104 protein-coding genes (2 of these 104 cut by a window edge) are annotated in these 115,343 nt (G+C 42.8%); 63 read left to right on the forward strand and 41 right to left on the reverse strand.

All coding sequences use genetic code 11. The annotated features are described in order from the left end of the window. The 8 genes from ACEZ3G_RS00290 to ACEZ3G_RS00325 all read left to right on the forward strand — a co-directional run. Positions 1–204, forward strand: the 3' portion of a protein-coding gene (locus ACEZ3G_RS00290; protein ID WP_432423480.1) for a hypothetical protein. It extends 39 nt beyond the left edge of the window; the window shows 204 of its 243 coding nt (coding positions 40–243); the start codon falls outside the window, past its left edge; the stop codon is at positions 202–204. A 25-nt stretch (positions 205–229) separates the two neighbouring features. Further along, positions 230–1,402 (forward strand): serine hydrolase, encoded by a 1,173-nt coding sequence (locus ACEZ3G_RS00295; protein ID WP_432423481.1) that lies wholly within the window; start codon positions 230–232, stop codon positions 1,400–1,402. Further along, entirely contained in the window at positions 1,383–1,901 is a 519-nt protein-coding gene (locus ACEZ3G_RS00300; RefSeq protein ID WP_432423482.1) for an SRPBCC family protein, read from the forward strand. The genes ACEZ3G_RS00295 and ACEZ3G_RS00300 overlap by 20 nt, the downstream gene beginning before the upstream one ends. Before the next feature lie 42 nt (positions 1,902–1,943). Further along, positions 1,944–2,594 carry a YdeI/OmpD-associated family protein gene (locus ACEZ3G_RS00305; RefSeq protein WP_432423483.1) on the forward strand — a complete coding sequence of 217 codons (651 nt, stop codon included), beginning with the start codon at positions 1,944–1,946 and terminating at the stop codon, positions 2,592–2,594. Between the two features lie 113 nt (positions 2,595–2,707). Continuing rightward, positions 2,708–3,439 carry a 23S rRNA pseudouridine(2604) synthase RluF gene (gene rluF / locus ACEZ3G_RS00310; RefSeq protein WP_432423484.1) on the forward strand — a complete coding sequence of 244 codons (732 nt, stop codon included), beginning with the start codon at positions 2,708–2,710 and terminating at the stop codon, positions 3,437–3,439. Positions 3,440–3,539: 100 nt separating this feature from the next. After that, complete coding sequence (locus ACEZ3G_RS00315) at positions 3,540–4,646, forward strand: helix-turn-helix domain-containing protein (RefSeq protein ID WP_432423485.1); 1,107 nt, start codon at positions 3,540–3,542, stop codon at positions 4,644–4,646. 50 nt (positions 4,647–4,696) lie between these two features. Then, positions 4,697–5,347, forward strand: a complete 651-nt coding sequence (locus ACEZ3G_RS00320) for a M23 family metallopeptidase (protein ID WP_432423486.1) — start codon at positions 4,697–4,699, stop codon at positions 5,345–5,347. A gap of 167 nt (positions 5,348–5,514) precedes the next feature. Next, entirely contained in the window at positions 5,515–6,831 is a 1,317-nt protein-coding gene (locus tag ACEZ3G_RS00325; protein WP_432423487.1) for a carboxypeptidase-like regulatory domain-containing protein, read from the forward strand. Between the two features lie 93 nt (positions 6,832–6,924). Here the strand turns inward: ACEZ3G_RS00325 and ACEZ3G_RS00330 are convergent, their stop codons facing one another. Further along, entirely contained in the window at positions 6,925–9,120 is a 2,196-nt protein-coding gene (locus ACEZ3G_RS00330; RefSeq protein WP_432425125.1) for a RecQ family ATP-dependent DNA helicase, read from the reverse strand. Positions 9,121–9,496: 376 nt separating this feature from the next. Between ACEZ3G_RS00330 and ACEZ3G_RS00335 the strand changes: the two genes are divergently transcribed. From ACEZ3G_RS00335 to lptB, 3 genes are read left to right on the forward strand one after another with little or no spacing between them, the layout of a single operon-like run. Further along, positions 9,497–10,462 (forward strand): KpsF/GutQ family sugar-phosphate isomerase, encoded by a 966-nt coding sequence (locus ACEZ3G_RS00335; protein ID WP_432423488.1) that lies wholly within the window; start codon positions 9,497–9,499, stop codon positions 10,460–10,462. Then, on the forward strand, positions 10,462–11,319 hold the full coding sequence (gene tatC, locus ACEZ3G_RS00340) for a twin-arginine translocase subunit TatC (protein WP_432423489.1): 858 nt from the start codon (positions 10,462–10,464) through the stop codon (positions 11,317–11,319). Before ACEZ3G_RS00335 ends, tatC begins: the two co-directional genes overlap by 1 nt. Positions 11,320–11,371: 52 nt before the next feature. Continuing rightward, positions 11,372–12,112 carry an LPS export ABC transporter ATP-binding protein gene (lptB, locus tag ACEZ3G_RS00345; protein ID WP_432423490.1) on the forward strand — a complete coding sequence of 247 codons (741 nt, stop codon included), beginning with the start codon at positions 11,372–11,374 and terminating at the stop codon, positions 12,110–12,112. 90 nt (positions 12,113–12,202) lie between these two features. Here the strand turns inward: lptB and ACEZ3G_RS00350 are convergent, their stop codons facing one another. After that, entirely contained in the window at positions 12,203–12,940 is a 738-nt protein-coding gene (locus ACEZ3G_RS00350; protein ID WP_432423491.1) for a CDP-alcohol phosphatidyltransferase family protein, read from the reverse strand. Between the two features lie 105 nt (positions 12,941–13,045). Between ACEZ3G_RS00350 and ACEZ3G_RS00355 the strand changes: the two genes are divergently transcribed. The 10 genes from ACEZ3G_RS00355 (at position 13,046) to ACEZ3G_RS00400 (ending at position 28,431) form a co-directional block, all read left to right on the forward strand. Beyond that, positions 13,046–14,230 (forward strand): lipoprotein N-acyltransferase Lnb domain-containing protein, encoded by a 1,185-nt coding sequence (locus tag ACEZ3G_RS00355; protein ID WP_432423492.1) that lies wholly within the window; start codon positions 13,046–13,048, stop codon positions 14,228–14,230. Beyond that, the gene (locus ACEZ3G_RS00360) at positions 14,227–16,107 is read left to right on the forward strand and encodes an ABC-F family ATP-binding cassette domain-containing protein (RefSeq protein WP_432423493.1); all 1,881 of its coding nucleotides are present in this window, start codon (positions 14,227–14,229) and stop codon (positions 16,105–16,107) included. The genes ACEZ3G_RS00355 and ACEZ3G_RS00360 overlap by 4 nt, the downstream gene beginning before the upstream one ends. A gap of 48 nt (positions 16,108–16,155) precedes the next feature. After that, the gene (locus ACEZ3G_RS00365; protein ID WP_432423494.1) at positions 16,156–16,653 is read left to right on the forward strand and encodes a hypothetical protein; all 498 of its coding nucleotides are present in this window, start codon (positions 16,156–16,158) and stop codon (positions 16,651–16,653) included. Positions 16,654–16,821: 168 nt separating this feature from the next. Then, the gene (locus tag ACEZ3G_RS00370; RefSeq protein ID WP_432423495.1) at positions 16,822–17,397 is read left to right on the forward strand and encodes a cob(I)yrinic acid a,c-diamide adenosyltransferase; all 576 of its coding nucleotides are present in this window, start codon (positions 16,822–16,824) and stop codon (positions 17,395–17,397) included. Positions 17,398–17,534: 137 nt separating this feature from the next. Further along, the gene (locus ACEZ3G_RS00375) at positions 17,535–17,759 is read left to right on the forward strand and encodes a DUF2795 domain-containing protein (RefSeq protein ID WP_013994285.1); all 225 of its coding nucleotides are present in this window, start codon (positions 17,535–17,537) and stop codon (positions 17,757–17,759) included. 234 nt (positions 17,760–17,993) lie between these two features. Then, positions 17,994–21,356, forward strand: coding sequence for a preprotein translocase subunit SecA (gene secA, locus ACEZ3G_RS00380; RefSeq protein WP_432423496.1), 3,363 nt, complete (start codon positions 17,994–17,996; stop codon positions 21,354–21,356). 101 nt (positions 21,357–21,457) lie between these two features. Then, positions 21,458–22,852 carry a Gfo/Idh/MocA family oxidoreductase gene (locus tag ACEZ3G_RS00385; protein WP_432423497.1) on the forward strand — a complete coding sequence of 465 codons (1,395 nt, stop codon included), beginning with the start codon at positions 21,458–21,460 and terminating at the stop codon, positions 22,850–22,852. Between the two features lie 107 nt (positions 22,853–22,959). Then, complete coding sequence (locus ACEZ3G_RS00390) at positions 22,960–24,174, forward strand: sensor histidine kinase (protein WP_432423498.1); 1,215 nt, start codon at positions 22,960–22,962, stop codon at positions 24,172–24,174. Between the two features lie 113 nt (positions 24,175–24,287). Continuing rightward, entirely contained in the window at positions 24,288–26,807 is a 2,520-nt protein-coding gene (locus tag ACEZ3G_RS00395) for a M14 family metallopeptidase (RefSeq protein ID WP_432423499.1), read from the forward strand. A 31-nt stretch (positions 26,808–26,838) separates the two neighbouring features. Next, positions 26,839–28,431, forward strand: a complete 1,593-nt coding sequence (locus tag ACEZ3G_RS00400) for an amidohydrolase family protein (RefSeq protein ID WP_432423500.1) — start codon at positions 26,839–26,841, stop codon at positions 28,429–28,431. A gap of 82 nt (positions 28,432–28,513) precedes the next feature. Here ACEZ3G_RS00400 and ACEZ3G_RS00405 read toward each other — a convergent pair whose 3' ends face one another. Together ACEZ3G_RS00405 and ACEZ3G_RS00410 are read right to left on the reverse strand one after the other, a co-directional pair. Next, the gene (locus ACEZ3G_RS00405; protein ID WP_432423501.1) at positions 28,514–28,636 is read right to left on the reverse strand and encodes a hypothetical protein; all 123 of its coding nucleotides are present in this window, start codon (positions 28,634–28,636) and stop codon (positions 28,514–28,516) included. 57 nt (positions 28,637–28,693) lie between these two features. Beyond that, entirely contained in the window at positions 28,694–28,951 is a 258-nt protein-coding gene (locus ACEZ3G_RS00410; protein WP_432423502.1) for a hypothetical protein, read from the reverse strand. Between the two features lie 251 nt (positions 28,952–29,202). On the opposite strand from ACEZ3G_RS00410, the gene ACEZ3G_RS00415 reads away from it, so the two are divergent. Further along, positions 29,203–29,637: a DinB family protein gene (locus ACEZ3G_RS00415; protein WP_432423503.1), complete on the forward strand. Its 435-nt coding sequence runs from the start codon at positions 29,203–29,205 to the stop codon at positions 29,635–29,637. 122 nt (positions 29,638–29,759) lie between these two features. Here ACEZ3G_RS00415 and ACEZ3G_RS00420 read toward each other — a convergent pair whose 3' ends face one another. After that, positions 29,760–29,999 (reverse strand): hypothetical protein, encoded by a 240-nt coding sequence (locus ACEZ3G_RS00420; protein ID WP_432423504.1) that lies wholly within the window; start codon positions 29,997–29,999, stop codon positions 29,760–29,762. Between the two features lie 354 nt (positions 30,000–30,353). Between ACEZ3G_RS00420 and ACEZ3G_RS00425 the strand changes: the two genes are divergently transcribed. Next, positions 30,354–30,770, forward strand: coding sequence for a VOC family protein (locus ACEZ3G_RS00425; RefSeq protein WP_432423505.1), 417 nt, complete (start codon positions 30,354–30,356; stop codon positions 30,768–30,770). Positions 30,771–30,875: 105 nt separating this feature from the next. Here the strand turns inward: ACEZ3G_RS00425 and ACEZ3G_RS00430 are convergent, their stop codons facing one another. Next, positions 30,876–31,115, reverse strand: coding sequence for a hypothetical protein (locus ACEZ3G_RS00430; protein ID WP_432423506.1), 240 nt, complete (start codon positions 31,113–31,115; stop codon positions 30,876–30,878). Positions 31,116–31,375: 260 nt separating this feature from the next. On the opposite strand from ACEZ3G_RS00430, the gene ACEZ3G_RS00435 reads away from it, so the two are divergent. Then, positions 31,376–31,561: a hypothetical protein gene (locus ACEZ3G_RS00435; RefSeq protein ID WP_432423507.1), complete on the forward strand. Its 186-nt coding sequence runs from the start codon at positions 31,376–31,378 to the stop codon at positions 31,559–31,561. A gap of 53 nt (positions 31,562–31,614) precedes the next feature. Here ACEZ3G_RS00435 and ACEZ3G_RS00440 read toward each other — a convergent pair whose 3' ends face one another. Both ACEZ3G_RS00440 and ACEZ3G_RS00445 read right to left on the reverse strand, forming a co-directional pair. Further along, a complete protein-coding gene (locus ACEZ3G_RS00440) occupies positions 31,615–34,170 on the reverse strand; it encodes an ABC transporter permease (protein WP_432423508.1) in 2,556 nt (851 codons plus the stop codon). After that, on the reverse strand, positions 34,167–34,856 hold the full coding sequence (locus tag ACEZ3G_RS00445) for an ABC transporter ATP-binding protein (RefSeq protein WP_432423509.1): 690 nt from the start codon (positions 34,854–34,856) through the stop codon (positions 34,167–34,169). Before ACEZ3G_RS00445 ends, ACEZ3G_RS00440 begins: the two co-directional genes overlap by 4 nt. A 71-nt stretch (positions 34,857–34,927) precedes the next feature. Here ACEZ3G_RS00445 and ACEZ3G_RS00450 point away from each other — a divergent pair, with 71 nt between their 5' ends. Continuing rightward, a complete protein-coding gene (locus ACEZ3G_RS00450) occupies positions 34,928–35,629 on the forward strand; it encodes an arylesterase (protein ID WP_432423510.1) in 702 nt (233 codons plus the stop codon). On the opposite strand, the gene ACEZ3G_RS00455 is transcribed toward ACEZ3G_RS00450, so the two are convergent. Next, complete coding sequence (locus ACEZ3G_RS00455) at positions 35,630–35,881, reverse strand: hypothetical protein (RefSeq protein ID WP_432423511.1); 252 nt, start codon at positions 35,879–35,881, stop codon at positions 35,630–35,632. Between the two features lie 314 nt (positions 35,882–36,195). Between ACEZ3G_RS00455 and msrA the strand changes: the two genes are divergently transcribed. The 4 genes from msrA (at position 36,196) to ACEZ3G_RS00475 (ending at position 42,340) form a co-directional block, all read left to right on the forward strand. After that, on the forward strand, positions 36,196–36,879 hold the full coding sequence (gene msrA / locus ACEZ3G_RS00460) for a peptide-methionine (S)-S-oxide reductase MsrA (protein ID WP_432423512.1): 684 nt from the start codon (positions 36,196–36,198) through the stop codon (positions 36,877–36,879). 104 nt (positions 36,880–36,983) lie between these two features. Beyond that, positions 36,984–39,530 carry a TonB-dependent receptor gene (locus ACEZ3G_RS00465; RefSeq protein WP_432423513.1) on the forward strand — a complete coding sequence of 849 codons (2,547 nt, stop codon included), beginning with the start codon at positions 36,984–36,986 and terminating at the stop codon, positions 39,528–39,530. Between the two features lie 222 nt (positions 39,531–39,752). Continuing rightward, entirely contained in the window at positions 39,753–41,081 is a 1,329-nt protein-coding gene (locus ACEZ3G_RS00470) for a Gfo/Idh/MocA family protein (protein WP_432423514.1), read from the forward strand. A gap of 68 nt (positions 41,082–41,149) precedes the next feature. Continuing rightward, positions 41,150–42,340 (forward strand): Gfo/Idh/MocA family protein, encoded by a 1,191-nt coding sequence (locus ACEZ3G_RS00475; protein ID WP_432423515.1) that lies wholly within the window; start codon positions 41,150–41,152, stop codon positions 42,338–42,340. Between the two features lie 80 nt (positions 42,341–42,420). On the opposite strand, the gene ACEZ3G_RS00480 is transcribed toward ACEZ3G_RS00475, so the two are convergent. The 3 genes from ACEZ3G_RS00480 to ACEZ3G_RS00490 are packed head-to-tail and all read right to left on the reverse strand — an operon-like array spanning position 42,421 to position 44,984. Then, positions 42,421–43,899 (reverse strand): hypothetical protein, encoded by a 1,479-nt coding sequence (locus ACEZ3G_RS00480; protein ID WP_432423516.1) that lies wholly within the window; start codon positions 43,897–43,899, stop codon positions 42,421–42,423. Beyond that, a complete protein-coding gene (locus ACEZ3G_RS00485) occupies positions 43,874–44,458 on the reverse strand; it encodes a hypothetical protein (protein WP_432423517.1) in 585 nt (194 codons plus the stop codon). Before ACEZ3G_RS00485 ends, ACEZ3G_RS00480 begins: the two co-directional genes overlap by 26 nt. Then, a complete protein-coding gene (locus ACEZ3G_RS00490; protein ID WP_432423518.1) occupies positions 44,442–44,984 on the reverse strand; it encodes an RNA polymerase sigma factor in 543 nt (180 codons plus the stop codon). Before ACEZ3G_RS00490 ends, ACEZ3G_RS00485 begins: the two co-directional genes overlap by 17 nt. Before the next feature lie 106 nt (positions 44,985–45,090). Here ACEZ3G_RS00490 and ACEZ3G_RS00495 point away from each other — a divergent pair, with 106 nt between their 5' ends. From ACEZ3G_RS00495 to ACEZ3G_RS00515, 5 genes are all read left to right on the forward strand, one after another. Next, entirely contained in the window at positions 45,091–45,996 is a 906-nt protein-coding gene (locus ACEZ3G_RS00495) for an aldose epimerase family protein (protein WP_432423519.1), read from the forward strand. Between the two features lie 94 nt (positions 45,997–46,090). Beyond that, positions 46,091–46,651: a DUF2911 domain-containing protein gene (locus tag ACEZ3G_RS00500; protein WP_432423520.1), complete on the forward strand. Its 561-nt coding sequence runs from the start codon at positions 46,091–46,093 to the stop codon at positions 46,649–46,651. A gap of 2 nt (positions 46,652–46,653) precedes the next feature. Then, positions 46,654–47,700: a methylmalonyl Co-A mutase-associated GTPase MeaB gene (meaB, locus tag ACEZ3G_RS00505; protein WP_432423521.1), complete on the forward strand. Its 1,047-nt coding sequence runs from the start codon at positions 46,654–46,656 to the stop codon at positions 47,698–47,700. A 34-nt stretch (positions 47,701–47,734) separates the two neighbouring features. Further along, positions 47,735–48,694 (forward strand): glycosyltransferase family 2 protein, encoded by a 960-nt coding sequence (locus ACEZ3G_RS00510; protein ID WP_432423522.1) that lies wholly within the window; start codon positions 47,735–47,737, stop codon positions 48,692–48,694. Positions 48,695–48,710: 16 nt separating this feature from the next. Next, complete coding sequence (locus ACEZ3G_RS00515) at positions 48,711–49,568, forward strand: lysylphosphatidylglycerol synthase transmembrane domain-containing protein (RefSeq protein WP_432423523.1); 858 nt, start codon at positions 48,711–48,713, stop codon at positions 49,566–49,568. Here ACEZ3G_RS00515 and ACEZ3G_RS00520 read toward each other — a convergent pair. From ACEZ3G_RS00520 to mazG, 5 genes are read right to left on the reverse strand one after another with little or no spacing between them, the layout of a single operon-like run. Next, the gene (locus ACEZ3G_RS00520; protein ID WP_432423524.1) at positions 49,565–51,223 is read right to left on the reverse strand and encodes an ArnT family glycosyltransferase; all 1,659 of its coding nucleotides are present in this window, start codon (positions 51,221–51,223) and stop codon (positions 49,565–49,567) included. The genes ACEZ3G_RS00515 and ACEZ3G_RS00520 overlap by 4 nt on opposite strands. Continuing rightward, complete coding sequence (locus ACEZ3G_RS00525) at positions 51,220–51,789, reverse strand: phosphatase PAP2 family protein (protein ID WP_432423525.1); 570 nt, start codon at positions 51,787–51,789, stop codon at positions 51,220–51,222. Before ACEZ3G_RS00525 ends, ACEZ3G_RS00520 begins: the two co-directional genes overlap by 4 nt. Positions 51,790–51,794: 5 nt before the next feature. Next, on the reverse strand, positions 51,795–52,022 hold the full coding sequence (locus ACEZ3G_RS00530) for a hypothetical protein (RefSeq protein WP_432423526.1): 228 nt from the start codon (positions 52,020–52,022) through the stop codon (positions 51,795–51,797). After that, positions 52,009–53,385 carry an MATE family efflux transporter gene (locus tag ACEZ3G_RS00535; protein WP_432423527.1) on the reverse strand — a complete coding sequence of 459 codons (1,377 nt, stop codon included), beginning with the start codon at positions 53,383–53,385 and terminating at the stop codon, positions 52,009–52,011. Before ACEZ3G_RS00535 ends, ACEZ3G_RS00530 begins: the two co-directional genes overlap by 14 nt. Positions 53,386–53,415: 30 nt before the next feature. Then, positions 53,416–54,216 (reverse strand): nucleoside triphosphate pyrophosphohydrolase, encoded by an 801-nt coding sequence (gene mazG / locus ACEZ3G_RS00540; RefSeq protein ID WP_432423528.1) that lies wholly within the window; start codon positions 54,214–54,216, stop codon positions 53,416–53,418. Between the two features lie 364 nt (positions 54,217–54,580). Between mazG and ACEZ3G_RS00545 the strand changes: the two genes are divergently transcribed. From ACEZ3G_RS00545 to ACEZ3G_RS00565, 5 genes are all read left to right on the forward strand, one after another. Further along, complete coding sequence (locus ACEZ3G_RS00545) at positions 54,581–55,585, forward strand: DUF3500 domain-containing protein (protein WP_432423529.1); 1,005 nt, start codon at positions 54,581–54,583, stop codon at positions 55,583–55,585. Between the two features lie 6 nt (positions 55,586–55,591). After that, positions 55,592–56,425, forward strand: a complete 834-nt coding sequence (locus ACEZ3G_RS00550; RefSeq protein ID WP_432423530.1) for a sugar phosphate isomerase/epimerase family protein — start codon at positions 55,592–55,594, stop codon at positions 56,423–56,425. Then, complete coding sequence (locus tag ACEZ3G_RS00555; RefSeq protein WP_432423531.1) at positions 56,426–58,078, forward strand: N-acyl-D-amino-acid deacylase family protein; 1,653 nt, start codon at positions 56,426–56,428, stop codon at positions 58,076–58,078. It abuts the gene before it with no gap. A 123-nt stretch (positions 58,079–58,201) separates the two neighbouring features. After that, a complete protein-coding gene (locus tag ACEZ3G_RS00560) occupies positions 58,202–59,101 on the forward strand; it encodes an SMP-30/gluconolactonase/LRE family protein (RefSeq protein WP_432423532.1) in 900 nt (299 codons plus the stop codon). 146 nt (positions 59,102–59,247) lie between these two features. Next, positions 59,248–59,706: a DUF1569 domain-containing protein gene (locus ACEZ3G_RS00565; RefSeq protein ID WP_432423533.1), complete on the forward strand. Its 459-nt coding sequence runs from the start codon at positions 59,248–59,250 to the stop codon at positions 59,704–59,706. A 3-nt stretch (positions 59,707–59,709) separates the two neighbouring features. Here ACEZ3G_RS00565 and ACEZ3G_RS00570 read toward each other — a convergent pair whose 3' ends face one another. Both ACEZ3G_RS00570 and ACEZ3G_RS00575 read right to left on the reverse strand, forming a co-directional pair. Further along, on the reverse strand, positions 59,710–61,923 hold the full coding sequence (locus tag ACEZ3G_RS00570) for a DUF5916 domain-containing protein (protein ID WP_432423534.1): 2,214 nt from the start codon (positions 61,921–61,923) through the stop codon (positions 59,710–59,712). 123 nt (positions 61,924–62,046) lie between these two features. Further along, positions 62,047–62,379: a DUF2853 family protein gene (locus ACEZ3G_RS00575; protein ID WP_432423535.1), complete on the reverse strand. Its 333-nt coding sequence runs from the start codon at positions 62,377–62,379 to the stop codon at positions 62,047–62,049. Between the two features lie 176 nt (positions 62,380–62,555). Between ACEZ3G_RS00575 and ACEZ3G_RS00580 the strand changes: the two genes are divergently transcribed. The 4 genes from ACEZ3G_RS00580 to ACEZ3G_RS00595 all read left to right on the forward strand — a co-directional run bounded on the left by ACEZ3G_RS00580 (position 62,556) and on the right by ACEZ3G_RS00595 (position 67,015). Next, entirely contained in the window at positions 62,556–63,794 is a 1,239-nt protein-coding gene (locus ACEZ3G_RS00580; RefSeq protein WP_432423536.1) for a serine hydrolase domain-containing protein, read from the forward strand. Between the two features lie 50 nt (positions 63,795–63,844). Continuing rightward, positions 63,845–64,570: an MIP/aquaporin family protein gene (locus ACEZ3G_RS00585; protein ID WP_432423537.1), complete on the forward strand. Its 726-nt coding sequence runs from the start codon at positions 63,845–63,847 to the stop codon at positions 64,568–64,570. A 135-nt stretch (positions 64,571–64,705) separates the two neighbouring features. Continuing rightward, a complete protein-coding gene (locus tag ACEZ3G_RS00590) occupies positions 64,706–65,350 on the forward strand; it encodes a GDSL-type esterase/lipase family protein (RefSeq protein WP_432423538.1) in 645 nt (214 codons plus the stop codon). Positions 65,351–65,398: 48 nt separating this feature from the next. After that, complete coding sequence (locus tag ACEZ3G_RS00595; protein WP_432423539.1) at positions 65,399–67,015, forward strand: family 20 glycosylhydrolase; 1,617 nt, start codon at positions 65,399–65,401, stop codon at positions 67,013–67,015. 454 nt (positions 67,016–67,469) lie between these two features. Here the strand turns inward: ACEZ3G_RS00595 and ACEZ3G_RS00600 are convergent, their stop codons facing one another. The 3 genes from ACEZ3G_RS00600 to ruvX are packed head-to-tail and all read right to left on the reverse strand — an operon-like array spanning position 67,470 to position 68,943. Further along, positions 67,470–67,883 carry a DUF5606 family protein gene (locus tag ACEZ3G_RS00600; RefSeq protein ID WP_432423540.1) on the reverse strand — a complete coding sequence of 138 codons (414 nt, stop codon included), beginning with the start codon at positions 67,881–67,883 and terminating at the stop codon, positions 67,470–67,472. A 59-nt stretch (positions 67,884–67,942) separates the two neighbouring features. After that, complete coding sequence (def, locus tag ACEZ3G_RS00605; protein WP_432423541.1) at positions 67,943–68,533, reverse strand: peptide deformylase; 591 nt, start codon at positions 68,531–68,533, stop codon at positions 67,943–67,945. Then, a complete protein-coding gene (gene ruvX, locus ACEZ3G_RS00610; protein ID WP_432425126.1) occupies positions 68,530–68,943 on the reverse strand; it encodes a Holliday junction resolvase RuvX in 414 nt (137 codons plus the stop codon). Before ruvX ends, def begins: the two co-directional genes overlap by 4 nt. 102 nt (positions 68,944–69,045) lie before the next feature. Between ruvX and ACEZ3G_RS00615 the strand changes: the two genes are divergently transcribed. Together ACEZ3G_RS00615 and ACEZ3G_RS00620 are read left to right on the forward strand one after the other, a co-directional pair. After that, positions 69,046–69,861: a 2,3,4,5-tetrahydropyridine-2,6-dicarboxylate N-succinyltransferase gene (locus ACEZ3G_RS00615; RefSeq protein ID WP_432423542.1), complete on the forward strand. Its 816-nt coding sequence runs from the start codon at positions 69,046–69,048 to the stop codon at positions 69,859–69,861. Between the two features lie 97 nt (positions 69,862–69,958). After that, positions 69,959–70,753: a glycosyltransferase family 2 protein gene (locus tag ACEZ3G_RS00620; RefSeq protein ID WP_432423543.1), complete on the forward strand. Its 795-nt coding sequence runs from the start codon at positions 69,959–69,961 to the stop codon at positions 70,751–70,753. Here the strand turns inward: ACEZ3G_RS00620 and ACEZ3G_RS00625 are convergent. Beyond that, entirely contained in the window at positions 70,735–71,547 is an 813-nt protein-coding gene (locus ACEZ3G_RS00625) for a glycosyltransferase family 2 protein (protein WP_432423544.1), read from the reverse strand. The two genes, ACEZ3G_RS00620 and ACEZ3G_RS00625, sit on opposite strands and share 19 nt — an antisense overlap. Before the next feature lie 100 nt (positions 71,548–71,647). On the opposite strand from ACEZ3G_RS00625, the gene ACEZ3G_RS00630 reads away from it, so the two are divergent. From ACEZ3G_RS00630 to ACEZ3G_RS00660, 7 genes are read left to right on the forward strand one after another with little or no spacing between them, the layout of a single operon-like run. Beyond that, positions 71,648–72,760, forward strand: coding sequence for a glycosyltransferase family 9 protein (locus tag ACEZ3G_RS00630; RefSeq protein WP_432423545.1), 1,113 nt, complete (start codon positions 71,648–71,650; stop codon positions 72,758–72,760). Positions 72,761–72,765: 5 nt separating this feature from the next. Continuing rightward, entirely contained in the window at positions 72,766–73,698 is a 933-nt protein-coding gene (locus ACEZ3G_RS00635) for a glycosyltransferase family 2 protein (protein ID WP_432423546.1), read from the forward strand. Further along, positions 73,698–74,258, forward strand: coding sequence for an L-threonylcarbamoyladenylate synthase (locus ACEZ3G_RS00640; protein ID WP_432423547.1), 561 nt, complete (start codon positions 73,698–73,700; stop codon positions 74,256–74,258). Before ACEZ3G_RS00635 ends, ACEZ3G_RS00640 begins: the two co-directional genes overlap by 1 nt. A gap of 45 nt (positions 74,259–74,303) precedes the next feature. Further along, positions 74,304–75,719, forward strand: a complete 1,416-nt coding sequence (locus tag ACEZ3G_RS00645) for a CCA tRNA nucleotidyltransferase (protein WP_432423548.1) — start codon at positions 74,304–74,306, stop codon at positions 75,717–75,719. A 49-nt stretch (positions 75,720–75,768) separates the two neighbouring features. Next, positions 75,769–76,785, forward strand: coding sequence for a COX15/CtaA family protein (locus tag ACEZ3G_RS00650; protein ID WP_432423549.1), 1,017 nt, complete (start codon positions 75,769–75,771; stop codon positions 76,783–76,785). Positions 76,786–76,840: 55 nt separating this feature from the next. After that, positions 76,841–77,335, forward strand: a complete 495-nt coding sequence (locus ACEZ3G_RS00655) for an IS1096 element passenger TnpR family protein (protein WP_432423550.1) — start codon at positions 76,841–76,843, stop codon at positions 77,333–77,335. A gap of 45 nt (positions 77,336–77,380) precedes the next feature. Then, complete coding sequence (locus ACEZ3G_RS00660) at positions 77,381–78,439, forward strand: nucleoid-associated protein (protein WP_432423551.1); 1,059 nt, start codon at positions 77,381–77,383, stop codon at positions 78,437–78,439. Between the two features lie 57 nt (positions 78,440–78,496). Here the strand turns inward: ACEZ3G_RS00660 and ACEZ3G_RS00665 are convergent, their stop codons facing one another. After that, a complete protein-coding gene (locus tag ACEZ3G_RS00665; RefSeq protein WP_432423552.1) occupies positions 78,497–79,585 on the reverse strand; it encodes a hypothetical protein in 1,089 nt (362 codons plus the stop codon). An 89-nt stretch (positions 79,586–79,674) separates the two neighbouring features. Between ACEZ3G_RS00665 and ACEZ3G_RS00670 the strand changes: the two genes are divergently transcribed. The 7 genes from ACEZ3G_RS00670 to ACEZ3G_RS00700 all read left to right on the forward strand — a co-directional run bounded on the left by ACEZ3G_RS00670 (position 79,675) and on the right by ACEZ3G_RS00700 (position 90,843). Further along, a complete protein-coding gene (locus tag ACEZ3G_RS00670; RefSeq protein WP_432423553.1) occupies positions 79,675–80,577 on the forward strand; it encodes an ABC transporter ATP-binding protein in 903 nt (300 codons plus the stop codon). A 7-nt stretch (positions 80,578–80,584) separates the two neighbouring features. After that, the gene (locus ACEZ3G_RS00675) at positions 80,585–81,418 is read left to right on the forward strand and encodes an ABC transporter permease (protein ID WP_432423554.1); all 834 of its coding nucleotides are present in this window, start codon (positions 80,585–80,587) and stop codon (positions 81,416–81,418) included. A gap of 24 nt (positions 81,419–81,442) precedes the next feature. After that, positions 81,443–84,151: a T9SS type B sorting domain-containing protein gene (locus ACEZ3G_RS00680; RefSeq protein ID WP_432423555.1), complete on the forward strand. Its 2,709-nt coding sequence runs from the start codon at positions 81,443–81,445 to the stop codon at positions 84,149–84,151. A gap of 38 nt (positions 84,152–84,189) precedes the next feature. Further along, positions 84,190–85,602, forward strand: a complete 1,413-nt coding sequence (locus tag ACEZ3G_RS00685) for a T9SS type B sorting domain-containing protein (RefSeq protein WP_432423556.1) — start codon at positions 84,190–84,192, stop codon at positions 85,600–85,602. Positions 85,603–85,639: 37 nt separating this feature from the next. Continuing rightward, the gene (locus ACEZ3G_RS00690) at positions 85,640–87,094 is read left to right on the forward strand and encodes a T9SS type B sorting domain-containing protein (protein WP_432423557.1); all 1,455 of its coding nucleotides are present in this window, start codon (positions 85,640–85,642) and stop codon (positions 87,092–87,094) included. A 60-nt stretch (positions 87,095–87,154) separates the two neighbouring features. Then, entirely contained in the window at positions 87,155–89,143 is a 1,989-nt protein-coding gene (uvrB, locus tag ACEZ3G_RS00695) for an excinuclease ABC subunit UvrB (RefSeq protein WP_432423558.1), read from the forward strand. Positions 89,144–89,307: 164 nt separating this feature from the next. Continuing rightward, entirely contained in the window at positions 89,308–90,843 is a 1,536-nt protein-coding gene (locus ACEZ3G_RS00700; RefSeq protein WP_432423559.1) for a M20/M25/M40 family metallo-hydrolase, read from the forward strand. 107 nt (positions 90,844–90,950) lie between these two features. Here the strand turns inward: ACEZ3G_RS00700 and ACEZ3G_RS00705 are convergent, their stop codons facing one another. Together ACEZ3G_RS00705 and ACEZ3G_RS00710 are read right to left on the reverse strand one after the other, a co-directional pair. Next, entirely contained in the window at positions 90,951–91,376 is a 426-nt protein-coding gene (locus ACEZ3G_RS00705) for an Hsp20/alpha crystallin family protein (RefSeq protein WP_432423560.1), read from the reverse strand. A 154-nt stretch (positions 91,377–91,530) separates the two neighbouring features. Further along, positions 91,531–91,932 (reverse strand): TerB family tellurite resistance protein, encoded by a 402-nt coding sequence (locus ACEZ3G_RS00710; RefSeq protein ID WP_432423561.1) that lies wholly within the window; start codon positions 91,930–91,932, stop codon positions 91,531–91,533. 130 nt (positions 91,933–92,062) lie between these two features. Here ACEZ3G_RS00710 and ACEZ3G_RS00715 point away from each other — a divergent pair, with 130 nt between their 5' ends. Beyond that, on the forward strand, positions 92,063–92,425 hold the full coding sequence (locus ACEZ3G_RS00715; RefSeq protein WP_432423562.1) for a DUF1456 family protein: 363 nt from the start codon (positions 92,063–92,065) through the stop codon (positions 92,423–92,425). Between the two features lie 40 nt (positions 92,426–92,465). Here ACEZ3G_RS00715 and ACEZ3G_RS00720 read toward each other — a convergent pair whose 3' ends face one another. The 3 genes from ACEZ3G_RS00720 to ACEZ3G_RS00730 all read right to left on the reverse strand — a co-directional run bounded on the left by ACEZ3G_RS00720 (position 92,466) and on the right by ACEZ3G_RS00730 (position 95,037). After that, positions 92,466–92,816: a hypothetical protein gene (locus tag ACEZ3G_RS00720; protein ID WP_432423563.1), complete on the reverse strand. Its 351-nt coding sequence runs from the start codon at positions 92,814–92,816 to the stop codon at positions 92,466–92,468. A gap of 291 nt (positions 92,817–93,107) precedes the next feature. Next, positions 93,108–94,301, reverse strand: a complete 1,194-nt coding sequence (gene sucC / locus ACEZ3G_RS00725) for an ADP-forming succinate--CoA ligase subunit beta (protein WP_432423564.1) — start codon at positions 94,299–94,301, stop codon at positions 93,108–93,110. Positions 94,302–94,401: 100 nt separating this feature from the next. Beyond that, a complete protein-coding gene (locus ACEZ3G_RS00730) occupies positions 94,402–95,037 on the reverse strand; it encodes an LON peptidase substrate-binding domain-containing protein (RefSeq protein ID WP_432423565.1) in 636 nt (211 codons plus the stop codon). Between the two features lie 172 nt (positions 95,038–95,209). Between ACEZ3G_RS00730 and lysA the strand changes: the two genes are divergently transcribed. The 3 genes from lysA to ACEZ3G_RS00745 all read left to right on the forward strand — a co-directional run bounded on the left by lysA (position 95,210) and on the right by ACEZ3G_RS00745 (position 99,914). Then, entirely contained in the window at positions 95,210–96,451 is a 1,242-nt protein-coding gene (lysA, locus tag ACEZ3G_RS00735; RefSeq protein ID WP_432423566.1) for a diaminopimelate decarboxylase, read from the forward strand. A gap of 81 nt (positions 96,452–96,532) precedes the next feature. Further along, positions 96,533–97,045 (forward strand): thioredoxin family protein, encoded by a 513-nt coding sequence (locus ACEZ3G_RS00740; RefSeq protein ID WP_432425127.1) that lies wholly within the window; start codon positions 96,533–96,535, stop codon positions 97,043–97,045. Positions 97,046–97,331: 286 nt separating this feature from the next. Next, complete coding sequence (locus ACEZ3G_RS00745; RefSeq protein WP_432423567.1) at positions 97,332–99,914, forward strand: M1 family metallopeptidase; 2,583 nt, start codon at positions 97,332–97,334, stop codon at positions 99,912–99,914. Between the two features lie 122 nt (positions 99,915–100,036). Here ACEZ3G_RS00745 and ACEZ3G_RS00750 read toward each other — a convergent pair whose 3' ends face one another. From ACEZ3G_RS00750 to ACEZ3G_RS00805, 12 genes are all read right to left on the reverse strand, one after another. Then, positions 100,037–102,016, reverse strand: a complete 1,980-nt coding sequence (locus ACEZ3G_RS00750) for an NACHT domain-containing protein (RefSeq protein ID WP_432423568.1) — start codon at positions 102,014–102,016, stop codon at positions 100,037–100,039. 126 nt (positions 102,017–102,142) lie between these two features. Then, positions 102,143–102,415: an iron chaperone gene (locus ACEZ3G_RS00755; protein WP_432423569.1), complete on the reverse strand. Its 273-nt coding sequence runs from the start codon at positions 102,413–102,415 to the stop codon at positions 102,143–102,145. 377 nt (positions 102,416–102,792) lie between these two features. Next, positions 102,793–103,341, reverse strand: coding sequence for an NUMOD4 domain-containing protein (locus tag ACEZ3G_RS00760; protein ID WP_432423570.1), 549 nt, complete (start codon positions 103,339–103,341; stop codon positions 102,793–102,795). Between the two features lie 188 nt (positions 103,342–103,529). Further along, a complete protein-coding gene (locus tag ACEZ3G_RS00765) occupies positions 103,530–104,027 on the reverse strand; it encodes a hypothetical protein (RefSeq protein ID WP_432423571.1) in 498 nt (165 codons plus the stop codon). 175 nt (positions 104,028–104,202) lie between these two features. Continuing rightward, positions 104,203–106,767, reverse strand: a complete 2,565-nt coding sequence (locus ACEZ3G_RS00770; RefSeq protein ID WP_432423572.1) for an alkaline phosphatase PhoX — start codon at positions 106,765–106,767, stop codon at positions 104,203–104,205. A 144-nt stretch (positions 106,768–106,911) separates the two neighbouring features. Next, positions 106,912–107,559, reverse strand: coding sequence for a class I SAM-dependent methyltransferase (locus tag ACEZ3G_RS00775; protein ID WP_432423573.1), 648 nt, complete (start codon positions 107,557–107,559; stop codon positions 106,912–106,914). A 582-nt stretch (positions 107,560–108,141) separates the two neighbouring features. Beyond that, complete coding sequence (locus tag ACEZ3G_RS00780; protein ID WP_432423574.1) at positions 108,142–109,821, reverse strand: BACON domain-containing protein; 1,680 nt, start codon at positions 109,819–109,821, stop codon at positions 108,142–108,144. A gap of 123 nt (positions 109,822–109,944) precedes the next feature. Continuing rightward, entirely contained in the window at positions 109,945–111,417 is a 1,473-nt protein-coding gene (gene guaB / locus ACEZ3G_RS00785; RefSeq protein ID WP_432423575.1) for an IMP dehydrogenase, read from the reverse strand. A 50-nt stretch (positions 111,418–111,467) separates the two neighbouring features. Beyond that, positions 111,468–111,974, reverse strand: a complete 507-nt coding sequence (locus ACEZ3G_RS00790; RefSeq protein WP_432423576.1) for a hypothetical protein — start codon at positions 111,972–111,974, stop codon at positions 111,468–111,470. Then, entirely contained in the window at positions 111,974–112,432 is a 459-nt protein-coding gene (locus ACEZ3G_RS00795) for an FMN-binding protein (RefSeq protein ID WP_432423577.1), read from the reverse strand. The genes ACEZ3G_RS00790 and ACEZ3G_RS00795 overlap by 1 nt, the downstream gene beginning before the upstream one ends. Before the next feature lie 153 nt (positions 112,433–112,585). Beyond that, positions 112,586–113,767 (reverse strand): porin, encoded by a 1,182-nt coding sequence (locus ACEZ3G_RS00800; protein WP_432423578.1) that lies wholly within the window; start codon positions 113,765–113,767, stop codon positions 112,586–112,588. A gap of 576 nt (positions 113,768–114,343) precedes the next feature. Then, positions 114,344–115,343, reverse strand: partial view of an FG-GAP repeat domain-containing protein gene (locus tag ACEZ3G_RS00805; protein WP_432423579.1) — the 3' portion only. It continues 185 nt past the right edge of the window; 1,000 of the gene's 1,185 nt are visible here — the last part of the coding sequence; its start codon lies beyond the right edge, outside the window; its stop codon occupies positions 114,344–114,346.

The raw sequence follows: 115,343 nt of genomic DNA on the forward strand, positions 1-115,343 counted from the left end.
GGTCCGGCGGCGGCAAGAACCGCCGAACACCACGAAAAACATTTAAAGGAATACATTGTTCTCGAAAAACTTGACTCCAAAATAACCGGATGCGCCCATCTTGACGAAATGCAAAGCTTTGCTTTTATGGTGGTGCCCAAATCTCAAATGCCCAAAGTACGCGATGCACTAAAACCCCATAGGGGAGAACTTTACGATGAATAACAATGCTCACAGTCAAAATCTAAATATGGTCAGATATCTCGCCTTTGGCCTGAACGTTCTGCTTTTTTCTATTTTTTCGATTTCATGCAGCGAACAAGAACCCTACGGAAATCTACTTGACCTGGCCCTGGCTTCCGAAAATATAAATATTAGAAGGGTTATGGATAGTGTCGAACGATACGAAGTACAGATACGCTATACCCAGATCGACCGGCGAAATGACAGTATTATCTTTACCGACTACGATTTTCAGGTAGATGACCATCGCTATTTTTATCCGGCCAGCACAGTGAAATTTCCCGCAGCGGTACTGACATTACAAAAACTCAATACCATCGATTCATTGAACAAAGACAGTCGGTTCTATGTCGAAGGAGATTCGATAGAAACGACCTTCGCCAAGGAAATTTCAAAGATATTCGCGGTGAGCGATAATAATGCCAACAATCGATTGGTGGAGTTTTTAGGGCAGGACGCAATTAACGATGGATTGAAAAAACGTGGGGTTTCGCCCGTACGAATTTCACATCGGTTAGGATACCATTCAGACGATCTGGCCACAAAACCTTTGATCATTTATTTGAACGATAGCACCACCGCAATTTTTGAAGGTACGGTGAACAGCGCACCAAGACCACTGGAAATTGAAGGTGTCAAAAAGGGAAAGGGTTATATTGATGAAGATTCGCTTTTTCAAGAACCTTTTGATTTTAGCTTAAAGAACTACTATCCGATATCAGCACAACACGGCCTATTGAAACGAATAATATTTCCCGAGATATTTCCCGAGGAACAACGTTTCGACCTGAGCGTCGAACAGCGTGAGTTTTTACTTTCGGCAATGCATACCTTACCCCGACGCGTGGGATATGACCCTGAAGAATATTACGACGGATATTGTAAATTCTTGATGTACGGCGACATCAAGGAAAACATTCCCGATAACATCAAAATCTATAACAAGGTAGGCTGGGCCTATGGAACCCTTACCGACTGTGCCTACCTCGTTGATGAAAAGAATAACATAGAATTCATGCTGACTGCCACTCTTTTGGTAAACCACAACGGAATTTTCAATGACGACACTTATGAATTCGATGAAATCGGTATTCCTTTTTTGGCCGAATTGGGCCGCGAAATTCATAAATTGGAACTTCAACGAAAAAAAATAGACGACTATGGAAAACCTATCATTTGATTCGTTCACCAAAAAAATATATATAAAGACCGATGTAAATACAGTATACCAATGTTGGGCGACCAAATCGGGAATCGAAAAATGGTTTTTGCGAGAAGCCGAATATACCTCTTCACAAGGCCACCTTCGAAACCATAACGAACCTATCGAAGTCGGCGATAGCTATATCTGGCGATGGCATAACTGGAACGGTCAAGAGGAAGGTACAATATTACAGGCAAACGGAACCGATTTTTTGGAATTCTCGTTCGCCTCCGACATTTGCAAAGTATCAGTAACCCTAGAACAAAAAGATAAATCAGTGCTGGTTACCCTGATGCAATATGAAATGCCGACCGATGAGAAAACCAAAATGGAAATCTACAACGGCTGTAGTTGTGGGTGGACTTTCTGGCTAGCCAATCTAAAAGCTTATCTTGAGCACGGTATTCTGCTCAATGAGAAAGAATTCGATCTTACCGACATACCCCAGGCCGGCCATATTTATGTCAACATGTAAAGTGCATGGTAAAAATGGACCGGAATCTATAGATCAAAGCAAGTGAACAAAAAAGTAGACGATTATCTCAACAATCTTAATACGTGGCAGGACGAACAAAAAAGGCTTCGTGAACTGATACTGGATTGTGGCCTAACGGAAGATTTTAAATGGATGCACCCTTGTTATACCTATAAGAACAAGAATATTGTTCTGTTTCATGGTTTCAAGGAATACTGTGCCATTCTATTCATGAAAGGAGCATTACTAAGCGACTATAAGGGTATTTTAATCCAACAAACGGAAAACACGCAATTTGGCCGACAAATCAGATTCAAGCATATTTCGGAAATCAATACCCTTGAGCCGACGATCAAAGAATATATTTATGAGGCCTTAGAGGTCGAAAAACTGGGTTTGAAAGTCGAAACAAAAAAAACGGCCGACTTTGAAATACCCGAAGAACTGGAACAAGTTTTTAGTGAAAACCCAGATTTTAAGATTGCATTTGATAATTTGACACCGGGCAGACAGCGAGGTTACCTTTTGCACTTTGCCAAACCGAAACAATCAAAAACCCGATCGACAAGAATAGAAAAGAACATCGAAAGAATCTTCAAGGGCAAGGGATTGAACGAGTGCGTATGTGGGCTTTCAAGACGAATGCCGAATTGCGACGGCTCGCATAAGCAATTGGAGACGAAGAGTCTCTAGGGTGTTTCGGAAATTATTTCTTCTTTCAAGCCTGAACGTAATGCCTCCGTACATTCTGCATAAATGGTTTTACATGTTAGAAACCGTTAAATTTGTAGCTTCAAACATAGCTTGTGCAAGAACCAAAACGGACACGCATCAATAAATTCCTCAGTGGGGCCGGGTACTGCTCGCGCCGTGCGGCCGATGTGCTCATTGAACAAAATCGGGTTACGATTAATGGCACTGTGCCAGAAAAAGGTACCAAGATCACAGAAAACGATGAAGTAAGAGTGGATGGTATTCTGGTATCCGCCCCTAAGGAAAAACAGGTATATCTCGCTTTCAATAAACCGGTAGGTATCGTCTGCACGACCGATACCGGGGTCGAGAAAGACAATATCATCGATTTTATCAATTACCCGACACGGATCTTTCCGATAGGGCGTTTGGACAAGCCTAGCGAAGGACTCATCTTTTTGACCAATGACGGTGATATCGTAAACAAAATATTACGCGCAAGAAATAACCATGAAAAAGAGTATATAGTAACCGTAGACAAGCCTATTACCCAAAAATTTTTGAGGCAAATGGGCCAAGGCGTTCCGATTTTAGATACAGTAACACGAAAATGCCAGGTGGAAGAACTGGGCAAGTATCAGTTCAAGATTATCTTGACCCAAGGGCTCAACCGTCAGATACGGCGCATGTGCGAATATCTGGGCTATAGGGTCAAAAGGCTAAAGCGCGTGAGGATCATGAACGTCAGGTTGGACGTACCGGTGGGTCAATGGCGTAATCTCAGTGATGAAGAACTTGCCGAAATCGATCGTTTGGTCACCCATTCGCGAAAAACGCATGATTAGTTCATAATCAGGTTATTTTCATTGATTCTTGATTATCCCTATACTAAGAGACAACTTCGAGCTCCACATCATATATATTAGATATTCGATGCAATTAACTATGAGTTGGGTGATTATTTTATTCTTTTGCTTCACCATTATTGGGGTAGCGCTTTCCATACGCTTTCTATTCAAAGAAAAAGGTGATCTATTTGCAAATGTCTTATTAGGTGTATACACTTTTTTGTTCGCATTCGAACTTTTGAACAATTGCCTGCGGTGGTCTGGTATTATTTATAAACCTGGCTTTATTAATCTCAATTTTACCCACTTTCCCCTGTGGACCGTTTACGGAGCACTAGTGTACATCTACGTACGCCGAGTAGTCGATAAAACCGGTTTCAGATGGACCGATGCATTGTTCCTGATTCCCCCAGCAATTACCATCGCTCTTCTATTTCCTTATTACTCATTATCTGACGAAGGCAAAATCAAGGCATTGGAAGACGGAAATACTTATGATTATATTCATTTTCCCGATTACGGTATTTGGGTCGTTATCTCCATAATGTTTTTTTACGCTACCCTGACCTACTTTGGTTTTTGGCAAAACAAAGGGGTAGGTTTTCGAGAGAATAAGTGGCTGAGATGGTTTGTCGGATCGTACCTCGGTTTTGTCTTCATGTTCGCTCTTTATATCTTTTTGGTCAGGTTCGGCATTATGGATCCTTCATACGATTATTTCATTGATATCGTAATCGTATTTTTTATCGGAATGCTTGCCTTCTTCGGGTTCATACAACCCGAGGTTTTCGAAGGCAAATCGATCAAAGAGGCCATACCGTTCGTCAAATATAGAAAAACGGGGCTGTCAGATGGGCTATCACTTGAAATGAAGAAGAAATTGTTGCGGATCATGGAAGTACAACAGCCCTATCTCGACAATGATCTAAGGTTGGACGATCTGGCATTGATGATAAAGCTCTCGCGAAACCAAACATCTCAAATTATCAACGAGCATTTCAACTTGTCGTTTTTCGACTTTATCAACCAGTATCGCATCAAAGATGCAAAGAATCTTTTGCTTCAAAACAAGGAAGACAACAGGACCATCGGCCAAATAGCCTATGATGTAGGTTTCAATAACCGGGCTTCATTTTATAAAGCCTTTAAAAAGTTTTCCGACGGAAACCCATCGGACTATGTAAAACATACGCAAGCATCATAAATCAAATTGATGAAATACGAACTTGATCTTAAAACTTATTTTAACTACCGATGAAATCTTCCGCCAATACGATTTTCGCAATGATAATGTGCCTTTTGTTGATTTCCTCCTACGGTTGCAAAAAGGATGACAAAGATTTGTCGGCAAAGGAGGCGATAGAAAATGAAAATGTAGTGGCCGTTGGATGTCCAAAAACAGAATATAGAGATTGGAAAACTTCAGAATACGTTCTGCCCTATCCGATGGGCCAAAGTTATATGGTCACGCTCAGTCATTGTGGTGGGTCATTTCATAGCATCGACGGTCCGGATCAATTTGCAGTTGATTTTGCAATGGACATCGGTCAAACCATCACTGCCGTAAGGGAGGGTATCGTTGTACACGTCGAAGAATCGGGCATCGATGGCGAGTTTCCGAATAATCTGGTCGTGATAGAACACGAAGATGGTACTTTTGCCCAATACATGCATTTGACACAGAATGGAGCCTTGGTCGAAAAAGGCGATAAGATCGAACAGGGGCAAAATATCGGTTTGAGCGGTAACACCGGTTTGGCAGGATTTCCGCATTTACATTTCGTCGTGACCGAAAAGGGTAGCTTTCATTATCCGTATACGTCGATTCCCGTTACATTCAGAAATACATCGCCTAATGAAAGAAGTTTGGCCGCCGGATACCGATATACCGCATTTGATTACTGACCAAACAAATAAACCAAAGAGCTTGGCGCACAGTGTTCAAAGAAAATTCCATATGAGCTCGAGCCCGCTTTAAAGAATGATTAAAAATACTTTTTTAACAACATATATAATTAATAATCACTAACTTAGAAATAAAATAATTTTGCGCTGAAAAAAAATTCGATACGATGAAAACAACAATCATAACCCGTAAGAAACGTCTGATGATAACATTAATATCAGTGTTATTCATTGGTGCACTATACAATGCCAATGCTTTTTTTCAAGAAACGGCGAACCAAGACTATGAACAATACAAAGGAGAGGTCTTGGATTCAGAAACCAATAAACCATTGGTCTTTGCGAGTCTGGCCCTTGAGGGTTCCAATATTAGTACTATCACGAACACCGAGGGAGAATTCTCCTTGAAAGTACCTGAAAATATTGCACAGGGCAACGTGTCGATTACTTTTCTGGGTTATAAGAACAGATCGATACCGTTGGCACAATTTAAGAAAGAGGACAACAAGATTATGATGGAAGTATCTGTCGTACAGCTTTCCGAAATCAACTTGAGCATTCCTAAAGATGCACGTAATTTGGTGCAGGAGACTTTGGAGAAAAAAGGTGAAAATTATTTTGAAGACCCTACTGTGATGACCGCTTTTTATCGCGAGACCATCAAAAAAAGAAGAAAGAACGTTTCGCTTTCCGAAGCCGTGGTCAATATCTACAAAGCCCCGTATACTTCTGTGCGAAGAGATGCGGTACAAATGTACAAAGCAAGAAAAAGTACAGATTACAGCAAACTTGATACGGTGGCCCTTAAACTTCAGGGCGGACCTTTCAACGCTCTTTTCGTCGACCTTATGAAGTACCCTGAATACATTTTTACAGACAGGTCGATCGACGATTATATCTTTAGCTTCGACCGTTCGATCCAGGTAAATGACCAGCTTATTTATGTAATAAACTTTAATCAACGCGACGATATTGCAGACCCGCTCTATAAGGGCCAACTTTTTATCGACGCGGATAACAAAATATTGACCAGTGCCATCTATTCATTGAACATTACCGATAAAGAGGAAGCCTCAAAGCTTTTCGTTCGTAAAAAACCAAAAAATGCGAGGGTATGGCCGACCGAAGTCGCCTATCGTGTAGATTATCGCGAAAAAAACGGTCGTTGGCATTATAGCTATAGCAACGTGTTGCTAGAATTCAAGGTAAATTGGGATAAGCGGCTTTTCAATTCGGTATACAGTATGACATGTGAAATGGCCGTTACGGATTGGGAGAAAAATTTGACCAGTAATTTTCCAAAATCCAAGGAGCGGATAAAATCGTCGATTATCTTGAGCGATGAGGCCCTTGGTTTTGCCGATCCTGATTTTTGGGGCGAATACAATATCATAGAACCTGAAAAATCAATCGAGTCGGCAATAAAGAAAATTCAGCGCCAACTTAGAAGGACCCAGTCAAAATCGGGTGCAGCGGCACCATAACATCACTTTTATAACGACCAAGACTCAAAAGGCCACTTTTTACAGAAGTGGCCTTTTTCCATGTAAGCGTAAGTCTGAAGAAGGTAGTCTTTCTTAATTCGCCACCTCACTGATAAACTTCAACCGGTACAGTCGTAATTCCTCATCTTCGTATTCACCGTCAAATTCCTTTAACGCCTCTTCTACATCGTCGGTATCAGCTTCCAAAAAATATTCATGTATCTCTTCTTGTTGGTCTTCATCCAATACCTCATCTATCCAGTAACCGAGATTCAATTTGGTACCGCTATAAACGATCTGCTCCATTTCTTTTATGAGGTCGGGAATCTCCAACCCTTTTGAAGATGCGATATCGGGAAGGGGAAGTTTACGGTCTACATTTTGAATGATATATAGCTTAAGACCCGAATTCGCACCGGTGCTCTTTACAACAAGGTCTTCAGGACGGACTATCTCGTTCTCGTCAACATATTTTGAAATAAATTCAATAAAAGGCCCACCATACTTCTTGGCCTTACCCTCGCCTACTCCGTTAATATTGACCATTTCCTCCATTTTAATAGGATATTTTAAGGCCATATCTTCCAAAGAGGGATCCTGAAATACCACGAAAGGGGGTACTCCCAGCTTATTGGCCTGGGCTTTTCGAAGGTCTTTGAGTTGTTTCAAAAGTTTTTCATCGGCAACCCCCGCCTTTGCCGCACTGACAAGTGCCCCATCATTGGCCATATTGTACACATGGTCTTTCGTCATCATGAACGATGTTGGGTTTCTCAAAAAAGCTTCCCCTTTTTCAGTGACATGCAAAATTCCGTATTGTTCGATTTCCTTTTGTATAAGACCTGCAACCAATGTTTGCCTAATAAGTGCCATCCAATAGTTTTTATCCCTATCGGAACCTATACCGAAAATTTCCTTTTCGTTGGTCTTGTGCGAGGCGATCAACGCGTTTACCTTACCGGTAAGTGCCTTTACGATTTCTTTTGACTTGAATTTCTCACTGGTTTCCTTGATTGCCCTTATTAACTTGACAACGTTTTCCTTGGCCTCTTCCTTTTCTTTGGGGTTTCTTGAATTATCGTCCATATCGGCACCTATTCCGTTGATTTCGTCAAATTCTTCACCAAAATAGTGCAACATGAATTTACGGCGCGACATAGAGGTTTCGGCATAGGCAACGACCTCTTGTAACAAGGCGTTTCCGATTTCCTGCTCGGCCACGGGTTTTCCTGACATGAATTTTTCGAGTTTTTCGATGTCCTTATAAGAGTAAAAGGCGAGACAATGGCCGTCACCATCGTCCCTTCCAGCACGGCCGGTCTCCTGATAATAGCTTTCTATACTTTTAGGAATGTCGTGATGAATGACATATCGAACATCGGGTTTGTCGATTCCCATTCCGAAAGCAATCGTGGCGACAACGACATCAACATCTTCCATCAAAAACATATCCTGATACTTTGAACGGGTCTTGGCATCGAAACCTGCATGATAAGGTACTGCGCTGATGCCATTGACTTGCAAGACCTCTGCCAATTGTTCGACCCGTTTACGGCTCAGGCAGTAGATGATTCCAGACTTTCCTGAGTTTTGCTTAACGAACCTTATGATATCGGCATCGACATTCGCCGTCTTTGGTCGTACTTCATAAAAAAGATTGGGTCGATTGAACGAGGCCTTGAACACCTTCGCATCGGCAATGCCCAAATTTTTGATAATATCTTCTTGTACTTTCGGAGTGGCGGTCGCCGTCAACGCAATGATGGGAATATTTTCCCCGAGTCTATTCGAAATCGATCTCAAATTACGGTATTCTGGTCTGAAATCGTGGCCCCATTCTGAAATACAGTGGGCTTCGTCAATAGCCATAAAAGATAATGGTACCGACTGTAGAAATTCAATATACTCATCCTTGGTCAACGACTCGGGCGCGACATAGAGCAGTTTTGTAATACCGTCAAGAATATCACGCTTGACCCGTTTGACCTCTGATTTGTTCAAAGAAGAGTTCAAAACGTGAGCAATGCCTTCTTCGGAAGAAATTCCACGAATCGCATCGACCTGATTTTTCATTAGTGCTATCAACGGCGAGACAATAATTGCGGTACCTTCGTTCATCAAGGCCGGAAGTTGATAGCACAGCGACTTTCCTCCTCCTGTAGGCATGATGGCAAAGGTGTTCTTACCCTTAATGATATTCTTGATTACTTCTTCTTGAAGACCTTTGAATTTAGAGAACCCAAAGTGTTTTTTTAACGAGGCATGCAGATCTATTTCTCCAAAAGCCATACCATGTTTTGTCATTTAACCAACTTTCAACGGGCCATGACCCATAAATTTTTAATAGTCAATTTACACACTTCTGATGACTTAACTTGTACGATAGCGATAAAAAACCTAAAATCTAGAACAGTATGTCTCTTGTTCGACATGAAACCTTATAGAAAATGAGGTGTTTACTATCACATTAGATTTTTTAAAGACCGTTTTCATTGTTGATCAACAAAAGCCAATCGCAATTAATAACTTTAAATGTAAAAGAATTGCCAAGATCGAGTTCTTCAGATAAAAGATACTTTGTGTAATTTTGCTATCTTAAAGATAAGACATTCTTTTAGGAATTCAACTATATTTCCTAAAACAGTCCTGTAACCAGAAATATACTTTGAGCGACACAAAAGCCATTCTCGCATTAGCCCGTCAAACGATCCAGATCGAAAGCGAGGCCATTCAGAATTTGACGTCTTTTATAGACGAAAACTTTGCAGATGCTGTCAATGCCATTTTCAAGTCAAAGGGAAGGGTGGTTATCTCAGGAATCGGAAAAAGCGCGATTATCGCCTCGAAAATCGTTGCCACCCTGAATTCTACCGGCACTCCTGCAATATTTATGCATGCCGCTGATGCCATTCACGGTGATTTAGGAACCATTCAAGAGAACGACGTTGTTATCTGTATTTCGAAAAGCGGCAACAGCCCCGAGATAAAAATGTTGGTCCCTTTGATAAAGAGGGGCAAGAACAAACTTATCGGAATGACCGGTACTATGGAATCTTTTTTGGCACAGCAGGCGGATTATGTGCTCAATACATCGGTAGAGAAGGAAGCCTGCCCCAACAACCTTGCACCGACCACCAGTACAACGGCTCAATTGGTCATGGGTGATGCCCTTGCCGTTTGTCTGTTGGACCTGAAAGGGTTCAGCAGCAAGGATTTTGCAAAATACCATCCTGGTGGCACCTTGGGAAAACGGTTATACCTTCGTGTAAAAGATATTGCCGACAACAATCAGAAACCCCAGGTACATTTGGAAACCGATGTAAGAAAAGTAATCGTCGAGATCTCAGAGAAAATGTTGGGAGTGGCCGCCGTAATAGACCATGATGAGATAGTAGGTATTGTAACCGATGGTGATATTCGTCGAATGCTCAACAAATATGACAATATCAATGGGCTTACCGCCCGAGATATCATGACATCGAACCCTAAGATAATCCAGACCGAAGTACTTGCGATAAAAGCCCTTGAAATGATGCAAGACAATGGTATTTCGCAATTGTTGGCGGTCGATGGAAAATCGTACCGGGGCATCGTGCATTTACATAATTTGATCAACGAAGGAATTATATAATGGCAAAGAAAAAACAGACCAAGTCACCGGACGAAATGTCTTTCTTGGATCATTTGGAGGAACTCAGGTGGCATTTGATCCGTTCCACCTTGGCAGTTGTAATCATAGGGAGTGTTGCCTTTTTGATGAAACGCTTCATCTTCGATACAGTACTGCTCGGCCCTTCGTATATGGATTTTCCCACGTACCGTCTTTTTTGCGATATAGCCACCTCCATTGGTTTTGATTCCGCATTTTGTGCCGACAAACTTCCGTTTACGATTCAGAGCCGGCAAATGGCGGGACAGTTTTCGGCCCATATCTGGACCTCGATTTGGGCCGGTTTTATTGTGGGATTCCCATACGTATTATGGGAAATGTGGAAATTTATTAGTCCCGGGCTACATGATAACGAGCGGAAGAATTCACGAGGTTTTATACTTATTGCCTCCTTTTTGTTTTTCATGGGCGTACTTTTTGGGTATTACGTTGTGGCCCCTCTATCCATCAACTTTTTGGGCACCTATCAGGTAAGTGAGGTGGTATTGAACGAGTTCGATCTTGATTCATATATTGGCACCTTAAAAGCTTCTGTTCTGGCTTGTGGCATCTTGTTCGAGCTGCCTATTGTCATTTTCTTTTTGACCAAGGTTGGTCTCGTAACACCCGAAATCATGAAAAAATACCGAAAGATTGCTTTGGTCATCGTATTGATACTTTCGGCAGTCATTACTCCACCCGATGTGGCCAGTCAGATAATCGTTGCCATACCTGTTATAGGTCTTTACCAGATCAGTATTTACATATCGCAGTTTGTTTTGAAAAGGGAGGCCAAAAAAGAGGCGAAACTGGCAATGCAACGTACTAAAAAAAGTTAAACCTTGCCATATTTCTCGATAATACCCGATTTTAAAGTTTAGTTTTACAAAAATGAAGCTCAGGGCCGAAAAAATAATGAAGTCTTACCGAGGGCGCCAGGTCGTCAGAGGTATCTCTTTGGAAGTAAACCAAGGCGAGATCGTCGGCTTGCTCGGCCCCAACGGTGCGGGCAAGACTACTTCGTTCTATATGATCGTCGGACTCATAAAGCCCAATGGCGGAAATATTTTCTTGGATGACATGGAGATTACCAATTTTCCCATGTACAAAAGGGCACAAAACGGTATCGGATACCTGGCCCAGGAAGCTTCGGTATTTCGAAAATTGAGCATCGAAAAAAATATTCTGAGCGTATTGCAATTGACTAAGCTAAGCAAAAAAGAGCAGCATATGAAAATGGAATCGCTCATAGAGGAATTCGGTCTTGGTCATATTCGTAAAAATCGTGGTGATCTACTTTCCGGCGGTGAACGTAGACGCACCGAGATTGCCCGTGCGCTTGCTACGGATCCCAAGTTCATTCTGCTCGATGAACCTTTTGCCGGGGTCGATCCCGTCGCAGTAGAGGACATTCAAAGAATCGTGGCCCAATTGAAGAACAAGAATATCGGCATTCTGATCACGGATCACAACGTTCAGGAAACACTTGCCATAACAGAACGTTCATATCTCATGTTCGAAGGCGGCATTTTGAAATCAGGGGTTCCCGAAGATCTTGCCGCCGATGAAATGGTACGAAAGGTCTATTTGGGCCAAAACTTCGAACTACGCAAAAAAAAGTTGGATTTTTAAAGTTCAAACCGAACTGCCATTCGACTTAAATCCACTTATCGAATGAATATTATGAATTCTTAGGCTACACGCATTTTCACCAATGTCCATCTATTTTTTGGTATTCGGCACCAACAACGAACTCAAAATATAAAAAAGAATGATCAAGGGTACCGCCAAAAACCGCATCGTGATCAACAAAACCAAACTCACTATTATAAAAATATAACGAAGTGCATTATCCTTAAAGCTCCAGTTGTTGAACTTGAGGGCAAAAAGTTCGATTTTAGAATTCAAAAGATAACAACTCAAGATCGTCATTGCCAGCAAGAACCATTGGTTCAAAACAATACTGTTCAAAAAATCATTATTGTGGTGCAAAAGAATAAGGGGCAACGATACGATCAACAAGGCATTGGCCGGTGTCGGTAGACCGACAAAAGATGATTGTTGGCCTTCATCTAAATTAAATTTTGCAAGTCGATAGGCAGAGGCCATGGTAATCAGAAACCCTAAAAAAGGTAAAGGCGAGATATCCAAATTTTTGGCCCAAAAGATGCTTGAACCGGCATTCCACCCGCCCATTTCAGACATATTCAACAATTGAAACATGACAACACCGGGTACCAATCCGCTGGTAATCACATCGGCCAATGAATCCAACTGAAGGCCCAAATCGCTTTTAACATCCAATATCCGCGCTGCCAAGCCATCGAAAAAGTCAAAGATTATCCCCAAAAACATAAACGATGCAGCAAGTTCCAGTTGGTTCAGAACCGCAAACACGACAGCGACGCAGCCACAGAAAACGTTCATGAGCGTAATAAAGTTGGGAATATGTCTTTTCATGGATAAAAAGGTTGCATCAGGTAAAAATAGTACAATTTTCGTTCTATCGATTTGAAGACCTATTTTATTCGGATATTTGCCAACAGTCAGTCATACAGTTCAAAAATGCCATTTAAAAAACTGCTTTTTCTTCTTTGTACGGTTGCGACCCTCTTTGGTTCGGCCCAAATACCGGAACTCTCCCCACTATCAAAGATAAGTGTCTTGACGAGCGGCCCCGGTGATGTACTCTACTCCGCTTTCGGCCATAGTGCCTTTCGCGTGCAAGATCCGACTTTGGCAATCGACGTGGTCTATAATTACGGGGTATTCGATACAAGTGGTGAGAATTTTTATTGGAAATTCTCGCTGGGCAGAATGGACTATAAACTGGTGAGGCAACGTTTTGGCCCCTATTTGCAGAGTTACAAATTCGAAAACCGATGGGTCAAAGAACAGCTATTGAACCTGTCGCATACAGAAAGGAACGAGCTTTTTAAGTTTCTCGAAAACAACAACCTGCCCGAGAACAAGGTCTATTCATATGATTATTTTTCAAACAATTGTGCGACCAAGATTTGGGATGTACTACAAGAGGTTTTGGGCGAAAAATTGGTTTTTAAAGAAGATTATATTGACCAGAGGTATAGCTTTCGCGAACTTATCCATCATAATATCAATACGAACTCTTGGGGTGCTTTCGGCATCGATGTTGCCCTGGGATCGGTAATCGATAGAAAGGCAACTGCCAAAGAACATATGTACTTGCCCATTTATATATATTACCAATTGAATGCCGCCCAACTTAAGGGTCTGCCACTAGTAAGCAATACGACCACTCTTTTTGACTCCGATACCGAAAAAAACGGTCCGGGCTTTTTCGCAACGCCATTGTTTCTTTTCTTGATCATCGCCATTTTGATATTGGTAATCACCTATTCCGATTTCAAAAAGAGAAAACGAAGTAGGGCATTGGATGTTTTCATTTTATTGTTGACAGGGCTTTCGGGCGTGGTGCTGTTCTTTCTGTGGTTCTTGACCGATCATATATGGACCGTTCAGAATTACAATATTTTTTGGGCCTTCCCGCTAAATGTTTTTATGGCCTTCGTCATGCTGCGACGATCGCCGCCTCGATGGACCGGAAATTATTTTTTGCTATTATTGGCCTTGCAAGCGGCCATGCTGCTGTTCGGCATCTTTAGAATACAATATTTCAGTCCGGTACTGCTTCCACTATTTTTGGCCCTGGGAGTTCGCTATTTTTATTTATGGTATTCGTCTAAAAATTTCAAAATTCTTTCGAAGTGAACCTTGTTACAGTTGAGAACATTACAAAGTCGTATGGTGCATTGGTACTCTTTGATGAGATTTCCTTCGGAATCAACAAAGACCAGAAAATTGCCTTGATCGCCAAAAACGGTACCGGCAAAACATCGATTCTTAATATTTTGTCGGGCAACGACGTTGCCGATTCGGGCCAGGTCAATTTTCGAAAGGGCCTTCGCGTATCATACCTGGAACAGGAGCCCAGGTTAAACCCCGACCTCACCGTCGAAGAAACTATTTTTGCTTCCGATAATGAAGTGCTGCGAGTCATCCATAATTATGAAAAAGCCCTGACAAAGCCTGAAGACCCCGATGCCTATCAAAAAGCATTCGATGCCATGGAGCGCTTCGGTGCTTGGGACTTCGAAACCCAATACAAACAGATCTTGTTCAAACTAAAGCTTCAAGATCTTAATGTTACGGTCGGTAAACTTTCAGGGGGGCAGAAAAAACGGCTGGCATTGGCCAATGCCTTGATCAACCGACCCGAACTATTGATCTTGGACGAACCGACGAATCACCTCGACCTTGAAATGATCGAATGGCTCGAACAGTATTTTGCCAAAGAAAACATCACCCTGTTCATGGTGACCCACGACCGCTATTTTTTGGAACGGGTCTGTAACGAAATCATCGAATTGGACAATCGGACACTCTATTCATACAAAGGCAATTACTCGTATTATTTGGAGAAAAAAGAAGCCCGAATCGAACAGGAGGCGGTAGAGCAACATAAATCCAAGCTGTTGTTCAAAAAAGAACTCGCCTGGATGCGCCGACAACCCAAGGCACGAACTACCAAATCGAAATCCCGGATCGATGATTTTCATAGTATCAAGGAAAAAGCCAACCAAAGGCGAAAAGAGCACGAGGTACAGCTTGAAATCAATATGGAACGGGTCGGAAGTAAAATTCTTGAACTGCATAAAATTTCGAAATCCTACCCCGACAAACCCATTCTCGACAAATTCGAATACGTTTTTACCAAGGGGGAACGCGTAGGCATCATCGGAAAAAACGGTACGGGAAAATCGACTTTTTTAAATGTCATTACAGGTGCTGATCGACCCGATTCGGGAAAGGTCGTCGTTGGCGACACCATCAAATTCGGATACTATACCCAAAAGGGAATTGCCGTAAAAGAAGGTCAAAAAGTTATCGATGTTATTCGCGAATTCGGTGATTTTATCCCGTTAAAAAAAGGAAGGCAAATTTCGGCACAGCAACTGCTCGAACGTTTTCTTTTCGATCGTAAAAAACAATACGATTTTGTCGATAAGTTGAGCGGTGGCGAACGCAAGCGACTTTATCTCTGTACGGTACTTATCCAAAACCCGAATTTTTTGATTCTTGACGAGCCCACTAATGATCTGGATATCGTTACCTTGAACGTTCTCGAGAATTTTTTGCTCGATTTTCCCGGATGCCTCTTGGTCGTATCGCACGACCGCTATTTTATGGATAAGATCGTAGACCATTTATTCGTCTTTAGGGGCAATGCCGTCATCGAGGATTTCCCAGGAAATTATTCCGATTTCAGGGCCTACGAAGACAGTGCCATTATCGAGTCAAGAGAAGAACGAAAAGTCGAAAAAGAATCGAAAACAGTCAAAAACGGCTGGAAAAATGAGGAAAAAAGACAAAAATTGTCGTATTTGGAGCAAAAAGAGCATAAAACACTCGAAAAAGACATTCATAGCCTAGAGACCAAAAAGGAAGAAATACAGACAAAATTTGCCGAAGGAAACCTGACCGGTGAAGAAATCGACCAACTCGCTATCGAACTCAAGAAAATTTCCGATAAAATCGAAGAAAAAACAGAACGATGGTTCGAACTTTCGGCCTTATTGGAGGGGTGAAACGAACAACTCTCCATACAGGCGATTACCTCAATCAATAGAATACTTTTGTACAAAATTATAGCATACCTGAATTTCCTGTTTTCTTCTACCAACCAGCACGGTGTCCACTCCCCTTTTGTTTATGATTATGTTACCAAATGTCTCTATGCACGACAAAAATTTAAGGTCTCAAAAGCCGAAAATGTGCTGTTCAAAAGTATGGGCTACTTCAATGTGAAAAACATCTGGATTTCCTCAGGATCAAAACCGCTACAAAAGAAAATACAGGCCGAACATCCATCCATTCAAATTAATCATGGACCGTACGATCTTATTTTTATCGATGCCCCGCATCTTGAGGAAAGCTTTAACTTTCTTTTTGAAAATATACACAACAACAGTATGCTGCTGATCGGTTCCATTTATAAGAACAAGCCGTGCACCAAGCTCTGGCAGATGGTCAAGGACCATGAGAAAGCACGTGTGACCATAGATATGTACCATTGTGGTGCGGTATTCTTCAGAAAAGAACAAGCTTCCGAACATTTTAGGATTCGGATTTAATCCCTTAATTTTAAAAATCAATCCTATCGTGATGGACTATTCGATTTATATTATTGCCGGGGGCCTTTTTGTCGCCTACGTTCTTTTTTCAATGGTAACAAGGGGGCGTTCGAAACGAAGAAAGGGTAAATCGTTTCTGGAAAACTATAAACGAAAGGACAAAAGGCAATGAAAATATACACCAAAACAGGCGACAGCGGCACGACTGCTCTTTTCGGGGGAACCCGGGTCAAAAAATATCACTTGCGCATAGAAAGTTATGGCACCCTTGACGAATTGAATTCATGGTTGGGTCTAATTCGTGACCAAGAAATAGATTCGCGCACAAAACAGAACCTGGTATCGATCCAAAAAAACCTTTTTACCATCGGTGCCATATTGGCGACCGATCCCGAAAAGGCGGTGCTTAAAAATGGGAAAGAACGCTTGAACATACCCAAAATTTCTGAAGGCGATATTACCCTTTTGGAAAAGGAAATCGATTCAATGAACGAAACTTTGCCACCAATGACACATTTCATTCTTCCTGGCGGTCACACGACCGTGTCATACTGTCATATTGCCCGTACGGTATGCAGACGTGCCGAAAGGCTTGCTTCACATCTTCACGAAAACGAGCCTTTCGATTCGAAGGTACTGTCATTTATCAATAGGCTTTCCGACTATCTCTTTGTCTTGGCACGAAAATTGTCAAAGGATTTAAAAGCCGAGGAAGTGAAATGGATTCCCGAGAAAAAGGTCTAATAAATTCCACATTTCTTCGTTATCAATTTGTTAATGCAAAAATAATGTTGATAAAATAGTCGAAATACTTTGCTAAAAAGTTGGCTGTTTGCTTTAAAAAATTACTTTTGCAAAAATTTTAAAATCAAACTATTACGATGTATTGGACATTAGAATTAGCATCTTATTTAAGTGATGCGCCATGGCCAGCCACAAAAGACGAATTGATCGACTACTCGATCCGTACCGGTGCCCCTTTGGAGGTTGTCGAAAACCTTCAATCCATGGAAGAGGAAGGCGGCGAGATATACGAGTCCATCGAAGAAATCTGGCCTGACTATCCTACCGAAGAAGATTACCTCTGGAACGAGGATGAATATTGATAACATTACGATAATTGAATCTAAAAAGTCTCTTCTGAGGCTTTTTTTTATGTAATTTTGGCAGTGCTTCGACGGCGTTTGGCCTATCGGCTTGGTGCCTGTCATGAAATTGAAAACTGGAACAGCTTTTGCTGACCAATTACCCAAATGGGTGAAAATCCCATAAAAACAATTCATTTTGAAACGATTCCTAGACTTTCATTGGTACGTTTTCCCAATTAACAATAGCATATTATGAGTTTTATAAATTCGGTACTAAAGGCATTTGTCGGTGATAAATCCAAAAAAGACGTAAAAGAACTTCAGCCTTTGGTCAACCAGATAAAGTCGTTCGAAACGACTTTGGAAAATTTGACCCACGACGAACTGAGGGCCAGAACGAAAACCTTCAAAGCAAAAATCGAAGAAAATTGTAAAGCGGTAAATGACCAAATGGCCGAACTTCTCGAACAGGTCAAAACGTCTACAGATATTGATAAGAACGAAGAACTCTACAATGAAGTAGATAAGTTAAAAGAAGAGGCCTATAAAATATCGGAAGACACTTTGAACGAAATATTGCCCGAGGCATTTGCGGTGGTCAAAGAGACCGCCAAGCGGTTCAAGAACAATGAAACACTTACTGTGATCGCATCCGAATATGATCGTCTGCTCTCTGGTAGTAAGGATTATGTAACCTTGGATGGAGATAATGCGATATGGAAAAATTCTTGGGACGCCGCCGGAAAAGAAGTCACTTGGGATATGGTACACTACGATGTACAATTAATAGGGGGTATCTGTTTGCACCAGGGCAAGATTGCCGAAATGCAGACCGGTGAAGGAAAAACATTGGTGGCAACGCTACCGTTATACCTGAATGCCCTTTCGGGCAACGGGGCACACTTGGTCACCGTGAACGATTATTTGGCAAAAAGGGATAGTGCCTGGATGGCACCTATTTTTCAGTTCCATGGGCTTTCGGTAGACTGTATCGATCACCATAGACCAAATTCGGAAGGCCGACGTGCCGCCTATAACGCCGATATCACTTATGGAACCAATAACGAATTCGGTTTTGATTATTTGAGGGACAATATGGCCCATACGCCAAAAGATCTGGTGCAACGCCCACATCATTATGCGATTGTCGATGAGGTAGATTCCGTTTTGGTAGATGACGCCCGTACCCCCCTGATCATCTCTGGTCCTGTGCCCGAAGGCGATCGTCACGAGTTCAACGAGTTGAAACCTAAGATTTCAGATATCGTAAACAAACAGCGCCAACATCTTACCGGCGTACTCGCCGAGGCAAAAAAATTGATTGCCGAAGGCGATACCAAAGAAGGCGGATTTTTGTTGTTAAGGGTTCACAGAGGACTTCCGAAGAACAAAGCTTTGATCAAATTCTTGAGCGAAGAAGGCGTCAAGCAATTGCTACAGAAGACCGAGAACTTCTATATGCAAGACAATAACCGCGAGATGCCCAAGGTAGATGAAGATCTGTTGTTCGTTATCGATGAAAAGAACAATCAGATAGAACTTACTGACAAAGGAGTCGAGTACATTTCGGGATCTGACAACAAAGATTTCTTTGTAATGCCCGATATTGGCGGCGAAATAGCCAAGATAGAGAATCAAAATCTCGACATTGAAAAAGAGGCCGAACTCAAAGAAGAACTCTTTAAAGACTTTACCGTAAAAAGTGAGCGTATACATACCATGAGCCAGTTGCTCAAGGCCTACACCCTGTTCGAAAAAGACGTGGAATATGTGGTCATTGACAACAAAGTTATGATCGTAGACGAACAAACGGGCCGCATCATGGATGGTCGTCGGTATTCCGATGGGCTCCATCAAGCGATAGAAGCCAAAGAGAATGTAAAGATCGAGGCTTTGACCCAAACTTTTGCAACGGTCACTTTACAGAACTATTTTAGAATGTACCGCAAGCTGGCAGGTATGACAGGTACCGCCATCACCGAAGCAGGTGAATTCTGGGAAATCTATAAGTTGGATGTCATGGAGATTCCAACGAACAGGCCCATTGCACGCGATGACAGAAACGACTTGATCTATAAGACAAAGCGTGAAAAATATAATGCCATTATCGACGAGGTGACCAAACTCTCGGAAGCCGGTAGGCCGGTTTTGATAGGTACGACCTCGGTCGAAATTTCAGAGTTGTTGTCACGAATGTTGAATATTCGAAAAGTGCCCCATAATGTACTGAACGCGAAACTGCATAAAAAAGAGGCCGATGTCGTTGCCGAAGCCGGAAAATCTGGAATAGTGACGATTGCCACCAACATGGCGGGGCGCGGTACCGATATCAAATTGAGTGATGAGGTAAAAAAAGCCGGCGGACTTGCAATCGTCGGTACCGAAAGACATGATTCTAGAAGGGTCGATCGCCAGTTAAGAGGTCGTTCGGGCCGTCAGGGAGATCCTGGAAGCTCACAATTTTATGTTTCTTTAGAGGACAACTTGATGCGTCTGTTCGGATCGGACCGCGTTGCTAAAATGATGGATAAAATGGGCTTGGAAGAGGGTGAGGTCATTCAACATTCCATGATGACCAAGTCCATTGAAAGAGCCCAGAAAAAGGTCGAGGAAAACAATTTCGGGGTGCGAAAACGTCTATTGGAATATGATGATGTAATGAACGCACAACGCGAGGTCGTCTATAAAAGAAGGCGACATGCCCTACAGGGAGAGCGTTTGAAAGTCGATATCGCCAATATGGTCTACGATACCTGCGAGGTAATCGCCGACACCAACAAAGCGGCCAATGATTTCAAGAATTTTGAGTTTGAACTGATCAAATACTTCTCGATCACCTCTCCGATTTCGGAAAGCGATTTTACCAAATTAGGAGTCCAGGAAATGGCCAACACCATTTACAAGGCAGCCTATGATTACTATCAAAATAAAATCGAGCGTAATGCACAGACCGCGTTTCCGGTAATCAAAAAAGTATATGAAGACAATGCCAATAAATTTGAACGCATCGTAGTTCCTTTTACAGATGGTATCAAGACCTTGAATGTGGTCACCAATCTAAAGGATGCCTATGAAAGTGACGGTAAGCAATTAGTCACCGATTTTGAAAAGAATATCACGCTGGCCATTATCGACGACGCATGGAAAACCCATTTGCGCAAAATGGACGAGTTGAAACAATCTGTACAATTGGCCGTCCACGAACAAAAAGACCCTTTACTGATCTACAAATTCGAAGCTTTCGAGCTTTTCAAGAGTATGATCGAAAAGGTGAACAAAGAAGTGGTTTCGTTTTTGTTCAAGGGAGAATTACCGACAGGCAATCCCAACGAAATACAAGAGGAAAGGAATGTAAGGAGACCGAAAGAAAATCTTCAGACGACTAAGGAAGAAATTCCGAATAGCGATGAACGTGCCGCACAAAGTAGGGCCATCGGTCAAAATCAGGGAGGAAGACCGGCCGTTACGGAAACCATTGTACGCGAACGGCCCAAAATAGGTCGTAACGAAAAAGTGACGATTAAGAACGTGATGTCGGGCGAGAGTAAAACCGTCAAATATAAACAGGCCGAACCTTTATTGGATAAAGGTGAATGGGTTCTGACCGAAGACTGATCTATCGAATAAAAAGTTTTCAAATGGCGACCAAAAAAGGTCGCCATTTTTTATTCGTTAAAATTCGATATCTTTAAAAACAATCCAATTCCCTTAAAACAATGACCACATCACGACGCAAATTTCTCACCTCAATCAGTATGTTGGCAGCCAGTTCGGCCATGCCTATTCACGCATTTGATTTTGGCAAATCCAAAAAATTAAAGGTAGCCCTCGTCGGTACCGGTATCAGGGGTATCACTTTTTGGGGCAAACGGTTAGTGGATGAGTATTCTGATATTTTGGAATTCGTAGGACTAGCGGATATCAACCCGGGAAGATTGGAACATGGCAAAAAATACATAGGTGCCTCCTGCCCTACCTTTTCAAATTTTGAAGAAATGGTAAAGACGTCAAAACCCGATCTGATCATCGTGACCACAAAAGATTCGACGCATCACGAATTTATAATTAAAGGACTGGAGATGGGCTGTGATGTTTTGACCGAAAAGCCGTTAACTACAGATGAGACCAAGTGTCGGGGTATTTTGGAAGCCGAGAAAAAATCAGGAAAAAACCTTATCGTCGGCTTTAACTATAGGTGGAGTCCATACGCCACAAAAATAAAGGAATTGCTGGCATCAGGTTCGATAGGAGAAATAACCTCTGTTGATTTTCATTGGTATTTGAATACCTACCACGGTGCCTCCTACTTTAGAAGATGGCATGGCCTGGTAGAGAGTGGAGGCTCGCTTTGGGTGCATAAATCGACACATCATTTCGATCTGCTCAATTGGTGGATCGATTCTGAACCGAGCGAGGTATTTGCCTACGGAGACTTGGAATTCTATGGAAAGAACGGGCCCTTCCGAGGTAAGAATTGCAGAGATTGCGAGCACACGGCAAACTGTGATTTTTATTGGGATATAAACAAGGATAAATTTCTAAAAGCCCTGTACGTAGACCACGAAAAACACGACGGATACATTCGTGATAACTGCCTATTTAGGGAAGAAATTGATATTTACGACAAAATGTCGGCCCAAATAAAATATGCCAACAACGTGGTTGTCAACTACTCTTTGACCACCTATTCACCTTTTGAAGGTTGGCGCGTATCCTTTAACGGTACCGAGGGCCGAATAGAAGCTTGGCTCGATATACCCTACAACAAAAATGTGGCGGTCGACCAAGCCGCTATGCACGCTAAGGAAATGGAACAGGCAGAAGACCAAGAATTCCATATCGAGCCTATAATCGTGCATAAATTATGGAAAGATTATTATACTGTCGATGTCAAGACCGAAAAGAGCGGTCACGGCGGTGGAGACGGACGTTTGCAGGACAAGATATTTAGAGACACCCAAAGTGTGGATCCCTATGGTCGAAGCGCAGGTTCTCGAGACGGTGCCATGTCATGCCTTATCGGTATTGCCGCAAGAAACAGTATTGAGTCGGGCAAGGCCATAAAAATTGAATCCTTGACCGACCTAAAGCCAAAAATAAAACGAAGTTGATTCACATCTAGCCCACTATATTAAGTTTGATTTACTTTTGTAATCTGCCAAACATGATTAGTTTTACATAAGTTATTTCAAGAGTAGGTTCAAAGTAAAATAGGGTTATGGAAGGTACAACCATTGATGTGGAACGCCTGCGGGATAAGATCAATCTGGTTCTCCGGGTCAATTATATTGCCGCTTCCCTGGCCATAATATTTTCAGCTGTATGCCTTTTTCTGTTGAAAATAACTGAGATCGTCCCACATACCTTTTTGTTTTTTGGGTTGTTCAACCTACTGAACACACTCCTTTTCAGGTATCACAAAAACCTTACCCTAACTTATAACATTTCATCGATAGCAGCGTTGGTCTCTGCCTTGGTCATCACCCTATATACCGGCGGAATTGCGAGTCCGTTTATATTTACGCTGGCCTTGATCGTGTTTGCGGGCTATGTGACCACCAGACAATACGGCCAAGTTTATCTCAACCTAATTTTGTTCCTGATTATATTGATCTATTCACAAAGTTTGGAGGACTTTAGTTTTACAAGAAATGTCATTCCCGAAGAATCACAGAGTCTATTCAATTTGCTGTCCGTAATGTTCTCAGTATATCTTCTGGGCAATGTCTTCGGCAAGAATTTATTACGCACCCACCATCGCGTATATAAGTCAAAAATGGCCATAGCCCAACAGATAAAAGAGCGCGAGACACTTTTAAAAGAAATTCATCATAGGGTCAAAAACAATCTACAAACCGTTTCAAGTTTGTTGAGCCTACAGTCAAGAAACATCGAGGACCCAAAAATGAAAGAGTTGATCAAAAGCAGCCAAAACCGTGTCATTTCTATGGCCATGGTACACGAAATGCTATATATGCGCGACGACCTTTCAAAAATTGAATATGAATCATATGTTCAAGAGCTCGCAGATTATTTGATCCGATCCCTCAAAGGGACCGAAAACCGCGTGAAATTAAATATTGATATACACGATATCAAACTGGGAATAGATACCGCCATTCCATTGGGCCTGTTGATCAATGAAGCCATAACCAATGCCCTAAAATATGGTATTAAAGGAGATGAAGAAGGTGAAATCAATATCGCATTGAAAAAAGAGGCGGGCAGTGAATATGTACTGAACATTGGGGATAATGGTGTTGGTTTCCCAGAGACCGTAAATCATAAGAACACCAAATCTTTGGGCCTTAAACTCATACACAACCTTGCACGTCAACTAAAGGGTTCGATCAACCGCGACGCTTCAAAAAAAGGCACTTATTATATTGTGAAGTTCAAAGATATAGGCAGTAATTTTCATTCGATAGCCTAAACTTAGACTTCTGATCGCATCGATTATATAAAAAGTTCTCTTGTAGCTATCCACGTGAATGGCTTTCTATTTTTATACCTATATTTAAAACGGTTAATTCAAATATATTATCGATGGTAAAACGATTACTTGTGCTTGTTTTGTTATGCAATACTTCACTTTATGGCCAAGACTATTTCTTAGAAAAATATGAGCCTTATACTAGCAAGATACCTTCGCCCGAGCAATTCTTGGGTTATGGTATCGGGCAACATCATACACGCCATGATTTGATCGTTGCCTATTTGGAAAAGCTGAGCGAAGTTTCCGATAGGGCATCCATACATTATTATGGCAAGACCCACGAAGGACGTAAATTGGTCATTTTGACCATTACTACCCCGGAAAATTTATCGAATCTTGAAAACCTAAAAAAACAACATCTGGCATTTACGGATCCCGAACAAAATGCTTCGAACTACGACAATGTGCCGGTTTTTATCAATTTAGCTTATAATGTTCACGGTAATGAGCCTTCGAGTTCCGAGGCCGCGATGTTGACCGCCTATACCCTTGTCGCTTCCGAGAGTGCCGAAATAGAAAAATATCGAAAGAATGCCGTAATCTTTATAGACCCGACCATCAATCCGGATGGACGTGACCGACATACCCAATGGGCAAATACCTATCAAGGAGCTCCCGAAGTAGCCGACCCTCAAGATGCTGAACATAACGAATATTGGCCAGGAGGGCGCACCAATCACTATTGGTTCGATCTGAACAGGGACTGGTTGCTGGCCGTTAATCCTGAAAGCCGGGGAAAGTTGAACTGGTACCATCAATGGTACCCCAATGTGGTTACCGACTTTCATGAAATGGGAAGTCAAAGCACCTATTTTTTCGAGCCGATGAAAGACAATGGGTCATTAGATCCGATTATGCCCAAGGAAAATTATGAGGACCTGAACACCCTATTCGGAAATTATTTTGCAAAAGCAATGGATAGCATCGGTTCGTTTTATTTCACCAAAGAAGTATTTGATGGCACTTATCCTGGCTATGGCTCTTCCTATCCTGACCTACAGGGTGGCCTGGGGCTCCTTTTTGAACAGGCCAGTTCACGAGGGCATCGCCAAAAAACGGCCTTTGGCGAAATCACCTTTCCTTTTACGATCCGAAACCAGTATACTTCAAGTATTACCACGGTCAGAGCTGCTGTCGAAAACAAAGCGTATATGCGCAAATACCAACAAGATTTCTTCAAAAGCGCGCTGACCAACGCGGCCAAAAGCAAGATCAAGGGCTATACATTTGGTGACGAAAAAGATCAAAACCGCACCAAGGCATTTATAGATAAGTTATTGTTGCATAAAATCGATGTGTATAAATCAGGAAACAAATATGTGGTTCCGACCAAACAGCCACAATATCGAATGGTGCAGACTATGTTCGAAACGTACGGTAAATACCGTGATAGTGTCTATTATGATGCTTCCGCATGGTCGGTGGCCAATTTTTATAATATGAAATACCGACCGGTTACCAGCCTTAATCTTGGCGAGAAGGTTACTGACCTAAAGGGTTTGGTCACCGTTGATCCCGTAAAAAAATCAAACTATGCCTATGTAATCGATTGGCAAGACTACAATGCGCCGGCTGCTTTGAACTACTTGCAATCGCAAGGACTCGTATTATCGAGTTCGGCAAAACCTTTTACCACAATGGTAGGATCTGCGACCAAGACTTTTGGTTATGGCACATTGATGGTCCCGGTGAGCTTACAAAAGAAAAATCCCGATGAAATATTCGAACTGCTCCAAAAAGCCCAACAAGAATATGAAGTACCCATTTTTGCCATCAATACGGGACTTAACCTAAACGGAATCGATTTAGGCAGCGCGTATGTCTCACCCATAAAAAAACCCAAGGCCTTTATGCTGATCGGCAATGGGGTAAGTTCATATGAAGCGGGCGAGGTATGGCATTTGCTCGATACCCGCGTTCGCATGCCCGTTACGAAAATTCCGATGCGCAATTTCAATAGGGCCAATTTTGATAAATACAATGTCTTGGTCATGGTTTCGGGCCGCTATTCACTCAATGAAGGGCAGCAGAAAAAAATCAAGGATTGGGTGAGCAAGGGCAATACACTTGTCACCATAGGATCCGCATCGAAATGGGCCGTTGAAAAGAAATTGGTCAAAGAAAAATTGACCGAAGTCAAAAAAGATTCCACAGAAAAGACAATGCGCAAGCCATATGTCGATGCTCCCGAAAATATTGGTAAAGAAAGCGTGGGTGGTGTAATTCTAAAAGCCGATATAGATATTACGCATCCCCTGGCTTTTGGATATACAGACACCACAATACCTGTTTACAAGAATAATGAAGTTTGGTTGGCGCCAAGCAAGAACGAATATTCTACCGTGGCCAAATACAGTGCCGACCCGCATATCGATGGTTTTATGACCGAAAAGAACAGAGATGAATTCGTAAAGCCTTCCGCATCATTGATAGTTAGTCCGTTGGGAGGTGGCCGTGTGGTGCTTTTTGCCGACAACCCAAATTTCCGAGGTTCATGGTATGGCACCAATCGTTTGTTCTTGAATGCGCTTTTCTTGGGAAACCAAATCCGAATTCCTGAATCAAACTAATCTGATTATTTAAACCTTCACAAATTAACAAATGCAAAAACAAAAGTTCTTAATTGCGATAGCCCTATTCGCTATAGGTGTTTCCCATATTACGGCACAATCCCTCGAGGGAGATGGACCTTTTTCACAACTCATTATCCGTGGGGTAATGTTGATCAACGGTAATGGGGCGCCACCACAAGGTCCCATCGATATTGTCGTCGAAAACAATATCATTAAAAAAATACAAGTGGTCGGATACGATGGTGTACCTATTGACGAATCGAAAAGGCCGAAACTTACTTCGGGAGGCAAAGAATTGGACTGTAGCGGTATGTATCTCATGCCCGGGTTCATTGATATGCACGGCCATATCGGCGGTAAGGCCCAAGGTGCCGAACCCGATTATGTCTTTAAGCTTTGGATGGGACATGGGGTTACCACCGTGCGTGAACCAAGTGGACGCGGGGTAGATTTCACGATGGATCTAAAACGCAAAAGTGCCAAAAATGAAATCGTTGCACCGCGCATCTATGCCTACACCGGTTTCGGGCAAACAAGCAAAAACTTCAATCCGCTGAACGACATACCGATTTCCACGCCCGAACAGGCACGTGAATGGGTACGTGCCAATGCCAAAAAAGGTGCTGATGGCATTAAGTTTTTTGGAGCTGAACCGGAAATCATGGCGGCGGCTTTGGACGAGAATAAAAAACTCGGACTTGGATCCGCCTGCCATCATGCGCAATTGAGTGTGGCGCGTTGGAATGTCTTGCATTCCGCTCGTGCGGGCCTCACCTCCATGGAACACTGGTACGGATTACCCGAGGCGTTGTTCGATGATAGAACCGTCCAGGATTATCCGTTGGACTATAATTACCAAAACGAACAGCATCGTTTCGAAAATGCAGGTAGGCTTTGGGCGCAGGCAGCTAAACCGGGTTCCGAAAAATGGGAAAGCGTAATGACAGAACTTTTGGAACTTGATTTCACGTTAGATCCAACTTTTAATATCTACGAGGCCAGTCGCGATCTACAGCGTGCACGACGGGCCGAATGGCACGAAGAGTATACCTTGCCCTCACTGTGGGAGTTCTATCAACCCAGTAAGATATCGCACGGCAGCTATTGGCACGATTGGGGCACGGAGCAGGAAGTCGCCTGGCGCGAGAATTTTCAATTGTGGATGAAGTTCATCAACGAATATAAAAATCGAGGGGGTCGCGTAACCACAGGCTCCGATTCCGGGTTTATCTTTCAACTCTACGGATTTGCCTATATCCGTGAATTCGAGCTACTGCGTGAGGCAGGTTTCCATCCTTTGGAAATCATTCGGGCCGCCACCCTGAATGGCGCCGAGGCATTAGGGGCCGATGATAAGATCGGAAGTGTTGCCATTGGCAAACTGGCCGATTTTGTCGTGGTCGATGCCAATCCACTGAAAAATCTAAAAGTACTTTACGGAACAGGGGCCGTAAAATTAACGGATGATAACGAAGTCATTCGTGAAGGTGGTGTCAAATACACCATTAAGGATGGTATTGTTTATGACGCCAAGGCATTGCTCAAAGACGTCAAACGCATGGTTGCCGAGGAAAAAGAAAAAACAGGTTTTAAATTACTTCAACCCGGTGTAAAGGAGTAGTAATTCTCAATAGCGGGATGCTATTACAAAAGCCCGTCTTTCGGTATTGCGAAGGCGGGCTTTTATAGGCTTCATGTTCTTCCTATTTTCTAGGTTCATAATTTACCGGAACCTTTATGGGCCTTAATTGACCTTTGGTCTTTGGAAAAATGCCCACATAACTCAAATAAAGGGCAACAGGTAACATAAGTGCGATGATGATCATAACTGTACGGGTTTGTAACGCTCGCTGTTTAACGAGGTAGTTTTAATGTTTCAAGTATTATGCCAATTTGGCTTTGGTATTTTTTGTAGCAAAATCGAGCTCTTTTCTAACCTTAGAGTTTTTACGGCGATATAACCGAGCTACCGAGTTTTCTTTTTGGGCTGCCATTTCTTTTTTAGAAACAATATGATCGTTGCCAGTGACCAGAACAACACCCATTTCAATAGACTGAACTTTATCATGGTTTTCTATGTTTTGGGCCAGAGCGATTGCTCCGAAGATGAGTACAAATACGAGTGTTAAAACAGCCTTCATAAGCTAAGATTGGGTTATACCAAGATAACCCCGAAGCAGGCCCCGGAAGGGTTTCAAATCGCTAAAAACCCTTATTTTTCGGTATCTGTAAAAAGGTCGGATGAAGTGTTATAAAGTGTCGATAAAAATTCAAAGCGGTTAAAACGACTTGCCGAAAAAAAATGTTTTTTATCGATGATTTTCCGCTATCAAAATGAACTTCCGATTTAAAATCTGACCGATCTTTGTTCTGGGAACCCTATATTTGTCTTGTGACCACCGCGCAATTTCAAGAGTTTTCAAAAAGGATCGATCAATTGACCCTTGAGCATAAACCAACGTTCGGAAAGATGAGTACGGGCCAAATGGTTTGCCATTGTACCGACCAATTGCGATTGGCTTTCGGATCTTTACGGCCTGATGAAGATTATATCAGAATTGACCCTAAAAAAGTCAGGGCACTTGCCCTTAGCGGAAAAACGGTACCTACTCCAAAAGGTTTGGACCAAGTGAAAGGTGGGGGCACCAAGCCTACGACCTTGGAAAATGACAAACTACTTTTAAAAGCACATCTGCAAGAGCTGGTTAATTTACCGGAAGATTATGCATTTGCACCACACCCCTATTTTGGGCCATTCGATAAAAAGAGATGGACGAACCTAACCATATACCACCTGAACCATCATCTCGCACAGTTCAATGTATGACCAAAAGGCATTCTTTATATCGGTCTTGAAATAGACCCACTTAGAAATTGCGCCCAAATTTGGGTATCTAACAAAAGTATTATCGGGAAACTAGTATTACAGCGGGTGAATTGATAGGTAGATCATGCCATCTTCGCCCTATCCCTTTTGGTAGTGAAAGACAAGGCCTTCTTAACTTTACTGTTAGACCTTCTGTACAAACGGGCAACTTCGGTGTTTTTTTCGGTCACTGTTTTTTCGACGGTGATTTCGGTTACAATGCTCATTTCGATAGTTTCTACCTTTACTTCTTTGGTAGTGTTCTGAGCTTGGGCGGCCATTCCGACAAAAAGAACAAAAATTAAAGTTGCGATGGTTTTCATGACTTGCGTTTTTATATAATAAAAACGCCGTAGGCCCCATTCTACAGGGTTTGCGTTCGTTCAACGAGACCAAATACTCGTCGATCTGCAAAAGTTCGGATTAAGTGCAAAAAACACTCGACGAACGTCTGAAAGGGGAATTACAACTTACCGAAAAAAGATGCCGTTCGACCGGATTATCCATCGGTTTGCAACAGTCAAAATTGCAGAGTTATGTAATTTATTGGCAACTAAGGACTCAACAATCCGTCGGGCAAACCCCTAATCAAAATTTTATTTACCTTTTGGTCATATCGAAATTGATAAATTGCCCGAACAAGTTTAGAACCAGATAAACCTATAACCGCATTGATAATGTCAGAATTTGAAATAAATGGTCTTGACCATGTCGCTATTCGCGTAAAAAATCTTGAAGCCGCCATTGGATGGTATGAAAACGTTTTGGGATTAAAGGTTTGTAAACTGGCAAAATGGGGAGAATCCCCTATTTTCATGTTGGCCGGAAAAACGGGAGTGGCTCTTTTTTCAGCTGGCCTTAATGATACGGAACTTGACCCTCTATCAAAAAATGTAGGTATTGATCACTATGCATTTAATGTGACCCGAGAAAACTTCATAAAAGCGAAGATGCGATATGATAAGCTGGACATTGACTATGAATTTAAAGACCACTTCTACTTTCATTCGATATATACCAAAGATAGAGATGGGCATACTGTGGAACTGACCACCTTGGTTGTCGATGAAAAGTCATTCTATTTGAGTGAGTAGTTTTACGCTATGCTATGAATTACTTAATACTCGATTAGCTGGTTCATATCTCGAGAATCCACTTTTAAAAATTATCCCAGACACTAAAAGAATAATATGTATTGATCATGCCATCTTCGCCCTATCCCTTTTTGTAGTGAAAGACAAGGCATTCTTAACCTTGCTGTTAGACCTTCTGTACAAACGGGCAACTTCGGTGTTTTTTTCGGTCACTTTTTTCTCGACGGTGATTTCGGTTACAATGCTCATTTCGATAGTTTCTACCTTTACTTCTTTGGTAGTGTTTTGAGCTTGGGCGGCCATTCCGACAAAAAGAACAAAAATTAAAGTTGCGATGGTTTTCATGACTTGCGTTTTTATATAATAAAAACGCCGTAGGCCCCATTCTACAGGGTTTGCGTTCGTTCAACGAGACCAAATACTCGTCGATCTGCAAAAGTTCGGATTAAGTGCAAAAAACACTCGACGAACGCATCCCATACCCAAATCACTTAATCGAGACAAAGTGCATTTCAACCAAGTCCATCTACTTGTATTTACTTTCGTAATCGGATATTCATGAGTATAAAAACATCAATTCAAAGTATTTTTCTATTTTTAGCCCCATGGATTTGAAAAAAATATTCGGTACGGTTTTGACCCTTTTGGGTATCGGCGGACTTATCTATACGGCTATTCTTTTTGCCAACAATTCGGGAACTGTTAAAATGATGATGGTCTATGGTATTCTTGGAGCCATCTTCTTCTTTGCAGGCGTGGGATTGATAAGAAATACAAAAAGCGGAGCGTAGCCTATACCGTCTTTAAATTGCAGAGGTTAGAGTAGGAATGAAGTATGTTCCACTCAAATTCCTTCTTTACGGAGTACCTGCAATGGAGGGCTATTAAGCACGCCCCTACTGTTCATAAGACCGATAACCACGACCAACAGGGCTAACCCTGGCGCGACTACCAAGAAAGGTATCCAAGATGGTGAGAAATCGATGTTGAATACATATGCGGCCAATAATTTGCTTCCAAAAAAAGACAGGAGTACTCCCATACCGCTTCCCAAAATTCCCAAATAAAAATACTCCAGTGCAGTGATATTCAAAATCTGCTTGCCTTTGGCACCTATCGTCCGGAGCAAAACACTTTCCTTTATGCGCTGATATTTGCTGGTTCGCACCGACCCGATAAGCACAATAATTCCCGTCAAAATGCTAAAGAACGCCATGAAGTTGATGACCCACGATATTTTATCCAGAATGTTCTGAATCAGAATCATTAGTTGTCTCAAATCGATGATCGAAACGGTAGGAAATTTTTTTACGAGTTCTCGCTGCAAGCGTGCCGATGACCTTTCATCGGGGGCATTGGTACTCAAAACATGAAACTGTGGGGCGTTTTCAAGAACCCCTTTAGGAAATATTATCGAAAAATTCATTTGCATACGGCCCCAATCAACGGCGCGGGTGTTGGCGACCACGGTTTCCATCAATACGCCTTGAACATTAAAGACCAAGGTGTCGCCTTCCACCACCTTCGCATCTCTGGCGACATTATCGGAAAGCGAAATAGGAATGGCCCCACCTTTTTCAAATTCAGGATTCCATTTTCCCGAAGCAAGACTTTCAGATTCGGCAAGCGAGTCCCTATACGTGGTTCGAAATTCATGGTTCAAGACCCATCTGCTTATCGTTCGGGCCGTATCTTGGCGAATATCGTCTACCGATCGGCCCTTGATACTGTGCATTCGCATAGTAACTATCGGAACGTTATCGATAACCTTCAAATCGTTGTTACGTATACTTTTATCCACACCCGATATTTCATGGGTCTGTACGTCCATTAATATAAGGTTGGGTGTTTTTCCGCTGGTTTCCAATGAAGTCTTGGCCACAAGTATGTTTTTGGTAAAATAAAGGGTGCTGATCAAAAAACTTCCAATACCGATTGCCAAAAGCAATACCAGCGTCTGGTTATTAGGGCGGTAGAGATTCAAAAGACTTTGACGCGCCGTAAAACCCCAAGACGATGGAAAGAACTTTTTAATCGCCCGCATTAACAAGGAGGCAATTCCCGACAAAACACCAAAAACAATGAGTATTCCCAGAACAAAAAACAAAGCGAAACGTATATTGTTCAAAATCCAAAAGGAAAAACCGACCAAGAACAATAATATGGCGGCCATCACCATTATTGCCAATCTCCGTTCCTTTTGCGAAGAGACTTCTTGAATTCGCAACACTTGGAGCGGAGAAACGTACCAGGTACCCAACAAAGGCGACAGGGCGAACAATACTGACATAACAAGGCCCAATAACGGTCCGACGAACAATGGGCGCAAGGCAACGGAAATATCGATCTCCAAGGGCAGAAAATCCTTTAAAAGCATTGGAAAGAACTGTTGGAACATTAAACCGATTATGGTTCCGATAAGGCCTCCTAGCAATCCCATCCCTGCGATCTGTATCAGGTAAATCAAAAAGGATTGTTTTCGTGTTGCTCCCAAACATTTCAAAACGGCCACCGATACCAACTTTTCCTTGATATAAATATGTACCGAGCTGGCTATGCCCACGCAGCCCAATAAAAGGGCGATAAAGGCCACTAGGTTCAGAAAGCGGCCAAAATTGTCGTACCGGCGGCCCAATTGGCGTCCTGTTGACTCATGGGTGTCAAGATCGGCGTGTTCGGCATCAAGTATAGGATCCAATTTTTTGGCCATTTCTCTATAGTCCGGCTCGGGATCTGCCACAAAATAACTTTTATACTCCACGCGGCTACCTATCTGAATCAATCCGGTCTTATCGATTTTGCGATAGGGAATATATACCGGAGGAGCCACGGAGGTAGATACACCCGTGCTACCGGGGCCGGAAGTTATCGAACCCGATATCGGCATGGTGACCAGACCTACCCGAATAGAATCACCTACCTTCAAGTCGAATTGCAGCATTAAGGTGGCGTCGACCAACGCGCCTCCCCTGTTTTGATATTCAATGGCGGCCGAAGGTGGTTTCGTCTCCAAACTTCCATAAAATGGATACCCGCCTTGAATGCCCCGTACAAAGGCCAATTTGGTGCCGCCATTTTTTGGAAACGTGACCATGGACGGAAAATTGATCTCGGTCGCATTGGCACCACCCAAAGAATCGATGATGTCCTGAACTTTTGGCGTATGGGGCTGTCGACCGACTATCAAAAAATCGGAACCCATCAAGGATTTTGACTGCTTTGTAAAATTTTCCTTTAAATTATCACCAAAAGATTGAATAGCCACCAGGGCTGCGACTCCCAAAATAATGGAGGCCATAAACAACAAAAGACGTTTGGCACTGGCCCGACCATCGCGCCATGCCATTTTCAGGAGCCAAGAAAAACCAGCTTCTCCATATTTTAACTGGCGGTCGCTCATATTTGAACGGCGTTATTGTTGGAAACCAGTTTTCCGCCCTTAAGCCTGATAATATGTTCGGTACGCTTGGCCAATTCAAGATCGTGCGTAACGATGATCAGCGTCGTACCCGCGCCATGGTTAAGGTCGAACAACAATTGTATGACTTTTTCTCCAGTTTCCTCGTCAAGGTTTCCGGTGGGCTCATCGGCAAAAAGTATGGACGGTTTGTTTGAAAAAGCACGGGCCAAGGCGACCCTTTGTTGCTCGCCTCCCGAAAGCTGCGATGGATAATGGTGCATGCGATCTTGCAGACCTACTTTTTCAAGCAACTCTACACCCGTCTTGCCTGCATTTTTTACCCCTTGTAGTTCAAGGGGTACGATAACATTTTCCAATGCCGTTAAAGTGGGAAGCAATTGAAAATTCTGAAAAATAAATCCAACCTCCCTATTGCGCAAAAGTGCACGTTCATCCTCATTAAGATCATTGAGCTTGGTCCCGCAAAGCGCTACCGTACCGGTATCGGGCCGGTCAAGGCCGGCACATAGCCCCAATAATGTTGTTTTGCCACTGCCCGACGGCCCAACAATTGCAAATGTTGCACCCGTCTCGACACTGAACGATATATCATCGAGTACTGTCAAGTTTTTAGAACCGCTCGTGTAGGTTTTCCCAAGATTGTCAACGTTTAATATCTTTGTCATAAAATCGATTTCGTCATTTTGCGCAAAGACCGAAAAATAAGCATTTGATTTCGATTTCTTAATCCACAGGTATGCAGATCTTCTTAAAGTTTCGTTATTTTTTGGTGATTATGGCCCTTGTCTCCTGCAAGGAAAACCAAAAAAAAGAACCAAAAAATGTTCCGGGGTCGACTACTGAAAAGGTTTTGGAACCTCAAACCGAGACTGAAACCAAAACCATTCTTTTTTTCGGGAACAGCCTCACCGCAGGATATGGACTAAGTACCGAAGAAGCTTTTCCGGCACTGGTTCAATTGCGTTTGGATTCTCTTGGACTTGACTATACCGCTATCAATTCGGGACTCAGCGGTGAAACGACCTCGGGAGGATTAAATCGACTGGACTGGGTATTGAACCAAAAGGTAGCTATTTTCATATTGGAACTGGGCGCGAACGATGGTCTGAGGGGTATTCCGCTTGACGAGACCAGACAAAATCTGCAATCCATAATAGATTTGGTACAAGCAAAAAATAGCGATACCGAAATAATTTTGGCGGGCATGCAGATTCCGCCCAATATGGGCCAAGATTATACTACTGAGTTCAGAAAAATCTACCCTGATCTGGCCGAAAAGAACGGGTTGAGGCTCATCCCGTTTATATTGGACGGTGTTGCCGGTATTCCCGAGTTGAATTTACCTGACGGAATACATCCGACCGCTGAAGGTCATAAAATAGTTCGTGATAATGTCTGGGAGGTTCTAAAGGAAGTACTTGGTCTAACTGAAAGTTGATCAAGCCATTTTTACCTTGTTTTTTCTACCATGAAAGAACAAGTGCTTCTTGACGACCGAAAGCCTTCTTCTGTAAATCAAGGAAAGTTCTTGTTTTGATTCTGCATTATCGAACAAAGTAATGTCGGCCTTAAAATTACTTTTCGAAAACGGAGCGGTCTCGACGATTTTCACCTTGTCAAGGGGAAAATTTTGTGCGCGGCCAAGAATTCCAAAAAATAATACTATAAACAAAAGTATAATACTCCGCATGGTTCGAGGGGTTTGGTCTCGTTATAACCCTTCAACCGTTGTTTTGACGTGTTTCAATTCGGTAAAGTGCTTGGTTTTGACGATAAAAAGAATAAAAATCGGTGAATGGCCAAATTTTGTAGTCCTACAAAAAGACTTGTAAGAACCTATAATCGAAAAAATCATACATTTAATCGATGTATTCGGCAATAAAAGGAAGGTTAATCGAATCGATCGATTTAATTGCTTCAAATAACGCGACTAATTCTTAATGATTCCCGTAAGTATTTGTAAATTTTAGCTACTAATCGGCATTGAAAAACAAAATAATCAAAATGAAGCTATTTAAAGTTACGATTCTAGTTTTGGCCACAATGGTTTCGAGTAGTTGCCAATCAAAAGTCAGGGAGCACAAGCAGGTTGAAACTTCGGAACATATTGAAGAAAGCGTTATTCCAGTTTCCCAGGATTTAAAAAATTACGAAACCGCATATTTTGCAAGCGGCTGTTTTTGGTGCGTCGAGGCCATTTTCGAAAGTGTAAGGGGTGTCAAGGAAGTGATTTCGGGATATTCTGGTGGAAGCGAGAAAAACCCGACCTATGAGCAAGTCGGGCGCGGACTCACAACCCATGCTGAAGCCGTAGAGGTCTATTACGACCCCAAGGAAATTTCGTTTACCGAACTGGTCCAAGTATTTTTCGGGTCGCACGATCCTACCAGTTTTAATAGGCAAGGTCCTGATAGGGGGCCACAATACCGATCTATCGCATTTTATAAAAACGAAGATGAAAAGAAGATTATCGAAGACTATATGAAAGCCTTACGTGAGCAAAAAATCTACGACGCCCCTATTGTTACCGAAGTGACAAAATTCGTCAAGTTCTATGACGCCGAAGATTATCATCAAGATTATGAACGAAAACACCCGAACAATTCATATATCAGAAATGTTTCGATACCGCGGTTGAACCGGTTCAAGAAAAATTTTCCCGGATTTCTGAAAGAAGAAGCTCATTGAGTTCTTGACATATTATTCGCGAAGAACGTGAGCGCACATTGCGATGGCTTATTGAAGTCTTTATTTTCGTATCTTTAGGAATCATTCCTTGAAAGTACTTGAAAATGAAAACTTTATACAAATTCGTAGGTATTGCAATAGTATGTCTTTTCGCCTTACAAGCCTTTAAAAGAATACCGCAAGAAAACATCCTGCTACAGAACATTATAAGCAAGCTCTTGATCTATAATACAAATGAAGGGCCGGAGAAAACCTACCTACACACCGACAAGGACTTTTACACCAACGGCGAGACCATTTGGTTCAAGACCTATTTGGTCGATGGCATAACCCACACCAAGAGTGATAAAAGCAAAGTCATCTATGTTGAACTGGTCAACCCTCAAGATAGTATTATTGCAAAACGCAAGCTCTATGTGAATACCCTTGGGGCCTCTGGCGATATTGAGCTGGATAACGACATACCGCAGGGCAACTACTATCTACGTGCGTACACCAAATATATGTTGAACGAAAACGAGCCGGTTATCTTTCAAAAGAAGATTCCAATCGTTGTCCAACGAATTCGAACCAATGTGGTTTTGGATGGTCTTACCGGAACCAATTTAAAAAATAACACGGTGCAAGACGCTCATTTATCAAAATCTTTCGGAAAACCTCATGTTAGATTCTTTCCTGAAGGAGGCCAATTGGTCGAGGGAATCAATACGATACTTGGTATCGAGGTATCCGATACCAAAGGTAATGGCATTGCACTAAAGGGATACATTGAGGATGGTAAAGGCAATAAGGTCAAACCTTTCGAAAGCCAAGAATTTGGTCTCGGAAAGGTCAATTTTAGACCTGAACCTAACACCGATTATTATGCAAGTGTAGTACTAAATGGTGTTGAAGAAAAATTTCCTTTACCAAGAGCCGAAGACATTGGCTATGGCCTTAGCATTAAAAATCGTGGCGATCACTTACTATTGCAGGTCAGCAGTAATACTGAAGAAGGGGTTGCCGGCACTCTGCTCATTGGGCATTTACGGGGCAAACTTATTTTTAATCGCGTAGGCAAAACTGCCGACAAGCAATCCTATGGGGTGAAACTTTTCAATAAGGAACTTTTGGACGGAGTCGCCCAATTTACCCTTTTTGGCCCTAATGGCGAGCCTGTTTGTGAACGTCTGACCTTTGTAGACAATCCATATAACGACGTGAAGCTTTCCTTATCTACAAATGACAATATTTATGGGGCTCGTGAAAAGGTCGATTTGAATATGTTGCTGACCAATTCCAACGGTGTTCCTTTGTCCGGTGAACTTTCCTTAGGCGTAGTGACCAAGAACAGCCAGTTAAACAGTCTAACCTACAATGATGATATCAGAAGTTGGCTGTTACTGGACTCTGATCTCGGAGGTTCGATTCCGGATCCTGATTTTTTCTTTGCCGACAATTCGGAGAAAAGAAAGTACTTATTAGATGCCTTAATGCTCACTCACGGATGGCGACGCTTCGTGTGGGTCGATATGCTCGATAAAAAAACAAATAAAGTATTGGAATACCGACCAGAGAAAGGAATCATGATTTCTGGAAAGACCACCAAATTCAACGAGGAATTCGTTCCGAAGAAAGCCATGGCTTCCATGACACTATTTGGCAAAGGTCTTGTACACGATGAACAGCAGACCAACGACGAGGGCATGTTTAGTTTCGGACCATATATTTTTGCGGATAGCATTTCCGGTATCGTTCAAGCCTTTGATTCGTTGGCAAAAAGAAAGTTTAAACAAAAGCATTATTCCATTTTTTTAGATTCCCCATGGCCCAAAGTCAATGTGAAAAACAATAAGCAAGAAAAACTCGATCGGAGAACCTTGATTTACAATACCGAGTATCTAAAAGAATCGTACCAAAAAAAAGTTGCTGATTTCAAATATGACCCCAGGGTTACTCATCTCAATGAAGTAGTTGTTACAGACAAGAAAAAAACAAGAAGGGCGATTATCAACGAAATTTACGATGCCGAGCAAACTTCCGGTCTTTTTTCTAGACGAGTGTATAGAGATTCCATTCCTGGCAGTGGAGTTCTCAGCGCTATGGACTTATTGGCTAGAATGCCAGGAGTTTGGATAACTGGCACCTTTCCGGATCAAAGAGTGATTCTTCCTGGCGGACCTAAATCTCTAAATGCGGGATCAAACCCATTGGTTCTTATTGATGGTATGCAAACCGATATTAGCCTTCTAAAAACACTTCGAGCTCCTGAAATCAGTTTTATAGATGTTGTTTGGGGATCTGATACTGCCCTTTGGGGTTCTAGAGGGGCTGGAGGTGTTATCGCAATATATACCGAAAGAGGTTATAGTTTCGACAAAGAAGATGTCGCGGTACCGGGTATTGTTAATTTCGAGATACCCGGGTTCTACAAGGTTCGCGAATTCTATACGCCAAATTATGCCGAGCACAAACCAGAATACGAAAAACCCGACTATCGCACTACCCTCTTTTGGCAACCCAACTTGAAAATCGATAAAGATGGTAAGACTTCCATCGATTTCTATACCGGCGACAGTCCCGGGAGTTACCTAGTAAAGGTCGAAGGCATGACCGATGATGGGCGACCCGTAAGTGGTCTTCACTCTATTGAGATACATGAACCAAACTAATACTGGACGTAAGCGATATATCACAAAGCGACCTAAAACAGGTCGCTTTTTATTTGTAGCTTTAGGGGGTATTTTTACATAATTCGTAACTTCTTTGGTTTTTATAGTGGATTTAGGTATTCGACTCCTTTATATTTAGCCAACCATGAAACCCTAAGGATAATTTCATCGAACCGATATTATCCTCGCAAATAGCAATGAGAGATCGATAAATAAAAAATCATGACAACGAGACGCAATTTCATCAAAAAGACCTCGGCAGGTGCGACGGCAATGACCTTGGGAAGTATCATCATGCCGAAATGGGGGTATTCGAACATTCTTGGGGCGAACGACCATATCAACTGTGCGGTGATCGGTGTACGCAGTAGGGCCAAGGCCCATGTCAAGGCCATTAATGCCGACCCCAATGCCAAGATCATCTATAATTGTGACGTTGACGACGTAATTATCGAAGAGCACAATGCTTGGTGCCAAGAAAACATTGGTTATGTGCCCAAGGTGATGAAAGACTTTAGAAAAGTCTTGGAAGACAAGGCCGTCGATGCTGTCTTTATTGCCACTCCCGAACATTGGCACGCCCCAATGGCCATTATGGCATTGCAGGCCGGCAAACATGTATATGTAGAGAAACCGTGTAGCCATAATCCCCATGAAAATGAGCTTTTGGTACAGGCCCAGAACAAATACGGCAAGAAAGTACAGATGGGCAATCAACAGCGTTCGGCTAAAACCTCGATTAACGCCATAAACGACATCCGTAACGGAATAATCGGCGAGGTATACAAAGGTGAGGCCTATTACTCCAACAACCGTGGTTCGATAGGTAAGGGAAATAAAATCGATGCACCGAAAACGTTGGATTGGGAACTGTGGCAGGGTCCGGCCCCAAGAAAAGCGTATCAAGACAACATCCATCCGTACAATTGGCACTGGTTTCGAAATTGGGGTACGGGTGAAATGCACAACAATGGCACCCATGAAGTGGATATCTGCCGTTGGGCACTGGGCGTCGACCTACCCGAAAGTGTCACTTCCTTTGGAGGAAAATATGCCTATGACGATGATTGGGAGTTTGTCGATAACCAACAGGTCACCTTCAAATACCCGAACGATAAATTCATAACTTGGACAGGCCACAGCCGTGGACTGATCCAACCCGAAAGGCCCGGTCGCGGAATCACGATTTACGGAAGCAAAGGTTCGATAATGCTAGATCGTAATTTTTACAAGCTTTTTGACCTTGGGGGCAACCCGATAAAATTCGAATACGAACAATCGGGAAGCGAGACCACGAATACAAGAGGAGAAGGCGGCTTGGATATCAACCATGTCGGCAACTTCTTCGACGCGATCCGAAAAGACGAAAGTCTTCATGCCGATATCAATGATGCCAGTATCTCAACAATGCTTTGTCACCTTGGGAATATGGCACAGGATGCCGGGGAAACGTTGAAAATAGATCAAAAAACGGGAAAAGTGCTGAACAATGAAAAGGCCATGAAAAATTGGAAACGCGAATATGAAAACGGATGGGAACCCAAAGTTTAAATAGCGAATCCTTGATCTACCATAAACCAAACGTTCACGGTCAATGCACCGAAACCATAAATTAGATAATGAAAAGAAGGGATTTTGTAGTTAAAAGCGGCTTGGCAACAACGGCCATAGCTACCTCATCATCGGTATTTGCCGGTATCTTAAATTCAAAAAAAGCGAACGAAACGATCAATATCGGCATTATAGGTACAGGAGACCGTGGTGGCGGATTGCTTCCCTTTATCAACGAAATCGAAAATTTAAATGTGATCGCCTGCTGCGATATCCTTCCCCAACGATTGGAAAAGGGTTTGGGCAAAGCCGAAGGTACCGCCAAAGGGTACAAAGATTATCGAAAGCTGCTCGAGAACCCCGATGTGGATGCCGTACTCATTGCCACACCTTTCAATACGCATTCAAAAATCGCCATAGATGCCTTGGATGCCGGAAAACATGTCTATTGCGAGAAAACTTTGGCCAAAGGGTTTTATGGAATACAGAACCTTGTCGAAAAAGTTAGAACATCGAACAGAACTTTTCAAACCGGGCATCAATACCACAGTTCTCGACTCTACACCCACGTAGTGGATTTAATAAAAGATGGTAAAATTGGCAAGATCACGGCCTTCGAATGCCAGTGGAACCGAAACGGTGATTGGCGCAGGCCAATACCGAGTCCTGAATTGGAGCGCGCCATAAATTGGCGCATGTACCGTGAGTTTTCGGGAGGATTGGTGGCCGAATTATGCTCGCATCAACTGGATTTCGTGAACTGGGTAACCGAAAGCGTGCCAGAAAAAGTTATGGGAATTGGCGGTATCGACTACTGGAAAGACGGGCGAGAGACCTACGACAATGTGCATTTGATCTATAGTTACCCGAACGGGATCAAGGCCAAGTTTACATGCCTGACCAGCAATGCCATGGACGATTACAAAATCAAGGTCATGGGCGACAAAGGCACGATAATCTTAGATTATGTAAAGGCCTGGTTTTATCCCGAGGGAAAGAAAAATAGGGAAATCGGAAATGTGGACGGTGTCTCGGGCGCAACCGTCAAGTGGGAAGAAGGAAAAGGTATACCTATCGAAGTGGCCCATAACGACCCCAGCAAACAGGCGCTTATCGATTTTCGCGACAGTATCGTGAACTGTAAAGAACCCGTTTCAAATGTCATTTCAGGTGCAAGGGCGGCCGTTTGTGTGCAAATGGCCCTAGATGCCATGTATGAAGATAAAATCGTAAACTGGCGATCAGGCCTTGGTCTTTAAACCGATATGCAATAAATTCTTTTTTGGAAGATAGTCGCCACTGAGGATCAGTAACGACTGGGAAGGAACAATGCTGCTTGTTATTCTTTGAGCACTACATCACTGAATTTCGAGTTGATCGTAATCGAACGATCGGTATTTTTGCTCTTATGATATCCCTTTTGAACCAAACTGTTCAAATTTTCGGTTCGCTCCAATTGCAGATTTGCCGGGCAGGTAAACTTCGACGAAATACCATTGACATAGACCGTAAATGAAGAAGAGGGCAGTTCACAATCCATTTCGGCATTCTGCAGTGAAACGTCAAGCGTCTTGAAATCATCTCCGACCTTATTTATACGAAGGGGCCCTAGATCGTTTTTTATGTAGGCACTTTTGATCAGTCTGTCGATTACCACATCTGAAGAAGTAGCACTCAACCTCAGGTTGAGCACTTCCTTCAAATCTACCTTATCGGAATAACTGGTCTGCAACTGCCCGTAATTCCATCTTTGCACACTGACAGGGGAATATGAGGCCGTTATAACTGTGGCGTCCCCATCAATGGTACTGGCCAGCAAAGCGGCATATGACAGTTTAGCATTAAGGTTCCTCGTATTTTCAGCCAACTTTACCTCTCCATGGCGCACGTTCATCTTAATCTTGACGGATTTTGGCAATTTTACCTTAATGGTCTTCTTGACCTTATATTTTCTTTTCTCGGCCCCGTTGGAAAAATAGAACATATTCGGGCTTCCTCTCAAACTGTCCCTATCGATCACAATACCTTTCAATCGCCTTCTGGCAAGTTCTTCTTTTTCCCTACTTTGCTCTAGAAGTGCCCGCTTTCTTTCTTGCATTTCAGCTCTTTTTTGATCCAATTTTTCACGCTTTTCAAGTAGGTCAGCACGGTCTTTCTGTCTTTTTTCCATTAAAAGGGCGCGCTTTTCTTCCTGCTTCGCACGACTTTCGGCCATACATTTGCTCCATTCCTCTAATTTTTTTTCGTAGTCCTTGTCAAAACTTTTTGAAAACTCTTTCTGCCATTCCTCCAAATAGTTCTTGCCATCCTTTTTAAAGGCATCGTAATCAAATTCTGCCATGGGCATGGGCGGCATCGGCGGTACCTCGAACAGGTCGGGGAAATCGGCAATCTCAGGGATAACGGCGAACGCAAAATCCAAAGAATCCATATTGGGAATCACCGGGTATTCAAATTGAAAATCAAAATTGTCAAGAACATCAACTGAATGTCCAAAAAGCCATGAATTCTCAGCTTCGGAGGTAATGGTCACTTTTTTACTGTTACCCAAAATCTCAAGGTTGTCACTTTCAAAATAATCTTTGGCCTCTTCATCGGAAACCCCATCAAGTTCAATAATGGCCTGGATAAAAATCTCATTATTGTTCCACGTTTCGAACTCAATGTCGGCATGGCTCGTATTGATATCCAATACGGCTCCATCGGCGACCTTAAAACGTTCTTCAAAGGTTTTGGTCTGCTTTTGTCCGTAAGCACCTATGCTGATGAGACCTAGGGCAAGCACAAAAGATTTAAACGGTATTTGTGTCATGTTCATTTTTTGATGATTTTAATTCGTTCAGTTTTTCCTTTAACTTATGTAATAATTGCAATCTTAACTGCAGATTCTTGATCAAAGCGTTTATGGTCTGGTCGTTAGGTCCGATTTGGTTCAATTCGGCGTTTAAACGGTTGTATTCTAGGTTCAATTCTGACAAACGGTCCATAAACCCATCGACCATCGCTTTGTTGTCTTCCGAAATTTCGAGCTTCGACAGTTCATAATTGATGTTGGCGACATAGTAGTTTTCTACTTTCTTCAAGTCAGGTGAGAGATCGCCCAACGAAATGCCCTCTTTTTTTTCGGTAGTATCACCCTTATTGACGATAGTAGTCTTCACAGGATCCTCGCCGGGGGGCAATAGTTGATACGCTAACCAACCTGCTGCAAGAAGTACCAATACCGCGGCAGCTATCTTAAAAAGGCCAAAAGACGATTTTTTACGTTTTGGCAGTTCATCTTCAATTCGGGCCAAAAAACGTGCTTCGTGGCCTTCTTTCATAAGAAACTTCTCGTTCCGCTGCTCTTTGAATAGTTTTCTAAGATCCTGTCCCATGTTTTCTTTGTTGTAACATTTCCTTTAACAACCCTTTTCCCCGCAATAATCGCGTTCTACAATTTGATGGCGTCAAATCCAGAACCTGGGATATTTCGTTATGATCATAACCTTCCAGCAAAAACATCATGACCACATATCTATATTTTTCGGGAAGACATTCAATACCATTCTTGATTTCTTCCATCGAGATACCGTCTTCGACGGTCCAGTCATCGTTCACTTCAACATGCATATAGCCTTCATCAAGTGTCACCATTTTGTCTTTCTTCGTTTTTAAGAAGTCGATACTCTTGTTGATGACTATGCGCTTCAACCATGCGCCGAAACTGACATCTCCCTCGAACTGATGTATTTTTTGAAAGGCCTTAATAAATGACTCCTGAAGCACATCTTCTGCATCGTCGGCATTTTTCAAAAATCGCATTGCCACACAGTACATACCATCACAGTACTGTCTGTACAGTTTCATTTGTGCGCGCCGGTCGTTGGCTTTGCACTGCTCTACTACATCAATTTGAAACATTAATACGTTTCGGTGTTGGTTTTGAATACGTTGTTGTCTTAAGGACGATTAAAAAAACACGATGTTGCAAAAATCGAGTATTTTTACCGTGATCAAAGTTCGAAGTTTGAAACAAGTTACCTTAAATACCCCTTTTATTACCTTGATCGTACTCGATTATGGGGCGATAATCCAGAAATTATTGGTCAAGGACAAAGATGGAAATTCGAGGAATGTGGTGGTCGGGTACGACTATCCAAGCCTCTACCCGACCGACAAGGTTTTTCTTGGTGCATGTGTCGGTCGTTTTGCAGGACGTATTTCAAATGCGGCATTTGAGCTTGACCGCCAGACCTATCCCCTATACGGGGAACACGGCGTGCACTTGCATGGTGGAAAAGAAGGTTTTGGAAAAAAATATTGGAAAATCGAGGAAGTAGGACGTGGAAGAGAGCCTTTCGTAAGACTATCTTATTTTAGTAAGCATTTGGAAGAAGGGTATCCTGGAAATCTAAACGTAAATGTCACCTATAGATTATCGAACAATACTCTTCAAATAACGCACGAGGCAACGACAGATCGCACCACGATCGTCAATTTGACGAACCACTCATACTTTAGGTTAGACGATGCCGAATCGGTCAATCACTACGAACTTGAACTAAATTGTACGAAAATGGCGGAGACCTACGAGAATCTGTTGCCGACGGGTAACATTGTTTCCGTAAACGGTACCGAGTACGATTTTATGACACGTAAAAAAATTGCCGGCCAGCCTTTGGACACCCCATACCTTGTTGATGCCCGTTCAGAAAGAGTTGCCAAAGTTTACTCCAAAAAAACAGGTATTTCGATGGAGGTCATTACCGATCAGCCTGCTGTCGTCGTCTACACACCACCTCATTTTCCCGGTATTTGCTTTGAGACCCAAAACCTGCCCGACGCCCCGAACCACAGGAATTTTCCGAGCAGCGTACTGCGGCCCGGAGAAAAATACTTTAACGATTCAAAGTTCGTTTTTGGCATTGAATAAACCGTCGCGAACGACCAAGTTCTTCCTTTGCCAATAAAAAAACGTTCAGTTGAGATAGGTTTTAGTAATTTAGGGTAACACAAATAACAAATCTATGAAGTTTTTAAAATGGTTTTTGATCGTAATCGTAGCCTTGGCCCTACTTTTCTTTACTGTGGGCAAACCCTATCTGCAGGAACAGACAAAAAAACATAGTCCAGAAAAAGTGTCGACCTACACCAAAAATGGAATGGACCTGGCCGTAAAATATAGCAGTCCGTTTAAAAAAGGCCGTGTCATTTTCGGAGAGTTGGTACCCTATAATACCATCTGGCGAACCGGGGCGAACGAACCGACGACCTTTACCACAGAAACCGACATTAAGATCAGCGGCAACGAACTACCCACCGGAACGTATTCAATATGGACCAAGCCCAATGCCGAAAGTTGGGTCGTTATGTTCAACAAAGAGGTTCCCGAATGGGGGGTTACCCTACTCAGCGGAGGCAAGGAAACTACCAGAAATCCCGAACAAGATGTCGTTACGGTAGAAGTACCCGCCGAAAAGTTAGCATCGCCCCAAGAAAGTTTCCTTATCGATTTTGAGGATTCCGACAAAACATACCTTACACTATCTTGGGACGAGACCAAGGTGAAAGTTCCTATTGAAAATTAGCATTGGAGCCAAAAAAGAACACTGACACAAAAAATATTTCAAAGGTTCAGGAGAAACGTAAATCATCTCTCACTGAAGAAACACTCGTCGAAGCAATTCTCACCGGTGACCGAGCGGCTTTGGCAAGGGGAATTACGCTGGTTGAAAGTACCCAGGCCGAACATCATAAAAAAGCCAATTTTTTGCTCGAGCAGTGTCTGGCAAAAAAATCCGATAGTATTCGAATTGGTATTACCGGTGTACCCGGCGTGGGCAAAAGTACCTTCATAGAGGCCTTTGGCAAACACCTTACATCGATAGGAAAAAAAGTGGCCGTTCTGGCCATCGACCCCACAAGCGCCCAAAGCAAAGGGAGCATATTAGGAGACAAGACCCGTATGAACGAACTGGTCAAAGACCCCAACGCCTTTATACGACCTTCCCCCTCCAGTGAATCGTTGGGCGGCGTAGCTCGTAAGACCCGGGAAACAATGATCCTATGCGAAGCTGCCGGATACAATGTCATACTTATTGAAACCGTGGGTGTAGGGCAAAGTGAAACAGCCGTACACAGTATGGTCGATTTTTTTCTGCTCTTGAAACTGGCCGGGGCCGGTGACGAACTTCAAGGCATCAAAAGGGGTATTATCGAAATGGCCGACGCCTTGGTCATCAATAAGGCCGACGGGGCGAATCGAAAAGAGGCGCATAGGGCGCAGACCGAGTTTAAAAAAGCATTGCACCTGTATCCGCCCAAGTCGAACGGGTGGATACCAAAAGTCTTGACTTGTTCGGCCTTGGAAAAAACCGGTATTACCGAGATTTGGAATATGATTCTAGAATTTGTTGCCCTCGCGAAAAAAAAGGGTCATTTCATTTCGAACAGAAAGAAACAGAACCAAAGTTGGTTGTTGCAGACCATCGACGAAAGGTTGAAACAAGTTTTTTATTCAGATCCGAAGAACAAAAAACGCCTTGAAGAGTTGATGAACGACGTCAAGACGAACAAAATTTCCCCTTTTCAGGCCGCTGAAAAGTTATTAAGGGCCAACGAAAAAGAAAAGTCTTAAAACGCTTAACTTTGACCAACGGTAAATTCTTTTGATGAGTCTTATTACACAAAGCTTACTTTCCGTAGTGGTACCCCTCTATAATGAGGAGGACAATGTGGAACTGCTGACCGAAAAAATCCATGAAAGTTTAACGGGATACAATTACCAGATTATCTATATCGATGATTTTTCAAAGGATAATACCCGTCAGGTCGTTAAAACAATGAACGACAAAAAGGTTCATCTGATCGAGCTCAAAAAAAACTATGGTCAAAGTCTTGCCTTAGCGGCCGGTATCGACTATGCCGAGGGCGAGTTTATCATCACCATGGACGGCGACCTGCAAAACGACCCCAGCGATATACCACAGATGTTGAATTATGCCGTAAGCGATGAATACGATGTAGTCACAGGAATACGCCAAAAAAGAAAGGATTCGCTAGTAAAAAAAATCCCGTCAAAAATTGCCAACTTTTTGGTTCGCCGTGTGACCAAACTGGATATAAAGGACAATGGCTGCGCATTGAAAGTCTTTACCAAGGATATTGCCAAAGATCTCAACCTTTATGGCGAGATGCACCGTTTTATAACATTGTTGGCCCATCTAGAAGGCGCACAGATCAAACAAGTGCCCGTAAAACATCACGCCCGCCATGCCGGGGTTTCCAAGTACGGTCTTGAGCGCGTTTTTAAGGTAGTTGCCGACATGATGCTTTTGCTCTTCATACGCAAGTACTTTCAAAGGCCCATACATCTTTTCGGTATTTTTGGGTTCCTTTTGATATTGCTCGGCGTTCTGATAAATGTTTACCTGCTTTTCGTAAAATTTTATTTTGGAGAGGATATCGGCAATCGACCCTTGTTGATATTCGGACTCATGTTCATTCTCGCAGGCATTCAGCTATTTACAATTGGCATTGTCATGGAACTTTTGATACGCACCTATTATGAGTCTCAGAACAAAAGACCGTATCGCATCAAAAAAGTGACCGTTGGTGGCAAATCGTCGTAAAAAGCTCATCAGCATTTTGAAAATCGCCATCAGTGCGATACTCGTCTATTTTATTTTTACAAAGGTCGATTTCGCCGAAGTATGGACCATACTTAAAAGAACGAATCCTTTTTACTTCTTTTTGGCCGCCATTCTTTTCGTTCTGTCAAAGATGATCGCGGCCTTTCGCCTTAACCTTTACTTTCATCGGTTAAAAATATTCCTGACCCAAAAAAGTAATTTGAAGCTTTATCTTTTGGGCATGTTCTACAATCTTTTTCTTCCCGGGGGAATCGGTGGAGATGCTTATAAAGGCTATTTGATCAAAAAGAAATTTGAGGTAAGTACCAAAAAGGTAATATCGGTTTTGCTGTTGGACAGACTCAGCGGATTGCTGCTTCTCTTCGTATACGCCTGCATATTGGCGACAGTTGTAGACAATCAAGATCTTCAGGGGCTCAGGCCTTGGTTCGTTGTGGCCATTCTTTTAAGTATCATATCGTTTTGGCTACTTAACAGAAGGTTTTTCAAGGATATGCTTCCAGTATTTTGGATGTCTTTTTTGCACTCGGCAATCGTGCAATTGGCGCAATTGGCCAGTGCCTATTTTATCTTGAAATCCTTGGGGATCGTATTGGACACTATCGCTTATCTATTCATATTTCTGGTATCTTCCATTGTGTCCGTAATACCTCTAACCATTGGCGGTATAGGTAGCCGCGAAGTTACTTTTTACTACGGGGCGACCTTGTTCGGCTTGGACCAAACGAGTTCAATAAGTATAAGTATGGTCTTTTTCTTTATATCAGCGCTCGTTTCTTTTCTAGGAATTTATTACCATTTCAAGAAAGTTGACTTAGATGTTAAGGCCGGTAACAATGAAACCAAGAATTAATAAATATGCACCAAATGCATCTTGTTAAGCACTTTTTTTCTTTTGGCAGGATCCAAGAATTTGGCTTGAAGACGGGTAATCCTAAATTGCTTTTCGGTGAACTGCCGATCCCAATCGAAGCCTGATTCGTGCAGTTGCTTTAATTCCTCTTCGTTGGCATAAACCCAAACATCTTGTTTATCCTTTAATTCTTCCAAAGAAAGAATCCGTACCGGTCGTTTATTATAGAAATCGAGTGCCCAAGTATATCTTTCCGATACTTTATAAATGCCATCCACCGGAATATCGTTCTCGGCAATAGTGTTCGCCATGGTAGAGCCGGCCTGGTACTTCAACAAATTAGGATAAAAATGGAGGTTTAAAACTGCATTCAACAGTAACGAACTACAAACCGCTACCGTTATTATTCGAAAATAGTATGCCTCACGGATCAGACAATAATAAATGATAATGGCACCCGCAGCCAACACTGCAAGGTAGACCAAAGGGCCGTTAAACGGAAAGACATAAAAACAGATCAATGTCGAGGCAACAAAGACCACAGCAAGTATAAAATACTGAATGCCCAAAAAAATCTTCAACTGTTTTATTGAGCCGTTATTACCTAGACGGTAGATGAATGAAGCCGTAAGCACGGCAAACAAAGGAATTACAATATTCAAATAATGTGGCAGCTTAAACTGGGCAAAACTGATGATCGTAAAAATCAGGGTGATTCCGCCAACGGTCAACAACTCTTTATCAAGGGACTTTCGAAATTTTTCGTTTACAAAGACCTTGATCTTTGTAAAATAGGCCAAAACTCCCAGGACCGTCCATGGTAAAAAGACCCAAAGAAACGTATGGAAAAAGAAAAAATAATCGCTACTGTTCTTACCAATTCCCTCACCACTCATACGCTCAAAACTCTGCTCCCAAAAAATGAAGAAAATACCGCTTCTGTTTCCCCTTCCCCTTATGATTTTTTCGGGATGCAAATCGAACTGATGATAATAGGCAAAGAGCATCGGGGCTATGGTAATCGCAAAGATTATTAATGCGGCCAACACTTTCCAATTAAAAAGGACATTAAAATTTCTACTATATGCCAAATGACAGATCAAGGGAAGGCCGATTACCACCAATGCTATCTGGCCTTTGGTGGAAAAAGCGATTCCGGCGGCGAAAGCCCCAAAAAGAACATTTTTTAAACGCTGTGTTTTTATATAGGCCGCCAATTGCCAAATGGCCAAAATAGTGAAGCCCGTAAGAACGGCATCGGTACGAACATCGATTGCGGAAAGTACAATGGTCTGGGCGGTCAAGAAGATCAACGACGCCAACTTACCTACATCTTTGTTATAAAGTAATTTTCCCAGCCCAAAGCAGCTATAGGCACCCAACAGGGTTGCCAAAATTCCAGGGATTCGATAAGCCCAGTCGTGAATGCCGAAAATCTTAAAAGACAGTGCCGCGAGCCAATAGTGCATATGAGGTTTGTCCAAATACTCTTCAGTACCTTTAAAAAGGCTCAAGAAGTCATTCTCCTGGACCATGCGCATGGCCATCACCGCAAATTGCGCAGAATCGTTCTCGAACAGCGTCACGAACATTCCGGCACTGTAAACCAGAAAGGTCAAGAACAATAAAAACCAATACCTACGGTTAGAAATCATTGGGGAAATTTCTGTTGCGCAAATATATACAACTTTGAGGCAATCCAACTTAGAAAGAGTCCGAGAAGCCCCCCAGTAAGGACATCAAGCGGAAAATGCACCCCGATGTAAATGCGGCTATAGGCCATCAAAAAAGCCCAAGCCATCAATAAAAACCCTATGTAGCGCAACTTGCGCCTCAAGACCGCCGTGAAGAAAAAAGCAATGGCAAAAGAATTGGCGGCATGAGCCGAAAAATAGCCGAACTTACCCCCACAGGTATCCTTCACCAATCGCATCAACAAGTTCACTTCGGGATCGTAACAAGGTCGAAGGCGCTGTACCCCATACTTGAAAAAATCGGCCAGGCCGTTTACGGCCACCACTAAAACGATTGCACTCAAAATGACCCAAAGCGTTTTTTTTGCCCCAAAATAGCGATGGGTCAAAAGAATCAACAAAATGTAAATCGGGATCGAGCTGAACTTGTTGGTGACGAACATCCAAAAACCGTCCCAAGAAGGGTTTCCCAAATTATTGAGAAAGAGAAACAGTTCTTTATCGTAACGGATGAGTTCTTCCCACATAGCGGTCAATCTTCATATCGTGCCACCTCCCTGTCATAAAAATCGGTCGCGGCTTGAATCAGATTGGCGGTCTCGCCTTCAAGATCGTCCTCATCTTCCTTGGAAAAATCCTCGAACCATGTTACCTCATCATTTTCCAAATTGATGATAAAACGCGGATATTCGGTATGGACGATGAATATGGCCTCGGGAAAATCGGTATTGTCCCCCAGAATGAATTTAGGTAACTCCATCGGTAATCAGTTTTTTGGTCAAATAATTGAATCGAATATACAACATAATCGCCGAGGCCGTCAAACCCGATAATAAGCCAATCCAAATACCCATGCTTTTAAGTTCGGTCTCTAGGCCTAAATAATAGGAGATGGGGAAACCGATCAACCAATACGCGATAAATGTTATAAAGGTAGGAACCTTTACATCTTGTAGACCCCGCAGGGCGCCCAAAACAACAACTTGAATACCGTCTGAAATCTGAAAAAATGCAGCTATCAAAAGTAATTGGGCCGTAAGGCCGATCACCTCGGTATTGTCGGCCAGGTTGATGGCATTGTCGAGGTCGAGATACAGGGACGGAAACCAATATCTACCCAAAAGAAACCAGACCGCAAATACGATTTCGATCAAGACGGTCAGTAAAAATATCGAATGTGCAATGCGACGTAAAGCCTTATAATTTTTCAAACCCTTTTGGTTGCCGACCCGGATCATTGCGGTCACACCCAGCCCCATACCGAACATAAACGTCATACTCGCCAAGTTCAGGGAAATCTGGTTGGCCGCCTGCGGATTCTTTCCCAAAATTCCGCTGAGCCAGATGGCCGCCGTGAATATGGCAACCTCAAAGAACATCTGCAATGCCGAAGGAAAGCCCAAATTTATGATCTTTCGCATCACTTTCTTTTCGATTTTCTTAAGGTCGAAACCGGTAACATAGTCATGGAACTTTCTTTTATTCTTCAGTATGAGCCAAATGTAAGCGACCATCATGCACCTCGCCACCAATGTGCCGATCGCGGCCCCTACGATTCCCAATTTTGGAAATCCGAAAGACCCGAAAATCAATAAATAGTTCAGGGTGATGTTCACAACGTTTGCAATAATGGTCGCGTACATCGGGTATTTTGTTTGTGAAAGTCCTTCAGAAAATTGCTTGAAGGCCTGAAATATGATCAATGGCACCAGCGAAATAGCGACCAGATCAAGATAGGGCATTGCCAATTCGACGACCTCTTGCGGCTGGTCCATTAAATACATCAACGGTTTGCAAAACAATATCGCCATCAACAATAACAAGCCTAAAATAGTGCATAATACAAGGCCGTGCTTCAAGGCACTTTTTGCGTTGGCCTTGTTACCGGCACCATCGGCCTCGGCAACCAATGGTGTAATCGCTGTCGAAAATCCGATTCCCAATGACATGGCAATAAAAACAAAACTGTTGCCAAGGGATACCGCGGCCAGTTCTGCCGTACCCAATTGCCCCACCATGATATTGTCGGCCAGCTGTACAATCGTGTGGCCCAACAATCCCATGATTACGGGAAGGGACAGCTTCAAGTTATAGCGGAATTCTTTGGTATAATTTTTCAACAAGGTCGCCTGTCTTTAAATGAAAATATCGATCTATTGTTTTGAGCTTGATTCTTGAATTTGAGCTTTTTTGGCCTCCTCCCAAAATACATCCATTTCGGCAAGGGTCATTTCTTTTAACGATTTTCCGATCTCCTTCGCCTTGCTCTCCAAATACTGAAAGCGCCTTATGAATTTTTTATTGGTACGTTCCAAGGCATTCTCGGGATCAACGTTCAAAAACCTTGCATAATTTATCATTGAGAACAGTACATCGCCGAACTCCGATTCCATTTTTTGAGCATTGCCTGAATTGACCTCGTTTTGAAGCTCGGCCAATTCTTCCTGTACTTTTTCAAAAACTTGTTCGGGTTTTTCCCAGTCAAACCCAACGCCCGCAACTTTGTCTTGAATACGGTTGGCCTTTACCAAGGCCGGCAACCCGACCGGAACCCCCTCGAGTACACTTTTCTTACCCTCCCTTAATTTTATGTTTTCCCAATTCTGTTTTACATCCTCTTCATTTTCAACGGTTACGTCGCCGTAGATATGCGGATGTCGATTGATCAATTTTTCACAGATATCGGTGCAGACATCCGCAATATCAAAATCATTGGTCTCGGATCCGATCTTGGCGTAAAAGACAATATGCAACAGCAAATCGCCCAATTCTTTTTTGACTTCCTCAAGGTTATTTTCCAAAATGGCATCGCCAAGTTCGTACGTTTCTTCGATCGTCAAGTGCCTCAGTGTCTGCATGGTCTGCTTTTTATCCCATGGGCACTGCTCGCGCAGCTCATCCATCACGGTCAACAGACGGTCAAAGGCCCTCAATTTTTCTTCCCTAGTGCTCATTACATGAATTTGGGCAAAAGTACAAATCTAGCATCGTAGACCGCATTGCATTATTTAGTATTTTAGGAGGAATAAAAATCAGATGACCGATACCATTAAAATCTGCTTGTCTTTTTCCCGCTTTATCGCTACTATACCACTGTTTACGATTATTGCTGCGGTGGCACAGCCGTGGATAGCTTTCTTGAACACATTGCTATTTCTACTTTTAAAAGAGACACGGTCTACCAGCCCCAAAAACACATCGAATCCCCAAATTGATCCCCTAATAATAAACCTAATGTAATTGCAAGCTATCGTCAAAGATAATTCTATAAAAAACGAACCGACAAAACCAATATAAACGATGCATAAACTTTACTTTTTGTCACTATTATTCATACTTACCACTGTTAATGCCGAAGCTCAGGATATATCCGATAAGGCAAATGCCTTTTTGAATTCGCTCAGTAATGATTTAAGGGAACAGGCACATTTTAAACTTGATGATGCCGAACGTTTTAATATGAACTATGTGCCCATGCCCCGAAAAGGACCCACTTTTTATCAATTCAACGAAGCTCAAAAAACCGCGGCCTTGAATTTACTGAAAGCCTCTTTGAGCGAAGAAGGTTTCGAAAAATCGTCGGAAATCATGGCTCTTGAAAAAGTGCTCCGTATCATCGAAAACAACGATGACGACAAAATGCCAAGCGGAAGACCTCGAAGAGATCCTTTGAACTACCACCTCACCATTTTCGGTGACCCGGCACCCGACCAACCATGGGGATGGCGCTTCGAAGGACACCATCTTTCCTTGAATTTCACATCGGCCGATAGCAGGATCGTATCTTCCACACCTACTTTTTTCGGAACCAACCCGGGAATTGTAAGAAGTACCGAGTTCAAGGGAAAAGAGGTCTTAAAAGAGGAATCCTATTTGGGTTTTGCGCTGATCAATTCGATGGACGACGAACAATTAAAAATTGCCCAAATTGCCGATCAGGCCCCTCGCGATGTGATTACCTTGACCAAAAGAAAAGTTAGCCATATCGAACCCTATGGAATCTCATACAAGGAGATGAACGAAGATCAGCAGGAGCTCTTGACCCAATTGGTACAAGTCTATATCGATAACTATCAAAAAGATTTCGCTGCAGATTTTGCCGACCGAATCGTAAAGGCTGGTTATGAAAACCTACATTTTGCATGGGCCGGAAGCCTTAGTTACGGGTTTGGGCACTACTATCGTATTCAAGGGCCAATGCTCCTCATTGAATTCGATAACACACAGAACGATGCCAATCATGTGCACACCGTGGTAAGAGACCTTGAAAATGATTACGGTGAAGATATGTTGAAAGCGCATTATGAAGAACATCACAAATAAAGAAAAATGATAAACCGAAGAGACTTTTTAATCCGGTCAACGGCTTTTGCGGTCGGCTCCACCCTTTTACCTTCAAATGTTTTTGGCAACACGGCCGGTAGCCGATATGGTGTGCAACTCTACTCCTTTCGTGAGGCCATGGCCAATGATGCCCTCGGTACCTTGAAACAGATCGCCTCCATTGGTATCAAGGAAATTGAATCCGCTCGAAGTAAGGATGGCCACTATTATGGACTCTCTCCCCGAGATATGAAAAAGGCCTGCGACGACCTGGGTATGAAACTGGTGAGCGGCCATGTACTTCTTGACGAAAATTTTGAGAAAACCATGGAAGAAGCGGTTGCTTCAGGCCAAGAATACCTAATCTGCTCTTCGATGCCAACAAATGGACAAAACATCGATAATTATAAAAAGGTGGCCGAAGCGTTCAACAAGGCGGGCGAGGCGTGTGAAAAATTGGGAATCCATTTTGGGTACCACAACCATGAATACGAATTTGAATCGGATCAGGGACAGGTACTCTATGATGTCTTAATGGACAATACGGAACCGGACTTGGTACATATGGAATTGGATCTAGGTTGGGTCATCGTTGGCGGAAAAGACCCCTTGGATTATTTCAAGAAGTACCCCGGACGTTTCCCGCTTTGGCATTTAAAGGATATGGACATGACCAAAAAGGAAAGTACCGAATTCGGAAAAGGCGGATTGGATATCCCTACAATGATGCAAAATCAGCATGCCTCTGGTGTCAAGCATATTTTTATCGAACAGGAAGAATACGCCAGTACACCACTGGAAAGCATGAAACACAACATGGTATTCTTAAAAAATCTGTAAATGGGCCTTCAAAGAGCGTTGATCATCATTGGAATGCTAATCGTATTTTCTTCCTGTAACGAAGAAAAAACACAATATGACATCCTTATCAAAAACGGCCGTATTCTAGATGGGTCGGGCGGTGAACCTTATACAGGTGACATCGCCATAAACGCCGATACCATCGCGGCTATCGGAAAACTCGAAAATGCCTTAGGCAAACAGGAAATCGATGCCTCAGGACTGGCCGTGGCCCCCGGTTTTATCAATATGCTGAGTTGGGCCAATGTTTCGCTCTTGGAAGACGGTCGTTCGCAAGGCGATATTCGGCAGGGCGTTACTTTAGAGGTTATGGGCGAAGGCTCTTCCATGGGGCCGTTGAGCGATTCGATGAAAAAAGAAATGAAAGAGGGCCAAGGCGACATCACGTATGACATTCCATGGACGACTCTCGGGGAATACCTGACGCATCTCGAGACCAAAGGGATTTCGACCAACGTGGCTTCGTTCGTCGGCAACGCGACCTTGCGGGAACATGTTATCGGTATCGAGAAAAGACTTCCGACCGAAGAGGAAATGCAGACGATGAAAAATCTTCTTCGTCAGGGTATGGAAGAAGGCGCAATGGGACTTTCAACCTCCTTGATCTATGTTCCCAGTGGGCATGCCCAAACCGATGAGATCATAGAATTGGCCAAAGTGGTCGCCGAATACGGCGGTATGTACATTTCGCACATACGCGATGAAGAAGGAGGCCTTTTGGAGGCGGTTGATGAATTGATCACCATTTCGGAAGAAGCGAAACTTCCTGCCGAGATCTATCATTTCAAAGCTTCCGGAAATGCCAATTGGCATTTGCTGGACAGTGCCATCCAAAAGGTCGATAATGCGCGGCAAAAAGGCCTCGATATTACTACCGACATGTATATGTACAATGCCAGTTCAACAGGGTTGAACGTGGTTTTGCCCGCTTGGGCCAAGGAAGGTGGCCATGCCGCTACCATGGGGTTAATCGAAAATCCGGCAAAACGAAAGAAAATGATGGATGAAATCGATTTTCATGTACCGCCCGAAAAAATTCTTTTGGTCGGCTTTCGAAATAAAGCGCTTAGGCATCTGATCGGAAAAACCTTGGCCGATGTCGCTAAAGAAAGGGGCAAGACCGCCAACGAAACGCTGGTCGACCTGATCTATGAGGACGATAGTAGAATTCAGGTCGTCTATTTTTCAATGTCAGAAGACAACATCAAAAAGAAATTGAAACTGCCCTATATGAGCATTTGCTCCGACGCAGGTTCGTATACGAACGAAGGTGTATTTTTAGAACAAAGTACCCATCCAAGGGCCTACGGCTCGTTTGCCAGACTTTTGGGGCATTTTGTTAGGGAAGAAAAAGTCATTCCCTTAGAAGAGGCCATATACAAATTGACCACGCTGCCCGCTACAAATTTGAAACTAAAAAAATGGGGCGCATTGAAAGAAGGATATTTTGCCGACGTGGTCGTTTTTGACCCCAATACCATAAAGGACAACGCGACTTTCGAAAAACCCCACCAATATGCCACGGGAATGCAACATGTTTTCGTAAACGGAGGTCACGTATTAAAGGATGGTGAACATACCGGAGCCCATTCGGGCCGGTTCATAAAAGGTCCGGGTTGGGGCGAAAGATAAATTAGATTAGAGTTGTCATTTCGAACGAAGAGAGGAATCCCATATTGCGCGAACAAGTAGATTCCTCGTTCCTCGGATTGACAATTTAAAAACTTTCTGTACCTTGATTCCTTATACAATACCATGATGAAAAATTACCTTTTTATATTTGCTGTTCTTGCCGTTGTAACAACCTCCTGCAAAGCCCAAAATATAATTGCCGAAGGGGCCGAATTGACACTGGTCTCAGATCAATATGAGTTTACCGAGGGGCCGGCCGTGGCTAAAAACGGGGACGTCTATTTTACGGACCAACCGAACGATCGCATCATAAAATGGAATGCTTCCGACAATTCCGTTTCGGATTGGATGAAACCCAGCGGCCGTTCAAACGGACTTTATTTCGACAATGATGGAAATCTATTGTCCTGCGCCGATGAAAAAAACGAATTGTGGTCCATCGACCCTGAAAAGAACGTAACGGTATTGGTCGATAATTATGAAGATAAATTGCTCGGAGGACCCAACGACCTTTGGATCCATCCGAATGGTGGTATATATTTCACAGATCCTTTATACGATCGCCCGTGGTGGAAACCTACCGAGAACAGAATTCAAGAACGCCGGGTTTATTACATGCCCGCAGATAAAAGTAGGATAACGATCGTGGCAAAAGACTTTGTCATGCCCAATGGAATAATTGGATCCAGCGATGGCAAAACTTTATATGTTGCGGATATCGGTGACAAAAAGACCTATGTCTATTCGATAAATGAAGATGGCAGCCTTTCCGAGAGAAAGGTTTTTTGCGAACTCGGATCCGACGGGATGACCTTGGACAATCAAGGTAATGTTTATTTAACGGGCAATGGGGTTACCGTTTTCGACAAAACGGGAAAACAGATCAGACATATTGAAGTACCTGAAAAATGGACGGCGAACGTAACTTTTGGCGGGCCTGACCAGAACATTTTATTTATCACCGCTATGGATTCAGTCTATACTTTGAAAATGGTCGTTAACGGCGTTCGGTACAAAAATTGATCCGGTATGCTAAAAACCATCCGACTAACCGACCGTCCAAAATCTGTTGAACGATCAAAAGAAAGCAACCCATTGAATATACGCCGTATCTTATAAATAAGGACATATTTACATATTTATAAATCACTTTCTAAAACAAACCGACCATGGAATGGAAAAACCTATTTGAAGAAAAAGAATCACAGGAAACGATTGGCCGTATCAATAAATTGACCGCCGAGACCCAGCCGCTTTGGGGCAAGATGAACGTTTCCCAAATGTTGGCCCATTGTAATGTGGCCTATGAACTGGTCTATACCGACAAACACCCAAAACCGAAAGGCTTTAAAAAATTCATGATCAAACTTTTCGCGAAAAACATCGTGGTGGGACCAAAACCATACAAAAAAAACAGTCCGACCTCGCCAATATTCGTAATTAGCGATGAACGTGATTTTCAAAAGGAAAAAGGCAGATTGATCGAACATTTGCAGAAAACGCAGCAATTGGGTGCCGGGCATTTTGAGGGCAAGGAATCGCATGCCTTTGGCAAACTCACTTCAAGGGAGTGGAACACGCTCTTCTCGAAACATCTGGATCATCATCTGCAACAATTCGGGGTCTAAGTATTATTTGACCAAATCGAACATGCGGGTGTATTTGACGATGATGCTGTTGTTGAGCGGGCCGGCCTCCCATGTATTGTAGTTCCAAACCAGAAATAGCCCTGTATTGGCCTGTTGCAACCATCCGAAACGTACATTGGTCGCCCACAACTTATCGGTAGTGTTATGTTGTACAAGACCCTGAATATAGATATTGGGTTTAAAAGCATAGGACAATTGACTTCGTAGGATGTTCGCCGTGAAATTGCCGACAGGAAGCCTAAAATTATTGTATTGCAGGCCCAATTCGGCGTTGAACTTGTCTCCCAACCTCAACCTACCGGTAACGCTCTCTACATATTTAGTACCCCCGAACGAACCCCCGATCACCGAGCGCAGGTTGATCGATAACGGTTTGCTCATATTCGTGAAGAACACAATCTGCGATTCAATGTGGTCATAAGTGCCAGGTTGTACCAGTACCCCCTGCCCCCTGGAAATATCGAAGGCATCCACCACCCCCTCTTTAGTCACATTAATACCGGTATGAAGTTCGGTACCGCTTTTCCACTCAAAATGATTGTCTATATGTAGAAAACTGGTTTCTAGGAAATTATTAAAATTCCAATATCCGCGATATGAAATATGGGGGCGGTATTCCAATATTTTGGCATCTTCTTTTTTGGGTCTTAAATGGTACAATATCAGACCTTCGGGTTTTCGAAACGAGGAACGCAATAGAAATCCTACTTCGGGGTTGAACCCCTGCCCTACTTCGGTGTAGGCTGCCCGAAGCTCCCAATTGTTCCAATTATAATCCCCCTGAAGTTTATAGGAATGTGCATTTATGGTATCGTTGGGATCTTTGGTCTTGGCAAAAAATCCTGATAAACGGGCTTTCTTTCCCAAGCCAAGCTTTCCATCCAAGGCTATGGTGCGATTATAATTGTCATCTGACTGAAGGCCCTGTCGATTTATGAAGACAGCCCCCAGGGCAGACCTTCCCTTGAATTCATGATTGACGCGGGCTACCGTAAAATTGTTCTCTTCAATACCTTTTTCCTGAACATCCTCTGTCCACATGCTCAAGAGACCGACATTGGTACGGTTCAACTTACCGGATAGACGTGCGCCCCCGATTATCGGAACAACGCTTCCATTGTCCCCGATGCCGATCCTTCTGCTAAAGAACAAATCGACCTCTCCGGGGCTCCCTACACTAAAAAGTCCGGCATTCTCTAAAAAGAAGGGTCTTTTTTCAGGAAAGAATAAATTGAAGCGGTCCAAGTTAATTTGTTGATCGTCTACCTCGACCTGTGCAAAATCGGTGTTGTAGGTAAGATCGAGGGTCAGACTTGGTGTTACACTGAACTTCACGTCACCGCCCACCTCTGACGTAAATTTGTTCTTTGAGTCGACAATGGTATAATCATTGTCCATTCTACCCAACACATAAGGTATCACTTTCAAGTTGCCAGGGCTTGGCAAATCGAGGCCGGTCAGGGTTCCCGCCAGCGACAGGCGCTTTAAATCCAGTCCCAATGGCAATGGTGACCAATAAACGATTTCATTACTTTTTCTAATGTTACGCCTAAAGTTGATGCCCCAATCTTTACCCGCTTGAAAGCGCAAGGTTCTGACCGGAATCGCAAACTCGGCACTCCAACCGAAATCGCCAACTTGGGTTCGCACTTCAAAAGAGGCATCCCAATTAAGATTAAAGCCGCCGATTGTTCCGCCTTGTTGTCTATTGGCATTGAAATTACCTTGTCCCTCGTTATCGACCTGTCCATCATATTCTACGCCCAAAGAATTCGTGCCGAAAATAAATCCGTTCTGACCATCCTTATACGTATCCAAGATAAAGAGAAAAGCATCGGTATTATCAAGGTCGGCATCACGGCGGGCATCCGAGACCACAAGGTCATCAGGTCTTGAATCATAACACACGACTGAGAGATAGAACGTTTCTTTCGTATATGCAATACGTATTTCGGTCTTTTCACTCGCCGGTTTGCCAAAATTTGGCTGAACCTGTATCAGATTACCGAAGGGTTCTATTGCTTGCCATAAGGCGTCGTTGATAACTTCTCCGTCAATTATTGGGGCAGTTTCCAAAGCGACGGCACTCGCAACAGGTCGATCAGTATTGCCTGAAACCGAAGGGTTCTGCGCAAATGTTGGTAGGGATAAGATAAAAACACCTATGAATATTCCTATTTTCGAAGAATGCCACATGAGAATCGGTCGGTTTCGGTTGAATGGATATGAAGAACTAAATGTAACATAATTTTTGAAATCACGGCCAAAGAAAAAAGCGACCGTTCGGGTCGCTTTTAATCAGTATTGCAATGCTTCTTTCTAGCTCAATTCTTGTTGAACCAAATAGTAGAAAGCCGGTCTACTCTTCATCCGGATGCTTGACATTTTACCGGCAACGGCATTGATAGCACCCATAGCTTTGTCTTTATCGGTTATCCCTAATTTCTTTTCAACGAAATTTCTTCTTACCGTTTCCAACTCAGACTCGTCGGTCCCAGATACCAAGGTGGCATCCTTGTTGTCTACCATTGATTTTAGGCTGTTCACATAACCGTCTAATTTGTCGTGATCGATATTCGATACACCACATTCGTTCAGTTGGCTTACCGCCGTCGATTTTAATGCTGCTAATTTGTCCGCTAAGTCACTCATTTTTAATACATTTTTGATGTTTAAACTCTTCTTTTGGAACTGAAAGTTAAAAATTTCTTTAGTAAAAAAGGATACCCGGGCTAAAAATATTCACATTTCCTGAATTAATAAAAAAAGCTATCTTGTGGGGTCAAGTGCTCCCTTTAGATATCTTAATTAATCTTAAAAGTGAAAAAATGACTAAAAAAGACTTTTGGCTACCCCTCTATGTTATCCTTTTTTTAGGCTATGGTGGTCTGAACGCTCAGAACCTTGTCAAATCGAACTCACGGCAAACAAGTGTATCTACCACAAGATTGGACAAGTACGAGGCCTTTTTGAAAAAGGAAATTGCTGATGGAAAGATCCCCGGTGCCGTTTCCTATATCATGAAAGACGGACAAATGGTACATCAAGCTGCCTATGGTTATTCGAACCTAGAGGATAAGGCGGCGATGCAGGAAAATCAAATCCTTCATATCATGTCGATGACAAAGCCTATCGTGAGCGTTGCTTTCATGATGCTTTATGAGGAAGGACACTTTTTTCTTTCAGACCCCGTTTCGAAATACTTGCCACAGTTTAAGGATCTAAAAGTCGCCAAAGATGTAAATGCAGGCCTTGAAGGAGAAACCGTACCGGCCAATAAAGAAATAACGATTCACCATGTTTTGACGCACACCGCAGGATTTTCGCATGGACTAGGAGGTACCGCCCTTGACAATGCCTTTGCGCAAGAATTGTATTTCAAGCCCCAAAAAGACATTGAGAGCAGGGTCAATACTATGGTGGCACTTCCTTTGGTCAGTCATCCAGGCGAGCAATGGTATTATAGCGCTTCACCCGATGTACTTGCATTGCTCATTGAGCACTTTTCAGGAATGAACGTTGCCGATTTTCTGCAACAACGCATTTTCGACCCTTTGGAAATGAAGGACACTGGCTACAACGTCGCCAAGGACAATCAAAGAAGATGGGGGCCGGTCCACAACTATAACAAAGAAGGTAAAATGGTCAGGTCGAAAGAACAACTGCCGATAGAGGGCAACACTGTTTTCGGCGGTACCCATGGTCTTTTTTCAACAGCTCCCGATTATATGAACTTTTGCCAAATGTTGCTAAATAAAGGAAAGTGGAACGGTAAGCAGTTATTGAGCCCGAAGACAATCGAAATTATGACGATGAATCAAATCGGTAATCTATCGCAAGGGCCGGGACAAGGTTTCGGACTTGGTTTTGGCGTGACTACAGATGTGGCGGCGAGCAAGAGTTTAGGGTCTGTGGGGAAATTCTATTGGAACGGGGCATACTCGACCTACTTTTTCATCGACCCTACAGAAAACCTTATAGCCATTCTTATGACCCAAGTTCAACCTTATAGCGGATATTACGGGTCGGTATTTCAACAACTTGTCTACCAATCGCTCGTGGACTAAACTATTGACAATTTTTCCTATATTCAGACCCAACTATTCAACGATATTTTATGAATGCTTATCTTTTTGAGTTTATCGGAACGGCCATGCTCATTCTACTTGGCAACGGCGTTGTAGCTAATGTATTACTTAAGGAAACGAAAGGATCCGATGATGGTTGGGTAGGTATTACCCTGGCGTGGGGCATTGCCGTTTTTACAGGTGTTTTTATCGCCGCTGATGTAAGTGGCGCACATTTGAATCCGGCCGTAACTTTGGGACTTGCGGCTGCGGGCAAGTTTTCATATAATTTGGTAGCCGGATACATGCTTGCGCAAATATTGGGAGCCATGGCCGGAACGACCCTGGTATGGCTGGCCTATAAAAAACAATACGATGCGACAACCGATAAGGCCGCGTTGCTCGCCACTTTTGCCACAGGTCCGGCAATACGTAGCCCATTTTGGAATTTTATTACCGAGATGATCGGAACTTTTGCCTTGGTCTTCGGTGTTATGTACATCGCGGGCGGAACCCTTGGCGACCAACCTGTTAAACTAGGCTCCCTAGATGCGTTGCCCGTTGCACTTTTGGTAATCGGTATCGGTCTAAGTCTCGGCGGACCCACGGGATATGCCATCAATCCGGCACGTGATCTGGGGCCACGCATAATGCACGCACTGTTGCCCCTAAAGGGAAAGGGCGGTAGTGATTGGGGCTATGCACTCATACCTATTCTTGGCCCGTTTGTTGGAGGACTTTTGGCCGCTTTCGCATTTCTTGCCATCGGGTATTGAACCTAATTTTTTTTAGTTTTTAAGTTGATCACCGGTATTTAATGTTCACCCATATGGTCATCGCCCACCTACGTCGAATTTAATTTGAACCATTGTTCGATTAAAGTTAAATTCACGGTTTCAAATTCGCAAAGAATGAAATTTGTTTGCTTTTTGTTTTTAATGATAGGGTTTCTGGCCCTATCGCAAAGCCCTGAACGCTTCGATAACGAAGTCGAAGCCATTCAAAAAAAATATGATTCATTATGGGATGCCTCAAATGAGACCATTGTTTTTACAGGAAGCTCAAGTATTCGCATCTGGAAAAATCTAGAACAGCACTTTCCAGGGCGTCAAATCGTAAATTCAGGCTTTGGAGGTTCTCAAGCATCCGATCTACTTGCCCATCTCGACAAACTTGTGCTGCGATTTAATCCCGAAAAAGTATTTATTTATGAGGGAGACAATGACATTTCGGCCAAAAAGAGACCCGGTCAAATTATCAAGACGACGAATACTATCATTAATCGTATTAAAGAACAAAACAAGAACGTTAAAATCGTTCTGATAACCGCCAAGCCGAGTATCTCTCGTTGGGGCCTAAGACGTAAATACAGGCGTCTCAATCGAAAGTTCAAAAAGCTCTCGAAAAAAGACCCTAATATCGACTATGCCGATGTATGGAAGCCTATGTTAAATGGAAGAAAGGTGAAACAAGATATTTTCATTGAAGACGGGCTGCACATGAACGATAAAGGCTATAAGCTCTGGTACGATGTAATCAAAAACCATATGGACTGATATCTTCAGGTATATGCCAATCAAATAATTCAACAATTGTATAATAAAATGAAATCACTGCTCTACAAAACACTCCTGACCCTTGTACTATTGACAACTATTGTTGCCTGTACCGCCGAAAAGAAAAAAAGGGCGTTGAACCTTCCAACAACAGATTTGGCCAAGGAGAACTTGGTACCCATGCCCATGAAGATAATCGCGACCGGCAATGGATTCGCCCTAGATCAGTTTACGGCCATCTATACTTCGCCAAACAACGGAGAATATGAGGAAGTCGGTAAATTTTTGGCCGAGAAGATCAAGACGAAAACCGATCTTGACGTACAGGTCAACGTTGAAGAAATTCCAAACAGGGAAGGCGTGATCTATATCAATCAATCAAACAGCTTGGAACTCGGTGCACAGGAGGCCTATCAACTTTATATCACGCCCGATTCGGTCATCTTGAACTCGAATAGCGCTTCAGGTGCCTTTCGCGGCGTACAAACCTTGAGACAACTGATCCCTGAAATGAGCAACGACACTTTGGCCGACTATCCGATATGGACGATTCCCACGGGCAAAATAACGGACAATCCGGTTTTTGAATATCGTGGTAGCATGCTCGATGTCGCCCGACATTTCTTCAGCGTCGCCGACGTCAAAAAATACATCGACATACTCGCCTACTATAAATACAATGGGTTGCATTTACATTTGTCCGATGATCAAGGTTGGCGCATCGAAATCAAGTCCTGGCCCAAATTGACCGAAATTGGCGGTAGCACAGAAGTAGGCGGTGAATCGGGTGGATATTTCACCCAAGAAGATTACAAGGAAATTGTGGGCTATGCAGCCCAACATTACATCACCATCATACCCGAAATAGATATGCCCGGCCATACAAATGCCGCCTCGGTTTCTTATCCTTTTCTAAATGGCAATGGCAAAAAAGTCGAACTGTACGAAGGCACCAACGTGGGCTTCAGTACTTTCGATACCCGCAAAGACACGGTTTACGCCTTTATCGATGATGTAATACGCGAAATCTCGGCCATTACGCCCGGTCCATATTTTCACATCGGTGGCGACGAAAGCCATGTCACCGAAAAGAAAGATTATATCTATTTCATGGATAAAGTGGTGGAAATTGTCAAAAAATATAATAAGACTCCTATCGGATGGGACGAATTGGCCACCGCAAATGTCGATTCGACTGCCATTGCGCAATTCTGGGGCAGTAAGGAAAATGCCGATATGGCCGTTGAAAAAGGCATGAAGGTAATTATGTCGCCTGCCAAAAAAGCCTATCTCGACATGCAGTACGATACCCTCTCAAAGCATGGATTGCATTGGGCAGCCTATATACCCGTTGACACGGCCTATATCTGGAATCCTGAAAAATATGAGGGCATACCGCTTAAAAATATCTTGGGGATAGAAGCCCCGTTATGGTCAGAGACCATCAGCAATATCGATGAATTAGAGTATTTGGCCTTCCCACGTGCCATCGGCTTCTCTGAATTGGGTTGGTCGACCGAAGAAAACCGTGACTGGGAAAACTTTAAGGTACGGCTTGCCAACCAGGCCCCGTATCTAGACCGTATGAATGTCAAATACTATCCTTCACCGAGAATCGATTGGAAAAAAAGCAAGTATACCTATGAGAAAATCGAGAAGGATTAAAGGTATAACGACTCAGAACCGTAACAAGTGTTCACCTAATATCAAAACATTCAATGGTGTTGGATGAAAAAAAATCAACTTGTCATACTCTGTCTGATGATAGTCTTGCAAGGTTGCAAAAACGAAACTCCGGATCGACGGCAAAAAAATGATGACGCCGAAACGATTGTCAGACCAAAAGTCAGTTTCACCTTTGATGACGGTATAACATCCGATTTGGCCAGTTTTAAATTTGAGGAATGGAACGACATGATTTTATCGGCCCTCATTGGAGCAATTCAAAAGAGAAGTTGCCGAGTTTATATTAGATACGTCGAAATAGCAATGTTCGGCAGGGTTTTATCGGATTGCTGACATTTTCCTGTGGTGAAAAATAACCTGCTAGCTTATCGCTTTATCGATATAGAGATTCTTGTAATAAAGTCATTTATCCTACCAATGGCAAGTAGGTATTCTATTCTTCGGAAGAATCCTCGGGATCGGAAAAATCGGTTATGCCTTTTTCATGAAGAATATTGTACCATTGGATTACCTTCTTTATATCGCTGGCATAAACACGGTCTTCATCATAATCGGGAAGCACATCGAAAAAATATTCCTCCAATTTCAGTTTGTCCTCTTTATGGCCAACTGAAGTCTTTTTGCCTTTTTCTTTGGTCTGGATCCTTAAAAACACCTCTCGAAGTGGCACTTCCTTGTCCAGGGTATATATCGCAATCTCGGAAAGAACGCTTACGTTGCTTTGAACACCAGCGGTAATTCTTTTGCCGTCCTGCAACGATTCGGCCACGAAACCCGTTCTCGTTTGCGTTACCAATTGATAAAGGCCTGGTTTTCCGGCAATTGATAGTATTTTTTCCAAACTCATTGGTTCTTTTTATTTTTCGAATTGGCAAATATTCAACTTTTGCTTTGATTAGCGTTTATTTAACGTACTTTTTTTGCTGCGGGAAATCGCATCCGGTAATCAACCTTTATCTTTCCCTTCGAAATATTGTTCAATCTTCCCTTTAATAATCTTTTCTTAAGCGAAGATAGTTTGTCGGTAAATAAAATACCTTCGATATGATCGTATTCGTGTTGGATCACGCGTGCCAAAAGTCCATCATAGGTCTCGGTATGGGGCTTGAAATCCTTGTCGAGATACGAAATGGTAATCGTATCTAACCTGTTGACATCCTCGCGCACATCGGGTATGCTCAGGCACCCTTCGTTAAACACCCAATCTTTGCCAGTCTCTTCGACAATTTTGGCGTTAATGAAAGTTTTTTTAAAGCTTCCCAAGACCTCTTGTTCTTTCGGGGATAAATCTTCATCATCGGCAAAGGGACCGGTATCTACCATAAATACGCGAATGGCAAGTCCCACTTGGGGCGCGGCAAGCCCTACCCCATTTGCATTGTACATGGTCTCCCACATATTATCGATCAAATCGGTCAATCTAGGATAACCGGGGTCGATTTCCTGGGCGACTTTTCGTAAGACCGGATCGCCATAGGCGACAATTGGTAAAATCATGATATAGTGTTTAAATACCCTTGCAAGATAATCGTTGCGCTGACCTCATCGACCAATGCCCTGTTGCTACGTTGTTTTTTGCCGAGCCCGCCATCGATCATGGCCTGGAACGCCATTTTTGACGTGAAACGCTCATCTTGCCTTACAATTGGGACATCGGGGAACTCTTTTCTCAGCTTAGGTAAAAAAGAAAGGATCAAACCTTCGGATTCAGAAGGAGAGTTATCCATTTGCTTGGGCTCCCCGACCACGAACCGAACTACATTTTCATTGGCAACATATTCCTTTAAAAAATCGATAAGCGTTGTCGTACTTACGGTAGTAAGTCCTGAAGCTATAAGCTGCATCTCATCGGTAACGGCTATGCCCGTTCTTTTCTTACCGTAGTCCAACGCGAGAATTCTACCCAATCCCATTTTTTGGCAAAAATAACCCTTAAATTGTTATATCCCCGAAATCAGCGAACGATTTCTGATACAAGCATGTATCTTTGTCCAAATTTTACCATACACATGAAAGAACTACAACACACCATCGAAAACGCTTGGGAAAATCGCGAACTATTAAAAGAAAACAGTACCCAAAAAGCCATTCGCAAAGTAATCGACTTACTCGATACAGGTCAACTTAGGTGTGCGGAACCTACAGAAAATGGATGGAAGATCAATGAATGGGTAAAAAAAGGTGTTGTACTTTACTTTCCTATACAAAAAATGGAAACGCTCGAAGCCGGTATTTTTGAATACCATGATAAGATTCCATTAAAAAAAGGTTATGCTGCAAAGGGTGTTCGCGTGGTACCCCACGCCGTTGCACGGCATGGCGCCTATATTTCTTCGGGCACCATTCTCATGCCGAGCTATGTGAACATTGGTGCCTATGTTGATGAAGGCACCATGGTCGACACGTGGGCGACCGTGGGCAGCTGTGCCCAAATCGGTAAAAATGTGCACCTAAGCGGTGGCGTCGGAATCGGAGGTGTCTTGGAACCATTACAGGCCGCTCCGGTTATCATCGAGGACAATGCCTTTATCGGTTCGCGTTGTATCGTAGTCGAAGGTGTTCGCGTCGAACGTGAGGCCGTGCTCGGGGCCAATGTGGTGCTCACCGCCTCGACCAAAATCATCGATGTGACGGGCAGCGAACCAAAGGAGACCAAAGGTAGGGTTCCGGCACGCTCGGTTGTTATACCAGGGAGTTATACAAAGACCTTCGAGGCGGGCAATTTTCAGGTACCATGTGCCTTGATAATCGGAACCAGAAAGGAAAGTACGAACAAAAAGACCTCGTTGAACGATGCATTGAGGGAGTATGATGTGGCGGTATAAGTTTGTAGGAATTTTATAGTTGTTTATACTTTTTTCCTTTTTTTTTAGTTATTATCCTGTTGACCAAACTAAAAATACCTACTTATACTTTTAGAATATGAGTTATCCAAAAACGAAAATTTCGGCCTTAGTCATAACTTACAACGAAATGGGATACATTGAAAAGTGTATCGAATCGATCACATTTGCCGATGAAATCATCGTTGTAGACTCATATAGTACTGATGGTACCTATGAGTATCTTAAGATCCATCCGAAGGTCAAGGTCATTCAACACCCCTTTGCCAATTTTACGGCTCAAAAATCATTCGCGCTGAAACAGGCGACCAATGATTGGGTATTATTTTTGGATGCCGACGAGGTAGTGCCCCGAAAATTACGTGAAGAAATCGTTGAAACGGTTAATGGCAATACCGAACATGTAGCCTTTTGGTTTTATAGAAAATTCATGTTCAAGAACAGTGTATTGAATTTTAGCGGGTGGCAAACCGACAAGAACTATAGATTATTCAGAAAAAGTAAAGCCAAATTCTCTGATAAGAAAATAGTACATGAGACTTTGAACGTCGATGGCACTTCAGGTATATTAAAGGAAAAATTGACGCATTATTGCTACAAAAGTTACGAGGATTATAAATCTAAAATGCTCAAATACGGTCGATTAAAGGCCAAAGAGGCGTTTTACAGGGAAAACAGGTTCAATTACTTTTCGTTGATTTTCAAACCCGCTTGGAAATTCTTCCACCATTATATTCTTCGTTTGGGCATTCTCGACGGAAAGAAGGGAATCACCATTTCTTACCTAAACGCATTGGGCGACCTGGAACGCTACCGTGAACTTAAAAAGTTGGAAAAGAAAAACGAGCTTGCCTATTATTTGGTAATGCCGTGATACGTCCAAACACTTTTGTTCTGCTTCACCTCTTTTCGAATAACCTGGTTCTTGGCAATCGCTTCCGGGGTGCGATATCCGCGTTCATGATCTAAATGCACGCATACGGCACTATAACGCAGTTGTTTTGACTTTACGCCAAAATTCATAAGGCGCTCTCCGAATTCACGGTCCTCGCCCCCGTACTGCATCCGTTCGTCAAAACCATTGACGTTCAAGATATCTTTTTTCCATCCTGAAGAATTATGGCCGTTCCAACTGGCCGTGGTAGGCGTGAACGTATTGAACAAAGTTGAAATAAATCCTCTTGCGGTCAATTTATTGTTCTTGAAGGTTTTGGGCAATCCTTTTTCCTTCAACCAATGGATATTGAAACAATTCTGCTTTTCAATATCCCTTTTGGTAATGGCGAGCGAGATATTCATGGGCAGCATGTAATAGCCACCCGAAATGAAAGTGCCCGGTTCTTTATTGATATAGTGTACTTGTACAAAATCTTCCCTTGGTATGCAATCGCCGTCGGTCATCAGAATATAATCGGTCGAACTGGCAACAATTGCCTTGTTCAAAATTCTACATTTTTGAAACCCATCGTCTTTCTGCCATACGTGTTTTATATCGTAAGACACCTCATGATTCATTTTTTCAACCAGATCTTTAGTGGCCTGCCCGGATCCGTCATCGGCGATTATTACCTCAAAGTCTTTGTAGGTCTGGCAATTGAAGCCCCACAACACTTTTTGCAACCACTCAGGCTTGTTATATGTGCTGACTATTACACTAACGTTGCTCACTGAAGATCATTTAATTTGACTACTTTTACAAATGTAGTTTTTTGAACAAGATCTTCCATAGAATTCAAATGCTAAATAGTTGCCTTTTCGACATGATGCAATGAATTTGGCTATATTTGATCCGTCCATAACCGCACTGCCGATCGAGATGAAATTCTTAGTTATTCAACAAAAAATGATCGGGGATGTCTTGGCAAGTACGGTGATTTGCGAAAGTATTAAACATTATTTCCCAAATAGTTCTGTCCATTTCGTCGCCAACGAAAATACATTACCGGTTTTATTGAACAATCCCAGCATAGATAGAGTCGTTGTTTTCGGAAAGGATCTTAGACAGAGCAAATGGAAGTTCTACAGGTTTTTAAAAGCAATTCAAAAAGAGGAATTTCATACCGTTATCGATGCTTACGGAAAATTGGAGAGCAATCTCATTTCACTCTTTGCGCGGTCAAAATACAAAATATCCCACTTTAAAGGCTACACACGGTGGATTTATACGCATACCGTAAAGGAAAACCTGAATCCCGACGGAAAAATTCCTTTGGCCATACAAAATCGATTGGCGCTGTTAGGGCCTATTTTGAATCGACCCAACGATTTCGTAACCTTTCCGAAAATTTTTTTGAAAGAATCAGAAATACATGAAGCCAAAAATAAAATAGATACTATTCGGGATTATAAGAATCAAAAACTAGTAATGATCGGTATTCTGGGTAGTAGCCCGCTCAAGACATATCCTTCGGCATATATGGCCAAAATACTCGATTTCATATGCGAAAAAACAAATACCAAATTGCTTTTCAACTATATACCTAATCAGAAAAGTGATGCTGAGGCTATTTATAACCAATGCAATGAAACCACAAAATCAAAAAGCGTTCTTGATTTTTACGCCCCTTCCTTGAGGGAATTTTTAGCTATTTTGTCCCAATGTTCGGCATTGATCGGAAACGAGGGCGGTGCGGTGAATATGGCCAAGGCTTTGGACATACCTACATTTTGCATATTTAGTCCATTCATAATCAAAGGGGCCTGGCACAGTAACATTCAGGAAAAACATTTCGGGGTTCATTTGATAGATTATCTTCCGGAACTATTCGAAAATAAGGGTAAAAAAGATATCAAACGGAATATAGATACGCTCTATGAAACTTTTAAAACCTCTCTTTTTATAGAACAATTGGGTAACTTTCTATCCAAATACGGCCAGTAACGAAAATGGGGAAGAAAAACTATGGCATATCGATAATCATCATTAACTATAATTCTTCGGAATACACCAAAAAATGTATTGAAAGTGTCTTGCGAACAACAGGGTCTGAAATACCTTATGAGATCGTAGTTGTAGACAACGCTTCAGAAGATTCGGATTTTATGTCCCTAGAGGATTATATCAAAAATCTGGCAAAGAAAAATATAAAGTGCCATCGTAGCCGGATCAATATGGGTTTCGGAGGTGGCAATATGCATGGCGTACAGTTCGCGACGGGCAGGTATTATCTTTTTTTGAACAATGATACTATACTATTTAAGGATGTAATAAAAAGTTGTCATGACTTTATGGAAACAACTCCCGATGTGGCGGTATGCGGTCCCCAAATCTATAATGAAAACAATCAAAAGGAAGTTAGCTTCGACCATTTTACTTCCTTTGCCAGAGAAGTTTTTGGGAGACAGTTCGTCGAAAACGTTTTTTCAAAACCGAAAAGACGAAAAGAACATTCAGAACCAATTGCCGTCGATTATGTCAATGGGAGTTTTATGTTTTTCAGGGCATCTGACTTCAATACCGTGGGAGGATTCGACACCAACATATTCCTGTATTTCGAAGAAAGCGATATTTGCTATCGTTTGAAGAAACTCGGCAAAAAGGCTTATTTCGTTCCGTCGGCTTCCTATACCCATTTTCAAGGTAAAAGCATCGATAAAACAGGCATGCCCATCGCAACCAAAATCGAACTTAAAACCTCGATGTTCTATGTAATTCGAAAAAACCACGGGTATCTTCACTACCAAATGTTACGTCTGTTTTTTATAGTCCGTTATGGTTTGGTATCAATTGTCAAACCCAAATATTTTAAACTCTTTCATCGGATACTAATAGGTCTTCCTCTTGGAAAATCCATGAAACACCAACAAATCATCCGGTAATGACCGAAGAAATCAACAAATGCATCGAGGTATTGAAAAATGGGGGGCTTATACTCTACCCGACAGATACCGTTTGGGGAATCGGGTGCGATGCAACGAATGAAAATGCGGTACAAAGGGTATATGCATTAAAGCAAAGGGAAGACTCCAAAGCCTTGATCTGCCTTGTCGCCAAAGACGCCATGCTCGAAAGGCATATCGAAAAAGTGCCCGAAACGGCTTATGACATTATCGATCTCTCCACAAAACCGACTACCATCATATACGATAACCCCAAAGGGGTTGCCAAAAATCTGATTGCTCCCGACAATACCTTGGCCGTTCGAGTCGCCTCCGATAAATTCTGTAAATACTTGATCAACAAATTCAAAAAGCCCATTGTTTCCACTTCGGCCAATATTTCCGGCAAACCGACCCCAAGATCTTTTGGCGAAATCGGCGAACCGGTTTTAAAGGGAGTGGACTATGTGGTAAATTTGCACCGAAATGAGAAAAACGGAACTCCGTCGTCCATCATTAAGTTGGCAAACGATGGAACGGTAAAAGTAATTCGCGAATAATATAATATTCCTGCCTAACCCGTTTATGGGTAGGCTATGATAAACATGATACGGCCAGACCACAAAGAGGCACTTTCAAGTCCAATATTCAAAATAGTTTCAGATGCCGCCCACGAACTTGGGTTGACATGCTATGTTATTGGCGGTTTTGTACGGGACCATTTTTTGGATAGGGGAACACCCAAAGATATTGATATTGTGGCCGTGGGCAATGGTATTGATCTTGCCGAAAAGGTGGCTTCAAGGCTTCAAAACAAACCGCAAGTATCGGTTTTCAAAAATTTTGGAACGGCTATGATCAAACATGGCAATATCGAACTGGAATTTGTTGGGGCCAGAAAGGAAAGTTATCATCGTGACAGTAGAAAACCCGTTGTTGAGGACGGTACATTGGAGGATGACCAAAAACGCAGGGACTTTACCATCAATGCCCTGGCTCTTTCATTGAACCGAGGAGATTATGGAAATCTTTTGGATCCTTTCGATGGTATGGGCGATCTTGAAAAAAAAGTGATCCGCACGCCCCTAGAACCCGATATTACCTATTCTGACGACCCCCTGCGCATGATGCGGGCCATTCGCTTTGCCACGCAATTGAACTTTGAGATCGAATTGAAATCATTACAGGCCATAACAGCGAACAAAGAACGCATCAAGATTGTGTCAAAAGAACGCATTGTCGACGAGCTTCACAAAATTCTTGCTAGTCCAAAACCTTCTAAAGGTTTCGCGTTACTTCATAAAACAGAATTACTGCCCTTTATTCTCCCTGAATTGATTGCACTCCAGGGTATCGAGGAAATTGAAGGACAAAGGCACAAAGATAATTTTTGGCATACTTTAGAAGTAGTCGACAATATTGCCGAGACAACGGATAACCTATGGTTACGATGGGCCGCGCTGCTACATGATATCGGAAAGGCCCCGACCAAGAAATTCCATAAAAAAATCGGCTGGACTTTTCATGGGCATGAATTTGTCGGTTCAAAAATGGTGTACAAACTTTTTAAAAGGCTCCGTATGCCGCTGAACGACAAAATGAAATACGTGCAAAAAATGGTATTGATGAGTTCTAGGCCCCAAATTCTATCAGAGGATTTTGTGACCGATTCGGCTGTGCGGCGGCTGGTCTTCGATGCAGGGGAATATGTCGATGACCTGATGACCCTCTGTGAGGCGGATATTACGACCAAAAATCCGAAAAGGCAGAAGAAGTACAAAAACAACTTCAAACTCGTACGCCAAAAAATCGTCGAAGTAGAGGAAAGGGACCATATTCGCAATTTTCAACCTCCGATATCGGGCGAAGAAATCATGGAAACCTTTAGCTTGAAACCATCAAGGGAAATTGGCATAATAAAAGACGCCATTAAAGAAGCGATCCTTGAAGGTGAAATACCCAATGAATACGATGCCGCAAAAAAATACATGTTGAAAAAAGGAAAAGAACTGGGCCTTTGACCAAAAGTATCCATCAACAGGGCCTTATGCGCAAAATCATTAATTGAGAATGAAAAAAGAGAATAAATCGGTTATCATCTGGCTACTGTCAGGTTGCTTTTTGATATTCGTTATGGTATTGGTCGGTGGAATAACGCGATTGACGCATTCGGGACTATCCATATCGAATTACAAATTGGTGAGCGGAACCCTACCTCCGATGAACGAGCAAGAATGGCAAGAGGCATTTGAACTTTACAAACAGTATCCCGAATATCAAAAGCTCAACAACCACTTTACGCTCGAGGATTTTAAAGACATCTACTTTTGGGAATGGTTGCACCGGGTAATCGGTCGATTTATCGGCCTGGTATTCATCTTTCCGTTCATTTTCTTTTTGATCAAGAAAAAACTTGACAAGGCCACAATTAAAAAATGCCTTGTACTATTGGTTTTGGGAGGTTTTCAAGGATTTTTGGGTTGGTATATGGTAAAAAGCGGCTTGGTAGACAGGCCCGACGTTTCCCATTATCGGTTGGCGGCGCACCTCATCACCGCTTTTTTGACCTTCGCCTATAGTTTGTGGGTAGCCCTTGATCTTATTTATCCCAAGAAAAAAAGGATAGATTCGGGCATGCGCAATTTAATACGACTCACCTATGCTTTTCTGGTAATTCAGATCATTTGGGGAGCTTTCGTAGCGGGTCTTGATGCGGGCTTTGTACACAACCATTGGCCCATGATGAACGAAGGCCAATTGATCCATGAAACCGTTTTCATCGAACAACGGCCTCTGGTCAAAAATTTCGTCGAAGGCCGAAGTGGCGTACAGTTCATACACCGTTATCTCGCCTATGTAGTAGTTGCGCTTTGTGTGGCCATTTGGTACAGGACAAAAAACCGAACACTAACTTTACTACAGAAAAAAGGAGTGCGGTGGATATTGATAGTGGTCGCTATGCAATTCGTACTGGGCGTATTCACTTTGATATACGCCGTGCCGTTATGGCTCGGAATTGCACATCAGATAGGTGCTTTTTTTCTTTTGGCCACGATGACCTACACCTTACATCGTTTTTCCAAATAACGAAGTCGTTTTAACATAATGTCGTACCTTTGCCCTCACCCAAAAGTTGCGATAAATGATCTATAAAATCAGGATAATTTTGGACGCGGAGGAAGATATTTTTCGAGATGTCGAGATAGAAGCCAGTACCACTATGGAAGATTTCCATAATGTGATAGCACAATCTTTCGGATTTTTGGGCAATGAGATGGCCTCGTTCTACACTTGTGACGAAAATTGGAACCAAGATGAGGAAATCGCACTTTTCGACATGAGTGAAAAAGGGTCCGACGTACGTTTGATGAACGAAACTTTTCTTGAAGATGTCATGACCGAAGATTCGCCGAAACTCATATACGTCTATGACTTTTTGAGCATGTGGACATTCTTTGTCGAATTGGCCGATATTGTTGAAAAAGAAAGTGGGCAGTCTTATCCAAATTTACTTTTCAGTTTCGGTGAACTGCCAGAATCGCCTCCTGAAAAAAGGTTTGAGGCCGATCCAAATTTTGACTTTGACGACACCTTTGAAAACTATGACGACCTCGATTTTGATGAAAATTGGAATTAACAGCCAATTTTCATCATGGTACAGCCCTAACTCCTAACTTAAAAAATGATCAACCTGTATCCCGCCCAAATCGAAAGCATTTCACTTCATCGTGTGGGCAATAAGAATAAGAACGAGAACGTCTTTCTATCTGCCGAACCATTGGCTCTGAACGACGAGACCACGGCATTGCTAAAAGAGTTTTTTTTCAAACCTTTTCGCGAGAAAGAGGAGAACTACTACCATTTGACCAACGAAGTCGATGTAGAATTCAACGAGGTCTATAAATTCGTTTCCGAGATTTTTGAAGATACGGCCAAAGCCCACCAAAATTCCAAAAAATTGGCGACCCATCTGTTCGAGCAATCGAACCACCCGCACATAAAGAGCGGTGAGGTCTACATCGTCTATTTGACAGGAATTCTTTTGGACAATCAAAAGACCGATGCCGTCGGAATTTTCAAAAGTGAGCTAAAACATGATTTTTTGGAGTTTGAGGAAAAAGGCAACAATCTGGATATTGTTATACGCCAGGGCATCAATGTAAATAAACTCGACAAGGGCTGCCTTATTTTCAACCTGAACAAGCAAGAAGGCTATAAAGTGCTATCAGTCGACAATAACCGCTATGATGCCAAATACTGGTTGACCAATTTTTTGGGGGTAGATGCCTTGGCCGATGAAAATTTCTATACCAAGAATTATCTGAAATTCTGCCAGAATTTTGCAAAAGATGTTGTGCTACCGGCCGAAGACAAGCAGCAAGAGGTCTTGTTCATGAACCGCGCGGTCAATCACTTTGCAAAGAACGATGCATTCGAAGAAAGCAATTTCTTGAACGAAGTCATGGAGAATCCTGAATTGATTCCTGAATTCAAACACTACAAGGTCGAGAAAGGGCCCAAATATAGCATTGAAGACGTATCGAGCTTTGATATTGCCAACAAGGCGGTTTCAGATGCCCGAAAGAAAATCAAAAACGTTATCAACCTCGATACGAACATCCAGATTAAGCTCGATTTCATTAATCCGGAATCGGCAGAAAAATTCGTGGAAAAAGGTTGGGACGAAGAGCGGCAAATGTACTATTATCTGGTCTATTTCAATAAAGAACAGAAGAGCTAGAGTGTTAGTGGTCGTATGTATAGGCAATTCGTTCGGGCTAACCTTACCGCCAACTGATCACCGCCCACCGGGTATTTTATTTTCGATAATCTGCTTCATGCTGACATCTTCATAATTTCTTCGAACAAAGCTTAAGGCCAAGTCGAGTACCTCGCCCATATTTTTGCATTTTTTAAAGGCCATATCAAGGGTCAGCTCATAAATTTGATTCTTGAGCATTTCAATGTTCTCGGGCGTTGAGATTACATCGTTCCTACAGATTTCACGCAGTTTTTTAATGCGGTTGCCCGAGCTTAAAATTCGTTTTGCGACGATGGAGCGTTCTTCCAATTTGTACTGATCGACCGAATCTCGCAGTAACTTATCGCCCACGAGTTCGACCATCAACAAATTTTCCTTAAAAAATTGGGGTCTATATACCTTTAATTTTCCTTCGAAACACTGCTGGTCGAAATCGATTGCCCTAATTTTATAGACTACATGATCAAAATCATGGGTAGGAACAATAACATAGTTGTATGAACGCATATCACCCAAAAGCCGAATCATACAACGTTCGTTGAACTTAACGAACTCTTTGGCCAATTGTGCCTTTTCCGATTCGGTACATTTCGGCAAAAACTCCTTGATGAATACATCGCCAGGTATTCCGGCGATATGTTCTTCGATTAGGGTGTCTTTGTAAACCAAAAAGTTTAGGTTGTAAGGTGAAAGCATATGTTCCAACTCAAGGCCATAAATACGCGATGCATCCGCTCTCTTCACATAGAAATAGGTGAAATTATCATTGAGGATGTTCCTGACCTTAATCCGAAAAGGTTTCGAATTTCCGAAAGTACAGTAATCGACGGCATCTACGTTCAAGTATTGGATAATGCTATTACTGCCATCTGAATGTAAAATCGAATATACTTTTTTAAGACTTATATCGATTTCTTTCCTATCGAATTCGGAATAATAGACCCTGATCCATAAAGTGTCTTCGTCATTTGAATCGTAGACGACGACAGAACCGGCAAAACGCAGCAAGTCTTCATAAAAAATGGGAATCTCAATTTTTCGGTTATAATGGTCCAAGTATACATCCAACTGCTCATTCACCGGATAGGCAGGTTTCTTTTTCGACATTAAACGCTCCTCGGACATATTCTGAAATTAAATTAAAAACCGTGAATTGTAACAAATTTAGGCTTTCTTCGTCAAGTAATAACAGACCACCTAAAACAACACCGATTTTGGAAAAAATTCTTACGGTGAACAACCTCACCAAAAAATTCGGTTACCTGACCGCCGTCAAAGACCTTTCATTCAGTATTGAAAAAGGCAACGTCTATGGTATTCTTGGCCCTAATGGAAGTGGTAAATCGACCACCTTGGGCATTGTGCTTAATGTTGTGAACCGTACCCATGGCGAGTTTTCATGGTTCGATGGCAGTACTTCGACGCATGAGGCCTTGAAAAAGGTGGGCGCCATCATCGAACGGCCGAATTTCTACCCGTATATGACCGCCGTCCAGAACCTAAAACTGGTCTGTAAGATCAAAGAGGTATCGGAAGACAAGATCGAGGAGAAACTTCAGCTCGTAGGACTTTTGGACCGAAAGAACAGTAAATTCAGAACCTATTCGCTCGGAATGAAGCAGCGTCTGGCCATCGCCTCTGCCCTATTGAACGATCCCGAAATATTGATTTTGGACGAACCTACCAACGGACTGGATCCACAAGGTATTCATCAAATTCGTGAGATCATTAAAAAAATAGCTTCGCAAGGCACTACGATTCTATTGGCATCCCATCTTTTGGATGAGGTGGAAAAGGTATGCAGCCATGTGGTCATTCTTCGTAAAGGAGAAAAACTGTATTCGGGATCGGTCGACGGAATGTTGGCAAGCCATGGGTTCTTTGAACTGAAAACAGATCAGACAGAAAAACTCGAAACGTATTTGGAAGGCAATTCCAATTTCGGTGAAATAAAATCTGAGAACGGTATGATCACCGCATTCCTTAAAGAAGAAATGAGCGCTGTCGATTTAAACAAAGCCTTGTTCGAAAAGGGCATTTATCTTTCCCATCTCGTCAAGCGCAAAGAAAGTTTGGAAGAACAATTCTTGACATTGACCGAAAACCAAGCAAACTAAGAAAACCATGTTACGACTGCTTCAAATAGAATTTATAAAATTATGGAACAACAGGGCCAGTAAGGTACTGATCATATCTTACTTCGTTCTGTTGACCTCAATTGCGCTAGTAGCCGCCATAAAGTTCGATATAGGCCCCATCAAATTTCATTTGGCTGAAATCGGCATTTTCAACTTTCCTTATATCTGGCACTTCAACACCTTTGTCACGGCCTTTTTCAAATTATTTCTTGCCATCGTGATCGTATCGATGATGGCCAATGAATATAGCAACAAGACGATCAAACAAAATTTGATAGACGGACTTTCAAAAAAGGAATTCATATTATCGAAATTCTTGACGGTACTCTCGTTCGCCTTGATCTCGACCCTCTTTGTCTTCGTGGTTTCCTTGATCTTGGGCTTGGTTTATTCAGATTACGATGAGTTATCGATAATTTTTTCCGATTTGGAGTTTCTATTGGCATTTTTTGTCAAGTTGGTCGGTTTCTTTTCCTTTTGCCTGTTTCTGGGGATTTTGGTCAAACGCTCCGCTTTCGCTTTAGGATTTCTAATCTTATGGCAGATTTTCGAGGGATTTGTTAGGGGAATGATCCGCTGGAAACTTTTCAACGAAGAAACCACCGATACCATTATGGGTTTCTTTCCATTGAACTCAATGTGGAATCTTATCAAAGAGCCTGTTACCCGACTGGAAGCCGTACAATCGGTCGCCGACCAGGTCGGCGAACAGATCGTACTTAACTATCGAACACATTGGTACGAAATTCTCATCGTTCTTGCCTGGACGGCCATTTTCATCTATTTGTCATATGTTTTGCTAAAAAAGCGCGATTTATAGTATATTGTAGGGTTGCGAGACCCTATGAAAAAGAAAATTGTAAATACATTGCTTTTCGGTATGCTCTGCCCTGCCCTGCTTTTAGGTCAAGGCGAGACCGACAATTGGTACTTTGGCAATGGCGCAGGAATCACTTTTAACGATGATGGCAGCGTTACTCCCTTGACCGATGGTCGAATCAGTACCTTAGAGGGTTGTGCAACGATTTCCGACCCACTGGGGGGCTTACTGTTCTATACCGACGGCATTACCGTTTACAATCGCAATCACCAAATCATGGAAAATGGCCAGGGTCTCAACGGCGACCCATCGAGCACCCAGTCCGCATTGATCGTGCCCAGGCCTGACCATCCGAACCTCTATTACATTTTTACGGTTGACACCTCGGTGTTCGAAGGAGATCCCGATTTTGGGCTGAACTATTCGGTCGTTGACATATCGGCCGATAACGGTAGGGGGTCGGTTATTGAAAAAAACCGTCGCCTGCTACAAGATTGTTCAGAAAAGGTAACGGCAGTTCTCAAAGACTGTAGCGATAGGTCAATTTGGGTAATAACGCTGGCATCGGAAAACGGTACCGACCATATTTTAAATACCTATCATGCCTTTGAGGTCAATGCGAACGGAGTTATTACTACCTCTGTAAAGTCCACATTTACTGATTTGGCCATCGAGGATCCAAGAGGATATTTAAAATTATCGCCAGACGGTTCCAAATTGGTGAGTGCCAATGCCAATTTTGGCCTTTATATGTACGATTTTGATGCCACTACGGGCATATTGACCGATCAAGAAAGGATAACTACCTCTTCGGCGAACAAAAATCCCTATGGTGTCGAATTCTCTCCAAACGGACAGTATCTTTATATCCATTCCTCAAATGATATATTGGGTCCCTCGGGCCACGCCTCCACTCTATCACAGTATGACCTACGGGCAGGGGATGTTTCGGCATCCGAAGTAGTGCTCGACAGCCGTTCTTTATACCGAGGTGCCCTACAATTGGGGGACAATGGCAAAATCTATCGAACATTACCACAAAACTACCTCAACGGGTCTTCATTTCTCGGGGTCATTGAAAACCCTAATGAGAAAGGTCTCGGCGCCAACTATGTGCACAACGCGATATCCTTGAGCGGAAGAACCGCTACCCAAGGCCTTCCTCCCTTTATCCAATCTTTTTTCAACAAAATAGACCTTATTGTAAATGCAGATGGTTCCACATCGAACTCCATGGCCATCTGTGAAAGCGAGGGGTTTATACTTCAGACCGATGAAATTGCCAATGCATCCTATAATTGGGAGAAAGATGGCGTGCCTTTGAGCACCACAAGCTCGAATTTTCTGGAAATCAGGAATGCGACCGATGATGATTCAGGACGCTATCGCTTGGTAATTACTTCGCCCGAATTGAGCTGCCCGATTATCGGCGAATCTTCGATAGAGATCGTACCTATGCCGACGACGCCGAATTTGATTTTGGAGCAATGCGATGTTTACCAGGATTCGGAGGACGGTCTGGCCTTGTTGAACCTGAGACAGGTGGAAGCGGAAAATGATTTTGAATACCAATACTTTTTGACCGTAGAGGATAGAATTAACGGAGCACCCATTGATGACCCATTACACTTTCTCAATACAGTTCCCTTTGAACAGACTATATATTATAGGGCGGTCAATGATTTAGGCTGTGAAAATATGGGCGAACTTCAATTGCGGATCAATCCTGTGGTCTTTGGCGAGAATGAGCAAACGACATTTTATAGCTGCGATGAAGACCCTTATGACACAATGCGCATTGGTATTTTCGATTTATATGAAATCGGGCAAGCAAACTACCCGAACAATGAGGTCAACTTTTATGAATCTTTGGAAGATGTTTCTTTGGAAAGAAATGAATTACCGCTAACCTACGCCACGGAAACAAATGTTGTTTATGCCCGTATCGAAAATGCAAACCAATGCCAAGATGTAATCGAGATTTCCCTAGTGGTAAATGCCGCACCCTTCTTTTCAATGTCAGATAGTTATTTGCTATGTACCAATGACCCTGACCTTACGATAAGCGCGCCTGAAGGATTCGATTCGTACACCTTTTCTAGAATCGAGGGAGATACCGAAGAGGTTATTTCGACCAATCGTACAACCCCTATTCTTGAAACCGGAGAATACGTAATCGAGGCTGGTTACGAATATTCGACCAATGGCGAAACAACATTGTGCACAAATCGTGTCAAATTCAAGGTACTGCCATCGAACAATGCGATAATCGACAATGTTCTTATATCGGACATTTCAAGTAACAATACGGTGCAAATTGAAGTTGCGGGCGATGGTGCGTATGAGTTCTCGATAGATGGCGACAAATATCAAGACTCAAATTTTTTTGAAAACATCCCTCCGGGATTCATAACAATATACATACGTGACAAAAATGGTTGCGGAATTACGGAGGAACTGATATCGGTCGTCGGTTATCCGAAGTTTTTCACACCGAACAATGATGGCTTCAACGATAATTGGCAGCTTATTGGCGTCGATGGCAGGTTTCGATCAGGTGCTTCCATAGCTATCTTTGACCGATTCGGGAAGCAGGTCGCTGAAATAGATGCCGGCAGCAAAGGATGGGATGGGACGTTTAATAGCCGAATACTGCCGGCATCCGATTATTGGTTTAAGGCTATTTTGGAAAACGGTAAGGAGTTTAAAGGACATTTTACCCTTAAAAGATAGCGGTAAGTTTGAAGATGTCAAGTTTCGAATTTTGTTCAATGGAAAAAAAAGGTCTTTTTATTGGGTTGCTATTTCTAGGGCTCGTGTCGTACGGTCAGAATTGCCCTCGAATACAAAGTCCATCGAACGGTTCCGTGGGCGTACCCGTGAACACAACGATTACGTGGAATCAGGTAAGTGGAATAGACGGGTACTTGATTTCCTTGGGCACGACGCCCGGTGGTACCGATATTCTCAATCGAAGGTCCGCTGGCTTGGTGAACTCTTTCACACCCGAATTGGGCTTGCCCGATGATACCCTCATATATGTGACCATAAGTTTGTTCGTTACCGATGGCCAACTGGTCGAATGTCCCGGCGAAACCTTTTCCACCGAAGATGTGGTCAACCCACCCAATTGCACACAATTGGCAAATGATCAAGAATCTGAAAGTGATTCCGGTAAAGTCCACTGGCTCTATGCACCGACCGCTACGGGCTATAGAATAACCATAGGAACCGCTCCGGGCGCCACCGATGTGGCCGATGATATAGATGTAGGCAACGCATTGTCGTACAGGCCCGAAAATGGGCTTCCTTTGGATCAGGAACTTTTTATAAAAGTCGTGCCCTACAATGAAAATGGGGAAGCTACCAATTGTTCGGCCCAAAATATGACCTATAGCGAACCTGTTTTGGATTGCACTCCTTTTGTTCCTTTATTGGGTATTCCGGATCGGATAGGAATTTGTCCTGATGGCACAATGGCCGTAGACCCCTATCAAGCGCTGGGCGCATCCGGTTTCCGGTGGTTTAAAAAAAATAACGACAACACCGAGACCTTGCTATCTGATAATGAGGTTTTCTTTCCATCCGAACCTGGCGAATATCGCTTTGAAGTATTTAATATCATTAACGAGAACGGGGTCGGTATCGAGTGCTCCAATTCAAGGGAAATAACGGTTCTTTTCTCTGAAGCACCAGTTATTGAGTCCGTACACATTGAAAGGAGACCTATAGGATTGGAGATAGAAGTGCGGGTCAACGGAACAGGAGAATATGAATATGCATTGGATAATGAAAACGGACCGTATCAACCCACACCTGTATTTCAAGGAGTAAAGGACGGGCAACATATTGTTTTTGTAAGGGATGCCAACGGCTGTGGAATGGATAATCGCGTAATAGAACTCGATCTATCACCAAAAAATTTTCCTGCCTTTTTTACCCCGAACCAAGATGGCATCAATGATTTTTGGCAGTTCATACCCGCTCCTGAAAGTGGGGAGATAAATGTTGAGTATATTAGGATCTATGACCGCTATGGGAATTTCTTGAAACAGTTGGACCCCAATTCGCAAGGGTGGGACGGGTCGTTCAAAGGAAGACGTTTACCCGAATCGGATTATTGGTACTTGGCCGCTTCGTTCAACGGGCAACAATTAAAAGGTCATTTTACCCTTAAACGATAGACTTTTTGGTAATTTATAATAGTTGAATTCTTTAACGATGTCCAAAAAATTGTTCTATTTCGGATTATTATTTCTTGGGATGATTTCTCAGGCCCAGGAATGCCCCGTCATATTTTACCCTTCCGATGGAACAACCGATGTGCCTGTAGACGTTACCTTGACATGGCCAGAAGTAACGGGCATAAACGGCTATCTGCTATCTTTAGGCACAACGCCCGGAGGCAATGATATAATCAACAGAGAAGTGCTAGGACTGAGAAATTCTTTCAAACCCCCTGTAGGTTTGCCCGAAAGCACCACCATCTACGCCAGCCTGAGCATCATTCAATCCAACACCATACCGTTAGCTTGCAATGTAATCCGTTTTACCACATCGGAAGTAACCACGCGCCCAACCTGCACTATTATGGCCGCACCCGATAATAATGCGGCCAACGTAACGGTTGTGACCGATCTTATATGGAACTATTCCCCGACCGCAACGAGCTACAACCTTTCGATCGGAACATCTGAGGGAGGTACCGAAATTCTTGATAATTTCAACGTTGGGAACGTACTGTCTTATAATCCCCCGGCCGATTTACCACAAGATGTATGGATATATGTAACCGTGCGTCCGGAAAATGAGAACGGCATTGCCCAAACTTGCAACGAAGAAAGGTTTTTTACCGGGGCAATAAACGACCCCTGCGAAGATATAGACCCCATTACAGGTGAGACCAAAACATTGGCACCCGCTATGGAATTCCCAAGCATATTTATTAAGTGCAAGGATAGCCCGCCTATTGACGTCGTGGCAGATGACGGGGCGGATGGGTATCGTTGGTACCGTATTGAAAACGGCAGCGAGACATTACTCTCCCAAAGTCGTAATTTTAAAATAACGGAAGCAGGCAATTACTTTCTCGAGGCCTATAATTGGATAGATAAATCGGGCACAACCCTAGAATGTTCAAGCATCAATAATTTCAATGTCCTTCCCTCTGAATCTCCTATTATAGAATCCATAGATATCAGAAAATTGACGGCCGGCAAACAAGTTACGGTAAATGTTACTGGTGTCGGGGATTACGAATATGCGCTTGACGACGAAAATGGCCCTTATCAAAAAGAATCTTCTTTTTACAATGTTCCGGAAGGACCCCATGTCGTATTCGTACGCGACAAAAATGGTTGTGGTATCGTTTCGCAATTGATCGAGCGAGGACTCAAATCAGAAGATTTTCCTACTTTCTTTACCCCCAACCATGATGGCTTCAATGATTTCTGGCAATTCGTTCGGCCAGCTGAAGTAAAGGAAGTCTCAGAGGTACTCGAGGGGTATATTTCCATATTTGACCGCTATGGCAATCTTTTATTTCAATTGGACCCTAATTCAAAGGGCTGGGATGGAAATTTTAAGGGTAGACCACTGCCTTCATCCGACTATTGGTTCAGGGCGGTTTCTACGGCCCAACAAGAAATAAAAGGTCATTTTACCTTGAAACGCTAGCCTAAAAAAATCTAGCCCGACCCAACGGCCAATGCCAAAGGTCTTTCGTATTTTTATAGTATGAAGTTTAAAGTGGTTTCAGAGTTTAGACCTACCGGTGACCAACCCGAGGCCATCCGGCAGTTGGTTGAGGGAATCGAGGCAAGCGAACGTTATCAAACTTTGCTAGGTGTAACGGGTTCGGGCAAGACATTTACGGTGGCCAACGTTATTGAACAGGTACAACGACCGACGCTGGTATTGGCCCATAACAAAACATTGGCAGCGCAGCTTTATTCCGAATTCAAACAGTTTTTTCCTGAAAATGCGGTAGAATACTTTGTTTCATATTACGATTATTATCAGCCTGAGGCCTTTATTCCAACAACAGGACTCTATATTGAAAAAGACCTTTCGATCAACGAGGATATCGAAAAACTACGGCTGAGCACGACATCATCATTGTTGTCCGGCCGGCGCGATGTTTTGGTCGTGGCCTCAGTTTCTTGCCTATACGGTATCGGAAACCCTGTAGAATTTCAAAAAAACGTAATCGCCCTTGAAAAGAATCAGGTCATTTCGCGAACGAAGTTACTGCACCAATTGGTACAAAGTCTCTATTCAAGGACCACGGCCGATTTCAGAAACGGTAATTTCAGGGTAAAAGGTGATGTCGTTGATGTTTTTCCGAGCTATGCGGACCATGCTTTCCGCATTCATTTTTTTGGGGATGAAATAGAGGAAATCGAAGCATTCGACCCTTTTAACAATACCATTATCGAGGTCTATGAGAGACTGACCATTTACCCGGCCAATATGTTCGTTACCTCACAAGACGTGCTTCAAAACGCAATACATCAGATACAGCATGATCTGGTCGCCCAGGTCGATTATTTTAAGGAAATCGGAAAACCACTGGAGGCCAAACGTTTGGAAGAACGCACTACTTTTGACTTGGAGATGATCCGTGAACTGGGCTACTGCTCCGGTATCGAGAACTATTCCCGTTATCTTGACGGTCGCGAAGCGGGTACCCGCCCATTTTGCCTTTTGGACTATTTTCCCGACGACTATTTAATGGTCGTAGATGAAAGCCATGTGACCATTCCACAGGTACATGCCATGTACGGTGGCGATCGGTCAAGAAAGGAAAATCTCGTGGAATATGGTTTTCGATTACCTGCCGCAATGGATAACCGCCCCTTAAAATTTGAGGAGTTCGAAACACTGCAGAATCAGGTAATCTACGTAAGTGCAACCCCCGCGGATTATGAACTGCAACTTAGTCAAGGTGTTTACGTTGAGCAGGTCATTCGCCCGACAGGTCTTTTGGATCCCATTATCGAGGTCAGGCCCAGTTTGAACCAAATCGATGACCTGGTCGAGGAGATACAGCAGCGCGTAGAAAAAGACGAACGCACACTTGTGACCACACTTACCAAACGTATGGCCGAAGAATTGGCCAAATATTTGGCGCGGATCAACATACGCTGCCGCTACATCCATAGTGATGTCGATACTTTGGAGCGCGTTGAAATCATGCAGGATCTAAGAAAAGGGATATTCGACGTGCTTATCGGAGTAAACCTACTGCGCGAGGGGCTGGATCTGCCCGAAGTCTCTTTGGTGGCAATTCTCGATGCCGACAAAGAAGGATTCTTAAGAAGCAATCGTTCATTGACCCAAACCGTGGGTCGCGCCGCCAGACATTTAAATGGAAAGGCCATTATGTACGCCGATAAGATTACGGACAGTATGAAGAAGACCATCGATGAAACCAATTATCGCAGGGAGAAACAAACCGCCTATAATCTAGAGCACAATATTACGCCCAAATCATTGAATAAAAGTCTGGATAATGCCCTGGCAAAAAACTCGGTCTCTACCTATCATTTTGAAAAAGAGGAGCTACGTGCCGCAGAACCCGACCTGGAATATTTGACCAAGGAACAGGTCGAAAAACTGATTCGTGAAAAACGCAAGGCGATGGAAAAAGCGGCCAAAGAATTGGATTTCATGCAAGCGGCAAAACTACGTGACGAAATAAAAATGTTGCAAGAACAGGAGTAAAATCCCAATCATTTTTTGCATCTTTAGGTTAAATTCCTGCTTAATTTTAGAATCTAAATATTTTAATTAATTAATATCATTTATCTAATTGATTTATATTATATTAAGTATGATTTTTAGATTTGTCTAAATTGAATTATTTTAAGGATTTGAATCGATTTTAAATGCTAATCGACAAGCGAAACACGATATTTCAAATATCGTCGATCTTATTTTTTTTCGGCGGTTTTCTGTGCGCCCAAAAGTTGTCTTCCGAAGAAATCAAGACTGCCGCCAACAAAAAATTTCCAGAGGCCGTTTTTGAATTGAATTCATTTTTGGAAATTCCGAACGATGGTCATTTTCCTGACCAGGTAACCGCCAATAAAAAAAAATGCGAGTCGTATTTCTCACAACTTGGGTTTACCGTAAAGACCATTTCGACAGAAGGCGCCCCCCTACTCTTTGCCGAAAAAAAGTTTCGCAAAAAAGCGAAGACCGTACTCTTTTATTTGCAGATCGATGGGCAACCCGTCGACACCACAAAGTGGGACCAGCCCGATCCATTTGAACCGGTTTTGAAAAAACGCCAAAACGGAAAATGGGAAACCATCGCGTTCGAGCGCCTAAAAAACGAGTTTGACCCCGATTGGCGGATTTTTGCCCGTTCGGCATCCGATAGCAAAGGTCCGGCCATGGCATTTATAAGTGCTCTGAAAATTTTGGACGAAAAAAGAATAATCCCGCAATTCAATATTAAGGTAATCATGGATTTTCAAGAAGAAATGGGCTCGCCCCACCTACCGAAAGCCGTGTCAGAAAATAGAGAATTGCTCGATGCCGACATGCTCTTCATTATGGATGGCACCCGTCATGTATCCAACTTGCCTACTTTGACCTTTGGAGCCAGGGGCATTGCCACGGCGACCTTAAAAGTATTCGGCCCTCGCTACCCGTTGCACAGTGGGCAGTATGGAAACTTTGCCCCAAATCCGGTTTTTAAGATGGCCCAATTATTGGCAGGTCTTAAAGATGGGAACGGGAGGGTTACACTTTCAGGTTTCTATGATGGAATAGCGCTTAGCGAACCGGAAAAACAACGGTTGAACAATGTTCCCGAAGATAGCGACAGCATCTTGGCACGTATCGGTATGGCCGATACGGACGGCATCGGCAACACCTATCAGGAAGCTTTGCAGTACCCATCGCTGAATATCAGGGGACTGAACGCCGCATGGGTAGGAAAAGAAGTCCGGACCATAATCCCTTCGGAGGCGATAGCCGAAATCGATATGCGCCTCGTGCCGGAGTCGGACGGCAAACGTCTCATGGAACTTTTGAAATCTTATGTTCGGGAACAGGGTTATCATTTGGTGGATTCCACCCCTACCGAAGAAGAACGAAAAAAGCATCCAAAATTGGCATCGTTCACCTATCGGCTGGGGTCGTTGCCCTTTCGAACCGAAATGGACTCGGAAATCGGGGACTTTTTGAACAGGGCGACAAATAAGGTCTTTGGCGATCAGGTGGTCAATATGCGTACCACGGGCGGATCACAGCCCATGTCGCCTTTTATCACCACATTGAATATTCCCGCCGTATCTATTCGTATTCCGAATCCCGACAACAATATCCATAGTCCTAACGAGAATTTACGTCTCGGTAATTTTTTGGAGGGAATTATAACCTGTCTGGCCATACTGGACGAGCCCATTGAATAAGAAAGCGTCTCCAAGAACGGAGACGCTTCCCAAACTAACCAACTAAACCAACCATTATGCATGTTCTACCTAGAACGATAGAACGAAACATAATTTTTTAAATACCCTTATTTGATCTCGATCATCCTCTTAGGCTTGGGCAATGCCTCTTTTCTCTTTGGAAGTGTAAATCGAAGCAACCCATCAACATAATCGGCCTTGATTTTATCTTCATCAATGGTCTCAGGCAAGGTAAACGCCCTTCTAAAAGAAGTGAATCCGAATTCTTTACGGGTATAGTTGTCTTCTTTTACCTCTTTCTCTGTTTTCATTTCAGAAGAAATCGTCAACACATTGTTGTCGATTTCAATATTGAAATCTTCCTTTTTTCTACCCGGCACGGCAAGCTCAAGTTCGAAATCCTTTTCATTTTCCTTGATGTTCACTGCCGGAACACTGGTATTGTAATTTTCCATTCCACCAAACCAATCTGGTTTGAAAATTTCGTTCATCAACGAAGGAAACACCAAATTATTTCTTTTAACGATACTCATGTCTTTATAATTTAGATTAAACTTTTTTTCTTTAATCCTAAATAGACAAATCGTGTACCATAGACAAATAACTGCCTTTATGTCTTGTTTTGGTTTGGAATTACTGACAAAATGACCTATTTATTTTTAAAAAGGTCGTTCCTCAGATAAAATTTCAGTTATAATGTGCCTTGAAGATATCTATAAGCACATTTGGCGGAATCACCTTATTAGGGTATTTGTGCATGATGGTGAGCACTTGTTGGATCGCCGATGGGGGCAGGCCCATACCCAGACCGATGTTGTGTAAGCGGTTGATTTCCTTTTGTTCTTGAACCTCATCGACATTCATCAACAATACCAAGCGATGAAATTGGAGGATTCTGTCCGCTTGTGATTTGGGCATAATATGTTCCGCTTTTTTTTCAAAAAGCGAATCAAAAGTCGCGCGATCGATTCCAAGATGAGCGGCGACTTCGAGTAGAAAGTTAAATTCCGGTTCTTTGACGGCCCCATCTACCTTTGCAAAGGCTATCATTTCCGATAAAATACTAAGTTTTTCCTCGTGGCTACCCATATCTAAGCGTTCTTGATTGAACAATTCTTATGAAGATAACAATAAATATGGTCATTTCGTATAGTACATGTCAGGACTACCAAAGTCTTTAACAGTGATTATTTTGTGATACCTTGCAGAAAAATAATAGATGAACAACAACGATATTTTTAAAAAACTCAGAGTGGCCCTGAAACTAAGGGACGATGAAATCATCGATATTCTGAAATTGGTCGATTTTAATATCTCAAAAAGTGAACTTGGTGCTTTTTTTAGAAAAGAAGACCACCCAAACTATATGGATTGTGGGGATCAGGTTCTTCGTAATTTCCTTAACGGACTGGTCATTCATTTACGGGGCACGAAAGAAAATCCGAAAAATCCGGGAGAAGTGCTTTCAAGGCAAAACACGGTAAATACAAAAAAACCAAAACCGTCTTATAAATCCGGACAGCGCAAGAAGATGGACAAGGACATTAGTTATGTAAAATATAAGAACAAAAAAAAATCCTGATGAATTCTTCATCAGGATTTTCTTCCAGTTCAAATTGAGCCTACCCCTCTGTAATCCTTACTGGTACTGTAAAGGCCCTGCCTTCTTTGTAAGCGGCGTTATCTACTTTTTTGTAGTTCAACCGACTCTTGACAAAACCTTCAAGCATCTCATTATCGGTATCTACCGATAAGACGACGATTTCCTTGTCTTCGTTCAAAATGAACCTAACATTGGCCGTCCAGTCACCTTTCTCCAAAACGAACGAATTATCGTCCAACAAATCGGCTATCTGGGTAGATAGGCTTTTTGTAGGATCGCTCTTTTTGGAATTTTTCTTTGAATCGTTGGCAAAAATACTTCCTGTAGCAAGTAGCATTGCAGCTACCATTAAAACACTTAATTTTCTCATGACTTGTTTGTTTTTTAACCCTGTACTTATGGTATCAGGATTTGATTAATGATTGATGATATTACTAAAAAGACGTCTCAGAACTAAGAATGTTACATTGAATAGTTATTTTAACAAATAATTAATCATTCCAAGTGTTATTCGACCTTGTAAAATTAGCGAGGAGCGATCTTACATACAATTGAGAACAAGAAGGTTAACCGTTATTTAAAACCCTTAACCTTTACATAAGGCCCGAAATAAAAAAAGGCCATGTTTTAACATGACCTTTACATATGATATTCAACCAATTTAGCCCAATACTTCCTTGACCTTGTCGGCAGCTTCTTGAAATTGTACGGCCGAATGCACCGCTAGCCCAGAATTATCGATAATTTCCTTTGCCAATTCAGCATTGGTGCCCTGAAGTCTTACAATGATAGGCACCTTGATGGCGTCTCCCATATTCTTATAGGCGTCGACAACACCTTGCGCCACACGGTCACAGCGAACGATCCCGCCAAATATATTTATCAAAATGGCCTTTACCGCCGGGTCTTTCAGTATGATTCGAAATGCCTCCTCTACCCTTTTGGCATCGGCGGTACCACCGACATCCAAGAAGTTCGCCGGTTCCCCTCCTGCCATCTTGATGAGATCCATAGTGGCCATGGCCAGACCCGCACCGTTTACCATGCAACCGACATTTCCATCCAAATCGACATAATTTAGGCCAACCGCCCTTGCTTCGACCTCAATGGGATTCTCTTCACGCAAGTCACGCATCTCGGCATATTGCTTTCTTCGATACAGCGCATTATCGTCAATGGAAACCTTGGCATCGACGGCCATTACCTTATCATCGGAAGTCTTCAACACAGGATTGATCTCGAACAAACTGGCATCACTTTCAACGAATGCCTTATATAGGGACATGACGAATTTTGTCATTTCCTTAAATGCCGTTCCCGAAAGACCTAGGTTAAAAGCCACCTTTCGCGCCTGAAAAGGCAACAGGCCCGTAGCCGGATCGATTTCTTCGGTAAATATCAAGTGTGGTGTCTTTTCTGCGACCTCTTCGATGTTCATTCCTCCTTCGGTAGAATACATGATCATATTGCGACCCGTACCCCTGTTCAGCAACACCGACATATAAAATTCACTGGTCTCGCTATCACCAGGGTAGTAAACGTCTTCGGCGATCAAGACCTGATGCACCTTTTTTCCTTCTGCAGAGGTCTGTGGGGTGATCAATCGCATGCCGATGATATTTCCGGCCAATTCTTCCACTTCTTTCAGATTTTTGGCCAATTTAACGCCACCACCCTTGCCACGACCACCTGCGTGCACTTGTGCTTTGATGACGTGCCAGCCCGTTCCCGTCTCTGCGGTCAACTGTTTTGCGGCCTCAACGGCCTCCTTTGAGTTATGGGCGACGATGCCACGCTGTATGCGTACCCCGAAACTTGCCAAAATTTCCTTTCCCTGATATTCGTGAAGATTCATATATAATCGGTGTCTTTAGGTTCGGTGCAAAAATAGCAAACCAAACGCATTTACACCAAAATAAAAGTTATCGATTACCACTGCACATGATTTGGGTCGACTATTTGATTCCCTTAAAGTCCAAGGGGTCGAAATTTCTGAAATCACCATTGAGCTTGATGGTCTTTTTTGTTCTTTCGAGTTCTTTAAGTACAGAAATCGTCCCTATCAAATGTGCCTTTATAAAGGCAAGACGCTCGCTTTCCCGTGAAAGTTGCAAAAGTTGGTACTCTTGCTCATAGGATAGTCCCATTTTATGGGCCAAAATATAACTATGGAACTTTTCGGGAGGTATCGGGGTAAAGGGCACTTCCATAAGTCGATATAATTCTTCTATCAAGTCCAATACTTCCACCGTCTCGGTCGCTTCGACATCGTTGAAAGAATCAAGGAATTGAACCACGCCACCAGCGTAGGGCTTGCTAGGCATTTGATTCTCAAAGGTCAGGATCTTGAATACCTGTCTGGCGACGCATACGACATCCATCTCGCCATTCTCATAGGTCGTGACTACCTCAACCAATTGAACCTCGGTGCCATAGGCTACATTTCCGTTGATATAGACCGGAATACCAAAGGTTATGGCATCCTTCCTACAATCGATGATCAATTGTTTGTAGCGTTCCTCGAAAATATGGAGCGGTACGGTCTCACCAGGAAAAAAAACGGATTGCAATGGAAAAAAAGGAAGTTTCATAGGTTCATTTCATTTAGTTTTAAATGTACGATTACAATGTCATAAGGACAAATGTCATGTACATTACCATGATTGTTACATTTACAACATTTTGTTGTATTAATTATATTTCCGCTAAATATTCTTGTATGGGAAACCGAAGTACGTTAGCTTTACCAAAAATGATAGCAAAATGAAAAATGCTGACTTGCTAAAAATTGCAAAATCTTATGGCGACCCGGTATATGTGTATGATGCCGAAAAAATAATCGGTCAATTCAAAAGGCTTACCAACGCGTTCAAAGGGGTCAAAAATTTGAAATTGAACTATGCCGCAAAAGCCCTGTCGAACATTACGATCCTTCGGCTGATGAACAGTTTGGGAAGCGGCCTTGATACGGTATCGATTCAAGAAGTTGAGTTGGGCCTCATGGCGGGGTTCAAGCCCGAAGATATCATTTTCACCCCGAACGGGGTTTCTTTGGAGGAAATCGAAAGGGCTTCGGCGCTGGGCGTGCGTATCAATATAGACAACCTTTCCATACTTGAGCAGTTCGGGAGCAAGCACCCAAAAATACCCGTTTGCATTCGTATCAATCCGCATGTGATGGCCGGTGGCAACTCGAATATTTCGGTAGGCCATATCGATTCGAAATTCGGTATCAGCATACATCAAATTCCGCATTTATTGCGAATCGTCAAACTTACCAAAATGAATATCAATGGTATTCACATGCATACCGGCAGCGATATTCTCGATATTGATGTTTTTCTGTATGCGTCAGAAATCCTTTTTGAAACGGCCAAAAATTTCGAGAATCTTGATTTTATCGATTTCGGAAGCGGTTTCAAAGTACCCTATAAAGAAGGTGATATCGAGACCAATGTCGAAGAACTGGGCAAAAAATTGGGCAAACGCTTCAATGATTTCTGCGCGGAATACGGTAAGGAATTGACCTTGGCCTTCGAGCCCGGCAAATTTTTGGTAAGCGAGGCCGGTTATTTCTTGGCGAAGGTGAACGTGGTAAAACAAACGACCTCTACGGTTTTTGCGAGTATCGATTCAGGTTTCAACCATTTGATAAGGCCCATGCTATATGGTGCCACCCATAGCATCAGCAATATTTCGAACCCGGGGGGGCGCGAACGTTACTACTCAGTGGTTGGCTATATATGCGAGACCGATACTTTTGGCAACAATCGAAGGATCAATGAAATCGCCGAGGGCGATATTCTCTGTTTTAGAAATGCAGGGGCCTATTGTTTTACCATGGCGAGCAATTACAATTCAAGGTACCGACCGCCCGAAGTACTTTGGCATGAGGGTCGGGCCATTCTGATACGTGAGCGCGAAACGTTTGAAGATCTTATTCGCAACCAAGTCGATGTCAAAGATCTCTTTGCCCCTAAGAAGGAAAAAATCTTGGTGAAATAAACCTCGGGTATTTTCGTTAGTTTTGGTATAGAATTTGGACTAATAGTCCGAAATGCGCAACCCATGAAAATATTCGCCCCAATGCAGATCAAAATCGCTTTATTCTTGTTCGTAGGCCTTTTGGCCTTTGATTCAAGCGCCCAAGAAGTTAAATGGCTCACTTGGAACGAGGCGGCCGAGTTGGCGGCGACCGAAAAAAATCCAAAGAAAATTTTTATTGACATCTATACCGATTGGTGCGGATGGTGCAAAAAAATGGACAAGGACACTTTTCAAAATGCCGAAGTCGCGGCCTATATGACCGAAAATTTCTATATGGTAAAACTTGACGGCGAGGGCAAGGAAGACATCGAATTCAAGGGCAAGGTCTTTAAGTTCGTACCCTCGGGCCGAAAAGGTTATCATGAGTTCGCAGCCGCATTGATGCAAGGTAAGCTTAGTTACCCGACCACGGTTTTCTTGGATGAAAAATTGAACATGCTTTCCCCGGTACCGGGCTATCAAAAACCAAAGCCTTTCTTGAACATTGCCAAGTATTTTGGCGACGACATCTACAAGGAAAAGGATTGGAAAACCTACGCCGAAGGAAAATAGCATTGCCGCACTATCCGACCTTCTTAGATCGTTACACCTTATTTGGCCTGTATTCCGTTATCGCATTAATCGAACCCATCTTGACTTTTTTGATTGACGCGAAAATCAGCTATTTTGAGTTTGATAGAAGGCATTTTTAAGTTGCTCAGCAGGGCTACGCCATGAAAAAATGTCAAAAAACAGGCTCAAAAGAGCAATTTTTTAACCAATGGGAAAAAGTCAAGGTGAGTTCATTACCTTTCAGGAGTAATTGCAAGTATGATCCGTACTTTTTATCCCTGAGACATTGAAGCTGTACAATTGTATTTTCGTATTAATTTTTGCGCTTTCCTGTAAAAACAATCCACCGTTCGAAGAGACCCTGTTGAAAGATGGCGTGCCCCTTGCCTTGGCCGAATACCGCCACGGGCAGGTATCGAACGTTGAATACCGATTGTCTTTCGCGATTCCTAAGGAGAAAGAAGATCCCATAAAGGCAAAATTGATCTTGGACCTACATATTTCCGAATACAATACCCCCCTCTACTTGGATTTCAAGGAAGACGCCGATCATATAAAATCCGTAACGGTCAATGGTGAGTCCGAAGAAATCGACCACCGGAATGAACATTTGGTCATCGGCCCGCAGCATCTTGATTCCGGTGCCAATCAAATCGAAATCGAATTTGTAATGGGCGAACTCTCGCTCAACCGCAATGAAGAATACCTGTACACACTTTTGGTACCTGACCGTGCCCGGACCTTGTTCCCGTGTTTCGACCAACCGAATATAAAGGCCAAATATACCTTGACGATTACAGCCCCTGACGATTGGCAGGTACTCTGTGGTGCCCCGGAAATAAAATCCGTGCAAAAAAATGGCTTTACCGTTCATGAATTCGGCCAGACCGAAAATATCAGCACCTATCTTTTTTCGTTCGTGGCAGGAAAATTTCAATCCGCTTCTGAAAACCCCGAAGGTTTTGATATGACACTTTTATACCGTGAGAACGATACGGCCAAGATTTCTCGGAGCTTGCCCGTAATTTTTGATTCGCATTACCGATCGGTCAAATTTCTTGAGAACTACACGGCATACAGATTTCCTTTTCAAAAACTCGACTATGCGGCCATTCCGGGATTTCAATATGGCGGCATGGAGCATGTCGGGGCCATACAATATCGTGAAGGCGCCTTGTTTTTAGATGAAAGTGCCACTGAAAACCGAAGACTTTCAAGGGCCAAATTGATAGCACACGAAACGGCGCACATGTGGTTCGGTGATCTGGTCACCATGGATTGGTTCAATGACGTTTGGATGAAGGAGGTCTTTGCCAATTTTATGGCCGATAAGATCGTGAATCCCGCTTTCCCTGAAATCGATCATCGCTTGGCCTTTATGGTGGCGCATTATCCGCGGGCCTATAGTGAAGACCGCACCTTGGGCACCAACCCGATTCGACAGCCCTTGAACAACCTGAACGATGCGGGGTCGCTCTATGGCAGTATCATCTACAACAAAGCACCCATTATGATGCGCCAGCTGGAAACCGTTATGGGCGAAACGGCCTTTCAAAAAGGCATTCAAAACTATATTGAGAACTATGCCTATGAAAATGCCGTTTGGAACGACCTTGTCGAAATTCTCGACCAAGAGACAAATACCGACCTCAAAGCATGGAGCAAAATCTGGGTCGATCGATCCGGTCGCCCTATCTTCGACCAACACATTTCATATGACGCGGATGGTACCATAGCACAATTCGAACTACACCAAAGCGCCGAGGATGGCAGTGATGGCATTTGGCCCCAGACTTTTGATATTGCCCTGACGTATCCCGATACGGTCATTACGTTGACCGCGAACATCATCGAAAAGAAAACCACCCTTGACTACGCAAAAGGATTGAAAAAACCGAGTTCCATCGTCTACAATGCAAACGGACTCGGATATGGGGTCTTTCCCGTGGAGGTATCGCAACTGGACAATATTCCCTTTCTAAAAGACCCTGTGACCAGGGGCTATGCGTATATCAATAGCTTTGAAAATGCCCTAAACGGGAATATTCCTCTAGAGACGGCTTTCGAACTGTTTCGTAAGGGGATGGCCACCGAAAGCAATGAATTGCTTATCAACCTTATTAGTGGATATCTTGGTTCCATGTATTGGAACTACCTTACCGAGGCACAACGTGAGCACTACCAACAACCCTTGGAAAAGCAATTGCTGCAACAGTTACAGTCGGAACTTCCGCCAAATATCAAAAAAACACTGTTCGATCGTTTCCGTTCCATTGCCTATTCGGATTCGGGGAAAAATACGCTTTACGCTATTTGGAACAAAACCAAGGTAATTCCCGATCTCAGGCTCAATCAAGACGATTATACGGCCATGGCCATGGATCTGGCACTTTACGGGCACCCCGAACAGGCTGAAATTCTCGAAAAAGCCAAAAGCGAACTGACCAACCCCGATAAATTGGAACGGTTTGAATTTCTATTGCCCGCACTGTCAAACGATGTGGCCGAAAGGGATGCTTTTTTTGAATCGTTGAAAGCGGAAAAAAACCGCGCCAAGGAAAGTTGGACGTTGACCGCCCTTAACTATTTGAACCACCCCTTACGCCAACAGGAAAGCATAAAATACCTCAAACCCAGTCTGGCGTTGTTGGATGAAATTCAAAAGACGGGCGATATCTTTTTCCCAAAAGGATGGTTGAACAATACCATCGGCGCCTATACTTCTGCGGAGGCCTACGAGATACTCGAAGATTTTATCGCCGCAAACCCTGACCTAAACCCCGCGTTGCTGAAAAAACTGTTGCAGGCCTCCGATGACCTGAGAAGGGTACAATTGTTGGGTAAAAAAGTGGATAAGGGAAATGACTAATGATTTCCTTCGGGAATTATGTAGTCTTTATTTAGGACGGGGCAGTATTGCACAGAACGGTTTGGCTACGCGCAGTATCCCGAAGGGTATTGCGTATAGGTGTTATTGGCAGCTGGCTTTTTTTAAAAATTCAATAAGCTGTTGTTACTCGCTTTTTTTGATCTACTTTCAATTCTATCAATCTGTTCTAATGCTTTGTCTTTGTCTACAGTTAGGAAAGAACGTTTGCGCAGATGGATTTTAATTAAATCATTCACTTTCGAAAAATTTGTTTCACTGTTCAATAATGCATTTTTTCTATCTGTGACATGATATGGCTTCCTTTTTATCAGTTTTAAATCAATTTTTTCAGAAACAGAAGTAATGTCAATTTGTTTTATAAAATCATAACCTAAGTTGTTATGGTACTCAATGAGGTTTTGTTCAGGTTTCTTTATTTCAGGTATTTTTATACAAGAAATATCGTCTTCACTTTCGGTAACATTGATACCAATTGACATTCTTGGGTATTTTATTTTAAATTGGTTTTTAAGAATTTTAAATACTTCAGAGGGATGATTTTCCTTTGTCTTCAAATCAAATCGAATTCTTATTAGGTATATGTCGTATCCGAAAGTTAACTCTTGACGCATTAATTTTTCTTTACCATCAAAGTTTTTATAACTATTGTCAAGATAGTCTATAAATTTTGTAAGTAATGAAAGTGTAATTACGCTTTCAAAACCTAATGGATCCATACTCTGATACAGGTCTAATACATTTATGTAAGACATATTATTTTTATGAAATGCAATATGTTTTAATATGTCCTTTTGAATCTCTTTTGAATCAATAAATATGAATTGTGCAGCAAAATACTCTTGAAGAGATTTGTGGGACCATTTGTAATACATGCCGTCTTTTGAAAAAATCGGAACAGTAATTAATAGGTCTTTAATAAAGTCTGATGATTTTACATTGTTTTCACCAACGTAGTCTAATGACTCTGTAACAATTATACCAAGTTCATCTCTTGTAAACTCTATTTTGTTTTCTTGCTTCAAGCAGAAATATCCAAAGGTTCTTAATACACGATGAAATTCATCAGAACCTAATTTTGAATGTTTTTCTCTTTCAAAGGAATCTCCTTTGGATAGGTCATGAGATTCAAATAGTGCATCAAATACCTGTCTGTAGAAAATATGTTTTTTAAAGGGAATACTTTGTTTATGTTCAAAAGCAGTAAACAAAAGGGATACTAATAGTGGAGTTGTTAAATATTCTTCAATGTTCGAGAAATTATCTTTCTCTTGAATTTTAGAAATTAAAAGTGGAGCAATTTTGTTAGATATATCGTAACGCTTTATTAATTCATACGCTTCATCTGGAATTAGCGGTTTTATTTGGTACTTAAAGAAGTCTCCAAATGATGATAAAGCTTCCTCAGGGCGTGATGTTAGTACAAATTTATTACTTCGTGCTTTAGATATAAATTTCTGAATTTCAGTTGTTACATGTGCTCGGTCAGTAATTGATATTTCGTCAAATCCGTCAAAGAAGAAAATAAAATCACCCCTTTTGATTAGATCAAGTACAAACTGTTTGTCAATTTCTTCATTTATTGGATTGAGTTGTTCTAGAATCTCCTGAATTACGTCTTTATTTTTTGAAAGCCGCCTAAGTTCTATAAGCATGGGAACGCCTTCATTTTTGTCAATACACGACAAGAGTAGTTTTTTCGACATAGTTGACTTACCCATGCCTGCAGTATCGGTAATTAAGATTTTGCTGGATTCTTTGAATACTACGTCACTATATTGGTCAATTAATATACTTCCTCGTTTGTCATGATTATTTTGATATTGAATTGTTAAAGGGACATATACATCATCCAAAAGAATCTTTCTCCTTTTGAAGGCAACAGTGTTTAGGATTGCATTCTTTTCATAAGTTTCATTCAAATATTCTAAGAATTTATCCTCAAAGGCGTGGTCAATAATATTCTCATCTCTTTTCCAGGATTTTTTAATTTCATCAAGTTTAGGTTTTAAGAATGTATCAAAAACAACTTTTGTCAGGGGCGCTGCAATCGTTGCTATATTTTTAACTGTATCTATTTCCATAATATTGCTTGCTGCCAACTAGGTTATAAGAGCACACTATAAATTTCTTACAAAATACCTTGGCATACAAGTATACTCATTAAAAAGCACAATACCGCAGACGCATCTTTGTTGGCAATTGGTTTTTCAATATTTCCATTTGGCTCCCCTTTCTTCAACATCCTTTTTTCTGTATTCGGCAATTTTTCGGATCAGATTTTCGGGCAGGGGTCGATCATACTGAAATTGAACGGAGTCTTGTTTGGTCGTATAGGAACCAAGTTCTTTTTCAAAGGGTTGCATTGCGGGTCCGGTCGGGATAAAACTCAAATGGGCATTATGCGCAGCATATGCAAAAAGTATCGTTTCGGATGCGAAAACCGGTTTACCCCATTTCAATCCCTCTTTTGCCTCTGGCACTACGCTTTTAAGATCGCACGTAATTCTTCTATTTTCGATCGGGCGATCTTGGGCAGTTGTTCAATATAGTCCTCTACGCTGGTAGTTTTCTTTTTTTCCATTTTACTCAACTTTTTGGCTCATCGACGACTCTAGCAACTCATACCCGCTTGCATAGACTGTTCAAAAAGCACGTGCAAATGTCATATTGAGCCTGCCTAACGGCAAGGCAGGCTTGTCGAAATATTCCAGCGTATTGAAAATCAATGTCGGTTTCGACAGGCTCAACCCGACAATAGGGTCAAATATGCCTTTTTGAACAGCCTCATGAATGCAATCTTACCGGTAGCTATCGGTACGCGGTAAATACGGTCACGCATTATTTCGGTCCCTTTTAGTTAGTATTCGGATACAGAACCCCAATTCTCACCTGTTTTAATTCGATAAAGTTGCATTTCAGAAATTCCGAACTGCTTTGCGATCATTTTCATCCGCGTTCTTCGGTTCGGGTCGTTTATCTTTCGCTTGATCAATTTGACCTTGGTTTCGGTCAACTTTGAATATGTTCTTGTGCGTGGTTTGTTCTTGTATTCGGGATTACTGAATTGGTGGATTTCCTTTTCTTTTTTCGTCGCCCATTTTAGGTTTTCCGAACGATTGTCGGTTTTATCGTAATTCAGGTGGATGACATAGATACCCTCGTTTTGTTCAAGAAAATGTTCGGCCACGAGTTTATGCACGTACCTGCTCGTCCATTTTCTTTTTTTCCTTAAATTCAGGCGCAGCACTTGATAGCCGTTCACAAAAGATTTTTTTTGAAGGAACTCCTTTTCGCCCTTGCAGTTCAAAATGCGCCCGTAATTCGATATTTTGTATTTTTCCTTTTCGGCGATTTTTTCGTCAAATCGAATTTCTTTCCATTCTTCTTTCCAATAGTTTCTCATCATGTTGGGGGGCTTTCTCAAAATATGTAAAGGGCAATCGTTTTATTTAAGAACGGATTTAAATATAGAAAAATCCGTCAGAAATCTACCGCCCAAAAATAATACTACGTTGTAATTGGGACTTGGTTCTAAATTAGCTAGAAAACTTACCATTCACTTCTGTTCTTTGTTCCACTATGTTTTCGACCAACTCATTTTTGCTTTCTAGGTTTGATAATGATTTCCTTATGTAAGTTGGGAAAGTACTTTAACATCGTTTGTTTATCCTTGCCCGAGGTATCTATGAATGTCCAATTCAGACCATCATCGGAAGATAAGGCGATCAGGGTATATTCAGATTCAATTTTGCCCTGCGGCGTATTCATTGTCAATTGTTGTGTCAAAGTACATTGAAGTTCCCCATCTTTCTTTAAAAAGCTCGAAGGATCTTTAAAACTCAGATCTTTAAAGGTAAAACCATCATTCTTCATTTTGTCCATTGCTTGCTTTGTCGCATTTACCATATTTGACCTACCGCCCATCATTTCAATAACTTTAGGATAAGTGTACTCTGCAAAATTATCATAATCGCCCGCGAGAAAATATTTTTTCATTTCGCCGAGTTGCTCATTCAGGTTTTTGTTCTCAGTTTGGGAAAAGGAAAATGTTGAACAAACAATCAATATCAATGACCCGATAAATTTATGCATAGGATTTTGTTTTTAAACTTTAACCAAGTTATAAAAGTACATTATAAATTTCTTACAATACCACAGCGTACAAGTACATCGCTCAAAAAGCGTGAGGCGACATTTACAAGTAAATACAAGCGCTTATAAGTCTTTGTAAGCAATTTAAACCATGTATTTTTCCACCTTTGGCAAACTAACGTTTGATAAGCCTATAAAACCCGATCCGCCCTTTTGGTGTCCGCACCTGCACAAAATAGACGCCTGTGGGTTGGCCCAAAAGATCAAGGGCGACCGTATCGGTGCGGGTAAACTTTTTTGAAGCAACATGCACCCGATTCGAGGTCAGCACCGTAACGAACACCTCATCATAGACCTGATCCAATATTATATTGACCTCATTCTCTGCGGGGTTCGGGTAAAGTACACCAACAGTTTCAGGGGCTTCATTTTTTAAGGGCAGTTCGGTCAAGGTGTAATTTGGTCCCGGTTGGTTACAACTGATGACAGGCGGTTCATCGGCATAACCATCTGCATCGTCATCACGATACCAAAGGGCCTCGGCATTCACGGAAGCATCGTTATCGTCGCAATCCGTGGTCTGAAGGACCGTCGTCGTATACCCCGTACCGGGATTTTGGCAGCTCTCCACCGTTTCGGAATCCGCAAAACCATCGCCATCGGCATCGAGATACCATGTGGACGATGCGGTCACGGAAGCATCGTTATCGTCGCAATCCGTGGTCGGAAGGACCGTTGTCGTATACCCCGTACCGGGACTTTGACAGCTCTCCACCGTTGCGGAATGCGCAAAACCATCGCCATCGGCATCGAGATACCATGTCGAGGATGCGTTCACGGAAGCATCGTTATCGTCGCAATCCGTGGTCGGCAAGACCGTTGTCGTATACCCCGTACCGGGACTTTGGCAGCTTTCCACCGTTGCGAAATGCGCAAAACCATCGCCATCGGCATCGAGATACCATGTGGACGATGCGTTCACGGAAGCATCATTATCGTCGCAATCCGTGGTCGGCAAGACCGTTGTCGTATACCCCGTACCGGGACTTTGACAGCTTTCCACCGTTTCGGAATGCGCAAAACCATCGCCGTCTGCGTCGAGATACCATGTCGAGGATGCGTTCACCGAAGCATCATTATCGTCGCAATCGGTGGTCGGCAAGACCGTCATCGTATACCCCGTACCGGGACTTTGGCAGCTTTCCACCGTTTGGGAATCCGCAAAACCATCGCCATCGGCATCGAGATACCAAACCGTTTCCGGATTGATGTTCGCGTCATTGTCATTGCAATCTGTCGTTGGCAAAACGGTCGTGGTGTATCCCGTTCCGGGACTTGTTGGACTCAATACCGTGTCCGGATGCGCATATCCGTCACCATCGGCATCGAGATACCATGTCTGGTCGGGGGTCTCGTTTCTGGAAATCACCAGGGTAATGCTCTTGTCGAAACCGATATCATTTCCTGCCGCATCGGTCTGTGTGGTACTTCCATTTCCGCTGTCAGGGTGTTGAATCGACATGAATAGAAATCGATTGTCAGGTGAAAATGTAATTCCCGTAGGTTCGGAACGATAAGGGGTGCGGCCGAATATCTTGACCTTTGGGACGTTTTGGGTATGTCCGTTTTCAACGACCCAAATATAGTTCTGAAAATCATCGGCATCCTGCATTACCCAAAGGTTGCCCTGCGCATCGAAAGCAAGGTTATCGGGACCATGGCCCCAAGGCACCGTGGAAGTACCGTTTTCATGTGTAATCGAATAGGATGCATTCCCAACATAGGTCTCCATATTCGATACGGTCATGCCTGTAATCGGGTCGGAATCTTGAAAACGATACACCCGATCTTCATTTTTTACCGCAAAGTAGATCCGACCATCGGGGCCGATTTCAACATCTTCGATTCCGTTAAAAACCGTGCCACCCACATTTGCACTTTGTTCTACTGTCGAATTCTGTTCGGCCTGGGTGGTATTGTCCAATTGGATCCAATTGCCCGAGCCGTTTTTAGAACCGCTATAAACATATAAATTGCCACTGCTCAAATCTTCGGCGTTATCGGCCACAAATTTATAGAGGTAACCTACGGTAGCATCCGCGCCCTGATAAACCGTTCTCCGGTTGCTATGAACGACGGCATTCTCATGTTTGAAGTTGCCCATGGCCCACAATTTATCAGCTCCGTTCAAACCACCTTGCTGGTCGATCACTGTTTTGGTCACCGGGTCGATCTCTATGGCCCACCCCAGATCATGGTAGCCATCAACGTTCACATCTATGGGAAACCCAAAACGATCCTGAAGTTCAATACTGGTATATTCCTCACAAGTGATTATCGTGTTCCAAGGGGTTACCGTACCGGAACAGTTGGCAGACGTGCCCACAACCGCACTAAAATCAACGGCTTCAGATCTTGTCGTTTGCCAAAGTCCCGTTCCCGGATCATAATCAATGTCAAGAATCGCCACTCCGCCTTGAACATCCTCGGCGTTGATCGCGAGATATCCATTTTCGCTGCTCCCATTAATGGGCACGTATCCCGCAAAATCGTTTTTATCCTTTAGCGTACCTCCTTGGGTCAGCGCATCGCCCGTTTCGATGATTTTTTGAAAACGGTGCGTGGCGGGAATTACAAAATCGGTATTCTGAACGCCCGGGGGCACCGAGGTGAAGTCACCGATCTGTTGTGCACAAATCCCAACTGAAAACAATAAAAAAGGGAAAATTCTAAAGTTCATTGCATTTCGTTTTACGGGAAAACGCATTGCGATACCAACCGCTCATTCGCCCGAATCAAACGAATTTATGCAAACTGTTGCGGAAAGAAACAAAAATTCGATGTTGAACCCGATTTAAGGGCCACTTTACCACCCTAGAAAGGCTTAATCGGCACGCTTGGCGACCGTGGCAAATTGAAGGTAGAACATATCCATCGCCGTGAACAAAAAAGGAATATTATAGAGATAGGGCTTTAGGGACCCTGTTCTGTTAATTCCTTCGTGCCGCACTATTTCGAACCCTAGCCTGCGGTACATGTTCGCAATACTACTCTTGGTAAAAAAGCGCAAATGGGTCTTATCGAAAATACCATGGCCCTCATATTCGAACTTTTTTTGGAGTACAATCTTCTTAAAGGCATCATGATAACGGATATTGGGGATGGAACTAATTACAACACCTTGATCGGTGAGCTTGTTCCTCAAAGTGGCCAACACCGAATAGGGATCTACTAAATGCTCCAGAACATCATTGCAATAAATGGCGTCGAAATAATTGTCGGGCAACCCGTCCAAAATATCCTCACATGGTCCAATGTATACTTTATCCAATACTTTTTGTGCCTGTTTGCCTGGTTCCGGCATCAACTCGATACCCCAAGCTTCAAGGCCTTCCCTTTGTTTGATGTGTGCTGCAAAAGTGCCTTCACCACAACCAACATCCAATAGCGTTTTGCATCCCGACGGGAGATAGGCCAACATTTCCGGTCGAACATGGTTGTAATAGTCGTCGGCTTTGTTCTCGTAATCCATTAACCTTGCCTCATGCAGTTCTTAGAAACCAAAGGTACACTTTCTTATCCGGAAAATTAATTTTTGGAAATTTGCATTAATCCTTACATAAACCTGAGTTGGATTAATCGAAAACAACAAGTCACAGAAAATAAAATAATTGCAAATTGTCGGGTCGAACACAGTCAAGACCTGTTTCAAAATATCTATGCCAAATGATTCCTTGACTGCGCCCGGAGAGACACTTTTGGCCTTCATTCTTACAACATAATATTAGCTAATCGGAGACTTAATAATCGAACTCAGGTAATAATAATCTTTTTCACAGTTTTCTGTGTAAAAATAACGTTGGATGGGTATTTGAGCGCAAATAAGGAATTTATTAAAACCCACTCTGCCGGTAGGTATCGACGAGATAAGCCACAGAGAACCATCCCGACAAAATCTTCCTGGCAAATTTTGCCGGTTTCTTTTTTATCATTCTACCTCACCCAGAACTGCTTATGGCGGTTTCGGCCTCTCCTTTGGAGACGTGAATCGAAAAACCGACTGCCCCGATACACTCCTATATCATCGGAATAGGAGAATTCTTTAGACTAAACCTTAGTTCACAGGCAAGGTTGCAATCGCCCATCTCACAGAAGAATTTTCTATCTCGGAAGCCCTAACAACCGCGTAGAATTCAGTACCGCTCGAATTGAAAAACACGAAATGCCCTTTTGAATCAAATAGTCTTTCATTTCCGTAAATGTCGGTACCAAAAAATTGCGGAAGCATCACATCACCTTGAAAATTGTAGAAATCAGCGGTATATTTTTTTACTATGCTACCTGGATTACTTTCCCAATTATATCCACTTTCAAAAACTGCATAGACAATATTCGATTCTTCGTGATGATCAAGAGCTGCAACGCGTTCATCTTGGGAACCAACCAAACTACCACTATACCTCATATCGGTTGATTCAGAATTGGTGGCATTAAATATGTTTCTACTTCTGGAGAATAGCTTTTCACCATTTTCAGAAATCCATATATTACCATCAAAGGCAAAATCGCCATGATAGGGTGAATCGTACATATATTGGGCGACACCCATGGTTATGTCATATTTTTCGAAATCGGATGGTGACAAGCCGTTGTCGGCACCGTAAATAAAATCACCCGACGGGTGCAGTTTAACCCTAGTACCCGCTCTAATACTATTACCCGTATGCAAGGTTTCCTGTTTGGTACTTAAATCGATGCAGCGAATCGTCTCCCATTGATCGACCTTTGGAAATGCATATACCCAATCGTTTGGTGCCAAAATGATATCGAAGACATCGGTAGACACATCAAATATATCTATCAACTGCATTGTTGAAAGATCGATATGCGAAATTTTTCCATCATGACCCACTGCCGCATATTTCCCATCTTGACTTATAGATACACAGGTAGGGGGCAAATTCAATACAAGCGTTTCTACCGTTTCTGAAACAAGGTCATATTTTCGGATATGATTTGGAGCGATGGAAACAGTAACCAATTTATCATCGTTTCGGTCATATTCTGCATCAATTATTTCACCGCTTTCGAGCAACCATTTTTCTTCTTTGAAAGAATTGACGACAATACTAATTCCAACTGGGTCATTTTGACCATTCAAGACCATGATCGGCCATTCATATACTTGTGTAAGAAGCTGCTCTCTATTCACGGTAACAGATACTTTTGTGGAATCGCCTGCGGTCAAAAATCCTGTACTCGGCACTATGGACAAATCCGAATTTGAATTTTCAATTGTCCAATCGTAATCTGTTCCCCCCTCATTTATAACATAAAAATCTTTACTATTCTCAGAAAAATCAAATTCCAATTCACCCTGGGACACGGCAAGTATTGAAACAGGAGGGTCTTCAACCAATATTTGGATATCAACAGAAACTTTACCGGCTCCGTTCGAGACCAATTCCAGCATTCCCGAGTGAGTGCCAGCAGTTAACCCTTCTGTATTGGGCAATACTTCGATTTCAACCAATTCATCACCAACCAGACCCGAATCCGGGCTTACGGAAATCCAGTCCGGTTTTGAACTTACACTCCATTGGAAACTTCCTACTGGTTGGGCCGATAGTAAAAATTTTCCCTTTTCGTTACCTAAAAGCTGAAGTGAACTTGGTGAAGCAACTAACTTTGAAGTCAACTTAGGGATATCTTCTGTTTCACATGAATGAAATGTTAAAAGAAGCAGAAACAATAATAGGCTATACTTGGAAAAAGTCATTCGTGAGATGGTCATTAGTAGGTTTTATCTTTCAAATTATCTATTATAGAAAACGATAAAGATAAATTCGTAGTATATTCTTTATACTATATAATCGACAAAGGTTTTGTAAATCTTGTCTTCTTGCTAAAACATCTACTAGCGACTATAGTTCGGAGACTCTTTGGTAATCGTCACATCATGCGGGTGGCTTTCATTGATACCGCTCGCCGTAATCTTTATGAAGCGACCCGATTCCTGTAAGGTAGCGATGTCTTTGGCACCGCAGTAGCCCATACCGGCCCGCAGTCCGCCTACGAATTGATGGATGCTTTCATTAAGTTCCCCTTTGTAGGGCACACGCCCGACGATACCCTCGGGCACCAGTTTTTTAATGTCGTCTTCGACATCTTGAAAATAGCGGTCTTTTGAACCTTGCTTCATGGCTTCGACAGAGCCCATTCCACGGTACGATTTAAACTTTCTTCCTTCATAGATAATGGTCTCCCCCGGTGATTCCTTGGTACCTGCCAACAGTGATCCGAGCATCACGGTATCGGCCCCGGCGGCAATTGCTTTGGGGATATCTCCCGTATACCGGATTCCTCCATCCGCGATAACGGGAACCCCGCTTCCCTTTATGGCCGCGGCAACTTCCAGGACAGCCGAGAATTGCGGAAATCCGACCCCGGCGACGACCCGCGTGGTACAGATGGATCCGGGACCTATTCCTACCTTAACGGCATCGGCCCCTGCCTCTACCAAATATTTGGCAGCTTCACCCGTAGCGATATTACCCACGATTACTTCAAGGTCGGGAAATTTCTTTTTTACGTCCTTTAAGACCGACACGACCCCTTTTGTGTGCCCATGGGCCGTATCGATGACGATGGCATCGACCCCGGCATTGACCAATGCCGCCGCCCTTTCGACCGCGTCGGCGGTAACACCAAGTGCGGCCGCCACACGCAAACGACCGAATTGGTCTTTGTTGGCAATCGGTTTTTGGGTCAGTTTCGTAATATCCCTGAACGTAATCAGGCCGACCAGTTTGTAATTTTTATCGACAACGGGAAGTTTCTCTATTTTGTTTTCTTGAAGAATATCCTCGGCCTCAGCCAAAGAGGTTCCCTCGCCGACAGTAACCAGATTCTCGGATGTCATGACTTCGGATAACGGTCGATCGTTATTTTTTTCGAAACGCAAATCCCTGTTCGTGACTATCCCTAACAGCTTTCCTTTATCATCTACTATGGGAATGCCGCCGATACTAAATTCGGCCATATTAGCTTTTGCATCGCGAACAAGGGCATCGGCCCGCAAGGTGACCGGATCCAAGATCATTCCGCTTTCGGCCCTTTTTACCTTTCTGACCTTCAGGGCCTGCTGCTCAATGGTCATGTTCTTGTGCAAAACCCCGATGCCACCTTCTTGGGCGATGGCAATGGCCATTCGCGATTCGGTAACCGTATCCATGGCCGCTGAGACTATGGGCACATTGATCGTGATATTTCGTGTGAACTTTGTTTGAATGTTTACCTCGCGGGGCAATACTTCGGAAAAGGCTGGAACCAGGAGTACGTCGTCGTATGTGAGACCTTCTCCTAGGATTTTATCAAGGTGGGCTTGCATGGCAATTAAGGATTAATTGCGTGCAAATATAGTGTTTTTTGAGGCAGCTTTTACGCCTGTTCAAAAGTCTTCGGACTATTTAAGGTTTGGCTCAGTACCAGTAGGGCCGAAACCGCAAAAGTGGCGGTCATCAACATACCCGAAAACATGACGACGTACTTCATCCAAAGTATGCCGGACCGCAACAGGTAAATGCCCCCGAAGGTCATTATGACGGAAAAAAAAGGTTCAATGGTCAAAAACAGTTTCAACGTTTTGGAGGCCTTGGTAATCCAGACCAGAGCGCCCAATAAGAAGAAAATAAGCGACATCGAAAGAATGTGGGTGTGCACGATGGTCAACATTTCCCTTTGACTTTTCTTGAATTTCATGACTTCTGCTTCCTCATCGGCTTCGTTACCCAAGTAGTTTTCTTCCATTCCCACGGGGTCGGTGCTGCCCGTCTCAGAAACGAAGAACAGCCCTGTAAAAAATCCGATGGAAAGAACAACGACAAAGCAAGCGATAAAGGCCCTGATTTCTTTGGGAAGAGTGCCCAGAAGTCCGTTGTACCGCATTAGATGATTTTATTTTCCTGAAGAATGCCGATGGTCTGCAGTAGATTATCGATAGCCCTGGTCATGGACCTTACTGAAATCGTCGCGCCCGAAATTCCATCAATATTCGATTCATGGTCCACTCGATCGTTTCCGGTCTTGCCGAAAAACTGTTTTAGCCATCGCCTGCTACCAATTTCACCACCGTATTCTTCACGGTACACGAGAACTTTTGAATTTATGACCTCCAATTTCATATTAAATATGACCAAATAATCGAATTTGGCCGTTTTGCTCGGGGCTTGATCGACAAAAACATAACCTATTAAATCGCCGTCCTTATAGATTCCATTGAAGTTGTTCTCGGTTATTTTGGAAGGAAGCTTTTGATTCAGATTGTCGTTTACCGTAACCGACCGAAAGGATATACCGCTGACCTCAAAAGTTCTTTCGACTTCCTTGGTCACTTTTTTTTCCATTTTTTTAGGCAATCCAAATCCTAGGAGCAAAAAGGAAGCCATCAACGGCAAAACACAAATGGTCTTCATCGAACGCATGCGACAAATATAATTATTTGGAATTAATCTTAATAAAAACGAAGTATTTTTAGTACTTAAAATTTCATAGCATAGCTAGAACCATACCCCAATACCCAGATTGAGTCGATTTTTCACCCCCTCGGTACCCTCCAACAAGTTACTTCTGAATTGATAGTCGCCTTTTACCACGACACCCGGGGCAATATGATAAGAAAGACCCGTGGTCACATCGGTTCTATCGTAGGTCTCGTTTCGTTGCAGTGACCCTTCGGTGTCGGCATGTGTATCGAACCTTTCGTACCGGACAAAGGCGAATAATTTCTGCTTCTTTACGGTCGGAAGAAGGTTATAGCCCCCCTCAACATAAAAGCCTTGTAAAGCGCTACCGAGATCTCTTCCTGTAATGCTGTTGTATGGCCCGGTATCGCTCAGTGAGGCATGGATAAACTGACCTCTGGCCGTAAATCTTCGATAAGCATAGCGTGCGTCAAGGCCGATCATCGAAATACCGATATTCGCACCATTGATTTCCTCTACATCATCTGCAGCTTGGGTCTTTCCGAAATAACCTGACAAACCCAATCGAAGCCCCGGTATACCATAATAGTCTATTTTGGCTGAAAGCGTGGGACTGTCCACGGTGGATTTAATTCCTTTTTGCCGACCGCCGCGTAATCCACTTGAGCCTTGCAAAAACCCTGAAACTCCACCTTCGCCATCAGCCTCGGTCGATTTGAAACCATTGAAGACATAGACTTGATATCCCAAGGATACATCGTTCAGGCGACCACTCACGCCAACACCGAGCTCGCGCCAAGTGGTCGGCACGATGGCATTGTCCATTGCCGGACGCTCCACCCCGTTAAAGGTCGTGGGTTCGTGATATTCGTTTATTATGCCCATGGGCACCAACATCAAACCACCGCGCAAGTTCACATTATTGGCGACGTTATAGTTGACAAAAGCCTGTTCGACAAAAACTTCCTCTACATGCTCAAATTCAATCTCGGTAAAGAATTGAACCTTGTCGGTAAAACGATACCCTAGTAACAGTACCAAACGCTGCACATCGATTTCACCGTTATCGCCCTCGGGTTGGTTGTACAACATTTCACCATAGGCCCCTACAGTAACCTCCGATCCGTAGTTTCCGGAAAGAATTCTTTGTGCGGAATTCAACTGTTTTTGCGGATCTAGCATAATCGAATCGGTACCCACTTGAGCAAATGAAAACGACACGAACAATACGGCAAGTGCTGAACAAATTTTAAGCATGATTGGTTTATTTTTATTTAGATTATGTATAAATAATTAATTTAAAGAAGCGCAAATTTAACCCCAATTATGAAATCGACAAACTTTATTTATATCAATTCTAAATAAAATACAAAGTTTAACATTTGAAAAACCGAAGCGATTCCCATGTAATGTCCGCAAATGGACGTCAGGATGAAGGGACCCTCTACGTTCTATATTTTATCATGCTAAACCTGATAAGACCGTTAGCTATTGGAGGAAGGTTGTTTGCCAATGCATATTGATTCTACCTTTCAAATCCGTGCCTATATATGACCGTCTTGAACAATGATCATCTAGGCAGGTTCCGATGGATCGGTAGACCAAGCGAGTGCAGTCGGAGCGTATTATGGCAATTTAGGACGAAACATCTTTCATCAAACCGATTCGGACACCCTATGTTTTCATATTTGCTTTGAACTACTTAAGAACATACTGGCCATTGCCAAAATGGATGAAGAATGTAACCTCAACATTGGAAACACATATTTGACAATTGATTTAGAGGGGCAAGTCTTTTTAACCATCTAATTGAGCATAGCTTTACCAAAGCAATCATTTACCAATATTATTCTCAAAAAGGAATACCCCATTCTTATTGACTATGACAATGTCGGGCCTACCATCTTTGTTGATGTCGGCAACGGTAATATTGAGTCCGATACCGGAATCATCATCTATCAAATGCTCTTTAAAGTATGGTTTTTCATCGGGCGTGAACTCGATATAGAACAAGAAGGGGTCTTCGGCATCGCCCGGGTCATTGCCATTATGTGCCAAAAACCGCTTTCCGGAAATCATTTCCGAACGCCCATCCCCATTTAAATCGGCCATAATGGTCGCATGGGTCTGTGCCGTAGTGGAGCTGATCAAATGGGTGCTGAATTTTCCGTTTTGATTTTGTTCATGCCACCAAACACCCAATTTATGGGCAGAGGCACTGACCACATCGTTGATACCATCACCGTTTACATCGAGTACCTGCATATGGGAACAATCCTCACCGAGGTTCGTATTGTGAAAAATCCAATCTCCAGACTTTTTTTCGACCTTTCCTTCGAACCAACCTTCTTTGATCATTACATCTTCGATTCCATCGTTATTGACATCCCCATAACCGATACCGTGTGAATACCGTTCCGTTCCGGGTACATTTTCCTCGCTCAACGCGTAGCGCTTCCATTCCGTTTGTCCCTTTTCCAAAGGGGCCTGTAGCCAGATTATCTGCTTTTTATCGACATCGCCACAGAGTATTTCAAGCCTTCCATCACCATCCATATCGACAAATCCGGGGGATTCGTTCGCAATGCCCACGGAATCCGCGATGATATGTTTTTTCCATTCGCCAGGTTCATTCTTCGGATTCTCGAACCAAAAAGCGGGTTTTCCGGGATAATCGATTACTATCACATCATCCCACCCGTCAAGATTCACATCCATACCGAGATTGAGAAAGGATTCGCTGTATTCCTTATAAGGGTCAAACGTACGTGATGGGGCCATTTCATGGCGTGTCCAATTGGGTGCCTCAAACCAATAATAGCCCGCCACGATA

The sequence above is a fragment of the Meishania litoralis genome, from assembly GCF_042611095.1.
GTDB classification, from domain to species: Bacteria; Bacteroidota; Bacteroidia; order Flavobacteriales; family Flavobacteriaceae; genus Meishania; species Meishania litoralis.

Coding starts and splice junctions, on each gene's coding strand:
- def (WP_432423541.1), bottom strand. CDS start 68,533: ATGATTTTACCAATTGTCGCCTATGGCGATCCGGTCTTACGAAAAGTC.
- ACEZ3G_RS00700 (WP_432423559.1), top strand. CDS start 89,308: ATGCTAATCGACAAGCGAAACACGATATTTCAAATATCGTCGATCTTA.
- ACEZ3G_RS00405 (WP_432423501.1), bottom strand. CDS start 28,636: ATGATCATCATCGCACTTATGTTACCTGTTGCCCTTTATTTGAGTTAT.
- ACEZ3G_RS00615 (WP_432423542.1), top strand. CDS start 69,046: ATGAAAGAACTACAACACACCATCGAAAACGCTTGGGAAAATCGCGAA.
- ACEZ3G_RS00620 (WP_432423543.1), top strand. CDS start 69,959: ATGAGTTATCCAAAAACGAAAATTTCGGCCTTAGTCATAACTTACAAC.
- ACEZ3G_RS00775 (WP_432423573.1), bottom strand. CDS start 107,559: ATGGATTACGAGAACAAAGCCGACGACTATTACAACCATGTTCGACCG.
- ACEZ3G_RS00730 (WP_432423565.1), bottom strand. CDS start 95,037: ATGAAACTTCCTTTTTTTCCATTGCAATCCGTTTTTTTTCCTGGTGAG.
- ACEZ3G_RS00560 (WP_432423532.1), top strand. CDS start 58,202: ATGATGAAAAATTACCTTTTTATATTTGCTGTTCTTGCCGTTGTAACA.
- ACEZ3G_RS00355 (WP_432423492.1), top strand. CDS start 13,046: ATGCCATTTAAAAAACTGCTTTTTCTTCTTTGTACGGTTGCGACCCTC.
- ACEZ3G_RS00400 (WP_432423500.1), top strand. CDS start 26,839: ATGCAAAAACAAAAGTTCTTAATTGCGATAGCCCTATTCGCTATAGGT.
- ACEZ3G_RS00570 (WP_432423534.1), bottom strand. CDS start 61,923: ATGTGGCATTCTTCGAAAATAGGAATATTCATAGGTGTTTTTATCTTA.
- ACEZ3G_RS00660 (WP_432423551.1), top strand. CDS start 77,381: ATGATCAACCTGTATCCCGCCCAAATCGAAAGCATTTCACTTCATCGT.
- ACEZ3G_RS00555 (WP_432423531.1), top strand. CDS start 56,426: ATGGGCCTTCAAAGAGCGTTGATCATCATTGGAATGCTAATCGTATTT.
- ACEZ3G_RS00440 (WP_432423508.1), bottom strand. CDS start 34,170: ATGAGCGACCGCCAGTTAAAATATGGAGAAGCTGGTTTTTCTTGGCTC.
- ACEZ3G_RS00330 (WP_432425125.1), bottom strand. CDS start 9,120: ATGGCTTTTGGAGAAATAGATCTGCATGCCTCGTTAAAAAAACACTTT.
- ACEZ3G_RS00435 (WP_432423507.1), top strand. CDS start 31,376: ATGGATTTGAAAAAAATATTCGGTACGGTTTTGACCCTTTTGGGTATC.
- ACEZ3G_RS00690 (WP_432423557.1), top strand. CDS start 85,640: ATGTCCAAAAAATTGTTCTATTTCGGATTATTATTTCTTGGGATGATT.
- ACEZ3G_RS00680 (WP_432423555.1), top strand. CDS start 81,443: ATGAAAAAGAAAATTGTAAATACATTGCTTTTCGGTATGCTCTGCCCT.
- ACEZ3G_RS00710 (WP_432423561.1), bottom strand. CDS start 91,932: ATGGGTAGCCACGAGGAAAAACTTAGTATTTTATCGGAAATGATAGCC.
- ACEZ3G_RS00765 (WP_432423571.1), bottom strand. CDS start 104,027: ATGCATAAATTTATCGGGTCATTGATATTGATTGTTTGTTCAACATTT.
- ACEZ3G_RS00685 (WP_432423556.1), top strand. CDS start 84,190: ATGGAAAAAAAAGGTCTTTTTATTGGGTTGCTATTTCTAGGGCTCGTG.
- ACEZ3G_RS00320 (WP_432423486.1), top strand. CDS start 4,697: ATGAAATCTTCCGCCAATACGATTTTCGCAATGATAATGTGCCTTTTG.
- ACEZ3G_RS00550 (WP_432423530.1), top strand. CDS start 55,592: ATGATAAACCGAAGAGACTTTTTAATCCGGTCAACGGCTTTTGCGGTC.
- ACEZ3G_RS00375 (WP_013994285.1), top strand. CDS start 17,535: ATGTATTGGACATTAGAATTAGCATCTTATTTAAGTGATGCGCCATGG.
- ACEZ3G_RS00300 (WP_432423482.1), top strand. CDS start 1,383: ATGGAAAACCTATCATTTGATTCGTTCACCAAAAAAATATATATAAAG.
- ACEZ3G_RS00715 (WP_432423562.1), top strand. CDS start 92,063: ATGAACAACAACGATATTTTTAAAAAACTCAGAGTGGCCCTGAAACTA.
- ACEZ3G_RS00650 (WP_432423549.1), top strand. CDS start 75,769: ATGAAAAAAGAGAATAAATCGGTTATCATCTGGCTACTGTCAGGTTGC.
- ACEZ3G_RS00705 (WP_432423560.1), bottom strand. CDS start 91,376: ATGAGTATCGTTAAAAGAAATAATTTGGTGTTTCCTTCGTTGATGAAC.
- ACEZ3G_RS00675 (WP_432423554.1), top strand. CDS start 80,585: ATGTTACGACTGCTTCAAATAGAATTTATAAAATTATGGAACAACAGG.
- lptB (WP_432423490.1), top strand. CDS start 11,372: ATGAAGCTCAGGGCCGAAAAAATAATGAAGTCTTACCGAGGGCGCCAG.
- tatC (WP_432423489.1), top strand. CDS start 10,462: ATGGCAAAGAAAAAACAGACCAAGTCACCGGACGAAATGTCTTTCTTG.
- ACEZ3G_RS00370 (WP_432423495.1), top strand. CDS start 16,822: ATGAAAATATACACCAAAACAGGCGACAGCGGCACGACTGCTCTTTTC.
- ACEZ3G_RS00480 (WP_432423516.1), bottom strand. CDS start 43,899: ATGAACATGACACAAATACCGTTTAAATCTTTTGTGCTTGCCCTAGGT.
- ACEZ3G_RS00395 (WP_432423499.1), top strand. CDS start 24,288: ATGGTAAAACGATTACTTGTGCTTGTTTTGTTATGCAATACTTCACTT.
- ACEZ3G_RS00410 (WP_432423502.1), bottom strand. CDS start 28,951: ATGAAGGCTGTTTTAACACTCGTATTTGTACTCATCTTCGGAGCAATC.
- ACEZ3G_RS00790 (WP_432423576.1), bottom strand. CDS start 111,974: ATGCGGTACAACGGACTTCTGGGCACTCTTCCCAAAGAAATCAGGGCC.
- ACEZ3G_RS00510 (WP_432423522.1), top strand. CDS start 47,735: ATGAGTCTTATTACACAAAGCTTACTTTCCGTAGTGGTACCCCTCTAT.
- ACEZ3G_RS00760 (WP_432423570.1), bottom strand. CDS start 103,341: ATGATGAGAAACTATTGGAAAGAAGAATGGAAAGAAATTCGATTTGAC.
- ACEZ3G_RS00295 (WP_432423481.1), top strand. CDS start 230: ATGGTCAGATATCTCGCCTTTGGCCTGAACGTTCTGCTTTTTTCTATT.
- ACEZ3G_RS00740 (WP_432425127.1), top strand. CDS start 96,533: ATGCAGATCAAAATCGCTTTATTCTTGTTCGTAGGCCTTTTGGCCTTT.
- ACEZ3G_RS00565 (WP_432423533.1), top strand. CDS start 59,248: ATGGAATGGAAAAACCTATTTGAAGAAAAAGAATCACAGGAAACGATT.
- ACEZ3G_RS00595 (WP_432423539.1), top strand. CDS start 65,399: ATGAAATCACTGCTCTACAAAACACTCCTGACCCTTGTACTATTGACA.
- ACEZ3G_RS00575 (WP_432423535.1), bottom strand. CDS start 62,379: ATGAGTGACTTAGCGGACAAATTAGCAGCATTAAAATCGACGGCGGTA.
- msrA (WP_432423512.1), top strand. CDS start 36,196: ATGAAGCTATTTAAAGTTACGATTCTAGTTTTGGCCACAATGGTTTCG.
- ACEZ3G_RS00475 (WP_432423515.1), top strand. CDS start 41,150: ATGAAAAGAAGGGATTTTGTAGTTAAAAGCGGCTTGGCAACAACGGCC.
- ACEZ3G_RS00485 (WP_432423517.1), bottom strand. CDS start 44,458: ATGGGACAGGATCTTAGAAAACTATTCAAAGAGCAGCGGAACGAGAAG.
- secA (WP_432423496.1), top strand. CDS start 17,994: ATGAGTTTTATAAATTCGGTACTAAAGGCATTTGTCGGTGATAAATCC.
- ACEZ3G_RS00450 (WP_432423510.1), top strand. CDS start 34,928: ATGCAGATCTTCTTAAAGTTTCGTTATTTTTTGGTGATTATGGCCCTT.
- ACEZ3G_RS00590 (WP_432423538.1), top strand. CDS start 64,706: ATGAAATTTGTTTGCTTTTTGTTTTTAATGATAGGGTTTCTGGCCCTA.
- ACEZ3G_RS00500 (WP_432423520.1), top strand. CDS start 46,091: ATGAAGTTTTTAAAATGGTTTTTGATCGTAATCGTAGCCTTGGCCCTA.
- ACEZ3G_RS00350 (WP_432423491.1), bottom strand. CDS start 12,940: ATGAAAAGACATATTCCCAACTTTATTACGCTCATGAACGTTTTCTGT.
- lysA (WP_432423566.1), top strand. CDS start 95,210: ATGAAAAATGCTGACTTGCTAAAAATTGCAAAATCTTATGGCGACCCG.
- ACEZ3G_RS00455 (WP_432423511.1), bottom strand. CDS start 35,881: ATGCGGAGTATTATACTTTTGTTTATAGTATTATTTTTTGGAATTCTT.
- ACEZ3G_RS00315 (WP_432423485.1), top strand. CDS start 3,540: ATGAGTTGGGTGATTATTTTATTCTTTTGCTTCACCATTATTGGGGTA.
- ACEZ3G_RS00630 (WP_432423545.1), top strand. CDS start 71,648: ATGAATTTGGCTATATTTGATCCGTCCATAACCGCACTGCCGATCGAG.
- ACEZ3G_RS00580 (WP_432423536.1), top strand. CDS start 62,556: ATGACTAAAAAAGACTTTTGGCTACCCCTCTATGTTATCCTTTTTTTA.
- ACEZ3G_RS00770 (WP_432423572.1), bottom strand. CDS start 106,767: ATGAACTTTAGAATTTTCCCTTTTTTATTGTTTTCAGTTGGGATTTGT.
- uvrB (WP_432423558.1), top strand. CDS start 87,155: ATGAAGTTTAAAGTGGTTTCAGAGTTTAGACCTACCGGTGACCAACCC.
- ACEZ3G_RS00665 (WP_432423552.1), bottom strand. CDS start 79,585: ATGTCCGAGGAGCGTTTAATGTCGAAAAAGAAACCTGCCTATCCGGTG.
- ACEZ3G_RS00520 (WP_432423524.1), bottom strand. CDS start 51,223: ATGATTTCTAACCGTAGGTATTGGTTTTTATTGTTCTTGACCTTTCTG.
- guaB (WP_432423575.1), bottom strand. CDS start 111,417: ATGCAAGCCCACCTTGATAAAATCCTAGGAGAAGGTCTCACATACGAC.
- ACEZ3G_RS00800 (WP_432423578.1), bottom strand. CDS start 113,767: ATGCTTAAAATTTGTTCAGCACTTGCCGTATTGTTCGTGTCGTTTTCA.
- ACEZ3G_RS00780 (WP_432423574.1), bottom strand. CDS start 109,821: ATGACCATCTCACGAATGACTTTTTCCAAGTATAGCCTATTATTGTTT.
- ACEZ3G_RS00600 (WP_432423540.1), bottom strand. CDS start 67,883: ATGAGTTTGGAAAAAATACTATCAATTGCCGGAAAACCAGGCCTTTAT.
- mazG (WP_432423528.1), bottom strand. CDS start 54,216: ATGAGCACTAGGGAAGAAAAATTGAGGGCCTTTGACCGTCTGTTGACC.
- ACEZ3G_RS00720 (WP_432423563.1), bottom strand. CDS start 92,816: ATGAGAAAATTAAGTGTTTTAATGGTAGCTGCAATGCTACTTGCTACA.
- ACEZ3G_RS00795 (WP_432423577.1), bottom strand. CDS start 112,432: ATGGAAAAAAAAGTGACCAAGGAAGTCGAAAGAACTTTTGAGGTCAGC.
- ACEZ3G_RS00645 (WP_432423548.1), top strand. CDS start 74,304: ATGATACGGCCAGACCACAAAGAGGCACTTTCAAGTCCAATATTCAAA.
- ACEZ3G_RS00445 (WP_432423509.1), bottom strand. CDS start 34,856: ATGACAAAGATATTAAACGTTGACAATCTTGGGAAAACCTACACGAGC.
- sucC (WP_432423564.1), bottom strand. CDS start 94,301: ATGAATCTTCACGAATATCAGGGAAAGGAAATTTTGGCAAGTTTCGGG.
- ACEZ3G_RS00530 (WP_432423526.1), bottom strand. CDS start 52,022: ATGGAGTTACCTAAATTCATTCTGGGGGACAATACCGATTTTCCCGAG.
- ACEZ3G_RS00465 (WP_432423513.1), top strand. CDS start 36,984: ATGAAAACTTTATACAAATTCGTAGGTATTGCAATAGTATGTCTTTTC.
- ACEZ3G_RS00425 (WP_432423505.1), top strand. CDS start 30,354: ATGTCAGAATTTGAAATAAATGGTCTTGACCATGTCGCTATTCGCGTA.
- ACEZ3G_RS00325 (WP_432423487.1), top strand. CDS start 5,515: ATGAAAACAACAATCATAACCCGTAAGAAACGTCTGATGATAACATTA.
- ACEZ3G_RS00655 (WP_432423550.1), top strand. CDS start 76,841: ATGATCTATAAAATCAGGATAATTTTGGACGCGGAGGAAGATATTTTT.
- ACEZ3G_RS00525 (WP_432423525.1), bottom strand. CDS start 51,789: ATGTGGGAAGAACTCATCCGTTACGATAAAGAACTGTTTCTCTTTCTC.
- ACEZ3G_RS00430 (WP_432423506.1), bottom strand. CDS start 31,115: ATGAAAACCATCGCAACTTTAATTTTTGTTCTTTTTGTCGGAATGGCC.
- ACEZ3G_RS00390 (WP_432423498.1), top strand. CDS start 22,960: ATGGAAGGTACAACCATTGATGTGGAACGCCTGCGGGATAAGATCAAT.
- ACEZ3G_RS00640 (WP_432423547.1), top strand. CDS start 73,698: ATGACCGAAGAAATCAACAAATGCATCGAGGTATTGAAAAATGGGGGG.
- ACEZ3G_RS00585 (WP_432423537.1), top strand. CDS start 63,845: ATGAATGCTTATCTTTTTGAGTTTATCGGAACGGCCATGCTCATTCTA.
- ACEZ3G_RS00490 (WP_432423518.1), bottom strand. CDS start 44,984: ATGTTTCAAATTGATGTAGTAGAGCAGTGCAAAGCCAACGACCGGCGC.
- ACEZ3G_RS00420 (WP_432423504.1), bottom strand. CDS start 29,999: ATGAAAACCATCGCAACTTTAATTTTTGTTCTTTTTGTCGGAATGGCC.
- ACEZ3G_RS00750 (WP_432423568.1), bottom strand. CDS start 102,016: ATGGAAATAGATACAGTTAAAAATATAGCAACGATTGCAGCGCCCCTG.
- ACEZ3G_RS00470 (WP_432423514.1), top strand. CDS start 39,753: ATGACAACGAGACGCAATTTCATCAAAAAGACCTCGGCAGGTGCGACG.
- ACEZ3G_RS00385 (WP_432423497.1), top strand. CDS start 21,458: ATGACCACATCACGACGCAAATTTCTCACCTCAATCAGTATGTTGGCA.
- ACEZ3G_RS00635 (WP_432423546.1), top strand. CDS start 72,766: ATGGGGAAGAAAAACTATGGCATATCGATAATCATCATTAACTATAAT.